At 61.7% G+C, this 111,484-nt stretch carries 114 protein-coding genes and 1 tRNA gene (2 of these 115 cut by a window edge); 78 read left to right on the plus strand and 37 right to left on the minus strand.

What is annotated here, in order from left to right; genetic code table 11:
- From ACSSVQ_RS01815 to ACSSVQ_RS01985, 35 genes are all read left to right on the plus strand, one after another.
- Positions 1–375, plus strand: the final stretch of a protein-coding gene (locus ACSSVQ_RS01815; RefSeq protein WP_454180588.1) for an SAM-dependent DNA methyltransferase. Its footprint begins 414 nt before the window's first position; 375 of the gene's 789 nt are visible here — the last part of the coding sequence; its start codon lies beyond the left edge, outside the window; it ends in the stop codon at positions 373–375.
- On the plus strand, positions 372–632 hold the full coding sequence (locus tag ACSSVQ_RS01820) for a hypothetical protein (protein WP_454180589.1): 261 nt from the start codon (positions 372–374) through the stop codon (positions 630–632). Before ACSSVQ_RS01815 ends, ACSSVQ_RS01820 begins: the two co-directional genes overlap by 4 nt.
- Entirely contained in the window at positions 629–3,487 is a 2,859-nt protein-coding gene (locus ACSSVQ_RS01825) for a phage/plasmid primase, P4 family (protein ID WP_454180590.1), read from the plus strand. Before ACSSVQ_RS01820 ends, ACSSVQ_RS01825 begins: the two co-directional genes overlap by 4 nt.
- Before the next feature lie 501 nt (positions 3,488–3,988).
- Complete coding sequence (locus ACSSVQ_RS01830) at positions 3,989–4,612, plus strand: hypothetical protein (protein ID WP_454180591.1); 624 nt, start codon at positions 3,989–3,991, stop codon at positions 4,610–4,612.
- 85 nt (positions 4,613–4,697) lie between these two features.
- Positions 4,698–5,111 (plus strand): HNH endonuclease, encoded by a 414-nt coding sequence (locus tag ACSSVQ_RS01835; RefSeq protein ID WP_454180592.1) that lies wholly within the window; start codon positions 4,698–4,700, stop codon positions 5,109–5,111.
- A gap of 197 nt (positions 5,112–5,308) precedes the next feature.
- A complete protein-coding gene (locus ACSSVQ_RS01840; RefSeq protein WP_454180593.1) occupies positions 5,309–5,902 on the plus strand; it encodes a phage terminase small subunit P27 family in 594 nt (197 codons plus the stop codon).
- A 7-nt stretch (positions 5,903–5,909) separates the two neighbouring features.
- A complete protein-coding gene (locus ACSSVQ_RS01845; RefSeq protein ID WP_454180594.1) occupies positions 5,910–7,625 on the plus strand; it encodes a terminase large subunit in 1,716 nt (571 codons plus the stop codon).
- Positions 7,622–8,881 (plus strand): phage portal protein, encoded by a 1,260-nt coding sequence (locus ACSSVQ_RS01850; protein WP_454180595.1) that lies wholly within the window; start codon positions 7,622–7,624, stop codon positions 8,879–8,881. Before ACSSVQ_RS01845 ends, ACSSVQ_RS01850 begins: the two co-directional genes overlap by 4 nt.
- Positions 8,878–9,609 (plus strand): HK97 family phage prohead protease, encoded by a 732-nt coding sequence (locus ACSSVQ_RS01855; RefSeq protein ID WP_454180596.1) that lies wholly within the window; start codon positions 8,878–8,880, stop codon positions 9,607–9,609. The genes ACSSVQ_RS01850 and ACSSVQ_RS01855 overlap by 4 nt, the downstream gene beginning before the upstream one ends.
- Positions 9,610–9,639: 30 nt before the next feature.
- The gene (locus ACSSVQ_RS01860; RefSeq protein ID WP_454180597.1) at positions 9,640–10,878 is read left to right on the plus strand and encodes a phage major capsid protein; all 1,239 of its coding nucleotides are present in this window, start codon (positions 9,640–9,642) and stop codon (positions 10,876–10,878) included.
- 66 nt (positions 10,879–10,944) lie between these two features.
- Positions 10,945–11,415 carry a hypothetical protein gene (locus ACSSVQ_RS01865; RefSeq protein ID WP_454180598.1) on the plus strand — a complete coding sequence of 157 codons (471 nt, stop codon included), beginning with the start codon at positions 10,945–10,947 and terminating at the stop codon, positions 11,413–11,415.
- 77 nt (positions 11,416–11,492) lie between these two features.
- Positions 11,493–11,912 carry a hypothetical protein gene (locus tag ACSSVQ_RS01870; RefSeq protein ID WP_454180599.1) on the plus strand — a complete coding sequence of 140 codons (420 nt, stop codon included), beginning with the start codon at positions 11,493–11,495 and terminating at the stop codon, positions 11,910–11,912.
- On the plus strand, positions 11,906–12,499 hold the full coding sequence (locus ACSSVQ_RS01875) for a head-tail connector protein (RefSeq protein WP_454180600.1): 594 nt from the start codon (positions 11,906–11,908) through the stop codon (positions 12,497–12,499). The genes ACSSVQ_RS01870 and ACSSVQ_RS01875 overlap by 7 nt, the downstream gene beginning before the upstream one ends.
- A complete protein-coding gene (locus ACSSVQ_RS01880) occupies positions 12,496–13,116 on the plus strand; it encodes a hypothetical protein (protein ID WP_454180601.1) in 621 nt (206 codons plus the stop codon). Before ACSSVQ_RS01875 ends, ACSSVQ_RS01880 begins: the two co-directional genes overlap by 4 nt.
- On the plus strand, positions 13,113–14,711 hold the full coding sequence (locus ACSSVQ_RS01885; protein ID WP_454180602.1) for a phage head spike fiber domain-containing protein: 1,599 nt from the start codon (positions 13,113–13,115) through the stop codon (positions 14,709–14,711). The genes ACSSVQ_RS01880 and ACSSVQ_RS01885 overlap by 4 nt, the downstream gene beginning before the upstream one ends.
- 56 nt (positions 14,712–14,767) lie before the next feature.
- On the plus strand, positions 14,768–15,175 hold the full coding sequence (locus tag ACSSVQ_RS01890) for a hypothetical protein (RefSeq protein WP_454180603.1): 408 nt from the start codon (positions 14,768–14,770) through the stop codon (positions 15,173–15,175).
- 34 nt (positions 15,176–15,209) lie between these two features.
- Positions 15,210–15,803 (plus strand): hypothetical protein, encoded by a 594-nt coding sequence (locus tag ACSSVQ_RS01895; protein WP_454180604.1) that lies wholly within the window; start codon positions 15,210–15,212, stop codon positions 15,801–15,803.
- A gap of 9 nt (positions 15,804–15,812) precedes the next feature.
- The gene (locus tag ACSSVQ_RS01900; RefSeq protein WP_454180605.1) at positions 15,813–16,082 is read left to right on the plus strand and encodes a hypothetical protein; all 270 of its coding nucleotides are present in this window, start codon (positions 15,813–15,815) and stop codon (positions 16,080–16,082) included.
- On the plus strand, positions 16,079–16,429 hold the full coding sequence (locus ACSSVQ_RS01905) for a phage head completion protein (RefSeq protein ID WP_454180606.1): 351 nt from the start codon (positions 16,079–16,081) through the stop codon (positions 16,427–16,429). The genes ACSSVQ_RS01900 and ACSSVQ_RS01905 overlap by 4 nt, the downstream gene beginning before the upstream one ends.
- 3 nt (positions 16,430–16,432) lie before the next feature.
- Positions 16,433–16,819 (plus strand): HK97-gp10 family putative phage morphogenesis protein, encoded by a 387-nt coding sequence (locus ACSSVQ_RS01910; protein ID WP_454180607.1) that lies wholly within the window; start codon positions 16,433–16,435, stop codon positions 16,817–16,819.
- Positions 16,807–17,241 (plus strand): DUF3168 domain-containing protein, encoded by a 435-nt coding sequence (locus ACSSVQ_RS01915; RefSeq protein WP_454180608.1) that lies wholly within the window; start codon positions 16,807–16,809, stop codon positions 17,239–17,241. The genes ACSSVQ_RS01910 and ACSSVQ_RS01915 overlap by 13 nt, the downstream gene beginning before the upstream one ends.
- A 22-nt stretch (positions 17,242–17,263) precedes the next feature.
- A complete protein-coding gene (locus ACSSVQ_RS01920; RefSeq protein WP_454180609.1) occupies positions 17,264–17,713 on the plus strand; it encodes a phage tail tube protein in 450 nt (149 codons plus the stop codon).
- Positions 17,710–18,141 (plus strand): gene transfer agent family protein, encoded by a 432-nt coding sequence (locus ACSSVQ_RS01925; protein WP_454180610.1) that lies wholly within the window; start codon positions 17,710–17,712, stop codon positions 18,139–18,141. Before ACSSVQ_RS01920 ends, ACSSVQ_RS01925 begins: the two co-directional genes overlap by 4 nt.
- A gap of 156 nt (positions 18,142–18,297) precedes the next feature.
- Entirely contained in the window at positions 18,298–20,832 is a 2,535-nt protein-coding gene (locus tag ACSSVQ_RS01930; protein ID WP_454180611.1) for a tape measure protein, read from the plus strand.
- Positions 20,829–21,179 (plus strand): hypothetical protein, encoded by a 351-nt coding sequence (locus ACSSVQ_RS01935; protein ID WP_454180612.1) that lies wholly within the window; start codon positions 20,829–20,831, stop codon positions 21,177–21,179. The genes ACSSVQ_RS01930 and ACSSVQ_RS01935 overlap by 4 nt, the downstream gene beginning before the upstream one ends.
- Positions 21,179–21,694: a DUF1833 family protein gene (locus ACSSVQ_RS01940; RefSeq protein ID WP_454180613.1), complete on the plus strand. Its 516-nt coding sequence runs from the start codon at positions 21,179–21,181 to the stop codon at positions 21,692–21,694. Before ACSSVQ_RS01935 ends, ACSSVQ_RS01940 begins: the two co-directional genes overlap by 1 nt.
- A complete protein-coding gene (locus ACSSVQ_RS01945) occupies positions 21,691–22,122 on the plus strand; it encodes a C40 family peptidase (RefSeq protein WP_454180614.1) in 432 nt (143 codons plus the stop codon). Before ACSSVQ_RS01940 ends, ACSSVQ_RS01945 begins: the two co-directional genes overlap by 4 nt.
- Before the next feature lie 4 nt (positions 22,123–22,126).
- Positions 22,127–24,892 (plus strand): phage tail protein, encoded by a 2,766-nt coding sequence (locus ACSSVQ_RS01950; protein WP_454180615.1) that lies wholly within the window; start codon positions 22,127–22,129, stop codon positions 24,890–24,892.
- Positions 24,893–24,909: 17 nt separating this feature from the next.
- Positions 24,910–26,043 carry a hypothetical protein gene (locus tag ACSSVQ_RS01955; RefSeq protein WP_454180616.1) on the plus strand — a complete coding sequence of 378 codons (1,134 nt, stop codon included), beginning with the start codon at positions 24,910–24,912 and terminating at the stop codon, positions 26,041–26,043.
- A gap of 9 nt (positions 26,044–26,052) precedes the next feature.
- On the plus strand, positions 26,053–26,241 hold the full coding sequence (locus tag ACSSVQ_RS01960; protein ID WP_454180617.1) for a hypothetical protein: 189 nt from the start codon (positions 26,053–26,055) through the stop codon (positions 26,239–26,241).
- Between the two features lie 27 nt (positions 26,242–26,268).
- Positions 26,269–26,631 (plus strand): hypothetical protein, encoded by a 363-nt coding sequence (locus tag ACSSVQ_RS01965; protein ID WP_454180618.1) that lies wholly within the window; start codon positions 26,269–26,271, stop codon positions 26,629–26,631.
- A gap of 14 nt (positions 26,632–26,645) precedes the next feature.
- Positions 26,646–27,095 (plus strand): D-Ala-D-Ala carboxypeptidase family metallohydrolase, encoded by a 450-nt coding sequence (locus ACSSVQ_RS01970; RefSeq protein WP_454180619.1) that lies wholly within the window; start codon positions 26,646–26,648, stop codon positions 27,093–27,095.
- A complete protein-coding gene (locus ACSSVQ_RS01975) occupies positions 27,095–27,490 on the plus strand; it encodes a 3TM-type holin (RefSeq protein ID WP_454180620.1) in 396 nt (131 codons plus the stop codon). Before ACSSVQ_RS01970 ends, ACSSVQ_RS01975 begins: the two co-directional genes overlap by 1 nt.
- A gap of 41 nt (positions 27,491–27,531) precedes the next feature.
- Positions 27,532–27,705, plus strand: a complete 174-nt coding sequence (locus ACSSVQ_RS01980; protein WP_454180621.1) for a hypothetical protein — start codon at positions 27,532–27,534, stop codon at positions 27,703–27,705.
- A 54-nt stretch (positions 27,706–27,759) separates the two neighbouring features.
- A complete protein-coding gene (locus ACSSVQ_RS01985; RefSeq protein WP_454180622.1) occupies positions 27,760–28,005 on the plus strand; it encodes a hypothetical protein in 246 nt (81 codons plus the stop codon).
- Between the two features lie 198 nt (positions 28,006–28,203).
- Here the strand turns inward: ACSSVQ_RS01985 and ACSSVQ_RS01990 are convergent, their stop codons facing one another.
- The gene (locus ACSSVQ_RS01990; RefSeq protein ID WP_454180623.1) at positions 28,204–28,479 is read right to left on the minus strand and encodes a hypothetical protein; all 276 of its coding nucleotides are present in this window, start codon (positions 28,477–28,479) and stop codon (positions 28,204–28,206) included.
- Between the two features lie 81 nt (positions 28,480–28,560).
- On the opposite strand from ACSSVQ_RS01990, the gene ACSSVQ_RS01995 reads away from it, so the two are divergent.
- Entirely contained in the window at positions 28,561–29,826 is a 1,266-nt protein-coding gene (locus ACSSVQ_RS01995) for a tyrosine-type recombinase/integrase (protein ID WP_454180624.1), read from the plus strand.
- Complete coding sequence (locus tag ACSSVQ_RS02000; RefSeq protein WP_454180625.1) at positions 29,827–30,039, plus strand: hypothetical protein; 213 nt, start codon at positions 29,827–29,829, stop codon at positions 30,037–30,039.
- A 97-nt stretch (positions 30,040–30,136) separates the two neighbouring features.
- Here ACSSVQ_RS02000 and ACSSVQ_RS02005 read toward each other — a convergent pair whose 3' ends face one another.
- Together ACSSVQ_RS02005 and ACSSVQ_RS02010 are read right to left on the minus strand one after the other, a co-directional pair.
- The gene (locus tag ACSSVQ_RS02005) at positions 30,137–31,543 is read right to left on the minus strand and encodes a phosphonate degradation HD-domain oxygenase (RefSeq protein WP_454180626.1); all 1,407 of its coding nucleotides are present in this window, start codon (positions 31,541–31,543) and stop codon (positions 30,137–30,139) included.
- A gap of 81 nt (positions 31,544–31,624) precedes the next feature.
- Positions 31,625–32,305: an SPOR domain-containing protein gene (locus ACSSVQ_RS02010; protein WP_454180627.1), complete on the minus strand. Its 681-nt coding sequence runs from the start codon at positions 32,303–32,305 to the stop codon at positions 31,625–31,627.
- Between the two features lie 281 nt (positions 32,306–32,586).
- Between ACSSVQ_RS02010 and ACSSVQ_RS02015 the strand changes: the two genes are divergently transcribed.
- The 8 genes from ACSSVQ_RS02015 to ACSSVQ_RS02050 all read left to right on the plus strand — a co-directional run bounded on the left by ACSSVQ_RS02015 (position 32,587) and on the right by ACSSVQ_RS02050 (position 43,350).
- Positions 32,587–32,892, plus strand: a complete 306-nt coding sequence (locus ACSSVQ_RS02015) for a hypothetical protein (RefSeq protein ID WP_454180628.1) — start codon at positions 32,587–32,589, stop codon at positions 32,890–32,892.
- A gap of 174 nt (positions 32,893–33,066) precedes the next feature.
- Positions 33,067–33,861, plus strand: a complete 795-nt coding sequence (gene cysD / locus ACSSVQ_RS02020) for a sulfate adenylyltransferase subunit CysD (protein WP_293327651.1) — start codon at positions 33,067–33,069, stop codon at positions 33,859–33,861.
- 12 nt (positions 33,862–33,873) lie between these two features.
- A complete protein-coding gene (gene cysC / locus ACSSVQ_RS02025) occupies positions 33,874–35,796 on the plus strand; it encodes an adenylyl-sulfate kinase (RefSeq protein ID WP_454180629.1) in 1,923 nt (640 codons plus the stop codon).
- Between the two features lie 189 nt (positions 35,797–35,985).
- A complete protein-coding gene (glmU, locus tag ACSSVQ_RS02030; protein ID WP_454180630.1) occupies positions 35,986–37,350 on the plus strand; it encodes a bifunctional UDP-N-acetylglucosamine diphosphorylase/glucosamine-1-phosphate N-acetyltransferase GlmU in 1,365 nt (454 codons plus the stop codon).
- A gap of 3 nt (positions 37,351–37,353) precedes the next feature.
- Positions 37,354–39,177 (plus strand): glutamine--fructose-6-phosphate transaminase (isomerizing), encoded by a 1,824-nt coding sequence (glmS, locus tag ACSSVQ_RS02035; protein ID WP_454180631.1) that lies wholly within the window; start codon positions 37,354–37,356, stop codon positions 39,175–39,177.
- 131 nt (positions 39,178–39,308) lie between these two features.
- Positions 39,309–40,478 (plus strand): SPOR domain-containing protein, encoded by a 1,170-nt coding sequence (locus ACSSVQ_RS02040; RefSeq protein ID WP_454180632.1) that lies wholly within the window; start codon positions 39,309–39,311, stop codon positions 40,476–40,478.
- A gap of 121 nt (positions 40,479–40,599) precedes the next feature.
- The gene (locus ACSSVQ_RS02045) at positions 40,600–42,099 is read left to right on the plus strand and encodes a hydroxymethylglutaryl-CoA synthase family protein (RefSeq protein WP_454180633.1); all 1,500 of its coding nucleotides are present in this window, start codon (positions 40,600–40,602) and stop codon (positions 42,097–42,099) included.
- A gap of 48 nt (positions 42,100–42,147) precedes the next feature.
- Positions 42,148–43,350 carry an acetyl-CoA acetyltransferase gene (locus ACSSVQ_RS02050; RefSeq protein ID WP_293327669.1) on the plus strand — a complete coding sequence of 401 codons (1,203 nt, stop codon included), beginning with the start codon at positions 42,148–42,150 and terminating at the stop codon, positions 43,348–43,350.
- Positions 43,351–43,413: 63 nt separating this feature from the next.
- On the opposite strand, the gene ACSSVQ_RS02055 is transcribed toward ACSSVQ_RS02050, so the two are convergent.
- The 4 genes from ACSSVQ_RS02055 to ACSSVQ_RS02070 all read right to left on the minus strand — a co-directional run bounded on the left by ACSSVQ_RS02055 (position 43,414) and on the right by ACSSVQ_RS02070 (position 46,423).
- Positions 43,414–43,758, minus strand: coding sequence for a hypothetical protein (locus ACSSVQ_RS02055; protein ID WP_454180634.1), 345 nt, complete (start codon positions 43,756–43,758; stop codon positions 43,414–43,416).
- 227 nt (positions 43,759–43,985) lie between these two features.
- The gene (locus tag ACSSVQ_RS02060) at positions 43,986–44,372 is read right to left on the minus strand and encodes a DUF6285 domain-containing protein (protein ID WP_454180635.1); all 387 of its coding nucleotides are present in this window, start codon (positions 44,370–44,372) and stop codon (positions 43,986–43,988) included.
- Between the two features lie 10 nt (positions 44,373–44,382).
- Positions 44,383–45,390: a phosphotransferase family protein gene (locus ACSSVQ_RS02065; RefSeq protein WP_454180636.1), complete on the minus strand. Its 1,008-nt coding sequence runs from the start codon at positions 45,388–45,390 to the stop codon at positions 44,383–44,385.
- 1 nt (position 45,391) lies between these two features.
- The gene (locus ACSSVQ_RS02070; RefSeq protein ID WP_454180637.1) at positions 45,392–46,423 is read right to left on the minus strand and encodes a DUF7064 domain-containing protein; all 1,032 of its coding nucleotides are present in this window, start codon (positions 46,421–46,423) and stop codon (positions 45,392–45,394) included.
- 156 nt (positions 46,424–46,579) lie between these two features.
- Here ACSSVQ_RS02070 and ACSSVQ_RS02075 point away from each other — a divergent pair, with 156 nt between their 5' ends.
- From ACSSVQ_RS02075 to ACSSVQ_RS02085, 3 genes are all read left to right on the plus strand, one after another.
- Positions 46,580–47,317: a DUF502 domain-containing protein gene (locus ACSSVQ_RS02075; RefSeq protein ID WP_454180638.1), complete on the plus strand. Its 738-nt coding sequence runs from the start codon at positions 46,580–46,582 to the stop codon at positions 47,315–47,317.
- Positions 47,318–47,505: 188 nt separating this feature from the next.
- Positions 47,506–48,780, plus strand: coding sequence for a cytochrome P450 (locus ACSSVQ_RS02080; protein ID WP_454180639.1), 1,275 nt, complete (start codon positions 47,506–47,508; stop codon positions 48,778–48,780).
- 13 nt (positions 48,781–48,793) lie between these two features.
- A complete protein-coding gene (locus tag ACSSVQ_RS02085; protein WP_293327695.1) occupies positions 48,794–48,973 on the plus strand; it encodes a rubredoxin in 180 nt (59 codons plus the stop codon).
- Here the strand turns inward: ACSSVQ_RS02085 and recG are convergent.
- Together recG and ACSSVQ_RS02095 are read right to left on the minus strand one after the other, a co-directional pair.
- A complete protein-coding gene (gene recG / locus ACSSVQ_RS02090; protein WP_454180640.1) occupies positions 48,970–51,054 on the minus strand; it encodes an ATP-dependent DNA helicase RecG in 2,085 nt (694 codons plus the stop codon). The two genes, ACSSVQ_RS02085 and recG, sit on opposite strands and share 4 nt — an antisense overlap.
- Entirely contained in the window at positions 51,051–51,932 is an 882-nt protein-coding gene (locus ACSSVQ_RS02095; RefSeq protein ID WP_454180641.1) for an alpha/beta fold hydrolase, read from the minus strand. Before ACSSVQ_RS02095 ends, recG begins: the two co-directional genes overlap by 4 nt.
- Before the next feature lie 108 nt (positions 51,933–52,040).
- Between ACSSVQ_RS02095 and ACSSVQ_RS02100 the strand changes: the two genes are divergently transcribed.
- Together ACSSVQ_RS02100 and mfd are read left to right on the plus strand one after the other, a co-directional pair.
- Positions 52,041–52,337, plus strand: coding sequence for an FAD assembly factor SdhE (locus ACSSVQ_RS02100; RefSeq protein ID WP_293327703.1), 297 nt, complete (start codon positions 52,041–52,043; stop codon positions 52,335–52,337).
- A gap of 16 nt (positions 52,338–52,353) precedes the next feature.
- Complete coding sequence (mfd, locus tag ACSSVQ_RS02105; RefSeq protein ID WP_454184632.1) at positions 52,354–55,875, plus strand: transcription-repair coupling factor; 3,522 nt, start codon at positions 52,354–52,356, stop codon at positions 55,873–55,875.
- 4 nt (positions 55,876–55,879) lie between these two features.
- Here the strand turns inward: mfd and ACSSVQ_RS02110 are convergent, their stop codons facing one another.
- The gene (locus tag ACSSVQ_RS02110) at positions 55,880–56,536 is read right to left on the minus strand and encodes a DsbA family oxidoreductase (RefSeq protein WP_454180642.1); all 657 of its coding nucleotides are present in this window, start codon (positions 56,534–56,536) and stop codon (positions 55,880–55,882) included.
- Between the two features lie 158 nt (positions 56,537–56,694).
- Here ACSSVQ_RS02110 and ACSSVQ_RS02115 point away from each other — a divergent pair, with 158 nt between their 5' ends.
- The 5 genes from ACSSVQ_RS02115 to ACSSVQ_RS02135 all read left to right on the plus strand — a co-directional run bounded on the left by ACSSVQ_RS02115 (position 56,695) and on the right by ACSSVQ_RS02135 (position 59,621).
- Complete coding sequence (locus ACSSVQ_RS02115) at positions 56,695–57,474, plus strand: glucose 1-dehydrogenase (protein ID WP_293327710.1); 780 nt, start codon at positions 56,695–56,697, stop codon at positions 57,472–57,474.
- A gap of 111 nt (positions 57,475–57,585) precedes the next feature.
- Positions 57,586–57,771 carry a hypothetical protein gene (locus tag ACSSVQ_RS02120; RefSeq protein WP_293327712.1) on the plus strand — a complete coding sequence of 62 codons (186 nt, stop codon included), beginning with the start codon at positions 57,586–57,588 and terminating at the stop codon, positions 57,769–57,771.
- 46 nt (positions 57,772–57,817) lie between these two features.
- The gene (locus tag ACSSVQ_RS02125; RefSeq protein ID WP_454180643.1) at positions 57,818–57,940 is read left to right on the plus strand and encodes a hypothetical protein; all 123 of its coding nucleotides are present in this window, start codon (positions 57,818–57,820) and stop codon (positions 57,938–57,940) included.
- On the plus strand, positions 57,937–59,409 hold the full coding sequence (gene putP, locus ACSSVQ_RS02130; protein ID WP_454180644.1) for a sodium/proline symporter PutP: 1,473 nt from the start codon (positions 57,937–57,939) through the stop codon (positions 59,407–59,409). Before ACSSVQ_RS02125 ends, putP begins: the two co-directional genes overlap by 4 nt.
- A gap of 86 nt (positions 59,410–59,495) precedes the next feature.
- Entirely contained in the window at positions 59,496–59,621 is a 126-nt protein-coding gene (locus ACSSVQ_RS02135) for a hypothetical protein (RefSeq protein ID WP_339613716.1), read from the plus strand.
- An 18-nt stretch (positions 59,622–59,639) separates the two neighbouring features.
- On the opposite strand, the gene ACSSVQ_RS02140 is transcribed toward ACSSVQ_RS02135, so the two are convergent.
- A complete protein-coding gene (locus ACSSVQ_RS02140; protein ID WP_454184633.1) occupies positions 59,640–61,193 on the minus strand; it encodes an acyl-CoA synthetase in 1,554 nt (517 codons plus the stop codon).
- 180 nt (positions 61,194–61,373) lie between these two features.
- Between ACSSVQ_RS02140 and ACSSVQ_RS02145 the strand changes: the two genes are divergently transcribed.
- Positions 61,374–62,504 (plus strand): CaiB/BaiF CoA transferase family protein, encoded by a 1,131-nt coding sequence (locus tag ACSSVQ_RS02145; protein WP_454180645.1) that lies wholly within the window; start codon positions 61,374–61,376, stop codon positions 62,502–62,504.
- Positions 62,505–62,581: 77 nt separating this feature from the next.
- Positions 62,582–63,343, plus strand: coding sequence for a histidine phosphatase family protein (locus tag ACSSVQ_RS02150; protein WP_454180646.1), 762 nt, complete (start codon positions 62,582–62,584; stop codon positions 63,341–63,343).
- A gap of 6 nt (positions 63,344–63,349) precedes the next feature.
- Here ACSSVQ_RS02150 and ACSSVQ_RS02155 read toward each other — a convergent pair whose 3' ends face one another.
- On the minus strand, positions 63,350–65,062 hold the full coding sequence (locus ACSSVQ_RS02155; protein ID WP_454180647.1) for an extracellular solute-binding protein: 1,713 nt from the start codon (positions 65,060–65,062) through the stop codon (positions 63,350–63,352).
- Between the two features lie 96 nt (positions 65,063–65,158).
- On the opposite strand from ACSSVQ_RS02155, the gene ACSSVQ_RS02160 reads away from it, so the two are divergent.
- Positions 65,159–65,782 carry an invasion associated locus B family protein gene (locus ACSSVQ_RS02160; RefSeq protein ID WP_454180648.1) on the plus strand — a complete coding sequence of 208 codons (624 nt, stop codon included), beginning with the start codon at positions 65,159–65,161 and terminating at the stop codon, positions 65,780–65,782.
- A gap of 6 nt (positions 65,783–65,788) precedes the next feature.
- On the opposite strand, the gene ACSSVQ_RS02165 is transcribed toward ACSSVQ_RS02160, so the two are convergent.
- The 3 genes from ACSSVQ_RS02165 to ACSSVQ_RS02175 all read right to left on the minus strand — a co-directional run bounded on the left by ACSSVQ_RS02165 (position 65,789) and on the right by ACSSVQ_RS02175 (position 67,888).
- On the minus strand, positions 65,789–66,511 hold the full coding sequence (locus tag ACSSVQ_RS02165) for an acyltransferase (protein WP_454180649.1): 723 nt from the start codon (positions 66,509–66,511) through the stop codon (positions 65,789–65,791).
- Between the two features lie 53 nt (positions 66,512–66,564).
- Complete coding sequence (hspQ, locus tag ACSSVQ_RS02170) at positions 66,565–66,897, minus strand: heat shock protein HspQ (RefSeq protein WP_339613705.1); 333 nt, start codon at positions 66,895–66,897, stop codon at positions 66,565–66,567.
- Between the two features lie 94 nt (positions 66,898–66,991).
- Positions 66,992–67,888: a polysaccharide deacetylase family protein gene (locus tag ACSSVQ_RS02175; protein WP_339613703.1), complete on the minus strand. Its 897-nt coding sequence runs from the start codon at positions 67,886–67,888 to the stop codon at positions 66,992–66,994.
- A gap of 114 nt (positions 67,889–68,002) precedes the next feature.
- On the opposite strand from ACSSVQ_RS02175, the gene ACSSVQ_RS02180 reads away from it, so the two are divergent.
- Together ACSSVQ_RS02180 and ACSSVQ_RS02185 are read left to right on the plus strand one after the other, a co-directional pair.
- Positions 68,003–69,106: an NADH:flavin oxidoreductase gene (locus tag ACSSVQ_RS02180; RefSeq protein WP_454180650.1), complete on the plus strand. Its 1,104-nt coding sequence runs from the start codon at positions 68,003–68,005 to the stop codon at positions 69,104–69,106.
- A gap of 58 nt (positions 69,107–69,164) precedes the next feature.
- On the plus strand, positions 69,165–70,139 hold the full coding sequence (locus tag ACSSVQ_RS02185; RefSeq protein WP_454180651.1) for a zinc transporter ZntB: 975 nt from the start codon (positions 69,165–69,167) through the stop codon (positions 70,137–70,139).
- Positions 70,140–70,178: 39 nt separating this feature from the next.
- On the opposite strand, the gene ACSSVQ_RS02190 is transcribed toward ACSSVQ_RS02185, so the two are convergent.
- From ACSSVQ_RS02190 to ACSSVQ_RS02205, 4 genes are all read right to left on the minus strand, one after another.
- Entirely contained in the window at positions 70,179–71,225 is a 1,047-nt protein-coding gene (locus ACSSVQ_RS02190; protein WP_454180652.1) for an HpcH/HpaI aldolase/citrate lyase family protein, read from the minus strand.
- Between the two features lie 73 nt (positions 71,226–71,298).
- Positions 71,299–72,615: an MFS transporter gene (locus ACSSVQ_RS02195; RefSeq protein ID WP_454180653.1), complete on the minus strand. Its 1,317-nt coding sequence runs from the start codon at positions 72,613–72,615 to the stop codon at positions 71,299–71,301.
- A 116-nt stretch (positions 72,616–72,731) separates the two neighbouring features.
- Complete coding sequence (locus tag ACSSVQ_RS02200) at positions 72,732–73,292, minus strand: gamma carbonic anhydrase family protein (protein ID WP_454180654.1); 561 nt, start codon at positions 73,290–73,292, stop codon at positions 72,732–72,734.
- Positions 73,285–74,592 (minus strand): MFS transporter, encoded by a 1,308-nt coding sequence (locus tag ACSSVQ_RS02205; RefSeq protein WP_454180655.1) that lies wholly within the window; start codon positions 74,590–74,592, stop codon positions 73,285–73,287. The genes ACSSVQ_RS02200 and ACSSVQ_RS02205 overlap by 8 nt, the downstream gene beginning before the upstream one ends.
- Before the next feature lie 164 nt (positions 74,593–74,756).
- Here ACSSVQ_RS02205 and ACSSVQ_RS02210 point away from each other — a divergent pair, with 164 nt between their 5' ends.
- The 4 genes from ACSSVQ_RS02210 to ACSSVQ_RS02225 all read left to right on the plus strand — a co-directional run bounded on the left by ACSSVQ_RS02210 (position 74,757) and on the right by ACSSVQ_RS02225 (position 77,181).
- A complete protein-coding gene (locus tag ACSSVQ_RS02210; protein ID WP_454180656.1) occupies positions 74,757–75,374 on the plus strand; it encodes a glutathione S-transferase family protein in 618 nt (205 codons plus the stop codon).
- Between the two features lie 142 nt (positions 75,375–75,516).
- Entirely contained in the window at positions 75,517–75,906 is a 390-nt protein-coding gene (locus ACSSVQ_RS02215) for a hypothetical protein (RefSeq protein WP_454180657.1), read from the plus strand.
- A 60-nt stretch (positions 75,907–75,966) separates the two neighbouring features.
- A complete protein-coding gene (locus ACSSVQ_RS02220; protein ID WP_454180658.1) occupies positions 75,967–76,401 on the plus strand; it encodes a PaaI family thioesterase in 435 nt (144 codons plus the stop codon).
- Between the two features lie 78 nt (positions 76,402–76,479).
- The gene (locus ACSSVQ_RS02225) at positions 76,480–77,181 is read left to right on the plus strand and encodes an outer membrane protein (RefSeq protein ID WP_454180659.1); all 702 of its coding nucleotides are present in this window, start codon (positions 76,480–76,482) and stop codon (positions 77,179–77,181) included.
- On the opposite strand, the gene ACSSVQ_RS02230 is transcribed toward ACSSVQ_RS02225, so the two are convergent.
- Positions 77,182–77,802, minus strand: a complete 621-nt coding sequence (locus ACSSVQ_RS02230) for a TetR/AcrR family transcriptional regulator (protein WP_454180660.1) — start codon at positions 77,800–77,802, stop codon at positions 77,182–77,184. It abuts the gene before it with no gap.
- A gap of 129 nt (positions 77,803–77,931) precedes the next feature.
- Between ACSSVQ_RS02230 and ACSSVQ_RS02235 the strand changes: the two genes are divergently transcribed.
- Complete coding sequence (locus tag ACSSVQ_RS02235; RefSeq protein ID WP_454180661.1) at positions 77,932–79,194, plus strand: cytochrome P450; 1,263 nt, start codon at positions 77,932–77,934, stop codon at positions 79,192–79,194.
- Positions 79,195–79,280: 86 nt separating this feature from the next.
- On the opposite strand, the gene ACSSVQ_RS02240 is transcribed toward ACSSVQ_RS02235, so the two are convergent.
- On the minus strand, positions 79,281–80,324 hold the full coding sequence (locus ACSSVQ_RS02240; RefSeq protein ID WP_454180662.1) for a hypothetical protein: 1,044 nt from the start codon (positions 80,322–80,324) through the stop codon (positions 79,281–79,283).
- 142 nt (positions 80,325–80,466) lie between these two features.
- On the minus strand, positions 80,467–81,363 hold the full coding sequence (locus ACSSVQ_RS02245) for a LysR substrate-binding domain-containing protein (RefSeq protein WP_454180663.1): 897 nt from the start codon (positions 81,361–81,363) through the stop codon (positions 80,467–80,469).
- A 181-nt stretch (positions 81,364–81,544) separates the two neighbouring features.
- On the opposite strand from ACSSVQ_RS02245, the gene katG reads away from it, so the two are divergent.
- Positions 81,545–83,722: a catalase/peroxidase HPI gene (katG, locus tag ACSSVQ_RS02250; protein ID WP_454180664.1), complete on the plus strand. Its 2,178-nt coding sequence runs from the start codon at positions 81,545–81,547 to the stop codon at positions 83,720–83,722.
- A 43-nt stretch (positions 83,723–83,765) separates the two neighbouring features.
- Here katG and ACSSVQ_RS02255 read toward each other — a convergent pair whose 3' ends face one another.
- Positions 83,766–85,475, minus strand: a complete 1,710-nt coding sequence (locus ACSSVQ_RS02255) for a putative bifunctional diguanylate cyclase/phosphodiesterase (protein WP_454180665.1) — start codon at positions 85,473–85,475, stop codon at positions 83,766–83,768.
- Positions 85,476–85,627: 152 nt separating this feature from the next.
- Positions 85,628–85,717 (minus strand) — tRNA-Ser (locus ACSSVQ_RS02260).
- A gap of 199 nt (positions 85,718–85,916) precedes the next feature.
- Between ACSSVQ_RS02260 and ACSSVQ_RS02265 the strand changes: the two genes are divergently transcribed.
- Positions 85,917–86,360, plus strand: a complete 444-nt coding sequence (locus tag ACSSVQ_RS02265; RefSeq protein ID WP_454180666.1) for a hypothetical protein — start codon at positions 85,917–85,919, stop codon at positions 86,358–86,360.
- A gap of 19 nt (positions 86,361–86,379) precedes the next feature.
- On the opposite strand, the gene ACSSVQ_RS02270 is transcribed toward ACSSVQ_RS02265, so the two are convergent.
- Positions 86,380–87,735, minus strand: a complete 1,356-nt coding sequence (locus ACSSVQ_RS02270) for an MmgE/PrpD family protein (RefSeq protein WP_454180667.1) — start codon at positions 87,733–87,735, stop codon at positions 86,380–86,382.
- A gap of 195 nt (positions 87,736–87,930) precedes the next feature.
- Between ACSSVQ_RS02270 and ACSSVQ_RS02275 the strand changes: the two genes are divergently transcribed.
- The 7 genes from ACSSVQ_RS02275 (at position 87,931) to ACSSVQ_RS02305 (ending at position 95,293) form a co-directional block, all read left to right on the plus strand.
- A complete protein-coding gene (locus ACSSVQ_RS02275; RefSeq protein WP_454180668.1) occupies positions 87,931–88,965 on the plus strand; it encodes a septal ring lytic transglycosylase RlpA family protein in 1,035 nt (344 codons plus the stop codon).
- Positions 88,966–89,083: 118 nt separating this feature from the next.
- Positions 89,084–90,292: a D-alanyl-D-alanine carboxypeptidase family protein gene (locus ACSSVQ_RS02280; protein WP_454180669.1), complete on the plus strand. Its 1,209-nt coding sequence runs from the start codon at positions 89,084–89,086 to the stop codon at positions 90,290–90,292.
- Entirely contained in the window at positions 90,289–90,918 is a 630-nt protein-coding gene (tmk, locus tag ACSSVQ_RS02285) for a dTMP kinase (RefSeq protein ID WP_454180670.1), read from the plus strand. Before ACSSVQ_RS02280 ends, tmk begins: the two co-directional genes overlap by 4 nt.
- 24 nt (positions 90,919–90,942) lie before the next feature.
- Positions 90,943–92,055 (plus strand): DNA polymerase III subunit delta', encoded by a 1,113-nt coding sequence (locus ACSSVQ_RS02290; protein ID WP_454180671.1) that lies wholly within the window; start codon positions 90,943–90,945, stop codon positions 92,053–92,055.
- A gap of 48 nt (positions 92,056–92,103) precedes the next feature.
- A complete protein-coding gene (gene metG, locus ACSSVQ_RS02295; protein ID WP_293329198.1) occupies positions 92,104–93,669 on the plus strand; it encodes a methionine--tRNA ligase in 1,566 nt (521 codons plus the stop codon).
- 2 nt (positions 93,670–93,671) lie between these two features.
- A complete protein-coding gene (locus ACSSVQ_RS02300) occupies positions 93,672–94,478 on the plus strand; it encodes a TatD family hydrolase (protein ID WP_454180672.1) in 807 nt (268 codons plus the stop codon).
- Entirely contained in the window at positions 94,475–95,293 is an 819-nt protein-coding gene (locus ACSSVQ_RS02305; RefSeq protein ID WP_454180673.1) for an MBL fold metallo-hydrolase, read from the plus strand. Before ACSSVQ_RS02300 ends, ACSSVQ_RS02305 begins: the two co-directional genes overlap by 4 nt.
- 77 nt (positions 95,294–95,370) lie before the next feature.
- Here ACSSVQ_RS02305 and ACSSVQ_RS02310 read toward each other — a convergent pair whose 3' ends face one another.
- From ACSSVQ_RS02310 to ACSSVQ_RS02325, 4 genes are all read right to left on the minus strand, one after another.
- Positions 95,371–95,925: a PepSY domain-containing protein gene (locus ACSSVQ_RS02310; protein ID WP_454180674.1), complete on the minus strand. Its 555-nt coding sequence runs from the start codon at positions 95,923–95,925 to the stop codon at positions 95,371–95,373.
- Between the two features lie 278 nt (positions 95,926–96,203).
- The gene (locus ACSSVQ_RS02315; protein ID WP_454180675.1) at positions 96,204–96,797 is read right to left on the minus strand and encodes a hypothetical protein; all 594 of its coding nucleotides are present in this window, start codon (positions 96,795–96,797) and stop codon (positions 96,204–96,206) included.
- A 139-nt stretch (positions 96,798–96,936) separates the two neighbouring features.
- Complete coding sequence (locus tag ACSSVQ_RS02320) at positions 96,937–97,632, minus strand: 2OG-Fe(II) oxygenase (RefSeq protein WP_454180676.1); 696 nt, start codon at positions 97,630–97,632, stop codon at positions 96,937–96,939.
- Between the two features lie 28 nt (positions 97,633–97,660).
- Positions 97,661–98,287 (minus strand): 2OG-Fe(II) oxygenase, encoded by a 627-nt coding sequence (locus tag ACSSVQ_RS02325; protein ID WP_293329192.1) that lies wholly within the window; start codon positions 98,285–98,287, stop codon positions 97,661–97,663.
- Positions 98,288–98,490: 203 nt separating this feature from the next.
- Between ACSSVQ_RS02325 and ACSSVQ_RS02330 the strand changes: the two genes are divergently transcribed.
- From ACSSVQ_RS02330 to mazG, 4 genes are all read left to right on the plus strand, one after another.
- Entirely contained in the window at positions 98,491–99,078 is a 588-nt protein-coding gene (locus ACSSVQ_RS02330) for a Tll0287-like domain-containing protein (RefSeq protein WP_454180677.1), read from the plus strand.
- An 85-nt stretch (positions 99,079–99,163) separates the two neighbouring features.
- A complete protein-coding gene (locus tag ACSSVQ_RS02335; protein ID WP_454180678.1) occupies positions 99,164–99,817 on the plus strand; it encodes an MBL fold metallo-hydrolase in 654 nt (217 codons plus the stop codon).
- 197 nt (positions 99,818–100,014) lie between these two features.
- The gene (locus ACSSVQ_RS02340; protein WP_293329189.1) at positions 100,015–101,427 is read left to right on the plus strand and encodes an MFS transporter; all 1,413 of its coding nucleotides are present in this window, start codon (positions 100,015–100,017) and stop codon (positions 101,425–101,427) included.
- A gap of 9 nt (positions 101,428–101,436) precedes the next feature.
- Positions 101,437–102,252, plus strand: coding sequence for a nucleoside triphosphate pyrophosphohydrolase (gene mazG / locus ACSSVQ_RS02345; RefSeq protein ID WP_454180679.1), 816 nt, complete (start codon positions 101,437–101,439; stop codon positions 102,250–102,252).
- Positions 102,253–102,287: 35 nt separating this feature from the next.
- Here mazG and ACSSVQ_RS02350 read toward each other — a convergent pair whose 3' ends face one another.
- The 8 genes from ACSSVQ_RS02350 to ntrC form a co-directional block, all read right to left on the minus strand.
- The gene (locus ACSSVQ_RS02350; RefSeq protein WP_454180680.1) at positions 102,288–103,106 is read right to left on the minus strand and encodes an inositol monophosphatase family protein; all 819 of its coding nucleotides are present in this window, start codon (positions 103,104–103,106) and stop codon (positions 102,288–102,290) included.
- A 2-nt stretch (positions 103,107–103,108) separates the two neighbouring features.
- Complete coding sequence (gene hflX, locus ACSSVQ_RS02355; RefSeq protein WP_454180681.1) at positions 103,109–104,542, minus strand: GTPase HflX; 1,434 nt, start codon at positions 104,540–104,542, stop codon at positions 103,109–103,111.
- Positions 104,543–104,551: 9 nt separating this feature from the next.
- Complete coding sequence (gene hfq, locus ACSSVQ_RS02360) at positions 104,552–104,800, minus strand: RNA chaperone Hfq (protein WP_167095237.1); 249 nt, start codon at positions 104,798–104,800, stop codon at positions 104,552–104,554.
- Between the two features lie 206 nt (positions 104,801–105,006).
- Positions 105,007–105,858, minus strand: coding sequence for a D-amino-acid transaminase (locus ACSSVQ_RS02365; RefSeq protein ID WP_454180682.1), 852 nt, complete (start codon positions 105,856–105,858; stop codon positions 105,007–105,009).
- A gap of 27 nt (positions 105,859–105,885) precedes the next feature.
- Positions 105,886–107,262 carry a Trk system potassium transporter TrkA gene (gene trkA / locus ACSSVQ_RS02370; protein WP_454180683.1) on the minus strand — a complete coding sequence of 459 codons (1,377 nt, stop codon included), beginning with the start codon at positions 107,260–107,262 and terminating at the stop codon, positions 105,886–105,888.
- Between the two features lie 39 nt (positions 107,263–107,301).
- Positions 107,302–108,690 carry a nitrogen assimilation response regulator NtrX gene (gene ntrX / locus ACSSVQ_RS02375; RefSeq protein WP_454180684.1) on the minus strand — a complete coding sequence of 463 codons (1,389 nt, stop codon included), beginning with the start codon at positions 108,688–108,690 and terminating at the stop codon, positions 107,302–107,304.
- Positions 108,680–111,028: an ATP-binding protein gene (locus ACSSVQ_RS02380; protein ID WP_454180685.1), complete on the minus strand. Its 2,349-nt coding sequence runs from the start codon at positions 111,026–111,028 to the stop codon at positions 108,680–108,682. Before ACSSVQ_RS02380 ends, ntrX begins: the two co-directional genes overlap by 11 nt.
- 164 nt (positions 111,029–111,192) lie before the next feature.
- Positions 111,193–111,484, minus strand: partial view of a nitrogen regulation protein NR(I) gene (gene ntrC / locus ACSSVQ_RS02385; protein ID WP_167095232.1) — the 3' end only. 1,151 nt of this gene lie beyond the right edge of the window; the window shows 292 of its 1,443 coding nt (coding positions 1,152–1,443); its start codon lies off the right edge, out of view — the gene reads right to left on this strand; the stop codon is at positions 111,193–111,195.

Here is a 111,484-nt window from a genome sequence, read left to right on the forward strand (position 1 = left end):
TGCGGCGTCGCCATGCTGGTTCGTATGGGCTGGCTGGAAACGGAAGAACGATATCTCGAGATCTTCAACGGGCCTTTGCGCCCGGACGAAATCTGGATCAGCGCGGATCGTATACCGATGGTCAAGGCGCGCTATGACCCGGACGCCAGGTCCGCCACCGGCTATGCGTGGCTCGTCTGGCGCTGGCCCGCCGCGACCGCCGCGGAGCTTTCCGGCACGTTCCGGAATGACCGCCATTCGACCCTGACCGACTGGATCCCCTACGGCTGCAAGCCGCGCTTCTTCCATCCGAGCGATCTGCTCGTTGCGCCGCTCGAGCGCGAGGATCCGGCGGCCGCCGATCAATCCGACATGTTCCGGGAGGCGTCGCGATGACATGGCCGACTCCCGCCGCGCCCGGGTTCTATTGGGCGAAATGGGAACGCGCCGACAAGGGAACGCCGGAAGGCGACGAACAGACGCCCAGCGATCGTTGGGAGGTCGTGGAGGTGTTCGTCAACGGCCTGCGCCCGGAAGACGAGGATTATTTCCGCGTGTTCGTCGGCGGACAGGAAGCCTGTCAAAGGCTGCGCAATTTCAAATGGGGACCGGGGCCGCTGCCGGCGCCGGATGAGGAGAAAGCGGCTGTATGAGTGATGCCCCCGACATGCTGAAAGCGGCGCTGGCCTATGCGAATGCCGGATGGCCGGTGTTTCCGTGCAATCCGGACGATACGCAGCAAGGGGCGAAGCGGCCGCTTGTGACCTCGGAGACGAAGGGCGAAGGCGGCGTCAAGCTCGCGACCACCGATGAAGCGCAGATCCGCGACTGGTGGACGCGCTGGCCGGACGCGCTGATCGGCGTGCCGACGGGATCCGCGACGGGCGGCTTCGCGGTCGATCTCGATCCGCGCGATTTTCCGGCTGAGCAGATGCAGGACGCCCTTGCGCGCTGGCTGGGCGGGAGCGGCGGCATATGGACCGGCGCCGGGATCGTCCGCACACAGAGCGGCGGGCTTCATATCTGGTTCGCCATGCCGGATCTCGGTGAAGGCGAAACGCTCGGCAATCGGGCAAATCTGTTTGCCCGGGTCGAGGATGCGCCGCCGCCGATCGGGGCCCATGTCGATATCCGTGGCGAGGGCGGCTATGTGATCGTGCCGCCCAGCCGGATGCGCAGCGGCCGCGACTATAGCTGGGAGCGGCGGCTGGACCGCCTGAGATTGTCGCCGGCGCCGCGCAAGCTCATCGATGTGGTGATGCGGCGCGGGGCCTTTGCCCGCGATGCGGGAAGAGCGGCGCGGCCCGACGAAGACGCGCCCGGGGAGGGCGCGCGCCGATCCTCCGACAAGCCCGCGGGCGAGCGCTCCATCGAGGAGGCAGTAGAGGAATCCGTCCGGCGCTATTGCATGGCCGCGCTGGACAATCACACCCGCGCGGTGGCGGAGGCCGGCAGCGGCAGCCGGAACCAGACCCTCAACAATTCGACGCTCTCGCTCGCAACCCTTGTGGCGGCCGGCGGGCTCAACGAAAGCGTGGTGCGGGCGGCGATGGAGGATGCCGCGTCGCGCTGCGGCCTGACGAAGGATGACGGGCTCCATAGCGTCCGGGCGACCATCGACAGCGCGTTCCGGGCCGGGCTCGCCCAGCCCCACGATCTGAGCGAGGTGCGCGAGAATGCGCGGCAGCGGGAAGAGCGCTGGCAGAGCCGTCGTGGCCGGATGGGCGCAGCGACCTCCCCGCACCCCTCCCAGCGGAAGCAAGGGGCACCAGAAGGCGAGGAATCGGATGAAGAGGATGGCGGCGATACCGACTATGGCGGCCTCGATCTCGAAACGCTGAAAAAGTGTCGCGCGGAGCCGCAAAACGACACCGGCAACGGCAAGCGACTGCTCTTCTGGTTCGGATCGGACCTGGTGCATGTTCGCGAGGTCGGGTGGCACTTCTGGGCCGACACGCATTGGGAGATGGAAGGCGGACGGGAAGCCGCTATGCGGGCGGCCCAAATGACAGCGGCGCGCATCGAGCTGGAAGTGCTGCTGATCGAGGGCACGCCGTCGGAACTGGACGCGATCGAGGCCGCCGAAGAGGTCAAACGCGACAAAAGGAAAAAGTCGGACCGGACGGAAGAAGAGCAGGAAATCATCGACGCCGGCAGCGAAGCGCGCAAGGCGATTGCGGGGCGGAAGAACAGCCGCCGCAAATATTCCGTCGGCTCGGGCAATTCCGGCAAGATCAAAGGCATGATCGATCAGGCCGAGCCGCACCGGACATTCGCGCCGACGGCGATGGACACCGATCCGATGCTTTTCAACGTCAAGAACGGAACGCTGCATTTCCGGCGCGTGCCGACCGGCAAGAAGGATGCGAGCGATCGCGAGATCCATCGGGCCGAAATCGAGATGAAGCCCCATAACCGGAAAGACCTCATCACCAAAAAGGCGGGATGCGCCTATGACCCGGACGGCGTGGCGCATCGATGGGAAGAGTTCCTGGAGATCTTCCAGCCGGATGAAACGGTGCGGCGCTTCCTGCAGGTCTATTGCGGCTATGCGCTGACCGGCGCGGCCGACGAACAGATGCTGGTGTTCAATTACGGCCATGGCGCCAACGGCAAATCGACCTTCATGGAGGCCGTCTCCCGCGCGCTCGGCCAGTATGCGCGCACGCTGAACGCGGAGGCCGTTTCCGGCGACGGTCAGCGGCGCGGCGACCAGGCGACGCCCGAAATCGCCCAGCTGCCGGGCGCGCGCCTGGTGAACATCGCGGAGCTGCCCAAGGGCACCTACATCAAGGAAAACCTCATCAAGGCGCTGACCGGCGGCGAGCGCATGCAGGCGCGCCACCTCAACAAGGGGTTCTTCGACTTCTATCCCAGCTTCAAGGCGATGATGAGCGGCAACGACAAGCCGCAAATTCAGGGCACGGATCACGGCATTTGGCGGCGCATCAAGCTGGTGCACTGGCCGGTCTCGATCGACAGCTTGGAGAATTTTCCCCGGCGAAAGATGAGCGAGGTGCTGGCCGAGTTCGAAGCCGAAAGCGCCGGCATCCTCAACTGGATGCTGAACGGGCTCGAGATCTACCTGACCGAAGGCATGAAGGTGCCGGCGGCCGTCGAAGAGTTCACCCAGGAATATCGGGACGAGGTGGACGTGCTCGGCAATTTCATCGCGAGCTGCATCGACCGGACGGGAGATCCGGAGGATCGCGTCCAGGCGCGGCCCATGTTCGAGGTCTATCAGCGATGGGCGCATGAGAACTCGATCACGCCCTGCAAGGAAACGCGCTTCGGGCGCGACCTGCCCGAGAAGGGCTTGCGGCGCGAGTCCGACCGCGGCCGCAATTTCTACATCGGCGTAAAGCTCAAGCCCGACTGGCAGCCCCGCGACACGGACGCCGCCGGCGACGGTCGCGAGGGTCCGCCGGTGGACGCCTATGCGGCGGAGGCGGACTCCCGGCCGGATCCGACTTCGTCTTCGCCGCCCCGCACCCCCGACAGGGAGTAAGGGCGGCCAAACCCTCGCGGAGAGGGCGCGGTTGTCGAGGGTTTGAGACGGTTGCAGAGGGTTCGCTGGAAACCCTCGCAAGGGTGAAAGGGAAGACGGCGCAAGCACTTAGCGCCGGGTGTCGAAGGTTGCGAGGGTTTCGCTACGCACGTGTGCGCGTTTCGCGTGGGGTCCAAGGGGACAGGTCCGGGGCAAATCGAAAGGCCTCATACATCTAGGACAAACCCTCTAAACCTTCTCAACCCTCTAAGAGAAGAGGTTAAGTAGATGAAAGATAAGGCAAAAGGCGGCCATAGAGGGTTGAGCGGCCCGGCGAAAAACCCTCGAAACCCTCGCGGGCGGGCGCGATGCAGCGGTCCGGCGGCTGATCTCACTCGTGGTCAAGCGCGGGCGGCGTTCAATCCGGGGCACCCTCTGGAGGAATTGACTTACGAGGCTTTCCTCCTACCCGGAGAGCAGGCAAGGCAAGGCGAGCTGCGGACCGATCAGACGGGTCGAGTAGTGCCGAAGCGTGCAGCAGTGCAGGCTCAGGGAGACCCTCTTGCGATCAACACTGCCGGGCGCGAAGGCCGGAAGGCGCGAAAGGCCGTCGACAAGCGGCGGGCCGACTATCTGCGGGGCAGCGTGCTGGCCAACCTCTTCATGCGCGGCACGCTCAACAATGCGCAGTTCAAGGCCGGTGGCGAGGTGAGGCGGATCGTTCAGGAAAGCGGCGGCGGGATGAAGGCGATCGATTTCACGCGGGAGCGGGTGGACGGCTCCGGGCCCCAGGCCTTCGGATGGACGCCCATGAACGGATACAGCGAGGGGCTGGACTATGTGCGCGCGGCCATCGTGGCGAGCGGGATGGGCGTGGAGGCCGGGATCGTCGTCATCCGGATCGCCGGGCTGGATGAAACCGTATCGGCCGTGGCACAAGATTTCGAAGACAATGAGGCGTATCGCCGGCAGGGCGCGCATTCGCGGGTGACGCGCAACAAGGTGGGCCATCTGCTACAATCCGGGCTCGATGCGCTGGCCGGGCACTGGTACGGCAAGGCGAAGCGCTATCAGGGGATCAACGGCGCGCTGCAGCTCTGGCTCGACAAGGCGGCGGCGGACGCGGCCTCGAGGAAGGACGGTTGACGCGAGTGAACAATCGGACTAGCGTTTTTCCCCATAGCACGAATCACGCCCGGACGGCCCTGCGCCGCGCCGGGCGTTTCCTTTCATGGCAGTCAATCCACCATTCTATATCCCCAGGGCCAAGCGGGCGGCGGGGAAACCGACGGCGAAGCGGGAGCGGGACCGTCGGCACGATGCGCGGCGACGCGAGGCCAACCCTTGGCGCAACTTCTACAAGCGCAAGGCGTGGCAACAGGCGCGCGAAGCGCAGCTCGCCAAGCAACCGCTTTGCGAGCGGCACCTTGCCAGGGGCGAGACGGTCGCGGCAACGGTGGTAAACCACCGCATTCCCCATCGCGGGGACTGGCAGCTCTTCATCGACCCGGCGAACCATGAAAGCGCCTGCAAGCACTGCCATGACAGCATCATCCAGCAGATCGAGCGGCTGGGCTATTCGACAGAGGTGAATGAGCGAGGCGAGTACATCGACCCGATGCACCCCTCCAACCGTGGCCGGTAGGCCACCTACCCCTAGCGGCAGGCCGGGCCGGACCCCCAAGGGGTGGGGGTGGGTCAAAAGGTCAGGCCCCCAGCCCAGGGACCGGCGTGGGGAGGCTTCTGTGTAGGGCCGCGAAATCCTGAAACTTTTTTTGTTCGTCGCAAAACGGCAGTCGCGGGAAAGCGCTCCGGATGCGGAATATTTTTTTGGAGAGGCCCATGGGCCGACCGCCGAAACCAGATGCCGTGAAGAAGGCGCAGGGCAATCCCGGCAAGCGGAAAATCGCTTCGGATGCAAAGTCCGAGGCCGTGCAGGACGAATACCAGCCCGTCATCGAGCGCGTATCCGATGTGATCGAGCCGCCCGAGTGGCTCAAGCAGGAAGATGCGCGCAAGGTCTGGTATTCGATCGCGCCGGAGCTGCAGGCGCTCCGCTTTCTCACGACGGTGGACGGGAACGCCCTGGGGCGCTACTGCGCCACCTTCTCCCGCTGGCTCAAGGCGTGGCGCGTCCTGGAAACGCTGGATGAGGAATATTACGAGACCGAGTCGAAGCACGGCACCATGAAGCGACTGCACCCGGCCTTCGCGGCCGAGGCGCGTCTGTCGAAACAGCTGATCGACCTGGAAACGCAGTTCGGTCTGACGCCCGCCAGCCGGCAACAGCTGAAACAGCGTATGGCGAGCCAGCTTCCGCTTCCTCTCAAGCCGACCAGACGGGACGAGGAAAAGGGAGGCGCTGCAGGCGAGGGCACCGAACAACCGGCATCCACCGCGGGCGGCAAGCGGAGTCCGGTCGATTATTTTCACTAGGCCGTGAATGGCTGCCCAGGCAGCGAAGGTCCGGAAGGTGCGAAAAAGCCGCGCCCGGCCAGACTGGGTCAAGGAGGCCCGCAAGGACAAGACGCTTTTCTGGGTCGAAAAGGAATGGAAGCGCGCCGCCGCCCATCCGGGGACCTGGTACGACGAGAAGGCGGCGGAGCAGGCGGTAGAATTTTTTCCGCTCTACATCGTCCATACCGAAGCGGAATGGGCGGGGCGGCCGTTCCGGCTTTCGAAATGGCAGGCCGCCATCGTTCGAATGCTCTTCGGGTGGAAGAGGGAGGACGGGACCCGGCTCTTCCGGCGTCTTCTGCTCTGGATCCCCCGCAAGAACGGCAAGACGGAATTTTGCGCCGGGCTGGCACTGCTGATCCTGCTGGTCGACGGGGAGTATGGCGGGCAGGTCTATTCGATCGCGACGGACAAGGAGCAGGCCAAGATCGTCTTCAACAAGGCGATCACGATGATCGAATTGTCGGACGAACTATCCGGCGACTTCGACCCCTTCAAGACCTCGATATGGTGCCAGAAGCTCAAGGCGACGTTCAGGCCGCTTTCGAGCAAGCCGCAAGGCAAACACGGGTTTTCCGCCAGCGGCCTGATCGGCGACGAGGCGCATGAATGGAAGGACGACGAACTTTACACCTTCGTCCACCAATCCATGGGCGCGCGGGCGCAGCCGATAGAGGTCATCATCAGCACGGCCGGGAAGAAGGGCTTCGGCTATGGCTGGGAGCTGTTCCAGGAGAGCGAAAAGATCCGGGACGGCATCATCCAGGCGCCGCAGACGCTGGCAATCATCTACGCCGCCGCGCCGGAAGACGACTGGACGGATGAAGAACTCTGGAAGCGGGTCAATCCGAATATCGGCATCAGCCCCAAATGGGATTATCTGAGAGAGGAATTTCAGAGCGCGAAGGAAAACCCGCGCAAGGAAAACCACTTTCGCCGCTATCACCTCAATCAGTGGACGGAACAAGAAACCCGCTGGTTCCCGATGCACAAATGGGACAAGTGCACGGAACGGCCGAAGGATCCGGACTACTGGAAAGAGCTGCCGGCGCTTATGAGCGGCCGGCGGTGTTATGCCGGCTTCGATCTTTCCGCGATCAGCGACCTGACCGCGCTGGTGCTGCTCTTCCCGCCCGACGACACATGGAAAAGATGGGTGGTTCTTCCCTGGTTCTGGGTGCCGGAAGAAGCCGTCGAGCGGCGGGTGCACAATGACCGCGTTCCCTACGACCTCTGGGTGAAAAGCGGCGCGTTGCAGACCACGCCGGGCGGGGTGATCGATTACGAGTATGTGAAGGCGCTCGCCTATGCGCAGTTCGATCTCTTCCAGGTCCCGTTCATCGGGTTCGACCGCTGGGGCGCTTGGCAGATCATGAACCAGATGACGCAGGACGGCCTGAATATCGTGAAGGTCGGCCAGGGTTTCGCGTCCATGAATGCGCCGGCGAAAATGCTCGAAAGCCTCGTTCAGCAGACCGACGAGCTGGAGCACGGCAATCATCCCGTCCTTCGCTGGAACGCAGCCAATGCCGCCTATCAGGACGATCCCGCCGGCAACATCAAGCCGGACAAGGAAAAATCCGGCGACAAGATCGACGGCATTTATGCGCTTTGCACGGCGCTTCATATCGCTATCGGAGAGCAACCCGATGAAGAGCCGCCCCTTGACGACTTCCTCAGCGACCCGGTGATGATCGGATGAGCTTTTTCGACGGCATTCGGCGCAGGTTGTCGCTGAAGGATCCAACCGGCTGGCCGCTGATCGGCGCCAGCTATTCCGGCAAGGCGGTGACGGCGCAATCGGCGCTGACCGTGGCGGCCGCCTGGGCATGCATTCGGCTGATCGCGGAGACCGTCGCGACGCTGCCGATCGGCCTCTACCGCAAGGAAGCGGATGGCGGGCGGACCGCGCTGGTGGACGAACCGCTCTACGAGCTGCTGAGCGAGAGCCCGAACGCCGATCAGACCGCGGTCGAATATTGGGAAGCGATGACGGCAGGGCTTTGCCTCTGGGGCAATGCCTACAGCATGAAGGAGGGGAGCGGACGTCGGATCGTATCACTCGAATACATGCGGCCCGACCTGACAAGCCAGCGCCGCAACAGCGACGGCAATCTTGAGTTCACCTTCAACGACCGGGGCAAGGTGGAAATCCTGCCGGAAGAGAAGGTCTTCCATATCAAGGGATTCGGGATCGATCGGGATTTCGGCCTGTCGCCGATTTCCTATGCGCGGCACACCATCGGCGCGGCCATGGGCGCGGACGAAGCGACGAGCACGATCTTCAAGAACGGCATGTGGCAATCGGGCTTCCTGACCACTGAGCGCGTGCTGACGGCGGAACAGCGCGAGCAGGTTCGCACGATGCTCGGCCGGTTCCAGGGAACCCGCGAGAGCGGCGCCCTGTTGCTGCTGGAAGCCGGGCTCGACTTCAAACCGATCAGCATGCCCCCGGACGATGCGCAAATGCTGGAGACGCGGGGCTTCTCCGTCGAGGAAGTGTGCAGGTGGTTCCGGGTGCCGCCGATCCTGGTGGGACATTCTCCCGACGGTCAAACCATGTGGGGCAGCGGCATCGAGCAGATCATGATCGCGTTCCTGACGCTGTCGCTGCGGCCCTATCTGCGGCGGACCAAGGGCGCCATCCAGAAGCGGCTTCTCTATCCGGAGCAGCGCCGGAAGATGTATGCGGATTTCAACGTCGACGGGCTTCTGCAGGCGGACAGCGCCGGGCGCGCGGCGCTCTACAGCTCCTTCGCGCAGAACGGCATCTATACGCGGAACGAGCTTCGCGAAAAGGAAAATCAGCCGAAGAAGCCGGGCGGAGATCTCCTCACGGTCCAGAGCAACATGGTGCCGCTCGATGGGCTGGGCGGAAACCAGACGGATGCGCAAAAGGCGCTCAATCTTGTGCGCGACTGGCTGCGCAGCGGCGAAGTGGAAGGAAGCGGAACATGAAGACGATTGCGGAACGCGGCCGGAAGCACGGCCATCGCGACCTCAAGGTGCGTGAGGTCGATTTCGAGGTTAAGAGCCTGAAAGAAGACGGCACTTTCGAGGGTTACGGAAGCGTTTTCGACGTGTTGGACAGCTACCAAGAGATCGTCGCCAAGGGGGCCTTCACGGAAAGCCTCAAAGAACGCGCAGCGAAGAAGCGCCCCCTGCCGATGCTCTGGCAGCACAATTCGCGCGAGCCCATCGGCTTCTACACCGAGGTAAAGGAAGACGATTACGGCCTGCTGGTGAAGGGGCAATTGCTCGTCGACAAGGTGGCGCGAGCAACGGAAGCCTATCACCTGATGCAGGCCGGTGTCGTGACCGGGCTGTCCATCGGCTACTGGGTGCGCGAGTCAAGCCGCGACGAGAAGACAGGCATCCGCACGCTGATGCAGCTCGATCTCGAGGAAATCAGCCCTGTCACCTTCCCGGCCAATGACGAGGCGCGCATCGAGGCGGTGAAATTCAAACTCGCCCATGGCGCGCTGCCGACCAAAAGAGAATTTGAGAAGATCCTGCGGGAGGCAGGCTTCTCAAAATCGCAGACCGTGACGATTGCCAACCACGGTTTCAGCGAGTTCCTGCGGCGGGAGGCCGCTGGCGAACCTTCCGGCAACAGCGCGATGGAAACCCTCCTCAAGGAGATGGAAGCCGAAGCGCGGAAGTTCGAGCTGCCCAAGCTCGACTGAAACCCGATCAACATTTGGAAAGGCAAGATCATGAATGCGTTCGTGAGCAAGCCCGCCGTGGCCCGTCAGTGGGGCCAGAAGGACGGCGGCGAAGGCGGCAAGGGCGGCGATGAGACCGCTAAGCTCCTCGAGACCCTGCAGAAGACCCTCAAGGAAAACAACGAGAAGCTGCAGGACTTCCACGGCCAGGTGAAGAAGACCCTGGACGCCCATGGCGACTTCCAGACCGAGCTGAAGGAAAAAATCGACGAATCGCTGACGAAGTCGGCGGATCTCGAGGCTCGCATTGCCGAGGCCGAACAGAAGCTCGCGCGGCGCGGCGGCCAGGGCGAAGGCGAGAAGGCGGAGAGCTGGGGCCGCTCGGTCACCAAGTCCGAGCAGTTCGAAGCCTTCCAGAAGGCGAAGGGCGGCAAGATGCGGATGGAGGTGAAGGCGATCACCACCGCTGACGGATCCGCCGGCGATTTGATCGTGCCCGAACGCCGGCCCGGCATCATCACGCCGCCCGAACGGCAGATGACTGTGCGCGACCTCCTGATGCCCGGCACCACCGCAACCGGTGTGGTCGAGTATGTGAAGGAGAGCGGCTTCACCAACAATGCCGCGCCGACCTCGGAAGGCGCTCAGAAGCCGGAATCGACGATCACCTTCGACGCGGCAACCTCCAACGCGAAGACTATCGCCCACTGGATCCAGACCTCCAAGCAGGTGATGCACGATGCGCCTCAGCTGCGCAGCCATATCGACGGCCGCATGCTTTACGGCCTTCGCTACAAGGAAGAGCTGCAGCTGCTTCTGGGCGACGGGTCGAGCGAAAACATTCTCGGCATCATTCCGCAGGCCACTGCCTATAACGACCTGGTCGGGATCTCCGGACCGACCAAGATCGATACGTTGCGCCTGGCCATGCTGCAGGTGCGCGTCGCCGAGTATCCGGCGGACGGGATCCTGCTCAATCCGATCGATTGGGCGGAAATCGAGCTGACGAAGGACTCGACCGGCGGCTACATCTTCGCCAACCCGCAGGGCATGGCGACGCCGAATATGTGGGGCAAGCCCGTCGTGGAGACCAACGCCATGACGTCCGGCGATTTCCTCACGGGCGCCTTCGGCATGGCCGCGCAGATCTTCGACTGCGAGGAAGCGTCGGTGGAGCTGTCCACCGAGGATCGCGACAACTTCATCAAGAACATGCTGACCATCCGCGCGGAAGAGCGGCTGGCTCTCGCGGTCTACCGCGAGGAAGCCTTCGTCGAAGGCAGTTTCTAAAGCCTTCGGGTTCAATGAGACGGCGGCGGGTCGCCTGAGCGGCCCGCCTCCCTTTGGGAGATCATCATGATCCGCATGAAAGCTATCAAGGGTTTCGTCGGCAAATCCGGCGAGGGCCGGAGTCCAGATAACCTGGTGCGTCGACATGACGTGCTGCTCGTGGACAAGAGCCGCGCGGCCCATCTGCGCCGTACCGGACTTGCCATCGTTCTCGCGCGCGAAGGTGAGGACCGGAAGGAAGGGCCGACGCCCTCCAACAAGAACAAGCAGGCACCGGGCAACAAGTCCGGAGGTCTGAAATGCGCGAAATGCGGCAAGGTGCTGAAAACCCAAAAGGGTCTCGAAAACCACAAATGCGCGGGGAAGAAGGAGGCGGGGGCAACCGCAAACCCTTCCGAGGCGGGCCCGACTGGTGGCCCCGATGGGGACGGCCAATCGTCGTCTGCATCGCAGCCGGGCCTGGCGCCGCAAGAACCGCCGGCCTCCGCGAGCTCGGAGAGCGGTGCGAGCGAGGGCGCCCCCGGATCATTGCTATAAACGAAAGCTGGCGGCTCTGTCCGGGCGCGGACGTTCTGTATGCCTGCGACGCGGCCTGGTGGAAACATCGCGGCGGTGTGCCGGATTTTGCCGGGCTCAAGCTGTCGCAGGATCCAGTCGCCGTGAAGCTCTTTCCGGAAATCGGGCAGGTGACCTGCGTCCGGAAGACCGACGAGATGCTGCTGGATGAGCCGGGCGTTATCGGATGGGGCGGCAATTCCGGGTTTCATGCGATCAATCTCGCAGCGCAGTTCGGCGCGCGGCGCATCGTGCTGGTGGGCTATGACATGACGATGAAGAACGGCCTGCATTGGCACGGCGCCCATCCAAGGGGCCTGAACAATCCGACGAAGGGAAATGTCGACCGTTGGCGCCGCGCCATCGATGGAGGCGCGCCCGTGCTCGAGGCGGCCGGCATCGAAGTCATCAACGCCACGCCCGACAGCGCGTTGCAGGCCTATCCCTTCATGCCGCTGGAAGAGGCTCTTTCATGCTGAGGCTCGTCGCGCCCGCGGAAGCGCCGCCCGTGTCGCTGGACACGATCAAGGCGCATCTGAATATCGTGCATGACGATTTCGATGCGCTTCTGCGGGGTTATCTCGTGGCCGCTGTCGAGCTTGTCGAGGCGCGGACAACACGGATCCTTGCGCCTGCGACTTTCGAGTTCCGCCTTGACGGATGGCCCTGTGAGCCGATCTCGCTGCCGGCGGCGCCGGTGCGCAATGTGTTGACGCTCAGCTACATCGATGAGGAGGGTGCCGAGCAATCGGTGGATGCGGCGGAATGGGATTGGGAGCGGGAGACGACGGGCGCAAAGGTTTGGCTCTCGCATTTATGGACCCGGCCCACTCTCGGCCGCGACCATGGCGCGGTGCGCATCGGCTTCGAGGCCGGGTACGATTTGCCGGATACGCTGGAAAGCGGCGACGATTTCGACCTGCTCCTGCCGGAAAGGGCCGTTCAGGCGATCAAGCTGCTCGTCGGTCACTGGTATCGCAATCGCGAGGCTGGATCGTCCGACACCATCCATGAAATCGACCACGGGGCGGAAGCGCTGATGCGAAGCCTAAGGATCTTCCGTTGAGACGAAAGACGGTGGCATGCGTGCTGCGGGCCGGCGGGGAATATACGCCCGAGCACGTAGCGAGACTGAAAGAGGGTGTTGAAAAGCATTTGCCCGGCGCACGGTTCGTCTGCCTGAGCGACACGGAGGTCCCGTGTGAGCGGATCCCGCTCATTACCGACTGGCCTGGATGGTGGGCCAAGATCGAGCTGATGCGGCCGGATATAGAGGGCGACCTGCTCTATTTCGACCTCGACACGATCATTACCGGTTCGCTGCAACGGATCGCCTCCAGGCGAGGTCTGATCCTGCTGCAGGATTTCTACCGCAAGGACGGGCTGGGCAGCGGGATGATGCATTTGCCGGCATGCGAGCGCGCGCCTCTCTGGCGGTCCTTCGCGGCCGATCCGGGCGGCTTCATGGCGGATCATGCCAGGGGCGGGGACCAGAGCTTTATGGAGGCTTTCTGGCTTCGCCGGGCAAAGCGGTGGCAAAGCGAAGTACCCGGCCAGGTGGTGAGCTACAAAAAGGATGTGCGCAGACGCGGGATCCCGGCGACGGCGCGCGTTGTGTGCTTCCACGGGCAGCCGCGCCCTTGGGCGGTGAACTGGCTTGAAAAGAGACGAGCGTTTGCATGAGCCTTAGGATTACCGACGTATTGAGCCATGCCCGCCTGGACGTGCTGACAGCACAAATCGGAGACTCGGGCATTCTGCGCCTCTATGACGGCACAAGACCTGGCAGCGTTGCGGACCCGATCACCGGCACGCAGCTGGCGGAGCTTGTCCTTGGCGCACCATTCGCCGCGGCTGCCTCCGACCTGCAACTGACCGTCAACGCTATCGTCGGTGATACAAGCGCCGACGATAGCGGCACGGCAACGCATTTCAGGGTCTTCAAGTCGGACGGGGTCACGCCTGTTATGGATGGAGACGTGAGCGCCCTTTGGGGCGGCGGAGATCTCGAGCTTGAAAATGCGGATATCACCGCCGGCCAACCGATCGGCGTGTTTGCCTGGGGCATCGGGGCCGCCAATGGCGGGCGGCCGAGCTGGGTCGATGCAGATGACATCCTGAGGCTGAAATTCGACAAGGCGGAAGGCCCCTGCTTCTGGCGTGATGGCGCCCTGGTGCGCAGCGCGGCGGCCTTGCAGGTTTCATCCAACAGCGAGAAGTACCTGCTGACCGCCGCCGATGAATTTCGGTCCATTCCCGCCAATCGGCCGCCCCAATGGCCGGGCGACGGCCTGTCGATCTTTGCGGGGTATCAGAACACAATTCTGTCGCCCTCCGACTTCACAAGCGGCGACTGGGCGAACACGCATATAACGACGCCAAACGCCATCCTGGCGCCCGACGGTAGCTTGACCGCCGATCTTCTCACGCACGACGGCACTACGAACGGGAATGTTGCGCAGCAGCTCCCTGGTGGTTTCGCGGATGGAGCGGACAACGCCTCGCTGCTTTGCGTGAGGAACAACAATTCCGAGAGATCGCATTTTCAACTTCGCTCGCCCCCAAGCACGATGCTCGATGTGGACATATACTGGGACGCGGCCGAAATCTCGAGCGTTTCCGTCAATCAGGGCAGCCCGACCAACTTCGGATACAGGGAGCTGAAAGAGGGCTGGTATGAGCTGCAGGGCCTGGTGACACTCCCTGCCGGAAATACAGGCAACAAGTTCTATTTCGAAGCCGACGCGGATCGCAGCGGCAAAAGCGTTTATGCCTGGGGGGCGGGCCTCTACGAACTCGATTTTGCGCCTCCGTTCGAGCCTGCGACGCGGGAAAAAACCACGATCACCGACCCCGATTTTGCAGCGCTTGCGGCAAAATACAGTCTTTCGGACGGGTTCAAGATCGATGTGACCTTCACGCTTTCGCGCCTCTCCGACAATGCGCCGCGCTGCCTTTTCGCGCTAGGCGATGGTGCAGACGACAGCATCTGGGCGGAGATCAGCTCCGCGAACACGGTGAAGATGTATCTGCGGAACGGTGCGACCAACGAGCTTGTCATCGAAACCGGCGCTTTCACGACGACCGGCGAAAAGACGGTCACATTGACGGCGAAAAACGAAGCCTGGGCGCTGGCTGCGAGTGGCGTTGCAGGCGCCGGCGATGCCGGGAGCTACACAATCCCGGCTCTCACTACGCTCCGGTTCGGGAGCCGGTTCGGGGACGCCGATTACTGCAATGGCGTCCTGAAAAGCTTCGGCCTGCAGAAAGCGGCCTAACCCGCCGGGTGTCTACGGAAGCCATTCCATCTGTTCACCGAAAATTGGAGATAACCATGGCCCTGAAGTTATCCGTGGCGGCGCGCAATGCCCGCAATGACGCGCTTGTTGCCGCCATCGGCGGCGGCGCGCTGCTCAACTTCTATTCCGGCGCTCGGCCTGCAAGCCTGGCGGACCCGATCACGGGCGACCTTCTCGCAACGCTCACCTGCGGAGATCCGTTCGCGCCGGCCTCCAGCGGCGGCGTTATTACCCCCAATGCCGTGACGGAAGACCCAAGCGCGGATGCAGACGGCGTTTGCACTCACTACCGGCTTTTCAAGGCGGATGGCGTGACCCCGCTCATGGATGGCGACGTGACGGAAGAAGACGGCGGCGGCGACATCGAGATGAAGACGACGACCTTCACCATCGGGAACCTCATTCTAATGAGCAGCTGGACGATCACGGACGGCGGCGCCTGAAGCCGAAAACCAACACATCCCGCAGGGCAGACCGATGGATGCAATCGGACAAGGTTTCGACAGCGAGCTGATCGGCAGCGGATCGGCAGCGGCAGGGGTCTCGGGCGAGGGCGCGAGCGTGGTGCCAAGCGCGGTATCGGTCGGATCGGTCAAGGTCGCGATCGATCTTTCGGGGGAAATGACGATCCCGAATGCGGTCAGCGAGGCGGTTGCCGCGACCCCGGCGGGAAGCGCGGTCATCTCGCTTTCCGGCACATTCCAGCGCGCCGGGACGCCGCCCGCGGAGCTGGGCGACCAGGTGTTGCAGTTCATCCGCGGGGACAGCGCCTGGCTGGTTTTCGACCTCGCAGACCAGGACGGAACCGCGATCGATCTTTCGCGGTGGGAGGGGATGCGCTTCCAGCTTTCCCGGTTCCGCCGTCAACCCGTCGTCTCGAAAAGCCTGCCCGAGGGGATCCATATTGCCAATGAGAAGGGGGGGCGGCTTGTCGTTGAGCTGGCCGCTGCCGACACAAAGGATCTGTCGCCGGGCGACTACTATTTCGAGCTGCAGCTCACCGACAATATCGCGGGCGTGGCAACCGTCGCCCGCGGGCGCCTCGCGCTGCAGCGCGACCGGATCCGCTAGGGAGAGACCATGAGCAACGATCAGGTGGAAGAGACCGATATGCTGGTGCAGTTCCTCGACGATTACGACTTCCGGCCCCCGGAACGGCCGGCGGCCACCGTGGCCTACAAGAAAGGCATGACGATGACGGTGCGCCGCGTCTGCGGTGAACAGGCAATCGCGGCCGGAAAGGCTACAGAGGTGGTGCGAAATTCAGCCAGCGCCCCCACGGTTTCGGTCGATGATGGCGAAGGCACAGTGTCGGAAACGACCGACGGCGAAGGAGTCGAGAACGAATGACCGGCACGCCCGCCGGGAAGAAGACGGCCCGTCTCGCTTTCGACAAGCGAAGCGAAGCGGCGGACGGCTACGGCAACACGAAGGGCGACTGGGAGGAGCAGTTCCGCCGCCTGGGCTGGCTGCATCCGCTCAAGGGAGGAGAAGAGGTCATGCAGGCGCGTCTCGCCGGGAACGGCCGCGCGATCGTGACCATAGACAGGGACACGCAGGCGAAGCTCATCGATCCGACCTGGCGGCTAAGGCATCTCGATCGCGAAACGGTGTGGAACATTCGAGACGTGCTCTGGCCCGACGACAGGCCCACGGAAATCGATCTGCTCTGCGAAAGCGGAATCGCGGCGGGCTGAGCGATGGCATCGAACATATCGGTGGCGCGTCAGCGCAGCCGCATCAAGCGGAAGATCAAAGCGCTACAGAAGGCGCCCGAAGCGGCCTATGTGCGTGGCCAGCTAATGGGGTCCGGCCGGGAACTCGCTGCGATGCAGCGGCGCCATGTGCCGCGAGACAGCGGCGACGCTTATGACTCGATCCAGGTGAAGCCGGTAAACGGCAAGATCGCCGTTCGCGTGACGGCGGGCGGGCGAAAAACCTTCTATGTCCGCTTCATCGAGTTCGGCACCCGAAATGCCAGCGCCCACCCCTTCTTTTTCAGCAGCTGGCGCTTGATGCGGAAGCGAATTGCAAAGCGCATCCGAAATTCGATCAAGGTGGCTGCGAGGCGAGCATGGCGGAAATAGACAGTCCGGCGCTGGCGCTGCAGGCGGCCGTCATCGCCGCGGCGGGCGACTCGGCGGATGTAACGGCGCTGATCGGGGATCCGGCGCGGATCTACGACCGTGTGCCGGCGGATGCCGCGTTCCCTTATGTGAGCTTCGGCGCGCATCAGGAAATCGACGATAGTTTCGAATGCCATGAGGGCACGGAGATCTGGTTCGAGATGGATATCTGGGACCAGGAAGCGCACGGCAATGTTCGGATCGGCCGGATCCTGCAGGCCATGAAAGGCCTTGTCACCGAAGCGGCCCTCACGGTTAACGGTCACAAGCTTGGCGTTCTGAAATTCCGGGATGCGATTTACCTGCGCGATCCGGACGGCATTTCGCGGCGCGTCAGAGCCACATGGCGCGTGCTGACCGAAGAGAGTGGCGACGCCGCCTGACGCGGCAATCCAGGAGAGAAAAATGGCTACCGGAACAAGTGTGAACGGCAACAAGCTGTTGCTCCAGATCGGCGACGGGGCGAGCCCGGAAACCTTCTCGCAGCCCTGCGCGGTGAACAGCAAGGAAATCGACTTCTCGGCCGAAATGAGCGAGGCGGACGATCCCGATTGCGACGATCCGACCCTGCCGATGTGGAAGGCCCGCATCGTCAAATCCCTGTCGCTCGGCATGACCTGCTCGGGCCTGCTCAAGACGGAAGCGCTGGAAACCTGGCGCGGCTTCTTCATGGGCGGCGTTTCGAAGAACTGCCGCGCGGCGCTGGATCTGCCGCTGGCGAGCAATGGCGGCTATTTTGCCGGCACCATGGTCTGTTCCGGCTTCAAGATCACGGGCGAGGATGGCGACTTCACCACCTTCGAAGCGACGCTCGCCAGCGACGGGCCGGTGACCTGGACGGACGCCGCCGCATGAGCCGGGACGCCAGCATCTCCCTGATCTGGGGCGACAACGAATATCTGTTCCGTCTGCGGATCAAGGAGCTGCGCGAGCTGCAGGAAAAATGCGATGCAGGACCTTTTGAGATCCTGCAGCGCCTCCGCAGCGGTTTCTGGCGGATCGACGACATCCGCGAGACCCTGCGACTGGGTCTGATCGGCGGCGGATTGCAGGCAGAAAAAGCGCTGAAGCTCGTCATCCAGTATGTCGACGACTTCGCCGAGCGGCCGCTGCCGGAGAATGTGCCCCATGCCATGGCGGTGCTGGGCGCCGCGCTCTACGGGCCCGCCGACGAGGAAATGCCCGGGGGAAAAACGGAGACGGCGGGGGCCGAGAAGGAAGCGCACGGGACGGACGCTTCGCCTTCGCCGTCTTCTACGGCGCCGGCGCCGTCTTCGGACTGAGCGCGCGGCAGGTCGACGAGCTGAGCCTCTGGGAACTCGCGGTCCAGGTCGACGGCTGGAACCGCGCCCAGGGCGGCGACGAAAAAATCGAGCCGCCGACACCCGAAGAATATGAAGACATGGTGAGCCGCCTTCTCTGAGCGGCCGGACAAGCGCATGGCAACAGACGAAGAAACATTCGCCATCCAGCTCGAGGCCCGTATTCGGGAGTGGGAGCGCCAGCTTGCCCGTGCCGCCGGCACATGGGACAAGAAGGCTCGCCAGATCGAGCGCCGCCAGAAAGCCATGGAGCGGCGTTTCCAGCGCGGCTTCCAGAATATCGGCCGCAATCTCGTTCCCGCGCTGTCGGGCGTGGCGGCGGCGCTTTCCACCCGTGAAATCATCCGATATGGCGACGCCTGGACGACGGCCGGCAACAAGATCTCGGCAGCCGGCACGCCGCTGGAGGAACGCGCCACACGGCTGAAGCAGCTTGCCGATCTTGCCGTCGACACAAGGGGCGCTTTCGACGAAACGACGACCACCTTCGCCCGACTCGAGCGATCGACGCAGTCGCTCGGCAAGTCGGAAGAAGAGCTTCTGAAAATCACCGGCACGATCAATAAGGCCTTCGTGGTGGGCGGCGCGGCCGCCAGCGAACAGGCCGCCGGCATTCTGCAGCTTACCCAGGCGATCGCTTCCGGCTATCTGCAGGGCGACGAGCTGAGATCGGTGCGGGAAAACGCGCCCGTCATCGCGCAGGAAATCGCGAATGTGATGGGAACGACGCTTGGCGGGCTCAAGCAACTGGGCGCGGAAGGAAAGATCACAACCGAAAAGATCGTCCAGGCGCTGGAGCAGCTGGGACCGAAAGTGGAGGCGCAGTTCGCCAGGACGCAGGTGACGGTCGGGCAAGCGCTGCAGAACCTCGAAACCCGCTTCACCCAGTTCGTCGGCGGTCTGTCGGAGAACGGGAGCCTGGGCGTGCTGGCCGGCGGCATCGACATGCTGGCGGACCATCTGGACGATCTTGCGAAAGCGGCGGGCATCGCCGCGGCCGCGCTGGCGCCCGCCGGCATCGCCGCGGCGGCGCGCCTGGCGACGACGGCCGTCGGCGTGTTGACGGCGGCGGTGGCGGCCAACCCCCTCGGCGCCCTGGTGGTGGTGTCCTCGGCGGCGGCGGCCGCGCTCGTCCTCTACGGCAACGAGATCTACGGCCTGCGCGATGCGAGCAACGCCTATCTGGCGGTCGCGAAGAAGGTCAAGGACATCGACGAACAGCTGAAAAACGCGACCGGGAAGCGCGTCGATGCGCTGCTCGACGAGCGCGAAGCCCTGCTCGACAACGCCAAAGCCGAGCTTGCCTATCTGAAGGCCAAGCTGGCATCCCAACGCGCGCTGTCGCATTCGACCGGCCGGGCCGGCATGGCGGCGCGCGGGCATCTCGCCTATGGCCGGGGCGAGGAAATGGCAGCCGAGATCGCGCTGCTGGAAGCGCATCTGGCGGATATGGAAGCGGGCACCGGCGGCCGGCGGCGCCCCAGGGCGCGAACCGATCGCGGCGCCGCGCCGAAAACGGAGCCGTCGACGACCCAGAAGTCCAAGCCGTACGACACCGCTGTCGCCAACATCAAGAAGCAGACCGCCGCGCTGATCGCCCAGACGGAAGCGCAGGACCGCAGCACCTATGCGCAGGAGGCGGCGGCGAAGGCTTCCAACCTCCTCGATGCCGCCCGGCGGCAGGGCTTGAAAGTTACGCCGGCGCTTATCAAGGAAGTCAACGGCCTGGCGGCGGCCTATGCCCAGGCGAAGGCCGAACAGGGAGTGGAAGACGCGCTGGCGGGCACTGAAGACAAGATCCGCGCGCTGCAGCTCGAGACCCAGGCGATGGGGAAAACCCAGGCGGCCGCCGATACGCTTCGGTTCCGGGAAGAACTTCTGAACGAAGTCCGCAAAGCCGGAATCCCGCTTACAGAGGAACTGGCAAACCGGATCCGCAGTTCGGTCGATGCCTACGGCGCCGCCGCGGAGGCAGCCGAGGACGAAGCGCGGGTCATCCAGAAACAAATCCAGCTCGCGGATGAGGCGCGGGACAGCGTGACGCGCATCGGCGTCGCCGGCGTTCGAGGCTTCAACAATCTGGGCGACGCGGCATCGCAAGCCGCGCTGCGGTTCGCCGAGATGGTGGTGCAGCTGCGGGTGATGGAACCGCTCGTCCGGTCGCTATTCGGCGCCCAGGGGACCGGGTTGGGCGGCCTGGTGGGGAGCCTGTTCGGCGGCGGCGGCGGCGCTGGCGCGGCCGCATCGACCGCCGGCTATACGTTCGGGCCGATGGCCTTCGCGGATGGCGGCGTGATGACCCCTTCCGGTCCGATGCAGCTTCCGCGCTATGCGAGCGGCGGCGTCTCCCGCGGGCCGGCCATTTTCGGCGAAGCGGGTCCTGAAGCCGCGGTGCCGCTGCCCGACGGTCGGCGTATCCCGGTGCAGATGCTTAACGCGGCGGCCATGAGCCGACCGGCGGCTGGGACGCAGGTGAACATCATCAACAATGCGCCGAACACGCAGATCCGGGAAGAGCGCGGCAAAGGGCCCAACGGGCAGGATCTGGTGAATGTCGTGATCGATGCGACGCGCCGCAACTATGCCCAGGGCGGCTTCGACAAGGCCAATCAGGGCCGCTTCGGCGCGTTGCCGACAAAGGTGTTGAGATGAGCTTTCCGGCCGATTTCGACTGTCTGTCGATCGTCAACAACTGGTCGGGCAAACCGCAGGACAATGCGGTGCGCTTCGAGCCCGAGATCGGTCCCTCGATCGACAGGCGGCGCGGGACCGCCGCCGGCGAAGAGGGGACCGTCACCTATGGCATGACGCGGGCGCAGCTCGTCGCCTTCAAGAGCTGGTTCACGGACAGCGTGAAAAGCGGCACGCTGAGCTGGACCATGACGCATCCGGAAGACGGTCTCGAAAAGAGCTTCAAGTTCACCAAGGACCTCTACCGGACGCAGAAAATAACCGGCGACTGGTACCAGGTGACGCTCTCTCTCAGGGTGTTGCCCTGATGGCGCGGGACATCTCGGAAGGGCTGCGGCACGAACTCGAGCAGCCGGAAACCGACGAAGCGATCCTGGTCTTCCTCGAGCTGTCGCACAAGGATCTGGAAGCGCCGCTGAGGGTGGTGGCGGATGCCGTCGATTATATCTGGAACGGCGAAACCTATCAGGGGTTCCAGTTCGATCTGCAGCTCGTCAGCGACAAGGAAAGCCCGCCCCGGGGCAAGCTGACGCTGCAGAATGTCGACGAGCGCATCGGCCATACCGTGCTGGCGCTGAACGGCCCGATGAGGGTGCGCGTCGACCTGATCGCCGCCTCGGCTTTCGATCAGACGACGGATCCGCGCGTTCCGCTTGAGAGCGGCGATCCGGCGCCGGACTATACGGCGGACAAGCTCTTCCTGACCGATGTGACGGGCGACGTTTTCGAGCTGTCTGGCACCTTGAAGGGCTGGGACTACATTCAGGAGATCTGGCCCGGCACCCGCGCGACCCAGAACCGGCTACCGGGGCTGTTCAGATGAGAGGGACGCACTGGGCCGCCAAGTATATGACGCTGCGTTTTCGCGACGGCGGCCGGGACTGGAAAGGCGTCGATTGCTGGGGGCTCGTCAGGCTGATCTATCGGGAAGAGCTGGGGATTGAGCTGCCGGACTATGGCGACGTTTCGGCGCGCGACCTCGGGGCCGTCGCGCGGCACGTCACCCGGGACTCGCTTCTTCCGCCCTGGAACAGGGTCGAGGATCCGGCCGCCTTCGACGGCGTTTCGTTTCGGGGCGCGGCCATTCGCGCCGTCGACAGGCAAGCGGGGATGCATGTCGGCCTGATGATCGGCAGTCGCCGGCTCATCCACATCGATGAAGGCGCCGGGGTTCAGGTGGCGCCGATCGATCATCCATCCTTCCGTCACCGCATTCTGCATTTCGTTCGCCATGACGCCTTGCTCGCCTGACATCATGACAAGGGATCCTGCCGGCCTGCTACCGGTCGCCTATGCGCGCCCGTTCGGCGGGAGCGGGGTCTATCGCGACCTGCGCCAGCCCGGACAGACCGTTCGGGAGATCGTGGAAAGCGTGCCCGACCTGCCGCCGCAGTTTCTTTCGCAGGGCGTAGTCATGGTGAACGGGGAACCGGTTCCGCGCGCCATGTGGGCCCATGTGCGGCCAAAGCCGACAAGCGCAGCTTGCCCGATTTCGGTCACGCTGCATATGGCGCCCCGCGGCGGCGGGGGTGGTGGAAGCAAGTTCAAACAGATCTTCGCACTTGTGGCCGCCATCGCGCTTGCGATCGTCACGAACGGCATCGCGTCCGGATGGCTCGCGACATCCGGCGGCCTGTTCGCGGCCGGCAGCACCAGCGCGGCCGTGCTCGCGGGCGCCGTGGGAATCGCCGGCGCGCTGGCTATCGCTGCCTTGACCGCGCCGCCCAGCCTTGGCGGCGGTATTCCGCAGGCGGACGGCCAAGCCAGCGGCACAAGGCAGGATGCGGCGATCGGCGGCAATCTCATGGAAGCAGGCGCTTCCGTCCCGCGCGTGATCGGAACGCATCTTGTTTATCCGCCTTTCGCCTGCGAACCGCTGGTCGAGGTCGTCGGCGAAGATGAGTATGTCGAGGCCGTCTTTTGCCTGGCGGGACCTCATGATCTAGCCGACATCAGAATCGACGGCGCGCCGATCGCCGATGCCGACAATGTGGAGTACGAAACGCGAGAAGGGTGGCAGTCGGATGCCCCTCTGACCCTGGTGACGCGCCAGGGCCGCACGCTGACGCCCAATATTGAGCTTTCGAATATAAGGGTCGATGCCGGCGACTCGGATGGCGACAAACTGGCTCATCAAAATACGCCGGCCAGCGACCTGCCCAGCTGGCACACGGTGGTAAGCCGGGACACGCCGGACGAGATCAATGTCCATCTGTCCTTTCTCGAAGGTCTCTACGACACCTCCGATCCGACATCGATCGTGTTTGTGCCGCTCAGGTTCCGGTTCCGCCTGAAGGGGGAAACGAGCTGGGTGAACGGGCCGGAATTTCATGTGGCCGGCAAGAAACCTGGACGGTATATCGCCTCCCTGAAGTTCCGCTGGACGGCGGAACCTTCGCCGGCAGCTGTTCCGCCGAAGGATCGCGGCGTCGTCAGGGCCTACAAGAACGTCCCGGCGCAAACGATCACGCCGGCCTTTCCCGGCTGGACGGCGGACGACTGGTTCGATGCGGGCAGCGGAGACGACTGGCTCAACCAGGCCAATGTCGGTTCGAGCGGCGTGCAGAATTTCGAAATCGCCGCGGACGGCGCAACCGTCTATCTGGATGAGGCGAGCTTCCCCAAGGGGCGCTACGAGATCCAGCTTCTTGCCGGCGCCGCCGTCAACGACACGAATTTCGCCGTCTCTTCCTATCAGACGAACGGAAACGTCCGCTCACCTTTCGGCTATTGGCTGGACGGCGCCACATATCGGCCCGCCGACGAACAGGACAAGGGCCGCCGGGTGACGGTGCAGCGCGTTATCAGCATCTGGAACGAGCATCCCATCGCCACACGCGGCCTCGCCCTTATCGCCCTACGGGTGAAAAACCAGAGCATCAACAAGCTGAGTGCGCTGGCAAGCGGCTATGTGAGGGATTGGGACGGCAGCGGCTGGAACGACTGGACGACGACGAGCAACCCGGCGCCGCATTATGTCGACATTCTATGGGGACGGGAGAACCTGGACCCTTTGCCAGTGGATCTGCGCGACCAGGCCGCGTTCGTCGACTGGCGGGCCTGGTGCGCCGCCCAGGGATACAAATGCGACCTGATCGCGCAAGGCGAGCGGATACAGACAACGCTTTTGCCGACGCTGGCCTCTTGCGGCTTCGCCGCCCCGATCCAGTCGGAAACCTGGGGCGTGGCGCTTGACGACGACAAGACCGGGGACACGCCCGTTCAGATCTTTTCGGCGCGCAACGCGACCGACTTCAGCTGGACACGCGCCTTCGCGCGGCTGCCAGACGGCTTTCGCGTCACCATCCGAGACAAGGAAGCCGATTACGAGGACACCGAGTTCATCGTCTATGCGGAGGGCTATACCGGCGGCCCCGGCGGGCGCCTGGAGCAGATCCGCTATGACGGGATCGTCGAGGAGGATCTGGCCCGTCTTCGCGGCGCTTTCGATCTTGCGCAGGCCGAGGCCCGCGCTGCCTTCTACAATCTGAGGGCGCCGGCGGAATATCTCGTCTGCCGCAAGGGCGATCTCGTCGGCGTGCAGCACGACACGCTATCGCGGCGGTCGGGCGCGGCGCGCATCCAATCGGTCGTTCTGGACAGCGACGACAAGATTTCCGGGCTGGTGCTCGACAGCGAAATCCGGATCGTCAACGAAGCCGGCCTGCATGACGTGACCGACATGCATGCTGTCGCGGATATGCATGTTCTGGGTATCCAGACGGCTATTTCCATCCGCCGCAGCGACGGCAGCAATACCACGCATGCACTCAGCAATGCGACGGGAGAAAGCGACACCGTGACGCTGGAAACGCCCGTGACCGACGAAGCGGTATCGATTTCCCAGCCCGGCGGCAGCGTGGACTATCCGCTGATCGACAAGGGCAATCTGGTGGTCGCGGGATCCCTGTCGAGCACCTTCAAACGCTTCCTGGTGATGGATATCGAGCCCGGTGCCGATCTGGTCGCCAAGCTGACGCTGGTGGACGAGGCGCCCGGCCTGCCGCGAGATTTGGCGTAACAAGGAACCCTTCAAGAATGGCTCTCGATCGCAAGATACCGAACAGCACGACGCCCGGCACCATCGAGGGCGACGTCTTCATGGACGAGACGCAGGAAGAGCTGACCGGCCTGTGGGATCGGTCCGTCATTACCCTGTCCAATGTCGCCGGCACCGCGAACGATGTGACGGCCGACATCGTGCCGGCGCTGACCGACGGGCTGAAAGACGGGATGAATTTCATTATCACAGCGGCCGCCGACAATGACGATGCGATGACGCTGAAGATCGGGGGCGAAGCCGAAGTCGACTGGCTCGATTCCGGCGGGAACGGGCTCGTTGGCGGGGAAGTCAAGAGCGGGTCCATGTATATGCTCACCTATATCGCAGCCAGCAGCGCGGTGCGGATGCTGGGGCAACAGCAGGTGGCGAATTTTCAGGCGGACTACCAGGCTTTCACCTCTTCCGGCACATGGACCAAGCCGGCAGGCCTCTCCGAAAACGCCCTAGTGCAAGTCGAGATATGGGGCGGCGGCGGCGGCGGCGCGGGTGGCGGCAGCGGCGGCGGCGGCGGCGGTGGTGGATATAATCGCGCCGTCTTCCGAGCATCGGCGATCGCAGACAGCGTTTCGGTGACGATCGGTGCTGGCGGTGCAACGGGGACTGCTGGCGGCACGACGAGTTTCGGGGCGTATCTGAATGCCTATGGCGGCGGCGGCGGGGAAAATTCCACATCGGGCGGCGGCGGCGGCGGCGGCGGCCAGATGAGCGCAGGGACCAATGGAACAAGCGGCGAAGGCGGCGTCGGCGGGGGTCCGCTGCTGGCTCTGGGCGGGGCGGCTGGCGTTTCGATAAATGACGGCGGCAGGGGTGAAGGAGCATTCAGCGGCGGCGGCGGCGGGGGCGGTGCTGCGTCGGCGACGGCCGGCGCCGGCGGCGGCGGCGTGCATGGCGGCGGCGGGGGCGGCGGCAGCGCCAACACCGGGACAGATGCCGCGGGCGGTCAAAGCCTATATGGCGGCGGCGGCGGCGGCGGCAGTGCGGCGGCCGGCGGAACCTCGCAACACGGCGGGAATGGCGGGACGGCTTCCGCAGGCATCGCCCCCGCGGGCGGCGGCGCGGCGAGCTATGTCGGCGCGCGAGGCGAATGCCATGTCCATGTGATCGGATAGGAGGAGACCATGGGACGCTATGCGATTGTCCGGACAGAGACGAACGAGGTCGTGAACGTGGCCGAATGGGACGGCGAGAGCGACTGGGATCCCGGCGACGGGTTCGCGGCGATAGCCAGCGAAGATGCCGCCACCGGATGGACCTACGATCCGGAGACGGAGCAATTCTCCGCGCCCGCTCCCGAGTCGGGGACGTAGAAAAGAATACTGATAGCGGGGGCCGATGTGGACGAAAGATGGATCATCAATGCCCTGTGGGGACTGCTGGTCGCTGTCGGGCTTGGCTTCGCGGGCTGGATCATGAAATCGATCAACGATCTCTGGCGGGCCATCCACCACCAGGATGAGGCGCTGGAAACGCGTCTCGCGGCGGCGACGCAGGCCACCAATGGCGCAATAGACGCCCTGCACAGGAAAACGAATGCCATCCGGCAGGAAATCGCCTCCGCCCAGCTCGACGGCGAACGGCACCATGCCAGCAAGGAAGATCTGGCAAAGGCCGAGCGGGTGCTCGGCGACCGGATCAAGGATCTGACCGTCGCCATTGCCGATCTGCGGAACGACCTCAATCGGCGCGAACAGCGCTAGGAAGCGAGAAACCCATGAAACTTTCCCCGCACTTCACCCTCGCCGAGGCGATGCGCAGCCAGTATGCGGCGCGCCACGGCATAGACAACACGCCGCCCGACGAGGTGCTGCCCGCGCTGCGGCATGTCGCGGCGCATGTGCTGGAACCCGTCCGTGCCCATTACGGCATCCCGTTTTCGCCGAATAGCTGGTACCGCTGCCCGCTTCTCAATGCTGGCATCGGCGGGGCGACGCATTCGCGGCATGTACTGGGCGAGGCCGTCGATATTGAGCTGCCGGGCGTCTCGAATTTCGACCTGGCGCATTGGTGCGCGGCGAACCTCGATTTCGACCAGGTCATTCTCGAATGCTGGGACGGCTACACGCCGACCAGCGGCTGGGTGCATGTCGGCGCGAAAGCCGAGGGCAACCGGCATGAAATTCTCACCTACAGCCATGGCCGCTACACGAAAGGACTGCCGTGATGGGGATTCTCGATAGCATTATCGGCGGCTCGGCCGCCCAGCCGATCGAGGCGATCGGCAATGTGTTCGACAAGCTGTTCACCTCGGACGAGGAGAAGGCGCAGGCCGAGGCCGTGCTGAAGAAGATGGCGATGCAGCCGCAGATCCTGCAGGCCGAGATCAACAAGATCGAGGCGCAGCATCGCAGCATCTTCGTCGCAGGCTGGCGGCCGGCCATCGGCTGGGTCTGCGCCGTGAGCCTGGCCTATCCCTTCATCATCAATCCCACCATTCAGTGGTGGACAGGCGCGCCGGGGCCGGACATGCCGACAGAGGCGCTGATGAGCGTGATCGCTTCTCTGCTCGGCCTCGGCGGCATGCGGAGCTGGGAGAAGATCAAGGGCAAGGCGAAGTGAAGCGCTGCATCCATTTTGTCGGCTTCCGTGGCGAGGAATATATGTCCGCCCTTCGGGTCTTCGGGCCGCCGGATTTCATTCATCGGGGCTGGGATATTCGCGCACAGCGCGAGATCGCGTCCGGGGACCTTGTGGTCTTCGCCAAGGGCGAGGCCGATCAGCGGCCCCGTGAGCGCAGCTATGACGATCTGAGGGAACCTGTCCCCGATCGATGAGATCCCGTTGCCGCGCCGGGTGATGCTGCGGCCAGTCAGGACAGGAGAAAAGAAATGAACGTGATGCGCGCAAAAATGGAGATCCGCGAGATCTGCAAGCCGGGTCCGGATATCGAAGTGCTGCGGATGACAGCGGTAGGTCCGAATAAGGCTTATCCGGAAGACGGATCCGATGAAGACAACACCTATGCGAAGTTTACGCCTTCCGGCGATCTGGAGCTGACGGTTGCAAACCCGGCCTTGCACGGGAAGTTCAGCGAGGGCGAGCGCTACTATCTCGACTTCAGCAAGGCGGACTGACGGCGGCAATCTTCTCCCGCGGGCAGGCCGGGCAAGCCCTGCCGTTTCTCGCAGTCGACCAACTTGCCCCGGCGCTTCGGCGTCGGGGCTTTTTTGTTGCCTGCCGTCCGGCGATGCCGGATGATGGTGATCGCTAAAAGTCGAAGGACATTTGCCTGGGCGAATGGAGGCCCCGCAGCGAAAGCCGCGGGGCTTTTTTCATGTCCTGTCGGTCGTGGGGAATGGCTCCGGGCCCTGGCTGCCCATCATCGAGGGCAGCGTGATGGATCCGCCGCGGCGGCCGCAGCGCGGGCATCTGAGCGCGGCGCGGAGCCTGTCGGAGGGCGCCGCCGGGCCCCAGCGAATAAGGAAGGGAATCAAGGGCAGCGCGCCATGATGGCCGCAGCCGTCGCACCAGGCATGAACCCAGCGCGGCGCGCGGGTGGCGAGCTGGCCGATGGTCGGCGGGGGCGGGTCGTCGTGGCGGCGGTGCATCGCGGCAGCATAGGCGCGGCGGACAGGGGTTGTGAACGGCCGGGAATTGACGACTCGGCCGATTGCGCCAATCATCCCCCCGTGGCCGAGATCCGGAAGATTTCAAAGACGCTGCCGGACGGCAGCACCCGAAACTATTACGCCTGGCGTTACCGCCTGCCCGACGGCAGCTGGAAGCGCGTTCAGGCGTCCACCAAGGCCGCGCTGATCCGCAAGAAGGAGAGGCTGGAGCGCCAGCGCCTGACCGGCACGCTGCCGGCGGAAAAGCGCCCCGAGAGCGTTTCGGAGATCTGCCTGCTCTGGCTCGAGGCGAGCGAAGCGGGGCGCGAAGGACGGCCGCCGATCAGCCGCGTGACGGCGGCCTATTATCGCGGGCTGATCGACAACCACGTGACGCCTCTCGCGATCGATGCCGGGCCCCTCCATGAGCTGCGCGCGCAGGCGCTCGACAAGGACGCCGCCGGCGCGGTCCGCGACGCGCTGGTGCGGCGGCTCAGCCGGGCAACGGCAAAAAAGGTGCTGGTGATCCTGCGCAGCGCCTTCGCCTGGGCGAGCCGTCAGGGCATGGTCAGCCACGACGCCTTCGCGAGCATCCGCATCCTCGAGCAGCGGCGGCAGGCGGCGCCGCTGTCGCCCTCTGCCATTCCCTCCCATGAGCTTGTGCGCAAAGTCATCCTCAGAGCCGCGGAGCGGGCCGCCGAGGCCTCTCGCGACATGGACCGGCGCGCATGGACCCGACGGCGCGCCATGGTCGCCATGGCGGCCCTGGCGGGCTTGCGCGCGGAAGAGCTGCGCGGGCTCATGGATCGCGATCTGGACATGACGCATGCGCGCGTCACGGTGCGGCAGGTCGCCGACCGCTACGGCACGATATGCCCGCCGAAATCGGCCGCCGGCTATCGCACCCTGCAGCTCTCCAAACCGCTCGTCGCCATCGTCAAGGAATGGCTTCTCGCCCGGCCGGACCACAAGGGCGCGGCGGCGCCCGCGCATGACATGCCCGGCCAGTGGCGGCCGGGCCGGTTGCTCTTTCCGAACGAAGCGGGCGGGGTGCTGGATATCATGGAGCCGATCAACCGATGCTGGCAGGTGCTGATGGAAGATCTCGGCGCCGTGGACCCGCCTGCGAAACCCGGGGGCCGCCCGCGGCCGCATTACACCTTCCACGATCTGCGCCATTTCTATGCCAGCGACCGGATCGCGCGGGGGGCCGGGCCGCAAGAGATCAAATACGAGGTCGGCCATGCGACCATCCAGATGACCTTCGACACCTACGGGCATCTATTCGCCTTCCATGAACGCGATGCCCGACAGCGCGCCAATGACGCCGCCTCGGAGGTTCTGTAGATGCAGCTCAAACCCCTCCATGTCGCGCTCGTCCTCGCAGCCCTCGCGCTCGCCGGGGGCGCTTGGATGGCCCGCGTGGAAATGATGAAGGGCGAGGGCTATGTGCTGGTGCTCGACAGATGGTCGGGGGCGGTCAGCGCCTGCAGCGCCGCGGGGTGTAAGCAGCTCTATCCGCCGCGAAAACCCCGCTTTGGCGGGGGAGAAAGTCGGTAGAAACGCGCGTAACCCATTGAATTTGTTTCACGTGAAACCGTCTTTTAATCAGTAGGTCGATGGTTCGAACCCATCAGGGCTCACCACTTATCCCCGCTCAATCTCCCGCATGTACCGTCGGCGTCGAGACGTGGAATTTCGGATCGTCGAAATTCGCGCGCTTTTCGGCGTAATAGCGTTCGTACCAGTCGCCTTCGCGTTCCGCATTGAAGGTGAGGAACATCGCCCGGCGGGATGTGTTGCTCTCATTGGGCGAGGAACGGTGCGGCGCGAAACTATCGAAGATCACGAGGTCGCTCGGCGCGGTTTCGACGGTCTGCCAGTCCAGCGCGTCGGCGATTTCCGGCGCGATGTCGCCATTGTGCGGACCGCCGTTCTCGAAGCGCAGCAACGCTCGACCGTCGATGCGTTCTTCCACGGCATCGGCGTGATTGTCGGGAAACCCGGCCCAATCCTTTGCGAATTCCAGGCAACCGTTTTCCCGGGTGGCCGGGTCGACCGAGATCATCGCCGTCACATTGTAGCGTGGTCCGAATGATTTATAGGCCGCGAAATCCTGATGTGGGCCGAAGGCGCCACCGCCGGGATGCTTCTCATTCTCCTTATCCTTGAAGGGGATAAAGGCCTCGCCCGTCAGTGCCTCGATCACGGGCGCGATGCGGGTGTCGATAAGGTTTTTGAACTCCGGACGGCTGCCCAGCAGATACTCAAAACGGCAGATTTGCAACGGATCGGCGGCTTCCGGCACGACGATGAGTTCGTCGGGGCGCGTCGCGAGCAGTTCAGCCACCGGTTTGCCACTGGAGATCGCCTCACGCAGAAGCAGGTCCGCGCTCGCGCCCATTTCGCTCGACAGGCGATTGAAGGTTGCGGCTTCCGCTTCCGAAAAGAAGCCGCGCAGCACAACGACGCCGTCGCGCCGGAATGTTTCACGTTCTTTATTGCTGATCGCAGCGGCGGGCAGATAACGCAGGAAGTGCTTGAGAGGCGGGGTCTCCATTGCCGGGTCTTTCGCCTCTTCATCATAGCGGCGCAGGCGAATGGCCTCGTCAGCATAATCCTTCGCAATGAAGGCGGCGGTTTCGCTCTCGCTCATCGGGCCGCCTTGCAGCTTCAGGCTCAACACGGAATCGGGCGCGAGCTTGTCCATATAGCCGGGTTCGGTCGCGCAGAGGTAGCGCTTGGCCTCCACATGCATCCGTACCGGTTCGGCAAGGGCGGCGGGCAGGCGTTTCGCGAGCCATTTCGCACCGAGTATCTCGTGTCGGTCGTCGACCCCTTCCTCAGCCGGGTTCTCGCCCAGCTTGTGGATCATGTGCCCAACATCGTGAAGCAGCGCAGCGAGAATAAGGGCAGGGGCTTCGCCGTTCGCTTCCGCCAGCGCTGCGCTTTGCAGCGCGTGCTGAAGCTGGTTGATGTCCTCCAGCCCATATCGGCTCGTGGCACGCTCAGTGTAGATCTGCGTGATTTCATCGACTGCTGAGATACTGGCTGGTTCCGGCATGGCGATCCTGCTGACTACGGGAGGAGCGCCAAGTTTATCCACGGAATGTGACAGGCCGAATAGAAGATCGTTTCGGCTTGATCAGCCGTTCGCGTCTCCCAGCTTCAGCGCCCGGCAATCTTTTCCCCGGGCCTTCAACTGCGCGCAGAGCGTTTCCGCGGCTTCCCGGCTCGACAGGGGATCGGTCAGGAGGCGGGTGTAGACCTTTCCATCCCGGCTTTCATATCTCATCGTCGTCCAGCCCCGTCCCGACAGCATGTCCGGATAACGAGTGGAAAGAATGCGCTTTCCTTTCTCGATATTGGCCGCGTCGAGATAAGACGCGAGATGGACGGCCCAGCCGCTCCGGTTCCGCCCATCGTCTGCGCCGTCGGTAAGAGTGGGGCGGATGTCGAGGGTTACAGGCTTTGCGGCGGGCTGCTGCTTCTGCCTGGGAGAAATGGAGGCGGTAGTGAAGCCTAGCCCGGCTTCGAGCGTACCCAGCCGATTGTTCATCGACCGGTCGCTTGCCTTGAGGTCGGTCAGCACCGGCTCGATAACGGTATATTTTCGATCCAGCGTCGCAACGCGGGCTTCCAGACGATCGAGGCGCCGTTCGACGCTCTTCGCAGGCGGGGCCCGGTCGGCTGCTGCCTCCGCCTTGTCCTGCTCTGTGGGCACGCCTGCGCCCGCTGCGCGCTCCGAACAGGCGGACAGGCCCAGCGAAAGCGGGACCATGATGAGCACTGCTGCGATTGCGCCGGGCACCGGCCTGATTGTCATCGAAAGTCCGACCTCCAAACTGCGATACCGCGACCATCGGTCACCGCACCACCTGTCTTTCGTTAGTGCGAGTCGGGCAATGCGGTCAAACGCAGGACTCCGGGCCTTCTGCCGATTTCTTGTGCAAGGTGCGAATGTTTTGCCCGGCTCGACAAGGAGAGGGGTTCCGGTAAATCTTAGCAAATGCATGATTGTGCGTGAGGCCCGTTTTCTGCATAGGATTGCGCCAGGACGGTCGGTCGCGGCAGCCGGTCCAGAGGAAACTAGAAACGGGGAAAGGCATGTCGTTGAACGAGTTGGTGGGGAGCCTGACGGCGCAGGAATTGGCGGTTGCTGGCGGGCTGGTGTTCTTTGCGATTTTCTTTCTCGGCCTGGTCATAAGGAGCTGGTTTCTGACCCAGCTCCTGAATGAGCGGGCGGCGAGAACCGAGGCGTCGAACCGACTGGAGCGGGCCAAGCCCGCTGTGGTTTCCTCCAAGCCGGTACGCGCGGCGTTGCGCAAACCGATCCCGGCCGTGCGCTCGGCAGTCCCGGCGCCCCGAAATCATCGCTACAATGGTTCAAACGGGCGGGCCCGCAGCTCGTAACGAAGAATATTCTGCGTCTATTGTCGCTATGGTTCTTTCTTACGCGATGAGGCCTTGCAATCGCGAACGCGCGCGTCTAAATCACATTCAATATCGGGGTTGAAAATAACTCCACAAATTTTTCTTGTAATATAGTCACGCGGATATGTCGACCGCCGTGTGAAGGAGCAAGGCATGGATCGTCTCGATCAGCTTGAGAGCCAAAGCATCTACATCTTCCGGGAAGCGTTCAACCGGATCGAAAACATCGCGATGTTGTGGTCACTGGGCAAAGACTCCAACGTGATGATCTGGCTTGCCCGCAAGGCATTCTTCGGCCACGTGCCTTTCCCGGTGATGCATGTGGATACGGAAAAGAAGTTTCCGGAGATGTATGATTTCAGGGACCGCTATGCAGACGAGTGGAACCTGAACTTTATCCGCGAGCTTTGCCCGCCGATCGAGGAAGTCGATCAGACGCTGCCGCCTGCCGCGCGCTCCGCCTCGCGCAAGACGGCCGGGCTCAAAGCTGCCATCCAGAAGCACCAGTTCAATGCGCTTTTCGCCGGTATTCGCCGAGACGAGGAGGCCACCCGCGCCAAGGAGCGCGTCTTCAGCCCGCGCGGCCAGACGGGTCAGTGGGATTTCCGCGATCAGCCGCCGGAGTTCTGGGACCAGTTCAAGACTGAGTTCCCGCCCGGGACCCATGTGCGCGTGCATCCGCTGCTGCACTGGACGGAGATCGACATCTGGCTCTACACGCAGCGTGAGAACATTCCGGTCATTCCGCTCTATTTTGCAAAGGACGGAAAGCGCTACCGCTCGCTGGGCGACCAGGACATCACCAATCCGGTGGAGAGCGAAGCGTCGACGATCGAGGAGATCATCGAAGAGCTGAGCACGACCAGGGTCTCCGAGCGCTCCGGCCGCGCTATGGATCATGAATCCGAGGATGCTTTCGAGCGTCTTCGCGCCGATGGCTACCTGTAAGGGGGATAAGACATGACCAAGGCACAGGCAGACACGGCTATGAAAGTCATCGAAGGCGGCAAAAGTGTTGGCAATGCGCGCGACCTGCTCCGGATCGTGATCGTGGGGCATGTGGACCACGGCAAATCCACGCTTGTCGGGCGGATGTTCCACGACACCGGCTCGCTGCCCGACGGCAAGTTCGAATCCATCACCGAGATGTGCAAGCGGCGCGGCGTGCCCTTCGAATGGGCGTTCCTGATGGATGCGCTTCAGGCCGAACGAGATCAGGGCATCACCATCGATACGAGCCAGATCTGGTTCAAGACGGATCAGCGCGACTACACGATCATTGATGCGCCGGGCCACAAGGAATTCCTGAAGAACATGATCACAGGCGCGGCTCAGTCCGACGCGGCGCTGCTTATCATCGATGCGGCGGAAGGCGTGCGCGAGCAGTCGCGACGCCATGGTTATCTGCTGCATCTTCTCGGCGTGCGCCAGGTGGCTGTCGCGGTGAACAAGATGGACCTTGTCGATTATGACAAGGAGACCTTCGACCGGATCGAGGCGGAGTATCGCGACTATCTCCGCTCCATCGGTGTCGAACCGACTTTCGTTATTCCGGTGTCTGCCCGCGAAGGCGATAATATCGTCGGACCGTCCACCAATACGCCCTGGTACAAGGGGCCGAGCATTATCGGTGCGTTGGACAGTTTCCAGCCCAAGAGCGACCCGGTGGACAGGCCGCTGCGCATGCCGGTGCAGGATGTCTACAAATTCGATCAGCGCCGCATCATTGCGGGCCGCGTCGAGGAAGGCGTCATCAAGGTCGGCGACGAGTTGCTGTTCTCGCCCTCCAACAAGACCGCGCGCGTGGAGTCCATCGAAGAGTGGCATCAGGTCCCCGGCCGCAAGGCGCCGAGCCAGGCGGAAGCGGGCTATTCCATCGGCATTACGCTCGATGAGCAGATTTTCGTCGAGCGCGGCGAGGTCATCAGTCATGTCGAACACTCACCCATCGAGACGGATGTCTTCCGCGCCCGTGTTTTCTGGCTGGGCAAGGAACCGATGGTGCCCGGTAAAACCTACCGTCTGAAGCTCGGGACGCTGGATGCGCCGGTTACGGTGCAGTCGATCGAAACGATCATCGATACGTCGGACCTTTCCGGTACCTCCTCGCATCAGGTCGAGCGCAACCAGGTAGCGGAGGTCGTGATGCGGGCCCGCCGCATGCTGGCGCTGGACGAATTCGAGACCTCGCCCAAGAGCGGCCGTTTCGTCCTTGTCGACAAATACGACATTGCCGGCGGCGGCATCATTTCCATGGAAGGCTATGCCGACCAGCGAGGCCTCATTACTGCGCGGTCCAGCAACATCACCAAGGTGGAGCACGGGATCGACGAGCAGGCGAGGGCGTTCCGCAACGGGCACAAGGGCGGGGTGCTCTGGTTCACCGGCCTGTCCGGCGCGGGTAAATCCACGCTGGCCGTCGCGCTGGAGAAAAAGCTCTTCGAGAAGGGCTATAACGTCTATGTGCTCGACGGCGACAATATCCGCCACGGGCTCAATGCCAATCTTGGCTTCTCGCCGGAGGACCGGGCTGAGAACATTCGTCGCGTCGGTGAAGTGGCAGCGCTGTTCGCTCGTGCCGGCATGATTGCAATCACCTCCTTCATCTCGCCTTACCGGTCGGATCGTGACCGGGCGCGCGAGGCGGGCGGCGACGATTTCCACGAGATCTATGTGAAGGCCGACGTGGAGACGTGCGAAAAGCGCGATCCGAAAGGTCTCTACAAGAAGGCCCGCTCTGGCGAGATCAAGGATTTTACGGGTGTCTCGGCGCCTTATGAGGCCCCTGATATGGCGGACCTTGAAGTCGACACATCCGCGGGGTCGGTCGAGGAGTGCATCGAACAACTCGCCAATTACGTCGAGGCCCGGTTCAAGATGTGAGCCTAGCACCTGCCGAATATCGTCTTGCCCGGTTCCCTTGTGAGCCGGGCAAGATAGTGAAATATAAATTTATTTCAGAACAGACTGATCTCCGTGCGAATTTGCCCGCGCTCGACCATCGAGTCGCGGTATTTTCATATGTGCGTCCGACTGTCCTTTTTTCCGGACGCCTGAAGACGAAACGGATAGGTGATGGCGAGAGAGACGGTTACTGCAATCATTCTCGCAGCGGGGAAGGGCACGCGCATGAAGTCGCGGCTGCCCAAGGTCCTGCACAAGATTGCCGGCCGGCCGATGCTTGGCCATGTGCTCTCCTCGGTTCATGAAATTCCCAATGCCCGCTCCGTGCTGGTGGTCGGGCCGGACATGAACGAAGTCGCGACCTATGCGAAGAGCCTCGCTCCAGATACGGGCATTGCCGTCCAGACCGAGCAACTCGGCACGGCCCATGCCGCGCTGATGGCTCAACCTGAAATCTCCGACCGGGAGGGCGTTGTCCTTGTGATCTTCGGCGACACGCCTCTGATGCATCCCGAAACACTTGCCGCCATGGCCAATAATTGCCGTGAGGAAGCCGATATCGTCGTTCTGGGCTTCCGGCCCGCGGATCCGGTCGCCTATGGGCGACTGGTGCTCGATGAGGTCGGTACGCTTCAGAAGATCGTCGAATTCAAGGATGCAAGCGCGACCGAAAAGGCTATTACCCTGTGCAATGGCGGCGCGATGGCGGTTCGTGCCGAATATCTTTTCGATCTCCTTTCCAAAGTCGGTAACGACAATGCGGCTGGTGAATATTATCTGCCAGACATTGTCGGCCTCGCGCGTGAAAGGGACCTTACCTGCCGCGTGCAGGAAGGTGAGGAAGAGGAAGTGCAAGGGGTCAATAGCCGGGCCGATCTTGCCGCAGCGGAAGCGGTTATGCAGCGCCGCTTGCGACAGGCGGCGATGGCGGGCGGCGCAACGCTTGCCGACCCGGATAGCACCTATTTCAGTTTCGACACGGTACTCGGGCAGGACGTGACCGTCGGACAGAACGTCGTCTTCGGCCCCGGCGTGAACGTTGCTGATGGCGCGATGATCAAGCCCTTCTCTCACCTGGAAGGAGCGACGGTTGCCGCCAATGCGGAAGTCGGGCCTTTTGCCCGCATTCGTCCAGGATCTTCCATTGGCGCGGGCGCAAAGATCGGCAATTTTGTGGAAACGAAAAAGGCCGAGATCAAAGAAGGCGCGAAGGTCAGTCACCTTTCCTATATCGGCGACGCGCGCGTTGGCGCCCATGCCAACATCGGGGCGGGCACGATCACCTGCAATTACGACGGCTACAACAAGTTCTTCACCGATATCGGGGCCGGGGCGTTTGTCGGCTCCAATTCGGCTCTGGTCGCACCGGTAAAGATCGGCGATGGGGCTTATCTTGGGTCGGGCAGCGTTATTACCAAGGACGTCACGCCGGATGCGCTGGCCTTTACACGGCCAAAACAAATCGAAAAATCCGGGTGGGCCTCGACATTCCGTGCAAAGAATGAGTCCCCTGACAAGAAAACGAAGGACTGAGCGATGTGCGGTATTGTCGGGATCATTGGAAAACAGGATGTAGCACCGGTCATACTCGAGGCGCTGAAACGTCTTGAATATCGTGGCTATGACAGCGCGGGCATCGCAACGCTCGACAACGGGCAGCTCACGCGCCGCCGGGCGGAAGGCAAGCTCTTCAACCTCGAAACAGCGCTTGCGGCCCAGCCTCTTCATGGCGGGCTTGGCATCGGCCATACGAGATGGGCAACCCATGGCGCGCCGACGGAAAACAACGCGCATCCTCATGTGACCGACCGGGCTGCTATCGTCCATAACGGCATCATCGAAAATTTTCGCGAATTGCGGCAGATGCTGCTGGAGAAGGGGTTCTCTTTTTCCACCGATACCGATTCCGAAATCATCGCCCATTTGGTGACCGATCATCTGAACCGGGGCAAGGATCCCCGGAAGGCCGCCGCCGATGCGTTACGCGAACTGGAAGGCGCGTTTGCCGTTGCCATCATTTTCTCCGGCGAAGAAGATTTGATGATCGGCGCGCGGCGCGGCAGCCCGCTTGCCGTCGGCTATGGCGACAATGCGATGTATCTCGGTTCGGACGCGTTTGCGCTGGCCCCGATGACGAACCGCGTCTCCTTCCTGGAAGAGGGAGATCGTGTCGAACTTACACGTGCGGGCGCGGCTATTTACGACGCGGCGGACCAACTCGTGGAACGCCCCGTCAAGATCACCGATGTTTCCGCCGCCCTGGTGGACAAGGGCAATCATCGTCATTTCATGGCGAAAGAGATATTCGAGCAGCCAGAAGTGATCGGACATACGCTGTCCGAATATCTAGATCTGGTGAACGAAAAGCTTCATCTACCGGATTTGCCGGTCGACCTTGCCACGGTACCGCGCATCACCATCATTGCCTGCGGCACAGCGTTTTATGCGGGGCTCGTCGCCAAATACTGGTTCGAAAAGCTTGCACGCATTTCGGTCGAGGTCGATATCGCGTCGGAGTTCCGCTATCGCGAAGCGGCCTTGCCGGAAGGCGGGCTCGCCATCTTCATTTCTCAATCGGGTGAAACCGCAGACACGCTGGCCGCGCTTCATTACTGCAAATCGCAAGGCCAGAAGACGCTGTCCGTCGTCAATGTGGTGGAGTCGAGTATCGCGCGCGCATCGGATGTCATCCTGCCGACTTTTGCCGGGCCGGAAATCGGTGTGGCCTCGACCAAGGCATTTACCTGCCAGCTTGCCACGCTGCTCGTGCTCGCTGTGAGGGCCGCCATCGCGCGCGGACAAATCGATACTGAAGAAGAGCGCCGGATCGTTCATACACTGATCGAAACGCCGAGACATGTCGCCGAGGCGCTCGGAGCCGATGGCGCAATCCAGGACCTGAGTGTCGATCTCGCGAAAGCGCGCGATGTGCTCTATCTGGGGCGAGGCCACAATTATCCGATTGCCCTTGAGGGTGCGCTCAAACTCAAGGAAATCTCATATATCCACGCCGAGGGCTATGCCGCGGGCGAGCTTAAACATGGCCCCATCGCTCTCATCGACGAGAATGTGCCCGTGATCGTGATAGCGCCGATGGACCCGCTCTATGAGAAAACGGTGTCCAACATGCACGAAGTCATCGCGCGCAGCGGCAGGGTGCTTTTGATCGGGGACAAGGCCGGGATCGACCATGCGGGCGAGGGATTGTGGGAATCCATAGAGATTCCGGCGGTGGATCCCCTGATCGCTCCCATCATCAATGCCATTCCGGTGCAGCTTCTGGCCTATCACACGGCCGTCTCGAAAGGCACCGATGTCGATCAGCCGCGAAATCTGGCAAAATCCGTCACAGTCGAATAAGCCGAATCAGTGCGGCTCGATATGTGTCTCGGTTAACTGGCTGTAAAGCGTTGCGTTCGATCCTGATGTAACAGGCGGGGACGCCCGAGGGTTGTTTCCGGAACCGCGGCACGCACGCAAAGGACGGGGCCATGATCGCAAACAGGCGGAGCAAAGGGATCCTGCATTATGCAGCGATGGCCGCTGTTGCCGCCTTGCTGATCTCCGCCGTTCCGGCCCGTGCCGATGCGATCGATGATCTGCATGGCGGTGCGCAGGCCATCGAACAGGGTCAATACGCTCAGGCCATTTCCCTTTTCGACAAGGTGATCTCCAGCGGCGCGCTCAACGAGCACGGGCTGGCGCTTGCGCATCATCATCGGGGCATCGCCGAGCAGAAGCTGGGGCAGACGGCCGCTGCCATTAGCGATTACAGCAAAGCCATTTCAGGCAATGCCCTGCCGGAGGCCGTGCTGGCGCGGGCGCACTACAATCGCGGCATTGCCTATTCGCAACAGGGCGAGGACGCCAAGGCCGAGGCAGATTATCGCGCAACCGTAAAGCTGGTGCCGAGTTATGGCGCCGCCTATCACAATCTGGCCAATATCGAGCGTCGGCGGGGAAATCAGAAGGCCGCCATTGCGGACTACTCCAAGGCGCTGGAATACATGTCGGGCGATGCCCGAAAGTATGCTTTTCATGGCCGTGGTCTCTCCTATGAGGCGGAGGGCGACAAAAGCAAAGCGAAGGCCGACTACGAAGCGGCGCTTAGGATCGACGGCAATTTTGCGCCTGCCAAAACCGAACTCGCTGCGCTGGACCGGCCGCAACCGAAGCCTCTTATCGGCTCAGACACGGCGACGAACGGCAAGGAAGGCAAGGCCAAGGTCATTCGCGTGGCATCGGCATCGGGTTGGGAAACGACAGCCGTCAGATATGCCAATCCCGCCGGGAACAAGCCGAAATCCGGGCCTGTGGCTACCGGCAATGCAGCGGTGCAGCAGCCCGAGAGGCAGGCAAATATCGGCGATGCCGCAAGCAGGCCGGCGCCCGAAGCAAGCACTGCACCGGCGCCCGGCCCGTATCAGGTCCAGCTCGGGGCTTACCGCGACGAAGAGACGGCGAAGGTCGCCTGGCGCAATCTGGTCACCCGCAGCCAGGGTAGGCTTTCCGGCATCGAACATCGGGTAGTTCGGGCCGACCTCGGCGAACGGGGAATTTTCTATCGCCTGAGAGCGGGCGGTTATGCGGAAGAATCCGTGGCGCACAGGCTCTGCGCCCGGCTTTCGACGGTCGGTATCGAGTGTGTCGTTCCTCGCTAAGGCGGCCTGACGTAACGGCACTCAAGCGTTTGAGTGCCCGGTATGGTAAGCGGTTGTGCGGGCCGCTCTATCGCTCCTAAACTCTTCCCAAAACAAGCACAAACATCTGATGGGAGGACCTATGGCCGAACAAACGGTAGGTTTGACGGGCTTTGGCGGATATATCCCCCGCCTTCGTCTGCAGCGAAAGGCCATCGCCCAGGCCAATGCCTGGGTTGCGCCGAATTTCCTTGGCAAGGCCAAGGGCGAACGCTCCATGGCCAATTGGGACGAGGATTCCGTGACGATGGCCGTAGAGGCCGCACGCGACCTGCTCGGTCCCGACGACGATCGCAGCCATGTGGATGCTGTCTATTTCGGCTCGACCACCATGCCCTTTGCAGATCGTCTCAACAGCGGCATCATTTCAGCGGCGCTGACACTGGAAGATCATGTGCGGGCGATCGACGTGTCGTCCACGCAGCGCGCGGGCACGAGCGCGCTCATGCAGGCGCTCACCTCCGCGAAATCTGGAGAAACCAGGAACGGGCTGGTTCTCGCTTCAGATCATCGCAAGACAAAAGCCGTGACCGCGCAGGAACTCGATTTCGGCGATGGCGCCGCTGCGCTTTCCGTCGGCACGGACAATGTCATCGCCAAATATCTGGGCGGGGCCAGCCTGACGGTCGATTTCGTGGATCACTTCCGCAGCGATACCGAAGAGTTCGACTATAATTGGGAAGAGCGCTGGGTCCGCGACGAGGGCTTTTCCAAGATCGTGCCGCGCGCCGTGAAGTCGGCATTGGACGATGCCGGCCTCAAGGCTGAGGACATCGCGCATTTCGTCCTTCCGTCCGTATTCGGAATGAAGTTCATTGCCGGCCTCGCCAAGAAATGTGGCCTCAACCCCGAGGTCGCGCGCGATACGCTGGCGGCCAATTGCGGCGAGACCGGTACGGCGCACGCGCTGGTCATGCTCATCAATACGCTGCAGACCGAAGCCAAGCCCGGCGACAAGGTGCTGGTCGCGCAGTTCGGCGGCGGCTGCGATGCTCTCATTTTCGAGGTGACCGACAAGCTGGCCTCCATGTCCGGCAAGCGCGGTATTGCGGGCTCGCTGGCCGAGCGTGTCGAAGAGAACAACTACATGAAATTCCTGACCTTCAACGGTTTGGTTGAATGGGAACGGGGCATGCGAGCTGAGCAGGACAAGAAGACTGCGCTCACGACGCTTTACCGTAACGAAGATATGCTCATGGGGCTCGTCGGGGGGCGGTGCACGGAAACGGGCGTCATCCAATTCCCGCGTTCGCGCATTTCGGTGAACCCGAACAAGCATACGGTGGATACGCAGGAGCCGTACAAGTTCGCCGAAAAGAAAGCGAAAATCCTCAGCTGGTCGGCCGACTATCTCTCCTTCTCCATGAACCCGCCCAACCATTACGGCATGGTGGTGTTCGACGAGGGCGGCCGCATCATGATGGATTTTACCGATGTCGAGACCGGCAATGTGGAATCGGGCATGGAGGTACGCCTCGTCTTCCGTGTGAAGGAAGTGGACGAGAAGCGCGGTTTCAAACGGTATTTCTGGAAAGCCGTTCCTATACCGGCCAGCGTCGCGGGCGCACAGGCCGCCGAGTAATCGAAACCCGAATAATCCAAACACGAAATTCCCGAACGGGAGGAAAACATGGCTACAGGTATCAAGGACAAGGTTGCGATCGTCGGCATGGGCTGCTCGAAATTCGGCGAGCGCTGGGACAGCGGTCCCGAAGAGCTGATGGTCGAGGCCTATCTCGAAGCAATGCAGGACGCCGGGATCGAGCCGACACAGATCGATGCAGCCTGGTTCTCGACGCATATCGACGATATCGGCACTGGCAAGGGCGGCACGCCGCTTTCGCTGGCGCTGCGCCTGCCGAATATTGCGGTGACGCGCGTGGAAAACTTCTGCGCGTCCGGTTCCGAAGCTCTGCGCGGCGCGGTCTATGCGGTCGCCTCGGGCGCCTGCGACATCGCGCTGGCGGTCGGTGTCGAGAAGCTGAAGGACACTGGCTATGGCGGCCTGCCGGTCGGCAATATGGGCACGCTCAACCCGCAATGGTCGCCGAGCGGTTCCGCTCCCGGCAATTTCGCGCAGCTCGCTTCGGCCTATCGCGCCAAGCATGGCGTTGCCAAAGAAGACCTGAAGCGTGCCATCGCCCATGTGTCGGTAAAGAGCCACGCCAATGGCGCCAAGAACCCGAAGGCTCATCTGCGCAATGAAGTCAGCGAAGAGCAGGTGATGAACGCGCCGATGATCGCCGAGCCGCTCGGGCTCTTCGATTGCTGTGGTGTGTCGGACGGCGCGGCGGCGGCCATCGTCACCACGCCCGAGATCGCCAAGGCGATGGGCCGGAAGGATATCGTGACGGTGAAGGCGATGCAGCTCTCCGTCTCGAACGGTCTTGAATCCCAGCACAATAGCTGGGACGGCAGCTACTTCCATACCGCGCGCATCGCCGCCAAGAAGGCCTACAAGGAAGGCGGCATCGACAATCCGCGCGAACAGGTCAGCATGATGGAAGTGCATGACTGCTTCTCCATCACCGAACTCGTGACCATGGAAGACCTGTTCATTTCGCCGGAAGGCGGCGCCGTGAAGGATGTGATGGACGGCTTTTACGACAGCGACGGCAAGGTGCCGTGCCAGATCGATGGCGGCTTGAAGTGCTTCGGCCACCCGATCGGCGCCTCCGGGCTGCGCATGGCCTATGAGATGTATCTGCAGCTTCAGGGCCGAGCAGGGGAACGCCAGCTTCCCAATCCGAAGATCGGCCTTACGCACAATCTCGGCGGTGCACCGTCGCAGAATGTGTGCTCGGTGACGATCATCGGTGCCGAAGGGGCATAAACCGCCCTGACATCAAAGTTGAAAAGGCCGGTCTCGACCGGCCTTTTTTCTTGTCCCTAGGACTCAGACCTTGGCCTTCTCGGCGGCGATGACGCAGAAGATCTGGTCGGCCTCGGATCCATTGGTCATTACAGGGAAGACACCACGATAGGCGGTGATGAACTCGCGGTCGGGAATGGGAAGTGGTGTCTGCGAAAAGATCGGTTCGCGGCAGTTGAGCGCGTGGAAGAATTCCTGTCGCCGGATCTTCATGGCTTCCGGGTCGATTTTTTCTCCCAGCAGCCGGTTCGTGTAGTCGACACCGAACAATTCAGTGCAGCCCGTCCCTGCAAGCCGGTAACGGAACTGCCAATCGGGCGCCTTGCCACACCTTTCCAGAATCAGCAGCCAGGGAATGGCTGCAATCATCTCCGACGGCTTGAGGGCAGGGAGCTACCGACATGCCGCTTGGCGTTCCAGTAACGGGCGAAAACCGCGACCGGATGCCGGTCGGGCAGCTGCTCCTGCGAGACTTCAACATATTTTCCGCACGAAGCTTGGTACACCGTTACTCACCACTTCGGATTGAAACGGTGAGTTTCCCTTCAAGTCGTGAAAAAACGGTTGTTTCTGCTCGGTAAATTGAGTGGAAGTACTTATTTCCCACCGCTTTCTTCTTCAAGCGCTCTCCGGTAGCCGGAGTACTTCGGCTGATCGATAGCGAGCTTTGCGAGCGTCGTGGTCCAGAGGTGGTCCTTCAGCCCTTCCGTGTCGAGCGTCAGCTCTCCGGCATAGATGCGGGTGCAAAGCTCCCTGTTCAAATCGTCCAGAGAACCGTCCGCGCCCAGCAATGCTTTCAAGCGCTCATGCTCCTCGGTATTCGCCTCCGGCGCGATCTCCAATTCGCGCTTCACGATGTCCAGCGCATTGGCCGCCACGCGGGCATGGAAGGCCGCATGGCCTTTGAGCTGGGGCATGGCATGGGTGCGGATGAAGTCGGCTACCGCTCCGACGAGTTCGGCCGATGTGGGTTGGTCCTGCATGGCGTTCTCCTCAGATTCGTGGCGCCAGAAGGCGCAGCAGGTCAATCTCTGTTTCGGACGAGCGGCGGCCAATCGTGGCGCGTTCCACGGACGGGTCCAAGCCGCTCTTGAAGGCCGCCACCATGCCGGTGCACATGATGCCCCATTTAAGCGTGCCCAGGACCTCCCAGAACTTAACCCGTTCCGGGTCCACCGGTTGGCCGCTCACGGCCTCGTAGCCGGCGAACATGTCCTCGCGCACTCCGAAGCCTCCCACGGGCTGGTCGATATTGCCGAACCGCCAGGAATTTACGCAGATCCAGCCCAGATCCTCCATCGGGTCTCCGACATGGGCGAGTTCCCAGTCGAGCACGCCGCGAACCCCGTCCGCTCCAATCATCAGATTGCCATTCCGGAAGTCCCCATGGACGAGCGTCAGCCCGGTATCCCCGGCGGGCAGATTGTCTTCGAGCCAGCGGAAGGCCAGCTCGAAAACAGGATGGGGATGGCCATGCTCACGCAGGGCGGCGTGGTACTGCCTGATTTCCTCCTTGGCGTCCGCCGTGCGCAGGGCAGGTAGCCGCTCTTTATCGATGCGATGCAGCCGCGCGAGGATTTCGCCGCATTGGCGGGCAAGTTTGGGTCGCGCCTCGGCATATTCCTCGTCCCGAAGAATCTTGCGGGCGATGGTCTCGCCGGTCAGCCGGTTCATGATGAAGCCTTGTCCCACGCCATCTTCCGGCGTGAGGACATGACGCACTTTCGGGACGGGGATACCTGCTTCTTCCGCCAGTTCGATCAGCACGGCTTCCGTTTCGAGTGCTACGGCCGTCGTCTTTTCAGCCCGCGTTCCGCCCGGTGCACGGCGCAGGATCAGGGGAACAGGCGTACCCTTTGAGGTCGTGGCGTCGAAGGCCCAGGTCTCCTGGCTCGCGCCGCCCGAGAGGCGCTGGAGACCGTCAATGCCCGTGGCGTCTTCGATATGGTGTCGGACCGCTGTGGAAAGGGAAGCGGCAAACTCGTTATCCGTTCCGCTCATCTCAAGCCACGCTCACAGGTTTGTCGTCAACGATCTGGTCGAGATATTCCGACATGCCCAAGCCGGTCATCCCGTTGCATCGGTACTCGGTCATGCCTTCGGTGATGCGGGTATTGAGATCGGTTCCATCGGGTGCTTTGCGCCTGTTGCGCAGCGGGATGAGGGAAATCACGTCGCCCTCGACATCGTATTTTGCGCCGGACTCCGTTTCGACATGGGCCTTCAGCGAAGTCTGATACCAGTTGTCGTCCCATTCGCTATCGATGCTGCATTTCCGGATGAGGTCGTATTTTCCGTCCTTGAGCACCATTCCGCCCTGGCGTTGTTGACCTTCCTCATTGGTTACGATGGAGATCATCATCGCGAAGTCGGGGCCGAAATTCATCGGCAACCAGCGATACCAGTGAATGGCCTGCCAATGGCGCGGGCCCCAACTCTTATCGCGAAGCCCAAAGCCGGAAATCTCGAAGCTCTCGTCGCCCAGCGTGAATTTTCCCTCGGCCGCCATATGCTGCTCGTAGTGAGCCTTGGCGAAGGATTTCTCCGGGTCGAGGTCGAGGGGCGATCCGTCTTCCTTCACCACCTCGCCACCGAACATGGGCGAGACGCCCTTGAAGTCGAGGGAAACGGTGCAGGGCACGGTGGGGTTTTCGGTGAAGGCCTTTTTGGGATCGGCCATCTCGTCGGGCCGGTCCAGCAGAAGCGCCTTGCCGGTGTAGTTCAGCTTCAGATGCTTGAACGGCTCAACCACATCGATGCGCAGCCCACCGGCGTTCATCTCGTCATTCGAAGTGATTTCGGGTTTCTTGTACATGAAGGCAACCCGTCCGCCCGGCAGATAGAGACATATTGTCATCTCGGCGTAGCGTTCATTCGGGCGGTTGCCGAGCCTGAACCAGCCGCCGATCCGGTGCTCCGGATCGAACACATTGAAATACATACTTTCGTTGTAATTTGAGGCGGAATCCGGCGTGTGCGGATATTCATCCTCCGGGGCGAGGCGGGTCTTCGTGCCCTTTATCGCGTTGCTCATCGGGTCCTCCCAGGGGCCTTGCGGCGCCGTTGTTTGAATTTTGCTGGGCCTATCTTGGAACGCATAATTCTGACAGGAAAGGGCTGCTTGGTTACAATCGAGGAACCCCAGCGAGACGCGGCGTCAAGAGCCGCAAATGAAAGTGCGGCCACCGAAATGACTGCGAAACACACTGACAAGGACACCTCGAATCCGGAAGAATCCGAGCACGGTCCGGGCGAACCACTGATCCTGCCGCCCAAGAAGCACGGCATTCCCACCCGGATCAGAAACTACTTCCTGACCGGTATCGTTGTTGCCGCGCCGATTGGCCTGACGATCTACATTACGACATGGTTCATCGACCTGGTGGACAACTGGTTCACGCCGCTCATTCCGGCCCCCTACAGGCCCGACAATTTTCTTCCCGTTGAAATCCCGGGCCTCGGCCTGATTATCGCATTCGTGTTGCTCACGCTGCTGGGCGCCATTACGGCGAATTTCATCGGGCGGACGATACTGAACGCGGGCGAACGGCTCGTATCGCGAATGCCCGTGGTGCGAAGCATCTATGGCGCTCTCAAGCAGATTTTCGAGACCGTCATTTCGCAGAGCAATCAATCCTTCCGGGAGGTCGGCCTGATCGAGTATCCCCGGAAAGGCATCTATTCGATCTGCTTCATCACGACACGGACGAAACACGAGATCGCGACCCGGACAGGCCATGAGCTGGTGAGCGTTTTTGTACCGACTACGCCAAATCCGACTTCCGGGTTCCTTCTTTTCGTGCCCGTTGACGACATCACCATTCTCGATATGTCGATAGAGGAGGGCGCGAAAATGATCATTTCCGCCGGTCTGGTCGAACCGCCGCACGGTGTCGCCGAGGATTCGAATACTCCCTTGCCGGAATGATCCGTCGCGCCTGCGGACCTGACGCTGCGTAAGGGTGTCGTAGCGGCGCACATGGAAAACAAAAATTCCAGCTGCTTTACGCCACGTCATCCGCGACACCTTGGCACTTTCTTCCCTAGGTTCGGGTAAGCCAAACTTGGCGGACATAAAAGCGCATGGCAGTGCATATAAACAGTCGGGAGAACAGGATGAAAATCCCCCAGGAAATCGCCGAGACGATTATCGACCCCAAGGCCTATGGCGAGAACAAACCGGTGGACGACGCCTTCGCATATCTCCGCCGCGAAATGCCGTTGGCCGTTGCTGAGCCGGAAGGCTTCGATCCGTTCTGGGTCGTCACCAAGTATAACGACATCCGCACGGTCGAAGGTCAGAACGAGCTTTTTCACAATGGCGACCGCGCCACCACGCTCGTCACCAAGGACGGGGACCGCAAGGTCCGCGAGATGATGGGCGGCTCGCCTCATCTGGTGCGTTCGCTCGTGCAGATGGACAATCCGGATCATATCGCCTACCGCAAGCTCACCCAGTCTTGGTTCATGCCGCAGAACCTGAAGAAGCTCGAAGCGCGTATTCGCGAGATCGCCCGCAACGCCGTCGACAAGATGGCGGAGAAGGGCGGCGAATGCGATTTTGCAAGCGACATCGCGTTTCTCTATCCGCTGCATGTCATCATGGAAATTCTGGGCGTGCCCGAAGAAGACGAGCCGATGATGCTGAAGCTCACCCAGGAGCTTTTCGGCGCGGCCGATCCCGAGCTATCGCGTACGGGCGAGCAGCAGATGACCGACGAGCAGCGCGTTCTCGCGCTGCAGGAGACAGTCGGCGAGTTCATTGCCTATTTCTCGGAAATGACGAAGGATCGCCGCGCTCATCCGCGCGACGACGCAGCCTCCGTCATCGCCAACGGCCAGGTGCATGGCGGGCCTCTGGGCGAGCTGGAGGCGATGTCCTACTACATCATCGTCGCCACGGCCGGCCATGACACGACCTCGAACACGACGGCATCGGGCCTTTGGGCGCTGGCCGAGAATCCCGACCAGTTTGCCATGTTGAAGAAGGATCCGTCGCTCATTCCGAGCTATCTGGACGAGTCGATCCGCTGGGCCACGCCGGTGAAGCATTTCATGCGTACCGCCACGGCGGATGCCGAAGTGGCGGGACAGAAGATTGCCAAGGGCGACTGGATGATGCTTTCCTATCCTTCGGGCAATCGCGACGAGGATGTGTTCGACGACCCGTTCTCCTTCAAGGTCGATCGCTCGCCCAACAAGCATGTCGCGTTTGGCTATGGAGCGCATGTATGCCTTGGACAGCATCTCGGCAAGATGGAAATGCGTATCCTGTGGGAGGAATTGCTGCCGCGGCTGGAATCCCTGGAACTCAACGGCTCGGCCCAGCTCAGCCAGTCGAATTTCGTCTGCGGACCGAAGCATGTTCCCATCCGCTACAAGATGAACTGATTGGAGCGCGATCATGGCGGAAACCGAATTCAAGGTGTGGCAATGCCAGACTTGCGGCTACATCTATGACGAAGCCGAGGGCGATCCGGATGAAGGTCTGAAACCGGGCACACGCTGGGCCGATATACCCGAAGACTGGGTCTGCCCGATGTGCGGGACGCCCAAATCCGATTTCGAAATGGTCGAGCTTTAACCCGACCTCAGATAACGGATGGCTTCGTCCCGTTCGAATAGATAGAGAAGGATACGGAGCGCCTTACCGCGCTCCGTTTCCAGTTCCGGGTCCCGCTCGAGGATCATCCTTGCATCATCATAGGCGGCGGCCAGCAATTCACTCTGGCTCTCCGCATCGGCGATCCGGAACTCCGGCAACCCGCTTTGGCGCGTTCCGAGCAGTTCGCCTGCACCGCGCAGCCGTAAGTCCTCTTCGGCGATCCGGAAACCGTCTTCGGTTTCACGCATGATACGTATGCGCGCCGCCGCCGTTTCGCCCAGAGACGATGCATAGAGCAGGAGACAGGTGGATTTGTCCGCGCCGCGCCCAACACGCCCGCGCAGCTGATGAAGCTGCGCCAGACCGAAGCGTTCGGCGTGTTCGATGACCATCACTGTCGCATTGGGCACGTTGACGCCGACTTCGATGACGGTTGTCGCCACAAGAATGCGCGCCTCTCCCTTTTCGAAGCGCGTCATGACAGCGTCCTTCTCGGCGGGCTTCATGCGGCCATGGATGAGCGCCACGCTTTCTCCGAAAATACCGTGAAGATGTTTGTATCGTTCCTCGGCCGCGGCGGCGTCGACCTCGTCGCTTTCCTCCACCAACGGGCAGACCCAATAGACCTGTGCGCCCGCCTTGAGCGCGCGGCGCATGGCGGTCACCACATCGTCCAACTTCTCAAGCGGCATGGCGCGCGTGTCGACGGGTTTTCGGCCCGGCGGTTTCTCGTCGAGCTTGGAAACTTCCATGTCGCCATACGCGGTCAGCGTCAGCGTGCGCGGAATGGGGGTCGCGGTCATCACCAGCACGTCGGTTCCCTTGCCGCCCTTGCTGGAGAGTTCCAGCCGCTGATGCACCCCGAAACGATGCTGCTCATCGACCACGGCCAGCGCCAGCGCGTGGAAAGCGACATCCGCTTGGAAGAGGGAATGCGTGCCGACGAGAATGTCCAGTTCTCCCGTGGCCGCGTCCTGCAATATTTCCGCCCGCTGGCGGCCCTTGTCTCGTCCGGTGAGGAGCGCGATCCTTACCCCTGCCTCCGCGCAGAGTGGCTCCAACGCGGCATAGTGTTGCCGGGCGAGGATTTCCGTCGGCGCCATCATCGCCGCCTGATATCCGGCCTCGACCGCATTGAGCATGGCGAGAAGCGCGACGACCGTCTTGCCGCTCCCGACATCGCCCTGCAACAGGCGCAACATTCTGTGCGAGCTATGCATGTCGTCGTCTATCTCACGCAACGCGCGCGACTGCGCACTGGTGAGCGCGAAGGGAAGGGCGGTGACGACCTTTTTGCGCAGACGGCCGTCTCCCGCAATCTCGCGTCCCGGCAGCTTTTTCATCCGTAACCGCACCAACCCCAGCGCCAGTTGGTTCGACAGGAACTCGTCGAATGCGAGCCGCTCCCTCGCTGGGGCCTCCGGTTTCAGGTCGGCCAGCGATTGCGGGTGATGTGCCTGCATGATGGCGTCGTGCCATGCCGGATAGCTGTTCTTTGCAAGCCAGCCTGCATCCTGCCATTCCGTCAGCTCCGGCACGCGCTCCAATGCGCCCGAGACGGCTTTCCGGATCGATTTCTGCGGCAGCCCGGCCGTCAGGGGATAAGTCGCTTCCAGCAGCGGCAGCTTGTCTATCTCCTCCGGCGCCACGACATGATCGGGATGCGTCATTTGCGGCTCGCCCTGATAGAAATCTATGCGACCGGAAATGATGCGCTTTGCGCCTTCGGGAAATGTCCTGGCGATATAATCGGCACGTGGATTAAAAAAGACGAGTTGCATCTCGCCGGTTTCGTCATGGATATGGATGCGATAGGGCAAGCCTTTCCGCCGCGCCGGCACGTGCAAGCCGATCGTCACTTCCATCGTGGCGATTTCGCCATCTCTGGTTTCATTGATCTTCGGCCGCTCGCGCCGGTCGATCAGACCGGATGGAAGGTGCCAGAGCAGGTCGACGACATTGGGCCCCGCCAGTTTTTCGACCAGCTTTTCCATACGGGGGCCGATGCCGGGTAGAGAGCGGGCAGGCGCAAAAAGGGGGAACAGGATTTCCGGTCTCATGCCGTGTCTTCCGCATGCCGGGCGAGGAAAGCGGCGATATGTTCAAGACCGTTCACCACCACGGAGAAATGCCCCTCGTTTTCCGGAAAATGCACCTCCGCCTCGGGCATCGCTTTCGCATAGAACTCGCCTATGGAAACGGGAACTATGGTGTCGGCCCGGCCATGCCAGATGGTCGTCGGGACTGCGATCACGGACGGATCGAAGGGCCATTCCTCGCCGTAGATCCGCGCATCGGTGGAAATGCCGAGGGAGGAGCGGGAAAGCCCTTCGCGCCAGTTCGCCAGCATGGCGCTTTCAAGTCCGCCTCGCATGAGGTCGATATCGGCGCCCGCGCGCGGAATCCGGTCCCGCACCCGCTTCAGCCGCGTCATGGCGCGGTCGGAATGGATCAGGCGGCGCGCAAGCTGTGACAGGCCGAAGCGGGCGAGGCGGCTCTGGCCGACGCTCCCAAGCAGCTTAAGGCGGCCTGCCGTCATGCCCGGCGCATCGGGCGGTCCGAGGCCGCAGACCAGCGCCAGGGCGCTCACACGCTCGCCAAGGGCATGAGCGACCATGGCGCCATAGGGAGCGCCGCCGGAGAGGCCGATGACGCCGAAGCGCGGCAGCTCCATCCTGTCCGCGAACTCGGCAATATCGTCCGCCCAATCGACCAGACGTCGATGGCGGTCGGGCGAGCTGAGGCCATAGCCCGGCCGGTCGATGCCGATCAGACGGACTCCCGGGACCGGAAAAAACGTGGCTTCCAGCCGCGATCCGGGGAATCCGTGAAAATAGAGCACAGGCGCCCCTCCAGGATCGCCGCCCTCGGCATATCCCAGGTGCCGACCGTTCCTCAAACGCAGGCTCATGGCCGTTTTCGGGTTCATTTGATCCATTTTCGGCATCCGCGGAATCATGAGGCTATTCTAACCCTCTCCCTTCGCCCCCGCGAGGCTGACAGACGGGCTTGAGAGGTCTATATCCTCGCGTTGAACCGATAGGAGATGACGATGAGCGATGCCGCGCCCGAAGACCTTGAAACCCGCCGCCGGCGGCTCAAATTTCGTTCATGGCATCGTGGCATGAAGGAAATGGACCTGATCCTCGGTCATTTCGCCGATACCGAGCTGGAAAAGCTCTCGCCTGAAGAGCTGGACCTCTATGAGGAACTGATCGAGCTGCCGGACGGCGAGCTTTACAACTGGATCACAGGGCGCGACAAGACGCCCGCCGAACATGACACGCCGCTCTTCGCTCGTATTCGCTCCCTGAAGCATATGGAAGAGAAGATGTGGCGCTGATCCCGCCACATCCGCTATCCGAGAGCCGATTTTGCAGGAACTGGACAAAATTCGAACCGCCCCGGGCCGTCTGACGCTTGGCGAGGTCCCGGAGGGCTTCGACGCGCTGGTGCTGGTCGATCTGGCGCGTGCCCGCGCAGCCGGAGGCGAGGGACCGCTCCTGCACATCGCCCGGGACGATGCACGCCTGTCGGCCATGGCAGAGGCGCTGTCCTATTTCGCGCCGGATATCGATGTCGAGCAGTTTCCAGCTTGGGACTGTCTTCCCTATGACCGCGTTTCGCCCCATCCCGACATTGTGAGCCGTCGGATGGCAACGCTGTCGCGTCTCGCCTCCGGCAAGGCGGACGGGCGCCCGGTGGTGGTGCTGGCGACCGTCAATGCCGCGCTTCAGCGCGTGCCAGCGCGCGACAATGTGCAGGGAACGGCCTGGGCGGCGCATGTCGGCAACCGCATCGATATGGATGCGCTGGCGGTATACCTCGCCGACAATGGCTATATCCGCACCGGCACGGTCCGCGAGAGCGGGGAATTCGCAGTTCGCGGCGGCATTCTCGATGTCTTTCCACCGGGCTTCGAGGCGCCGGTCCGGCTGGATATGTTCGGCGACACGCTGGATGCGATCCGGACCTTCGACCCCGAGAGCCAGCGCACAACCGGGCAAGATACAGCTATAGAATTGGTGCCCGCGGGCGAGGTTCAGCTTGAGAAAGAAGTGATCCGCCGTTTCCGTGCTGCCTATGTGAAAACATTCGGGTCGGCGACCGATGGGGACCCCCTTTACGAGGCCGTCAGCGAAGGGCGCAAATATCAGGGGATGGAGCACTGGCTGCCGCTGTTCCATGAAAAGCTCGAGACGCTTTTCGATTTTATCCCCGACGCGCTGGTGACGCTCGATGCCCTGACGGATGAGGCCCGGACGTCCCGACTGGAGCTTATCCAGGATTACTACGATGCGCGCATCTCCGCCCGTCAGGTGAAGACCATCGATGTCCCCAGTTACAAGCCGTTGGCGCCGGAAGCGCTTTATCTGACCGGGGATGAGTGGAACGGCATTCTCGAAGCGCGACGCACTCGCGTCTTTTCACCCTTCAGCGTCCCCGAACATGAAGGCATAGCCGCGCTCAATCTCGGCGCCCGGCAAGGACGCAGTTTCGCCCCGGAGCGCGCGCAGGACGGCGTGAATATTTTCGAGGTACTGGGCGGGCATATTCAGGGGTTGCGGAAATCCGGCAAGCGGATCGCCATCGCCAGCTGGAGCGAAGGCTCGCGCGACAGGCTGGAGAATGTTCTCGGCGATCACGGTATCCGGAATGTTCTCCCCGCCGATAGCTGGGCCGATGTTCACAGTGTTAACAAGACGACGGTTTCGCTAATTGTTCTCGGTCTGGAAGCGGGTTTCGAGACCGACGACCTTGCCGTCATTTCCGAGCAGGACGTGCTGGGCGACCGGCTGGTGCGCCATCGCAAGAAACGGCGGGCCGAAAACTTCCTGACGGAGGCGTCCAGCCTCGCACCCGGCGATCTTGTCGTGCATGTCGATCACGGCATCGGCCGCTTCGAGCGCCTGCAGACCGTGGAAGTGATGGGCGCGCCGCATGATTGCCTGCTGCTCGTCTATCATGGCGGCGACAAGCTCTATCTTCCGGTCGAAAACATTGAGCTCTTGTCACGTTATGGCAGCGACGACACCACCACCCAGCTCGACCGGCTGGGCGGGACGGGCTGGCAGTCGCGCAAGGCGAAATTGCGCGAGCGCATTCGCGAAATGGCCGGCGAGCTCATCAAGATCGCCGCGGCGCGCGAACTCAAGAAGGCCGCGGTGATGGAACCGGCCCCCGGCGCCTATGATGAATTCTGCGCACGCTTTCCCTTTACCGAGACGGACGATCAGGAACAGGCCATCGAGGCCGTTCTGGAGGATCTCGCAAGGGGTCGTCCGATGGACCGGCTCATTTGCGGCGATGTCGGCTTCGGGAAAACGGAAGTCGCGCTGCGCACCGCTTTTGTCGCGGCCATGGCAGGCTATCAGGTTGCCGTCGTGGTGCCGACGACATTGCTCGCGCGTCAGCACTTCAAGACATTCATGGAGCGTTTCCAAGGCCTGCCGCTGAATGTCCGGCAGATGTCGCGTCTTGTTTCCCAGAAGGAGCTTTCCGAAACGAAAGAAGGGCTGGCCAATGGCGATATCGATATCGTTGTCGGCACGCATGCGCTTCTGGGCAAGCAGGTCAAGTTCCGCAATCTGGGACTGGTGATCGTAGACGAGGAACAGCATTTCGGCGTCGGTCACAAGGAACGCCTGAAGAAGCTGCGCGCGGAAGTGCATGTTCTGACGCTGACGGCGACGCCCATTCCGCGAACGCTCCAGCTTGCGCTTTCCGGCGTGCGCGAACTTTCGCTGATCGCTACCCCGCCCGTGGACCGGTTGGCCGTGCGGACCTATGTGACGCCGTTCGATCCGGTGGTGATCCGCGAGGCGCTGCTACGCGAACATTATCGCGGCGGCCAAAGCTTCTATGTTGTGCCTCGCATTTCCGACCTGGCGGAAGCGGAGGAATTTCTTCGGGAGTATGTACCGGAGGTGAAATTCATCTCCGCGCATGGCCAGATGGCACCCGGTGAAATCGAAGATCGCATGTCGGCCTTCTACGACGGCAAATACGACATTCTGCTGGCCACGACGATTGTGGAATCCGGTCTCGATATTCCGACTGCCAATACGCTGGTGGTTCATCGCGGGGATATGTTCGGCCTGGCGCAGCTTTACCAGCTGCGTGGCCGCGTCGGCAGGTCCAAGGCCCGTGCCTATGCCTATATCACCGTGCCGCCCAACCGGACCCTGACGGCAACGGCGGAGAAACGCCTGCGTGTGCTGCAATCGCTCGATTCCCTCGGGGCGGGCTTCACCCTTGCAAGTCACGATCTCGACATTCGCGGTGCCGGCAATCTGCTCGGCGACGAACAGTCCGGGCACATCAAGGAAGTCGGCTACGAGCTCTATCAGGAAATGCTGGAAGAGGCGGTGGCCTCCATGCGTGGTGGCGGAACAGAAGACGACGAGGAAGGTCAGTGGTCTCCGCAGATCAATCTCGGCACGCCCGTGCTTATTCCGGAACACTATGTACCCGACCTCAATGCGCGCATGGCGCTCTACCGACGCCTTTCCGATGTCGAAAGCCGCGCGGAGGTGGACAGCCTGGGAGCGGAACTCATCGACCGTTTCGGCCCGTTGCCCAAGGAAGTGGAATTCCTGCTCAAGATCATTGAGATCAAGGGGTTCTGCCGCAGTGCGAACGCGGAAAAGATCGACGCTGGACCGAAGGGCGTCGTGCTGACCTTCCGCGAAAACACGTTCCCCAATCCGGGTGCGCTGGTGGAACTGATCAACGACGAACGCGGCAAGGCAAAACTCCGGCCCGACCACAAGCTCGTTTTCAAGCGCGACTGGGAAACACCGGAAGAGCGCCTTCAGGGCACGTTCCGGCTCATGAAGAGCCTGGCCGAGATGGCAGGAGAGGGCGTGGCGGCCGCTTGAGGCGTCAGGCGTCCGCCTTTTCTTCCGCTTCCGCCTTCTCTTTGGCGATCAGCTTGTCGAACATGCGTATCAGCGTTTCAGGCTCCTGTGCGCCGACCATGATCCACTGAGAGTTGATGACGAAGGTGGGCACTCCCTGAATGCCCATTTCGCGCGCCAGCGCATCCTCGCGGCGGACAAGCTCCTTATCCGCATCGCGTGAGAGAAGATCGCCGACGATCGCGGTGTCCATACCCACCTCGTCGGCGGCGTCCACCAGCACGTCATGCCGTCCGACATCCTCGCCATCGACGAAATAGCGGCGGAAAAGGGTGTCGACCATCCGGCCCTGCACGCCGGCCGTTCCGGCCCAGCGGATCAGACGATGACAGTCCAGCGTATTCGGCGAGCGTTCGATCCTGTCGAAATTGAAAGTGATGCCCGCTGCTTCGCCGGCCTCACGAATGGTGTTGCCGAGATTTCGGGCTCGGTCGGGCCCGAATTTCTTTTCCATATAGGCCTTGCGGTCGACGCCTTCGGCAGGAATGGACGCATCGAGCTGGAAAGGGCGGTGAAGCAGCGTGATGCCGTCCTGTCCGCGCATCTCCAGCGCAGTGTCCAGCCGCTTCTTTCCGATATAGCACCATGGGCAGACCACATCCGATACGACATCAAGTTGCATGGCTCGTCTCCCGAAGGTTCCAAATGACGTTGAAGGAATTAGAAAGGCGCGGGCGCGGCTTCGCAAGGGTCGGCGCCCCGGCTTGACGCCCATGACGGCGGCCCTATGCTCCGCCAAACTGGAAAACGACGTTAAATCAGCATGATAGGGAGTGTTGCATGGCTGACGCAGGGGAACTCTCACTGCCTTCCTACGATCTGACCGGCAAGGTGGCGCTCGTCACCGGAGCGACCAGCGGGTTGGGAAAGCGCTTCGCCCTGATTCTCGCCAAGGCGGGGGCCAAGGTCGCCATTACGGGGCGGCGCGTGGAGCGTCTTGCCGAGCTGCAGAAGGAAATCGAGGCGATGGGGGGCAAGGCGGCCTCGATTGCGCTCGACGTCACCGATACCGACAGCATCGCAGCCTGCATTGAAAAAACGGAAACCGAACTCGGTTCCATCGACATCCTCGTGAACAATGCGGGGATGAATGTGGAAGCGCTGCCGGCCGATGTGACACCGGATGGTTTCGACACCATGTTCGACACCAATGTGCGCGGCGCCTTCTTCATGGCGCAGGCTGCGGGCCGCAGCATGATTGCGCGCGGACAGGGCGGGCGCATTATCAATATCGCCTCGATCGGCGCCCATACGGTGCTGCCGGGCCTCACCATCTACTGCATGACAAAAGCCGCGGTCGGGATGATGACAAAGTCGCTCGGCAAGGAATGGGCGCGCCACAACATTAATGTGAACGCCATGTGCCCCGGCTTCATCGAGACGGAGCTGAACGCCGACTGGTTCGCCTCCGAGGGCGGTCAAAAGCAGATCCGGCGCTGGCCCCGCAAGCGCCTTGGGCTAGAAGAGGACCTGGACGGCACGCTTTTGCTGCTGGCTTCGGATCATTCGCGCTTCATTACAGGGGCGCTGTTTACCGTTGATGACGGCCAATCCCTCTAAATAGGTGTAATTACGGAGTAGTCCGGAAAAAGGTCGTTAAGACTTGATTTAAGTTAACGCAGTAGACTGCCTAAATTGGTGGCGATTCACCGATTGGAACGGCTGTTCGTTATGGAAAAGCTGATTTTTGGGTTTGTGCTGGGCTTTATGGCCTGCACCTGGACGTACGAACTGGATGCCGGACAAGCATTTCTCGGTTTCGGGCGTAAGTTCGTGACCGCATGCGACCAATTTCTCGATCAGCAAAATGAGTCGAGTGCCCAAATTCCCCTGCCGCTTTCGGCGGAAGGGTATTGAAAGCGCAGGCTGGACATAGCCTGCGACTCTCCCTCACTGTTGCTCCATGATTGGGGAAATAGCGCTTTCGAGCTGGATCGTGTTGCTGCTGCCGCTCGCAGCGGTTGCGCTGTCGCTTGCGCATCTGCATGACAGGCGGCGCTCCGACAGGGGCGGGGACAAGCAATGACGGACAGCGCTGTCGGAACGCCCGCCATCATCGCATTGGTGCTCTACCTCCTCGCGATGCTGGGTGTCGGCATGGCCGCTTACCGGCTGACCAAGAACCTCTCCGACTACATTCTCGGCGGACGAAGCCTCGGGGCCGCGGTGACCGCGTTGTCGGCAGGTGCGTCGGATATGAGCGGCTGGCTGATGCTGGGCCTGCCCGGCGCGCTATATGCCTCTGGGCTCAATCAGGTCTGGATTGCCCTCGGGCTCGCTTTCGGTGCCCTGGCCAATTGGCGGTTCGTCGCACGGCGCCTGAGGCGATATACGGAACAGGCCGGCGACGCGCTCACCATTCCCGACTATTTCGAAAACCGCTTCGGCGATGAAAGCCGGGTGCTCAGGGTCGCATCGGCGGTGGTAATCCTGACCTTCTTCACGATCTACACCTCCGCCGGTCTTGTGAGCGGTGCGATCCTGTTTCAGGAGACGTTCGGGCTGGGATATTTTCCGGCGCTGCTGATCGGCTCCGTCGCCATCGTGTCCTACACGTTTATCGGTGGCTTCATAGGCGTGTGCTGGACGGACAGCATTCAGGGCGTGATGATGTTTTTCGCTCTGCTGATCGTGCCCGCCGTCGCCATTTCCTCGCTGGGCGGGTGGGAGGCGACCCTCACCGCCGTTGCAACCGTTCAGTCTCCCGCCTTCCTCAATGTATTCCATGACACGAGTATGATCGGCGCCATCTCCTTGATGGCATGGGGCCTCGGCTATTTCGGTCAGCCGCATATTCTTGCGCGGTTCATGGCGATCCGCGATGCCGACGAAATGCCCGTGGCGCAGGCCGTCGGTATGACATGGATGGTGTTGGGGCTCTATGGCGCCATCGCGACGGGCTTTACGGGCATCGCCTATTTTGCGGATGCGCCGCTCGACAATCCCGAAAGCGTGTTCCTGAGCTTTGCGAAGGCCTTGTTCAATCCCTGGATTACAGGCTTCCTGCTCGCCGCCGTTCTGGCCGCGATCATGTCCACCGTCTCGTCGCAGCTGCTCGTTTCGGCCAGCGTGCTGGCGGAAGATTTCTACAAGCGCCTTTACAGGAAAGAGGCGGGGCCTGCGGAACTCGTCCGCATCGGGCGATTGTCCGTCCTCCTCATATCCGTCATCGCCGTCATTCTTGCATCGGACAGGGAAAGCAGCGTTCTCTCGCTCGTGGCCTATGCATGGGCGGGCTTCGGCGCGGCTTTCGGGCCGGTGATCCTGCTGTCGCTGTTCTGGAAACGCATGACGCGCAACGGCGCGCTTGGCGGCATGATCGTCGGTGCCGTAACGGTGCTTGTCTGGAAACACCTCTCCGGCGGCATTTTCGAGATCTACGAAATTCTTCCCGGCTTTATTTTCGCGGCGGGCGCCATAGTCGCGATAAGCTTACTGGAACGGCAACCTTCCGAGGCGATAACCAGCACGTTCGATGCTGTGGCCGGGGACTGACGTTCGGACATTTTTGCCCGGCCTCAATCACTGGGCCTGGCCGCGATCATTGGGCCTAGCCTCGATCACAGGGCCTGGAGGAAGCTATGCTGCATTATGTTTTTGGTTTGCTTTCCGGGTTTCTGATCTGTGCCTGGGGCGTGGATATAGGGCCTTACGATGCGCTGGCTCAACTCGGCCACACGATATTGCGGCTGCTGTCGCTCGAATAGCTCATTCAACCGGATGCCCTAGTCGGGCTGATGAAGCGCGCGACGCATGACCTTGCCGTTTGCCGTGCGGGGCAGCTTTTCCACGAACACTATCTCGCGCGGGCATTTGTAGGCGGCGAGATTTTCCTTCGCATGAGCTTCGATAGAAGCCTTGTCCGGCGTGATCCCTTCGCGCGGCACGATATAGGCCGCGATGACCTTCACGTCGTCGCGGACAGAGAGTTCCGTCACCGCCACTTCCGCAATATCGGGATGTTCCGCCAGCGCCGCCTCCACCTCCTGCGGCGACACGCGATAGCCCATGGCGTTCATCACGTCGTCGGCCCGGCCGTGATACCAGAGGTAACCGTCTTCATCGAAGGCGGCGAGATCGCCGCCGATGAACCATTCTCCACGATAGACGACTTCCTCGTCTTCCGGCCGTCGCCAATAGCCGAGCATCAACCCCGGATCGCTTCGGTGAACGGCAAGAAGGCCGGTCTCTCCTGGCGGCAAAGGCTCGCTGCCGCCGTCGACGGGCAGCGCCGCGACGCACCGGCCGGGCTGCGGCTTTCCGGGCGAACCCGGTCGGATGTCCATGCCGGGCCCTGTCGAGACATAGGTCGAACACTCGCTCATCCCCAGCGCCTCGTAGAGATTCTTGCCCGTGACCTCCTGCCAGTGGGCAAGCAGCGCCGGCGAGAGCGCCTCTCCGGCCGTGAGGCCGTGGCGTAGCGTGGAAATGTCGTGGTCGGCGAGATCGCAATATTTCAGGATCTGGCGATAGAGCGTCGGCACGGCGGCAAACAGGGTCGCGCCGGCGGCTTCCATCAGCCGCGGCCAGACCTGAACGTCCCGCGGGCCGTTGTAAAGCACCGTGGTTGCGCCATTGGCCCAGGGGTCGGTCAGACCCACTCCCAGCGTATAGGTCCAGTTGAAGGCACCAGCATGGAGCATCACGTCATCGGCCTCGATGCCATACCAGCCGCGATACATCGGGCGGCGGCCCCAGGCACTGCGATGCGCATGCAACACCCCCTTGGGGCGACCGCTGGTGCCGGAGGTGTAGACGAGGAGGGCCGGATCGTTCGCCGCCATATCGACATAGTCGGGCAGGGGGGCGTGCTCTCTCAGCGCATGGATCGCCGTTTCGTCGAAAATCCGCGCCTGGCCCGCCTCGACGACCATGTCATTGGCGACGGCCACGGCTTTGGCACCGGAGTCGGAAAGCAGAAACTCGGCCTCATGCGCGGTCAGCTGGGACGATGAAGGCAACGGCACCAGACCGGCGGCCAGCGCCCCGAAAAAGAGCAGCGCATATTCACTGGTATTCGGCATACGGATCATGATGCGCTCGCCTGCCTCGAACCCTTCGGCCAGGAGACCGGCTGCGATCCGGCGCACGGCATCGTCCAGCGCGCCATAGGTCCAGCATTCCGCCTCGCTTATGGGCCTGCCGATATCGGAAACGACGATCAAGGCCGTCTTGTCCGGCGTGGCGGCAGCCTGCCGTTCAAGACAGTAGCGGGCCATATTGAAGCGGGTGGGCGGCAGCTCGCCTGAGAAACCGCGCGAGATGGACGGAGAGGGCATGGTCATGTTCGTTATCTACATGCAGAACGGCCCCGCAGGCAATGGCCGCTCCGCCACCGCCTCAAGCCGACGCTGCGTCATATCGGACCGGAAACCGCCGCCGTTTACGCTCCTTCGAGCACGGGCTAAAAGAGGCGTCAAAAGACGAAGACAACGATTTTTTTCAAGGGAGTGAGCAATATGGGAAGCGGGCCTCTTTCCGGCGTCAAGATCATCGAGTTCGCAGGCATCGGGCCGGGACCGTTCTGCGCCATGCTGCTGAACGATATGGGCGCCGATGTCATCCGCATCGACCGCAAGGGCGGGCGGGGCGGTTCTAAATTCGATATCGCCAGCCGCGGGCGCCGTTCCGTCGCGCTGGACCTGAAGAAGCCCAAGGCGGTGGAAGCCTGCCTCAAGCTCATCGAGAGCGCGGATATTCTGCAGGAGGGCTTCCGTCCGGGCGTGATGGAGCGTCTCGGCCTCGGGCCGGATGTCTGCCTGAAGCGCAACCCGAAGCTCGTCTATGGCCGCATGACCGGCTGGGGTCAGACCGGGCCGCTTGCCAAGGCGGCGGGCCACGACATCAACTACATCTCGCTCACCGGCGCGCTGCATGCGATCGGGCGGCCGGGCGAGAAGCCGGTACCGCCGCTCAACCTGGTCGGCGATTTCGGCGGCGGCGCACTCTATCTCGCCATGGGCGTGCTGGCGGCACTTCATGAGGCGCAGCGCTCCGGCAAGGGACAGGTCGTCGATGCCGCGATGACGGATGGCGCCAGCTCGCTGATGGCAATGTTCTACGGCTTTACCGCGTCGGGCATGTGGAAGGAGCCGCACGGCACCAACATGCTGGATGGCGGTGCGCATTTCTACGACACCTATGAAACCAAGGATGGCAAATGGGTGTCGCTGGGGTCCATTGAGCCGCAGTTCTACGCGATCCTGCGCGAGAAGGCCGGGCTGTCCGAAGATATCTGGGACGCGCAGATGGACCAGTCAAAATGGCCGGAAATGAAGGAGAAGATTTCCAAGGTCATGAAGACCAAGACGCGGGACGAGTGGTGCGAGATCATGGAAGGCACGGACATCTGCTTTGCGCCCGTTCTTTCCATCACCGAAGCCAAGGACCATCCGCACAACAAGGCACGTGAGACCATTGTCGAAATCGACGGTGTGGCGCAGCCCAATGTCGCGCCGCGTTTCTCCCGGACCGAATCCAAGATCCAGGGGCCGGTGCCGGAAGTCGGCGCTCACACGCAGGAAGCGCTCGCCGATTGGGGCTTCTCCGGTGGCGATATCGACGCCCTGAAAAAGGCGGAAGCTATCTGACCGTCACGCAATTGAGCTAGAACTGTCGCCGGCGGATCCAATGAAGTCCGCCGGCGAATTCGTTATGAGGCATAGCCATGACCGTCTTACCGGGAACTACCGGCCGCCGCCGGATTTATCTGATGCGCCACGGCCATGTGGACTATTTCGGCAAGGAAATCGCCGCCGCGGGCGGCGACACGAAAGTCGTGCCTCTGACGCCCCTCGGACAGGAACAGGCCGACGCCGCCGGGCAGGCGCTTTCCCATATCCGGTTCGACCGGGCAGCATGCTCCGGCGTACCGCGGACGCAGCAGACCGCCGAACGCGCGCTGGCCCCGCAGCCCGACGATATGAAACCGTTGCTTGAGGTCATTCCCGGTCTTGTCGAAATTCACGGCGGACGACCCGGTACGTTCCGCAGCCGCGCAGAGCTTGCCGCGAAGATGACCTATTATTTCGAAGCCGCTGCCGAAGATGGCGCCACCATGATGGAAGGCGGCGAAGTCTTCCGCGATGCGCTCGACCGGGCCATAGACGAGATCGAACGACTGCTTGCCGAATCCGGCTGGCACACCATGCTGATCGCCGCGCATGAAGGCATCAACCGGCTGATCCTCGGATGGGCGGCGACCGGATGCTCGCGTGCGAGCGCCCTGACGGCGGTCCGTTCTTTCGAGCAGGATCCGGCCTGCATCAATGTGATCGATTTCGACATGGTGCCGATGGAAGACGGAACGCCCGGCAGCGGGATCGAACGCGCGATCATCAAATCGGTCAATGTCACGCCGTATAACTATTTCAAGCACGGCATGAATATGACGAGCCTGGAGTCGATCTTCGCCGAAAATCCTTCCTGACGGTGTTTACCGGGCTTCTGCCGGATCGATCCACCATGTTCCCGGTCGGAACCCATAGAGCGAGGTCGTGTCCGGTACACGGACCTTGTTCCAGAAGGCGAGCCATTGCCGGTCGCGGTGGAAGAGCGGGATCAGGCAGGCCTGCGACATGATCACACGATCCAGCGCCCGCGATGCCGTGACGAATTCGGTTTCCGTCTTCGCCTCCAGCATGGCATGGATCATGGCGTCCGCCGCAGGGCTTTTCATCCCCATATAGTTGCGCGTGCCTTGCTGGTCGGCGGCCTGCGACCCCCAATAGAAAAGCTGCTCGTTGCCGGGGGAAAGCGAAGCGAACCAGTCATTGAAGATCATGTCGAAGTCATATTCGTCGCGTCTTTGCTGATACTGGCTGGAATCGACATATCTGACCGAGGCCGATATCCCGACCTGCCGCACCATATTGCGGTAGACCAATGCAAGGCGCTCGTCTTCCGGTGTCGCCACGAGAAGTTCGAAGGCAAGCGGATTTCCTGTTTTCTCCTCGACCATCCGACTGTTCCGAACCTCATATCCCGCAGTGCGCAAGAGCTCTACGGCACGTATCCTGCCGTCGCGATTCAATCCCTTCGGATCTCCCTGCGGCGCGCGCCAGCCATGTTTCATGATTTCCGGCGTCACGGCATGGGGGTAGGGGGCCAACAGCTTTCTTTCCTGTTGGGAGGCGGCCCTGCCATGCGAACTCAGGATGGAGTTGTCGAAGTAGCTCTGTGTACGGATATAAACGCCGTGATAGAGGTTCCTGTCGATCCAGGGAAAATTGAAAAGCTCGATCAGCGCCTCGCGGACGCGTCTGTCGGAAAATACTTTTCTGCGCATATTGAAGACAAGCGCACGCATGCCCGACGGCATACCGGTCTGAAAGGCCTGCTGCCGAACCTTGCCTTCCTGAATTGCCGGAAAATCATAGCCCGTGGTCCAGCGTCCGGGGTCGTCTTCTACCCGAACGTCATAAAGGCCGGATTTGAAAGCCTCGAAAGACGCATTGGCATCGCGGTAATATTCATAATTCAGACGGTCGATATTGTTCTGACCTCGATTGACCGGGAGGTGCCGGCCCCAATAGTCCGGGTTGCGGGCGTAGACAATCCGGCGGCCCGGTTCGACCGATCGGACCACATAGGGTCCGCTGCCGACCGGCGTCTCCAGACTCGATTTCTTGAAGTCGCGTTGCTCGTAAACATGCTTCGGCAGGATCGGCATCAATCCCATGATGAGGGGGATTTCGCGGTCTCCCGATCCATCGAATATGAAGCGTATCGTCAGGCTGTCGGGCGTTTCGATCCGGGTGACTTTGGAATAATAGGTGCTGTAATTCGGCCGTCCCTTGTCACGCAGGATCTTCAACGAAAAAGCTACATCCTCCGCGGTCACGGGTGTGCCGTCTGAAAATTTTGCATCCGGATCTATATGGAAGGTGATCGAACTTCGGTCGGGAGGCCATTCGACCGACCGAGCGAGGAGGCCGTAAAGTGTGAACGGTTCGTCATATCCGCGCGCCATAAGGCTCTCGAACACATGTTCGCGCAGCCCGATTGCCGCCGTGCCGTTAACGATAAACGGATTAAGGCTGTCGAAAGTGCCCGTGGCACCGAACCTGATCGTGCCGCCTTTCGGCGCCTCGGGATTGACGTAGTTGAAATAGGGGAAGCCATCCGGATAGGCTGGCGCTCCATGCATCGAGATGGCATGTACTCTTTCGGCAGCGCCAACCGGTCCACCTGCGACAGCCAGCAGGCCCGCTAGCGCATAAATCATCGCCGACAGGATGCCGACATGATTTGGCCGAAATTTGCGGTGAAACCTTCTCAGACGCATCAGATATCTGCCAGCCATCCGGCCATGCCGGAAAAGGAGTTTTCCATGAAGTTTCGCCGGTCGTTCAGCCTCGTCATTGCCGGCCTTCTTGCGGCGCCGCTTTTTGCAGCGCCTGCATTCGCACAGGATAAGCAGCAGCAGCCCAAGCCGGAAATCAAGAATTTCGGATCCTGGAGCACGCGTTGCGACGCGGGGAAGCGTACCGCCGAAACCTGCCATGCCTTTGTCGACGTTCGAATCGGCGAAGACAAGAAGCAGCGTATTCTCTACATGGGCGTCGGATACAATCCGGGCGAAAAAGGACAGCTCTTCATGTTCTCGATGAGCCCGCTCGGATCCGTCATTCCCGCCGGCGTCAAATATGAACTGGACGGCAAGGAGATGGCTAAATCCGGTTACGCCTATTGTCTGCCGACGGGGTGCCAGGCTGAACACAAGCTCAGCGCGGAAAATGTGCGGGGGCTCAAGGCCGGCAAGGAACTGAAAGTCAGTTTCGTCGTTCTCGGCAAGGGGCCTATCACCGTGCCCGTCAAGCTTGACGGTTTCACCGCTGCGACGAACGACCTTCCCAAGCCGAAATAAAGTCCGTCAGTCTTCTCTTGTGGGCGCGAAGATGCTTCGGAGCCAGCGCCAATAGGTGTTGCCCCGAAGCAGATAGCGCTGCAACTGGTCGATGTCGCGGGCGAGCTTTTCCGGATCCTCAAACAGATCAGCGCGGCGCCGACGGGGATGTCCCGGGTCCAGTTCGCGGACGACGCGCGCCGGATTGCCAGCTGCGATCGTGTTTGGGGGAACGTCACGGGTTACGACGGATCCGGCACCGATGATGCTGTTGTCGCCTATCGTAACGCCCTTGCCGACAATGGCGCGGACACCGAGCCAGGCATTGTCGCCGATGCGGACCGGTGCGTATTTGTCGTGTTCCGCAGTCCGGTCGTAAGTGTCGTGCCAATCGGAATCCGAGATATAGACCCCGGACGCCATCATCGTGTTGCTACCGATCGTGATGTCGATGGACGAGATGATCTGGGTGCCGGGACTAATCAGAACATTGTCCCCGATGGACACCCGGCCGTTCCGGTCTTGCGACTGCCATGTCGCGATGCGGACAAGATTTCCACGCGAGGCATGGAGATGAAAATTGGCGCCCGCTGTAATGCCCTTTCCCCAGAGTTCGACATCCCAGGGATTGGTGACATCGAGGCCGGGGCCGACGGCGTCGAAGCCGGGAACCAGAAAATGTTTCGTCCAGGCTTTCTGAAGACCGTCTCGCAGGCGACGGATAGGATAGGGCCTGTTGTCCTGGCGCAATAGGAGGTCCTTGTCAGAAGCAGGGGCGGCGGCTCATGCGGCGCGCTTTGTGCCTAGTGGGAGTTGTCTTCACGCAGCTTGTACACACCGTCTTCCAGCGTCCCGAAAAACTCGGCGACCTGTGGATGCCGAACCGGCTCGCCGGTGTCGTCGGGAAGCAGGTTCTGTTCGGACACATAGGCTACATATTCCGTCTCACCGTTTTCGGCGAGCAGGTGATAGTAGGGCTGGTCCTTGCGCGGCCGCACCTCTTCGGGAATGGACTGCCACCATTCTTCTGTATTGTTGAAGGTTGGATCGACGTCGAAGATCACGCCACGGAACGGGTAGAAGCGATGCCGCACTACCTGTCCGATCCGGAATTTCGCCTGACGATTGATCTCCATTCCTGCCCAACTTTCCTTACTCGGGGCCGCCTGTTTGGGCCGCGAAACCTATCAGCTTGGCCGGAAAGCGCAAATGCCGCGGCTTTCCTCAACGTCAGCTTTGTTCCATGGCGTTTTGCAGCGCCTTGGTCCCGATCAGGCGAATGCCCTGGGCCTCGGCATGCTCGCGGATCGCGCCGGAAACCAGCATCTCGTAATCCATGACGCGAGACCGCCAATCGGGGCAAATCGACTGTATTTCAGGCGTGTCATGGGCGGGATGAAACACCACATAGCCGATATGCCCCGGCTTGATGGCGTCGATCATGGCTTTCGTCTTGCTCAGCCGGTCTTCCTCGTCGGAAAGCGAAAGCTGATGGATCCGGTCCAGCACCGGCGTTCCGGCCTTTTCGATCCGCGCGGTTTCTGCGGTCAGTACATCGGCCGTTTCCTGCGTATACCCGGCGCGGGCCCATTGTTCCGGCGTAAGACGAAGGGCAAAGGGCGCAAGCCCGAAGCGGTGCGCCACCTCCGTAAAGGCCGGATAGAGCTTCCGGTCCATGACAGAGCCCATATGGGTGTCGAAATGCGTGGCTTTAATCCCCGCATCCAGCGCCAGCTCAACCTGCCGAGCCAGTTCGGCCTTTGCCGCTTCCGGGTCGGCGCTTTGCATGATTTCGGGGGAGGTTCTCGGGAACGCGCCTTCGTCGTCCATCAGGCCGCTTGACGCTTCGCGCGTGGAGACAGGCCCCCAGCGGTAGCCCGGCCACTCGCTGGTCAGCGTCGCGTGAACGCCCAGATCGGCGTCGGGATGGGCGCGTGCCCACTCCGCGGTTGCGCGGAACCAGGGGCAGGGCACCATGACGGACCCGCAGGTTACAGCGTTTTTCGTCCAAAGCTCGTCGAAGGCGGCCAGCGACGCGCCACACATGCCGACATCGTCCACATGGAGAATCGCCACGCGATCTTCAGGCTTGAAACCGAGTTTTTCGAGAGCTGGGTTATGCGTCATTGAGCTTCCGGATTGCGTAAGTTGAACAGCTTGTTGCCGCTATAGGTCTTGTTCTTGGCGGCGGGGTCCCCATTATGACGCCTATTCGAGCATTTGCCCTCTGGAGAAAATTACATGTCCCGCTCTGTAAAATCCCTGTTCCGGCCTTTCACCTTAAATGGCCTGACCCTGCCAAACCGTATCGTGATGGCGCCGATGACCCGTTCGAAGTCCCCGGGCGCGGTGCCCGGGCCGGACGTCGCGGCCTATTACCGGCGGCGCGCGGAAAACGAGACCGGCCTCATCATCACCGAGGGGACGACGGTGAACACGCCCGTTTCCACCGGCGATCCGAATGTCCCGCAGTTCTGGGGCGATGAGGCGCTGGCAGGCTGGAAGCACGTCGTCGACGAGGTGCATGGGGCAGGCGGCAAGATCATGCCGCAGATCTGGCATGTCGGCATGGCCCGTAATCCTTCCAAGGCGACCAATACGCATCTGCCGAGCCATGGTCCCTCGGGCCTCACCAAGCCGGGCTCCAAGCATGCCGAGCCGATGACGACGCAGGAAATCAAGGACACGATCAAGGCCTTCGGTCAGGCCGCCTATGATGCGCGCGAGGTCGGCTTCGACGGCATCGAGCTGCATGGCGCGCATGGCTATCTCATCGACCAGTTCTTCTGGGAGGGCACCAATGAGCGCGAAGACGAGTATGGCGGCGACATGGTCGGCCGTACGCGCTTTGCCGTGGATATCATCGAGGAAGTCCGCCGGCAGGTGGGCGATGATTATCCGCTCATCCTGCGCTTCTCGCAGTGGAAGCAACAGGATTATTCCGCGAAACTCGCGCAGACGCCAGAGCTTCTGGGCGAATTCCTGAAGCCGCTGTCGGATGCGGGCGTCGACATGTTCCATTGCTCGCAGCGCCGCTTCTGGGAGCCGGAGTTCGACGGTTCCGACCTGAACCTCGCGGGCTGGACCAAGAAGCTCACCGGCAAGCCGACCATCACGGTGGGCAGCGTCAGCCTTTCGGGCGAGTTCATCGGCTCCTTCATGGGCGAATCCTCGGAAGCCACGGGTATCGACGATCTGCTCGAGCGGCTCGACAAGGATGAGTTCGATCTCGTTGCCGTGGGCCGCGCGCTGCTGGTGGACCCGGAATGGGCGCGGAAAATCCACGAGGAACGCTACCCCGAGCTGCTGCCCTTCAACCCGGAAGCCCTGACAACTCTTTCCTGACCTCCGCAGGGGTCGATCCTGCCTCTGGTCAAATCGCTCTTCCACGGCGAAACTGCGAATGATGACGGAACAAAGCTCGAAATCATTCGCCTTCGCCGTGGAAGCCGGCGGGCAGGCCGGTCCGGTCGATATTTCCTCGGTGTCCGCTTCGAGCGCCGATGGGTTGGTCTGGGCGCATATCTACCTGCAGGACGAGGCCGCGCTCGAATGGCTTGCCACAGGCAGCGGCCTCGACCCGATTGTCGTGGAAGCGTTGAGCGCACCGGAAACCCGGCCGCGTTTCACCCGCATGGGCGACGGCGCCATCGTCAATCTCAGAGGCGTCAATCTCAATCCGGACGCCAAGCCCGAGGATATGATCTCGATCCGTATGTGGGTCGAGAAGGGGCGTGTGGTCAGTGTCTATCTGAGACCGCTCCAGGCAGTGCGCAGCCTTGCCGATCGAATGTCCCGGGGCCATGGGCCGAAAGATGCTGCACGCTTCGTGACCGAACTGGCGGACGGGCTCGTCGACCGGACGCAGCCCATCGTCGCGGGGCTGAACGATCTTCTCAATAGTTATGAAGAGCAGATCATCGACAATGCCGGCCGCGAAATGCGGACACGGCTCGCCAAGTTACGCCAAAGGGTACTCAGGCTGAAACGGTTCATAGCCCCGCAGCGCGAAGCCCTGGTGACCATGTCACGCGACGATGCGCCCTGGCTCGACAAGCGGGCCCGCGCGAAATTTCAGGACATTCTGGACGACGCTACGCGGCATATGGAAGAGCTCGACAATATGCGCGATCGGGCTGGTGTGTTGCAGGACGAGGTCGAAAGTCGCCTTGCCGATGCGCTCAACAAAAACCTCTATGTTCTGGCCATTGTAAGCGTGATCTTCCTGCCGCTCGGTTTCGTGACCGGGCTTCTTGGTATCAATGTCGGCGGTATTCCGGGAGCGGAGTATCCCGGCTCCTTTGCCATCGTCGTCGGCCTGCTGCTTCTCGGCGCCATGGCAGAATATGCCTTCCTCAAATGGAAAGGCTGGCTCTGAAGCCAGCCTTTCGTCGCATAAATCACCTTATAGACAGCATCACTTGATGCCGTAGGCCTCGGCCAGTTCCGGATCGCGGGCTGCAACCTTTTCGGCCAGATCGTAAATGACCTTGGCCTGCTTCCAGGTCGCATCGTCCTGCATCTTGCCGTCGATCATGGCAACGCCGGTGCCGTCGGGCATCGCGTCGAGAATCTTCTTCGCAAAAATGACTTCATCCGGCTCGGGGCTGAAGACTTCCTTGGCGATGGCGATCTGGTTGGGATGCAACGACCAGGCCCCGGCGCAGCCCATGAGGAAGGCATTGCGGAACTGCTGGCGGCAGGCACCGAGATCCTGAATATCGCCGAAGGGGCCGTAGAACGGCTTGATGTTGTTGGAAAGACAGGCATCCACCATCTTGGCGACGGTGTAGTGCCAGAGATCCTGCTGCGCATAGGCTCGGGCGCTGCCGTCTTCCTTGGGGTCTTCCAGCACACCGTAATAGGGATGACCGCCGCCAACGCGCGTCGTCTTCATGCCGCGCGAGGCGGCGAGGTCGGCCGGGCCGAGGCTCATGCCATGCATGCGCGGGCTTGCAGCGGCAATCTCTTCGACATTCTTCACGCCCTGCGCGGTCTCAAGGATCGCGTGGATGAGGATCGGCTTTTTCGCGCCGTGCTTTGCCTCGAGCTGGGCGAGAAGCTGGTCGGTGAAATAGATGTCCCACGGGCCTTCGACCTTGGGCAGCATCAGCACGTCGAGCTTGTCGCCGACCGCGCCGACGATCTCTGTCACGTCATCGAGGAACCAGGGGCTGTTCAGCGGGTTCACGCGCGTCCAAAGGCCGGTCTCGCCGAAATCATGCGCCTTGGCGGTTTCGATGAAGCCCTGACGCGCCGCTTCCTTGGCGTCGGCCGGGATCGCGTCTTCGAGATTGCCCAGCAGCACGTCGACCTTCGGGATCATCTCGCCCACGCGGGCGCGGACCTTTTCATTGTGGCCGGGGAAGAAATGGATCATCCGCTCCAGCCGGATCGGCAGTTCGCGATAGGGCTCCGGGGCGCCGATGGCGAGGGGCTTGTAGAAATTGCTGGGCAGTTTCATGTCCGGTCCGTCTTTGCTGATTGTGGTTTGCGGCGCAGCATAATCGGCTGCGCGTCCTGAGGCCAGTGGGCAGTCAGAAGGTCTCGTTTTCCGCCGTCTGGTGGGCCTTGAGGGGCGCGGAAACCGGACCCGCGGCCCAAAGGGAGATGAAACCGAGAATGGGCGAGACCGTAATCACGAGAAAGGCCGTCTGGTAACCGCCCGTCGTCGTCTCATAGAGGAACCCTAGCAGGGCGGGGCCGGCCGCGTTCGCGCAGGTGGTGATCATCTGCGCCAGCGACAGGACGCGGGCATAGGCCTTCAGCCCGAACGCCTCGGCGATGAGCAGCGGCTGCATCATCTGCAGGTTTCCGACGGTCGCGCCGAAAAGGGCCGAAACGACGAAAAGCTGCCAATTCGAATGCGCAAAGGCGAAGGAGCAGAACGCGACGGCCTGGATGCAGAAGATTCCCATCAGATAGGCGCGGGAGGAAACCCGCTGAAGGAGCGAGCCTCCGACCAACCGGCCCGCGATGCTGGAGGCCGCCATGATGGAAATGGCATAGGCGGCGATGCTGTCGTCCTGCGCGCGCAGGGAAACGAGCCGAAACTGATGCGCCAACGTGCCGACCTGCGCCATCATCGAGAAGACATATGCTGTGGTGCAGAGAACGAAAAAGCGGCTGCGGATCGCATCGCCATAGTCCACGCCGTCCGGCGGCTCGACGCTTCCATCCGCGCGCAGACGCGGCGGGTCGCCATCCGGGGACAGACCCATGGATTCCGGGCTTGGCCGCAGGAACACCCAGGAGACAGGCAGAATGCCGATCAGCAGGAGAAAGGAGAGCCAGTAGGCAGCGCCGCCAAGACCCAGATTTTCGATCAGCGAAGCGGAAAGCGGCGTGAAGACGATGCCGCCCAGCGACAGCCCCGTCGAGGCGTAGGCAATGGCCTTGGACCGCTGCCGGGTAAACCAGCGCGCCACGATGGTCATGCCGGGGATAACCACCAGCGCGGCGTTGCCCATGCCGAAGAGGATATAAAACAGGTAGAGCTGCCAGAGTTCGCTCACATGGCCCGCGCTCGCCAGCGTCGCCGCCGCGAGCAGCGATCCGCCCGTCATCACGAAACGGGGGTCGTAGCGGTCCAGCAGCCAGCCGACGCCAAGGCCCGTCACGCCGGAAGACAGAAAGAACATGGCGGTGGCGGCGGAGGTCGTGCCGACGGAAAACGGTCCCTCGGCGACAAAGGCTTTAAGCAGGATCGAGAGATTGTAAAACAGGAGGCCGCAGCCGACCGTCTGGGTCACGAAGACCGCGCCGACGACATACCAGCCGTAAAATATCCGCGACTTGGGCTCAGGCCCGCCTGTCTCACCCGGCGCCGGCGCGCCGGCGCTGTCCTCACGCATGAACCTCTCCCGAAAACAGACGCGCCGACCCGGGCAGGCGGCGCGCGTGCCTTACTTATCGTTTCCGTTACGGCAAACCAAGAAATTTATAGGGTGACTACCCCATCCAAATCCGGTCAGGACAGCGCTTTCAGTTCGTCTTCCATCGCCTTGCGGAAGCTCTCGCGTTCGGTAACGCGATGGTCGCCCGCGGCATAGGCGAGGGCGTTTTCGTAGTAGAAGCGCGCATTCATGGCGTTCGCCACGCGATTGTCCCGCGTCTTCACCAGCTTGGCCGGCGATCCGGCAATGATCGAATTGGGCGGGAACTCGGTGCCTTCCGTGACGATGCTATGTCCGGCGACGATGGAGTTCGCGCCGATTTTCGCGCCGTCCATCAGGGTCGCGTTGATGCCGATCAGACAGTTGTCGCCGATCTCCGCGCCATGCACGGTGGCGTGATGGGTGATGGAACAATTGTCGCCGATGACTGTCGGTGTGGCGTTACCGACATGGATCATCACGAAGTCCTGAATGTTGGTGCGTTTGCCGATCACGACTTCATGCATCTCGCTACGGATGACGACATAGGGCCAGAGCGAGGCGCCTTCGCCAATCGTCACCTTGCCGTAGACGAGCGCCGTTTCGTGAATGAAAGCCGGGTCGTTCAATGTCACGTCGAGGCCAAACCTAGTCACCTGCCGTCTCTCCCGCATGTTGGTCCATCAAGTGGCGGACGGGTCCTGCCGCTGCAATCAGCCCGAATGCCACAAGGGACCCCGCCGCCACCAGAAAGAAAGAAGCGTCATAGCCGCCTGTGGTTTCTTCCAGTACCCCGATCAGGGCCGGGCCGGACGCCACGCCAAGCGTCATGAAAAACTGGTTCACCGAGTAAAGCCGTCCATAGGCCTTGAGCCCGAAGGCTTCCGCGATCAGAAGCGGCGCCATCATCAACAGGTTGCCGACCGTCAGTCCGAACAGCGCCGCATTTGCGATGAGCGCCGTTTGTCCATGCAACGCTGCATAGAAGCACAGTGCCACCGCCTGGGTGGCGATCAGGCCAAGAACGAAAAGGCGCGAGGACATCCATGCCAGCGCCCAGCCACCGGCGAGGCGGCCGACAATGCTGGCACCCGCCATGACGGCAATGGCTAGGGCGGCCGTGTCGTCGCTTCCCGTGCGCATGGAAACCAGGCGGAACTGATGGGCGATCGCCCCGACCTGCGCCATCATCACGAAGATGTAGCCGGCGGTGAAGAGCAGGAAGAACCGGCTTCTGACCGCGGCGTCGAACCCGATGCCGTCGGGCGGCAGTTCCACCCCGGTTTCGTCGCGTTGGATTTCGTCGCCATCGGGTCCGAGCCCCATGGATTGCGGGGAAGGGCGAATAAGAGCCCATGTGACGGGGATAACGCCGAGGATGAAGATTGCAGCAAGCCAGGGAGCTGCGCCGCCAATTCCGTTCGCATCGATCAGATGCACCGAAACCGGTGTCAGGATTATTCCGCCCAAGGATAATCCCGTCGAGGCGATGGACAACGCGATGGAACGCCGCCGGGCAAACCAGCGCGCTACCAGGGTCGTACCGGGGATGAGGGCGGTTGCCGCATAGCCGCTGCCGAAAATGACGTAGAACGCATATAGCTGCCAGATATTGTGGACATAGCCCGCCAGCATGATCGCCGCCGCGCTCACGATCGCACCTGCCGTGATGATCCAGCGCGGGTCGTATCTCTCTATGAACCAGGCAACGCCGATCCCCGTGATGCCCGAGGCGACGAAAAAACAGGCCGTGGCACCGGACGTGGCCGCGACGGAAAAGCCTTCCGACGATATGAACGCCTTCAGATAGACGGAGAGGTTGTAGAAGCCGAGCCCTGCGCAGACCGTCATGACGATGCAGACACCGGCTACGACATACCATCCAAAGAATGGATGCGTCGGCGCATGGCCGGCACGCGCGTCTCCGCGCGTTTCTTTTTCGGATGGCGTTGTCATCGATCCTCCCTGACAGCGCTGCACATTTGTCGTTTCATGCAGCGCCATTCAAGCCCTATAGCCCGAGGCATGCCCTTCGGCCAAGCCCTGTCCGGTGGCGCGCGGTCCCGGCATCGGATAAACATGAGGGAACGGCATTCAGAACCGTGTACAGGGAGAGAAACATGAAATTCTACAATTCCATCGGCCCCAACCCCCGTGTCGTGAAGATGTTCATGGCGGAGAAGGGCATCGAAATCCCCTTCGAGGAAGTGGATATTATGGCCGGTGCCAACCGCCAGGAGCCTTATCTGAAGGTCAATCCGGCCGGTCAGCTCCCCGCGCTGGAGCTCGATAATGGCGCCGTCATTTCCGAAATTACGGCGATTTGCGAATATCTGGACGAGAAGTTCCCGGACAATTCGCTTGTTGGCGCCACGCCGGAAGAGCGCGCCGAAACGCATATGTGGACGCGCCGCGTCGACCTCGGCGTTTGCGAACCGCTGGCCGGCGGCTTCCGTTATGCCGAAGGCCTTCCGATGTTCAAGGACCGCATGCGCTGCCTGCCGGAAGCCGCGGACGGGCTCAAGGCCATCGCGCAGGACAAGATCAAATGGCTGGACGGGCTGCTGGAGGGCAAGCAGTTCCTCGCCGGCGACCGCATGACGCTGGCCGATATCCTGCTCTTTGCATTCCTCGATTTCGGAACGCAGGTCGGGCAGCCCATCGACACGAGCAACAAGAACATTGCCGCATGGTTCGAGCGGATGAAGGCGCGCCCGAGTGCCGCCGCCTCGGCCTGATCGTAAAATCCTTCGCAGGTGCATCCAGGGTTTCGGCATGCACCTGCGAAAATCCCGCCTCCATCTCAATTTGACGATTGCATCCAGCCGTGTTTTCGCGTCAGGTTAGTAAATAACCTTTATCAACTGGGGAGGAGATGAGGTGAAGCTACTGCTGTGGATGGTCATGGCTTTCGGATTGGGCATGGTTGTCATGAAGGCTATGCCCGTATCCGCGGCCGAAATGCCGGCTTGCGTCGACAGCGAGCGTGGCAATGCGGCCAAGGCGAAAGCCTGGTGGGATCGCCGAAGCCCGCAAGAACAGAAATACATCTCCGAACTGCCATGTGAGGAACGCTATATTCCCATGGTATGTATCTTCCTCTGGGTTCCCGACCTGCAGTCATGCGTCAACAAGCGCGTTGGCGACTTCAGGGCGTCGAAATACTGCGATCAGCAGGGTTTCGAGCTTCTTTCCGAAGAGCATGTCGCATGCCAGAAGAAGTGGATCAGGGAGAAATACAAGGAACCCTTCCCGAACGCGTCGTCATGATCGTCGGTCCTGCGCGGCCTCGATCCGGACGGGTCGGGAGGTGCACAGAAGAGGCGATCGGTGAGCGAAAGGACGATTGAGGGCACGGCGGAGAGCCGCGATCCGAATGACTGGGAATCCGCCGCCGCCATTACTCTTGGCAAGGAAGTTCTCGAACTGGACAAGCAGCGCGGCTATATCCGCGCCGCTTATTTCGCAGGCGACAATTTCCTCAACAGAGGCGGGCGGATCTATGGCGGTTTCCTCGCCGCCATGCTGGACGGCCTATGCGGACATGCAGTCCGGCTCACCCATCCGGCGGACGATCCGGAGATGCCGCAAGTAACCCTCGAGCTGAAGACGAGCTTCCTCGGTCGAGCCGATCCCGGCCGCCTGGTGGGTGAGGGCTGGGTGCGCCATCGCGGCCGGTCGATTGCCTTTGCAGAAGCGGAACTCCGCAATGAGGCGGGCGATCTCGTCGCCCGGGCCAGCGCCACCTTCAAAGTCGGGCGGTAATCCTTTACCCAAAGACAATTGACACTTCGCTGAAGGTGACTGAGCCTTAGCGGGTTTCTGGAATTGGGGGGGTAATCCATGTTCAATCGATTCGCGCTGGGCGCGGCATTTCTGGTGTCGGCCTTCTTCGCCACGGGCAATCCTGCACAGGCTGAAACTGCCGACTGGTCCGGCTTCTATCTGGGCGCTCATGCAGGCGGTATCGCCGCCAAGGAGCATTGGAAATGGAACCAGGCCGGTTTGTATGCCGCCAGCGCGGGCGAAACGCACGATCCCAGCGTGAACGGCCTTATCGCAGGCGGGCAGGCTGGCTATCTCCATCAGTGGGGTCCGTGGGTCGCCGGCGTTGAACTATCGGCGACCACCGGCCATCTGAAAGACAAGTCCAACAGCACGTCGACCCCCGGTGTGGTCCACAAGACCACGATCGACTGGTTTGCAACTGCGGCTGCGAAGTTCGGCTATGCCCGAGAGGATTATCTTTTTTATGGCCTCGCCGGTTACGCAGGGACCGACATACACACCTCGACCGGACAGCCGGGCGTAAGCGAGTTCTTCGAAGAGGTCTGGCAAAGCGGGTTTCTGCTGGGGGCGGGCGTGGACTACAAGCTCTCCAAGCACATCGTGCTCGGCGCGCAGTACAATTACATGCACATTCCGGAAAGAGATCGCGCCGGCACCGGCCAATTCGAAATCGGGGGCTCGACGGGCGTCGCGGAATCCATCAGTACTGGCGCGGATTATCACATCGCCACGCTTCGCATGAGCTGGCAGTTCTGATCATTCCGGTGTGAGCGTCCAACCCGTGGCGCCGCCCACAAGCTGCACGAGGGCGGCGTCGACCTCTTTCTTCGTCGCCCCCTCGAACTTCATCAGTGCGACTGTGTGTCCGACACCGATGAAAATCCGCGCGGCAGCCTTGGGCTTGATCCAGGCAGGAATGTGGTTTGCCTTCTGGCCCCGCCTGATGGTCGCTTCCGCCGCATGGTGCAACCGCCCCAAAACCTCCAGATAGGCCGGCCACCGGTCGCTCCCCGTGCCCGTGCTCCAGTCCAGCCAGACGCGAATGCGGTCCGGCTGCTCTTCCACGCTGTCGGTGAACAGGCGGGCGAGCATCATCAACGCGTCGACGGCGGGTAGTGTTTTCCGGGCGAGCGTGTCGGCCAGAAGACCGTCGAGAAAGGCTTCGACCTCCGCCAGCGTTGCGGCGACGAGATCGTCTCTGGTGCGGAAGTAGGAATAGACCGCCGGAATGGAAACGCCGGCCCGCGCCGCGACATGGGAATGTGTCGCCCGCGCTATTCCGTGCTCGGCAAACGCGGATAATGCGCAGCGCAGCAGCTGGGCGCGCCGATCCTCAGGGGAAAGACGGGTTCGGCGGCGATTTGCGTCAACGGACAATTCAATGATTCTCCCGGTCGTTTCGGTGCCGGATCATGGCATGGCGCAATAGATGTTGACAGGTTACAGCATTCTTATTGATACTTTACTCAATTAATACGTTTGTCATTCATTCGGGAGGAGGGCTCCATGAGTATGGCCGCAGAACAACCCGCTACGACGGGTGCATCGTCGATTCCGCTCAGCGAAATCGATGTCAGCAATCCTGTGCTTTTCGAAACGGATACGGTCGGCGATTACTTCGCCCGGCTACGCGCGGAAGACCCGGTCCATTACTGCGCGGACAGTGCTTACGGGCCCTATTGGTCCGTCACCAAATTCAACGACATCATGCATGTCGAGACGCATCACCAGATCTTCTCCTCGGAAGCGAAGTTCGGCGGCATCGTCATCGACGACAGCATCCAGAAAGCGGGCGAGGGCGGGATCGATCTTCCCAATTTCATCGCCATGGACCCGCCCCGGCATGACGAGCAGCGCAAGGCCGTCAGCCCGATCGTTGCGCCGGACAATCTCGCCAAGATGACCGGCCTGATCCGGGAACGCACGGCCGGCGTTCTGGACAGCCTGCCGGTCGGCGAGGAATTCGACTGGGTGCCGACCGTGTCGATCGAGCTGACGACACGCATGCTGGCGACGCTTTTCGATTTCCCCTACGAGGAGCGCGCCAAGCTCACTCGCTGGTCCGACGTCATTACGGCGCAGCCCGGCACCGGCATCATCGACAGCTGGGACCAGCGCACCAACGAGCTGATGGAATGCGCCGGCGCGTTCCAGACATTGTGGAACGAGCGCGTGAACGCCGATCCGAAGCCCGATCTGATTTCCATGATGGCGCATTCGGAAGCGACGCGGAACATGCCGCCGGAAGAGTTCCTGGGCAATCTCGCGCTGCTCATCGTGGGCGGTAACGACACGACGCGCAATTCCATGTCGGGCAGCGTGCTGGCGCTTCATCAGAACCCGAAGGAATATGAGAAGCTGCTTGCCGACCACAAGCTGATCGACAGCATGATACCGGAAGTCATTCGCTGGCAGACGCCGCTGGCGCATATGCGTCGCACCGCGCTCGAAGATACCGAGCTTGGCGGCAAGACGATCCGCAAGGGCGACAAGGTCGTGATGTGGTACCTGTCGGGCAATCGCGACGATGAAGTGATCGATAATCCGGAATCCTTCATCATCGATCGCGCACGGCCGCGTCAGCATCTCTCCTTCGGCTTCGGCATTCACCGCTGTGTCGGCAATCGCCTTGGCGAATTGCAGTTGCGCATCCTCTGGGAAGAAATCCTGAAGCGCTTCAGCCGGATCGAAGTGGTCGGCGAACCGGAGCGCGTTCGCTCCAACTTCGTGCGCGGCTACGCCACGCTGCCGGTGAAGATACACGCTTGAGACGTATTACCAGATGACAGTAAGAGCAGAGAGGTAAGGGTAAAAAAGAGTCAGACCTTGTTGATGCCTTACTTTTATTATGGAATTTATTTCGGTTCTATGGCCGTGTTGACAGTCAACGTTTGGCAGAGATTAAAAAGGAACATGTAGAGGCCGAGCAGTCCCTGCCGAGCCTCTTCAGTGCGGACATCTGCATGTACACCTTTCGAGGCCATTTCGTTCAGTCTACGAATAAATGTTGACAGAAGACGTAATTCGGCAAGGGCAAGGTCTTTGGCAGTAGATTGCACGAGCTTAGTGCAGAGAAACTCCTCCAGCCGGTTCATATACTGTTCTTCACCAAGGAATCTTTCTTTTCCATCACTGCAGAGAATTTTGTCTTTTTTTGCCGGAAAAAAATGATCTGCTACAGCCTTTAACGTTCGACGCACCTCTGTGAGGAGGAGTGAGGCATCTTCTGTGTTTGTTGATGTTGAGAGCTGTGTAGCTTTTTGCAGTTTCTCAAATACGTTATCGGAATGCGTTTTGAAGTAGTTGTTAACGTCATTCTGAACGTTCCAAAGAAATGCTTCCGACTTCTCCTGCATATCGAACTGACGTTCGATTTGAATAGCGTAGTTTAAACACCTAGTCTTTATCCGCGCCTTAAGCGTATACAAGGCTTTGATGCGTAGTCGAATAGCGTTTTGCTCCTCGTATTTGGTGCCGGCGAAGGCTGCAGCATCATACGAGGACATACCTTGGGGAGGTTGCAGGTCTAGTAGTGTCTTTTCCCACTGTTCGATTTCGGCATCGATTTCTCCCGCAGGGGTTTTTAAGACATTTCTACGTTTTTCTTCCGGCAGATGTTTTTCGTTGTAGGCCAATTCTTCAATCGTATGCAATTGAATCCATCTCTCGAGAGATTTCTCCGAGATGAACTTACGTGCCTCAGGCTTTAGGTGGGCCGTGTCGTCATAGAGCGTGTATTCGACCTCATACCTATCGGGATACAATTCACGCAAAAAGATCGCGGCATTGACGTAGTCTCGGTTTACGCGTGCAACGCGAACGCAGGCCATGACAGCGTTTTCCACGTGTCCGCTCTCAAGATATTCGAAGATACGGCCAACATGGCTCACAATATCCATGTAGAGTACCCTTCAACCATTTTGACCTCCCCATCATCAAATCTATGCACTTAGCGTTTGAAGCTGAATATAGGGGATACAAAACCTTTTTTGCCAATGCGCGGGTATGAAATACGTTGTCTTCAGTTTCATTTAGCCCATCTTAGACTTCGTCTTTCCCGGCCTCGCCGACGACATCAGCGATATTCTCAAACTGATCCGACAGCGGATTTGTTTTCCGCCATACCATACCGATCGTCCTTGAGGGGCGGGGTGTGCCCAATCGTGCAACGGACACCGGCGCGGAGCATGTTTCGATCGGTACCGCCATTTGCGGGATGAGTGTGACGCCGATCCCGGCCCCCACCATCTGCACGAGTGTTGACAGGGAACTTCCCTCCACGAGATCGCGCGGTTCGCTCGCCGACATCTTGCAGAACGTCAGCGCCTGATCGCGAAAGCAATGGCCTTCTTCGAGAAGCAGCAACCTCATTTCGCGCAGCCTGTTCGCGCTTGGAACCGGCTTGTCGGCGTCTTCGGCCGCGCGCACGAGAACGAATTCCTCATCGAAGAGCGGTTGCTCGGCCAGGGACGGTTCCGAAACGGGCAGGGCCACGATCGCCGCATCCAGGCGGCCTTCCTGCAAATCCTCGATAAGCTTATGCGTCACGGCTTCACGCGGGCGCAGATCCGTTTCGGGATAGTGCTCCGCCATTGCCTTGATGATCTTTGGCAGCAGGTAGGGCGCCACCGTCGGGATGACACCGATCCGGAGAGGCCCCACGAGCCGGCCGGACGATGCCCGGGCAAGGTCGCCCAGCTCATCCACCGCCTGAAGGATGCCATGCGCCCGCTCTGCGAAGGCCTCGCCGAGGCTGGTCAGCCGGATATGCCGCGATCCTCGCTCCACAAGCGGCGCGCCCACGATCTCCTCCAGCTCTTTCACCTGCTGCGAGAGGGCCGGCTGGGAGATGGCGCAGGCTTCGGCGGCGCGCCCGAAATGGCCGTGATGGGCCAGGGCATCGAAGTAGCGGAGGTGCCTGATCGTGATCGCATTCATAAGCCCAGCCTATCGCTACGATCAGGAAATACAAATTATAATTATTCTAATGAGGTGCTAAAAACTGAGACCAAGCGGAAGGCGTGCATCCCATCATTCGTTCCCCCGCAGTTCCCGTAGCCCCCAGCACACGCCTCTTTGCCCATGCCCCAGCAACCAAGTCTCAATGGGAGAAACTCCAATGGACGGAAATGACCAGAAATCCACCGGCAAGTGCCCTGTGATGCACGGCGCGCTCACATCCACCAGCATGTCGAACATGGACTGGTGGCCCAATGCGCTGAACCTCGACATCCTCCATCAGCACGACACCAAGACGAACCCGATGGGGAAGGACTTCGACTATCGAAAAGAGGTCAAGAAGCTCGACTTCAAGGCACTGAAGAAGGATATGCGCGCGCTCATGACCGACAGCCAGGATTGGTGGCCCGCGGACTGGGGCCATTATGGCGGGCTGATGATCCGCATGTCCTGGCATGCGGCGGGGTCCTACCGCATTGCCGATGGCCGAGGCGGCGGCGGCACGGGCAATCAGCGTTTCGCACCGCTCAACTCATGGCCGGACAATGTGAGCCTCGACAAGGCGCGGCGTCTGCTGTGGCCGATCAAGAAGAAGTACGGCAACAAGGTGAGCTGGGCCGACCTGATCGTTCTGGCCGGCACCATCGCTTATGAAACCATGGGTCTGAAGACCTTCGGTTTCGGCTTCGGCCGTGAAGACATCTGGCACCCCGAGGAAGACACCTATTGGGGGTCCGAAAAGGAATGGCTGGCGCCCAGCGATGGCCGCTACGAAAACGTCGACAATCCGGAGACGATGGAAAATCCGTTGGCCGCGGTTCAGATGGGCCTGATCTATGTGAATCCCGAAGGCGTGAACGGCAAGCCGGACCCGATGAAGACCGCCGCCCAGGTGCGCGAGACGTTCGAGCGCATGGCGATGAACGACGAAGAGACCGTGGCGCTGACCGCAGGCGGCCATACCGTCGGCAAGACGCACGGTAATGGCGATGCCAGCAAGCTCGGTCCCGATCCGGAAACGGCCGGTGTCGAGGCGCAGGGGTTCGGCTGGGCCAATCCGACCGGCTCCGGCAAGGGTCGTGATACCATCACCAGCGGCATCGAGGGCGCCTGGACCTCGAATCCGACCAAATGGGATATGGGCTATTTCGACATGCTGCTCGACCATGAATGGGAGCTGCAGAAGAGCCCGGCAGGGGCCTGGCAGTGGCAGCCGGTCGACATCAAGGAAGAGGACATGCCTGTCGACGTGGAAGACATGAAGACCCGCTGCATGCCGATCATGACCGATGCTGACATGGCGATGAAGGTGGACCCGGTCTATCGCGAGATCATGGAACGGTTCCGCAAGGATCCGGCCGCCTTCGACGACGCATTCGCGCGGGCCTGGTTCAAGCTCACCCATCGCGATATGGGCCCGAAGGCGCGTTACATCGGCCCGGATGTGCCGAAGGAAGAGCTGATCTGGCAGGATCCTATTCCCGCCGGTTCCACGCGCTACAATGTCAAAGCGCTCAAGAAGAAGATCGCCGCCAGCGGCCTCAGCGTGAGCGACATGGTCGCGACCGCCTGGGACAGCGCGCGCACCTTCCGCGGGTCCGATATGCGCGGCGGCGCCAATGGCGCGCGCATCCGCCTGGCCCCGCAGAAGGACTGGGCGGGCAATGAGCCTGAAAGGCTGGCAAGGGTGCTGTCGGTTCTCGAACCGATCGCGGCCAAGGCAGGCGCGAGCGTAGCCGATGTCATCGTGCTCGCGGGCAATGTAGGCATCGAGAAGGCGGCGAAGGCCGCGGGCGTCGAAATCGAAGTACCCTTCGCACCGGGCAGGGGCGACGCTACTGACGAGATGACGGATGCGGAATCGTTCGACTACCTCGAACCCGTCGCCGACGGGTACCGCAACTGGCTCAAGAAGGACTATGTCGTCAGTGCGGAAGAGCTGATGCTCGACCACACGCAACTCATGGGGCTGACGGCGCCTGAGATGACGGTTCTGCTTGGCGGCATGCGCGTACTCGGCACCAATCATGGCGGCACCAAACACGGTGTCTTCACGGACAAGGAAGGCACGCTGACGAACGACTTCTTCGTCAACCTGACCGACATGAAATATGCGTGGAAGCCAACCGGCAACAACCTCTACGAAATCCGCGACCGGAAGACGGATGAGGTGAAATGGACGGCCACGCGGGTGGACCTCGTCTTCGGGTCCAACTCGATCCTCCGCGCCTATTCCGAGGTTTATGCGCAGGACGACAACAAGGAGAAGTTCGTGAAGGACTTCGTTGCCGCCTGGACCAAGGTGATGAACGCCGACCGCTTCGATCTCGAAGCCTGATACGAAAACAGCCTCTCCGCGTCATCCGGCGCGGGGAGGCCCCTCAAGCAATACGGGTCCATTTCGATTTATCGTCCAGAAAACGCTGCGTGTCTTCGGCACTAAGCGGGTGCGAATAGAAATACCCCTGCATTTCCGAACAACCGATGATGCCCAGCAGATCATGCTGGATTTTCGTCTCCACCCCCTCGGCCGTAACGGGAATTCCCAAGACGCGAGCGAGATAGGTGACCGCATGCACGATCGCCTCGGACTCACCGTTCGTTACGATGTCATGGACGAAGGATTTGTCGATCTTGACCTTGTCGACATCGAGCTTTTGAAGATGGGTCAGGCTTGAGTATCCGGTACCGAAATCATCAAGAACGATTTTAATGCCCTCGGCGCGCAACCTCCTCAGTTGCTCGCGCACAATCTGATCCGTGTCGAGAACAGCGCTTTCGGTCAACTCCAGTTCCAGATTCGACGGCTCGAATCCGGTTTGCTTCAGAATGCCAAGAATTCTGTCGACCAGGCTATCCTCGCGCATCTGCACGGGGGAAAAGTTCACGGCCAGTACAAGATCGGGCCATCGAGCCATCATCGTGCAGGCCTGTTTCAGCACCCACTCGCCAAGCGGCACGATCAGACCGGTTTCCTCGGCAATGGAAATGAACTCCTCGGGCTGCAACAATCCGAATTCGGGGTGACGCCAGCGGACCAGCGCCTCCATCCCCGCGAGCTTTTCGCCTGCCGTGTGGAAGAGCGGCTGATAGTGAACTTCCAGACCACTCTCAGTCGCCAGGCTCTCACGCAGATCGCTCTCGATCTGCCGGTCGTGGCGGATCCGTTCGTCGAGCACGCTTGTGAAGCGTCGATAACAGGCCCGACCTTCGCGCTTCGCCTGATAGAGCGCCACATCGGCCCGGCGCTGAAATTCAGTACTGTTGAGATCATCGATCGCGTCTGCGACGCCAACGGACGCGCTCAGGAAAACGCGGCCACCTTCGATGTCGAACGGCTCGGCACCTGCCTCAAGAATGCGATGACAGACAAGGTCCACATCCGCGTCCTCGCCACGGTCGATCAGCAGCACGGCGAATTCGTCGCCGCCCAGCCGCGAAACGGTATCGGACGCGCGCACGATTGTTGTCAGTCGCTCGGCAAAAGCCTGGATCAGAGCGTCACCGGCCTGATGGCCGTAGGTGTCATTGACTTCCTTGAAGCGGTCGAGATCGATGTAGAGCAGGGCGCAGCGCTCACCCGTCCGACCACTGCGAAGCAGTGCCTGATCGATGCGTTCGTTAAGCAAGGCGCGATTTGGCAAACCGGTCAGCGTGTCGTGGAATGCCAGGTAGTGGCTGTGAGCTTCCGCCTCGCGATAGGCCGTCACATCCGTGATGGTCGCGACGAGATAGGCGTCGTCGTCGAGTTCGACACGGCGCTTGCGCGTTATCACCGTGCGGGGCCGGCCTTTCGCATCGGTGACCTGTTCTTCATTCTCAGAAAGGACGCCGGATTCGAATACGCGGTTGTCGGCGGCGTGAAACACCTCGACTTCCTCTTCCGGGAACAGGTCGAAGTCGGAAAAGCCGAGCATGACTTCGCGGGAATGACCGAAAAACTCGCAAGCCGCTTCATTGAGCAAAACGATACGATGGTCGGTGTTCTTGATGAACACCGGCAGGGGCATCACATCGATGATGGCCTGAAGATCGGAGATACTGGTGAGACTGACGGCTGATTTCATGAGCTCTCGGCTCCAATGCGCCACATGTTGCGTCCAGTGCGGCGGCCGCAAACGATAACCTCACCAATGTTACCGAAACGTTAGGTATTTGGAGGAGAGACGGGCCGCATAAGTGCGGCATATGGGGACCACGGCTATCGGACGGAGCGTCCCGCCGTGAAGGCATCTCGGCGGAATGGCGGAAGGGGTGGGATTCGAACCCACGAGACGGTTCCCCGCCTGCCGGTTTTCAAGACCGGTGCCTTCAACCACTCGGCCACCCTTCCTCAGCGCCCTTGGTTAGCCGCGCAGGGGAGAGGACACAACGGGAAATTTCGTTCTCCCGGTACGCCGCAAGCAAGGCACCGCGCCGGGGCATATAGTTAACGTCAATTCCCTTTTGCAAGTGCCCGACAGGCTTGGCAAAATGCGTCCCAATGTGGCACATAACAAGAAGGCCACAGTATTGTCGGGGGGAGTAAGTCTGTGCCGCAAATCGACCTAACGTCCGTCTGGATTCCCGGTGGTCTCATCGGGATTCTGGTTCTCATCATGATCCGGCTGTTCATCAATGAGCGTCGGTCAGCGTCTGCATTGGCGGCTCAGGCTTCCAGCGCCGCGCCTGTCGAGGTCACGATGCCGGCGCCTGCAACGGCACCGGCCAAGGATACGCCCGATGCGGTCGAACCGCCGCCCATGGCGGACAAGCCTGCCGAGGCCGAAAAGGCGGCATCTGTTTCCGAACCGGAAAAGGCACCGGTTGCCGAAAAGAAAAATGAAGAACAGAAGCCCGAGGCCAAAGCCAAGGGATCTTTGGTGTGGCGTACCGCCTGGATCTGGCTGCCGTTCTTCGCCGGTTTCCTGGGGCAGGCCTATCTCGACATCTTCAAGCCGATCATCGAACCGCTGATCGAAAAAAGCGCGGGCTGAAGGGTCCTCCGCTTTTCATTCAAACGAGGTGAAGATCGGGCAACTCGCCGCCATCCGGCAAGGCGAGGATGGCTTCGATCAGCCTGTCGGGGTCTGCGACGGCGCCATGCGTCATCAGCATCCGCGCCTTGGCGATCATGTCCCCGTCCGAAAGCGGGGTTTCGGGGTCGCCTTTTGCGTTTGTCCGTTCGGCCACATGCTGCGTGCCGTCTTTCAGCGCAAGCGTTACGCGAGCGCCCCAGGCATTGGGATAGGCACAGGCAAAGGGATCGGCGGCTTCGAGAGTGACACGCGTTGCGAGCGCGGCGCATTGCGCACGGGCGGCATCGCCGAACGCTTCAAAATCCACCACCGGCCGGAGCAGGGCAGCGGATACCGCGTGCTGCAGGGAAAACTTGGCCTCGTAGTCCGTCGTGGCAACGGGCCGGTCGCAGACATCGAGCGCGGCACGATAGGTTTCGACCTTCACCGTGTCGATTTCCTCCGCCGAACGGGTTTCAGCTGCCAGCCTGTCGCGCAATTCCTCGCCCGCATCGATTGCGGGATGGGTGTGCCGACAGGACGGCCAGGGCTTGATCGAGGTCCGGCGAAGTTGCCAGAGGGCATCGGGCTCCGCCATCACCTGGTCCGGCCGCGCATCGGGACAGGCGGCGCGGAAGAAACCTTTCTCGCCTTCGAGAATGGCCGGCGGGCCGGTAAATCCGAATGATGCCAGTTCCGCCGCCTTCATGCCGGCTTCCGCGGCGTGGCCCGCATGGAGATGCTTGGTCATGGCCCCGGTTTCGAGAAACTGCCAGAGGCCTGCGGCCTGACTGCCCGCATTGCCCAGGGCATTTATGCTCTGCGCTTCGTCGAGACCGAGAAGATGCGCGGCGGCCATCGCAGACCCGAAGGGGCCGCAGGTCGCAGTGTTGTGCCAGATACGATAATGCTCGGCGCCCACGCCCATACCGACCCGCGTGCAGGCTTCGAACCCATGCAGGATGGCGGTGAGGAGTGCCTTGCCGTCCGCGCCACGTGCCGCGCCAAGCGCCCAAGCGGCGGGCACGACCACACAGCCTGGATGCACCACCGATTCCCGGTGCAGATCGTCTGTTTCCAGAATGTGGGTGAGGGCACCCGCGAGAAAGGAAAGGGAGGCGGGTTCGACCGGCTGATTTCCCGGATGGCCGGCCTGCCACCAGTCGAGCAGCACCCTGCCGGGCGTGGAGTTCCGACCCGCCAAGCTGTTCGCCAATGCATCCAGCGTAAAAAACGCCGCGGCGTCGAGATCGGCGCGGGAAACCGGCTTTGTCCGAATATGGCGGGCGAGTTGCCCGGTCAGCGTGGCGGGCGCGGCGGGATCCTCGGACGCCCGCATTACGGAACCTGACATTCCAATTTCCTTAATGGTCTTTAGGCTATTGTTTTTATGGCATTCTCGGGCGCGCTCCTTGCCGTGGCAAGGGCCGCTGACTATAAGCGTTTTGTAGCAAGCTCGACTGATTCGAGTTGCGAATCCGGGGCCCCAAACGGACATGGTTCGGCAGCTATGACGGGCGTTTTCAATACGCGGTGGCATACCCGCATTATGAGACAGCGCGGTTTGGTCGCCTTGGCGCCGCTGGCGCTGGCGCTCGCCGCCTGTTCGAGCCCCCCGTCGCCGAGCAGCGGGTCCATTCCGTCCAGCGCAGGGACGGCGCATTACAAGGTCGGCAATCCCTATCGCGTTGGCAGCATCTGGTATTATCCGAAAGAGAATACCAGCTACGACCATACCGGTATCGCCTCATGGTACGGACCGCAGTTTCACGGCAAGCGGACCGCGAATGGCGAGATTTTCGACGAGAGCAAGCTGACTGCGGCGCATCCGACGCTGCCCTTGCCGGTGCTTGTGCGCGTGACCAATCTGGAAAACGGCAAATCGCTTATCGTTCGCGTGAACGATCGCGGACCGTTCGCGGCAGGCCGGGAAATTGACCTGTCCAAGGAAGCCGCCAAAGAGCTGGGCTATATGCGCAAGGGGACGACGAAAGTCCGTGTGCAGTATATCGCGCGGGCGGCGCTTCCCGGCGATCCCGGTTATAGCCTGCTACAAGCCGCTGCCGACGATCCGTCCCGCAAGAGCTTCGTTGCCGCCAAGCCCAAGACGACAGCGGAAGAGCGCAAGGTTGCCGCAACGGCCCCGGTAAAACGGGTCAATGTCATTTCCGCGGGTCTCGGTTCGACGCTCACGGCCCCCGATATTTCGACCATGCCTCCGAACCAGCCTGCCGCCTCCATGCAGCCGATTGCGGACGGGCAGGCGCAGATGGCGCCGATCGCCGACGACAAGGCGGTAAATGCCGCAAGCCGGACCGCCGAGCGATCCGTCCCCGATCCGGTAGCTGCGCATTCGGGCAAGCTTTATGTGCAGGCCGGATCGTTTCGGGATATTGCAAATGCGGAAAAGCTCCAGCAGCAATTGTCCGGCATGGGCAAAGTCTCGATCCAGCAGACCTATGTGGACGGCGCGCCCTATTACCGGGTGAGGGTGGGGCCGGTTTCGGACCTTCCTTCCGCCGATACGACGCTTCAGCAAATCATCGGCGACGGCCATCCCGGCGCGCGTATCGTCACCGATTGAGTGCCGCCGCCCTCGCGGCGCAGATGAAAAACTTGTCATATTGGATTGTGCGCGGGCCGCATATATCCCTGTTACAGTCCGCCCCGCACCGACAATCCGGAGAGGAATCCAGCCGATCATGACTTTGCCGCGACATCTGCCGAGTTCAGTTGCCACCCTGTGCTGCGCGCTGTTTGCCCTTGTTCTTGTTGCAGCGCCCGCGCGCGCTTTCGAGACATCGGCGAAATATGCGGTGCTCATGGACTATCAGACCGGCGCCGTGCTCTGGGAGAAGGATGCCGACACAAGGATGCATCCGGCGAGCATGAGCAAGCTGATGACACTCGAGATGCTGTTCCACGCGCTGAAGGACGGCACGGTCAAACTCGACGACAAATTCACGGTCAGCGAACATGCCTGGAAAGCCGGCGGCGCCGCTTCCGGCTCCTCCACCATGTTTGCCAAGGTCGGGTCCAAGATCCCGGTGAGAGATCTTATTCAGGGCATCATCGTGCAGTCGGGCAATGATGCCTGCATCACCGTCGCCGAAGCGCTGAAGGGATCGGAAAGCGCCTTTGCCGCTGCGGCGACGGAACGCGCGAAAGAAATCGGCCTCAAGAATTCCAGCTTCGCCAATGCTACCGGCTGGCCGAACCCGGATCACATGATGACGGCGCATGATCTTGCGCGTCTCGCCCGGCACATCATCAAGGACTATCCGGAGTATTATCACTACTTCGCCGAGAAAGTGTTCACCTGGAACGGGATCACCCAACACAACCGCAATCCCGCGCTCTATCTGGACAAGACGGTGGACGGCCTCAAGACCGGCCATACGGAGCAATCCGGCTACGGTCTCGTCGTGTCTGCCAAGCGCGACGGCGAGCGGCTGATCGCCGTACTCAACGGCATGCCGAGCCAGAAGGCCCGCGCCGAAGAAGGCATTCGCGTCATCGATTGGGGCTTCCGCTCCTTCAAGCACTACAAGCTCTTCGCGGCGAACACGCCCGTTGAAAACGCCCCGGTGTTCCAAGGTAACTATGCGAAGGTGCCGCTGGTCAGCACGGACGATATCGACGTCATCATGTCGCCTGAGCAGCGTCGCAAGATGACGGTGAAGGCGGTCTATTCCACACCGATCGCAGCGCCCGTTAAAGCGGGTCAGCGCCTGGGTACGCTGCGCGTTGAAGCGCCGGGCCTGCCGACCCGGGAATTTCCGCTCGTCGCCGGAGCCGATGTCGAACGGCTCGGCATATTCGGCCGCGCCATGGATTCTCTCAAATCGATGATCTTCAGCTCGGGCGACGACGACACGCCGATGCCGACACAGCCGGCGGACGGCCAGTGAGACGCGGCCACTTCATCACCTTCGAAGGTGGCGAGGGTGCCGGAAAATCAACGCAAGCCAAACGGCTCGCGCAGGCCCTCGAACGGCATGGACACGGCGTAGTCGTCACGCGCGAGCCCGGCGGCTCTCCCGGGGCCGAGCATATCCGCTCCCTGATCGTCTCCGGCGAGACGGACAAATGGACCCCGTTGACCGAGACGCTCCTCGTCTTCGCGGCCCGGGCAGACCATCTCGACCGGACCATCCGGCCCGCGCTGGACCGGGGCGAATGGGTGATTTGCGACCGTTTCGTGGATTCGACCTTTGCCTATCAGGGCGTCGGGCAGGGGATGAGCCCGGATACGATTGCAGGATTGAGCGATCTGGTGGTCGGCAGTGACATGCCGGGCCTGACCCTCATCCTCGACTTACCGGTGGAAACAGGTCTCGGCCGCGCGGGCAAGCGCGACCATGACGAGGACCGTTTCGAACGCATGGGCGACGAATTTCACCAAAAACTGCGTCAAGCCTTTCTCGACATCGCCGCGGCGGAACCGGAGCGTTGCGTCGTCATCGATGCTTCGCGCGACGAAGACGCCGTGGCCGTGGCCATTTGGCAGGCCGTAAGCTCCCGTCTCGCCGTTTGACGGCAGAAGTGCTAACAGAAACCCATGAGCGAGACGCCAGAAAGCGACCGGCTGGGTGATTTTCCGCATCCCCGCGAAACGGCAGGGCTGATCGGCCAGGATGAGGCCGAGCAGGTGCTGTTCGACGCCTTCATGAGCGGACGCATGCATCACGCATGGCTGCTCACCGGCCCCAAGGGCATCGGCAAGGCGACGCTTGCTCATCGCATGGCGAAATTCGTGCTGCGTTACGGCTCGCCCGAGGCCGCCCGGGCGGCGGGCGCGACCGGGCTTTATCTGCCGGAGGACGATCCGGTTTTCAGGCAGGGGCTCGCGCAAAGCCTTTCCGACCTTCTGGTGATCCGTCGTCCCTATGACGACAAGAGCAAGCGCCTGAAGACCGTTATTCCGGTCGAGGAGGTGCGCCGCACGGCGGGGTTCTTCGGCATGAGCGCAGGGGCGGGCGGCTGGCGCGTCACCATCATCGATAGCGCCGACGAGATGAACGCCAATGCCGCGAATGCGCTTCTGAAAGTGCTGGAAGAGCCGCCGGCAAACAGCCTGTTTCTGGTCATCAGCCATCAGCCCGGCCGGCTTCTGCCGACGATACGATCACGCTGCCGGACGCTGCCGCTGAAACCGCTGAGCCATGACGCGATCGCCGAAGTGCTGGCCGCCAATGAGGCCGAAGCCGCGCCGGACGATCGCGAGGCGATTGCGCGACTGGCGGAGGGAAGCGCAGGCCGGGCGCTTTCACTCAGCGCGGGCGGCGGGCTCGACCTTTACAAGCGGGTCACGAATATCCTGATGGGGCTCCCCAAGCTTGATGTGGAAGCCGTGCATGAGCTGGGCGACAAAGTGGGCCGACGCGGCGCGGAAGACGCCTATTTCGCCACGGTGGAACTGCTGACCGACTGGCTGCAGCGTCTGATCCGCGCGGGAAGCGGACTCGACACGGGCACCGACATCGTGGTGGGAGAGGGGGCCGCCATGGCTCGGCTGGCGCGAGGCGGCCGCCTTGATCGCTGGGTCGAGGTATGGGAAAAGATCAGCCAAACGGTCGCCCGCGCCGAGGCGCTCAATACCGACCGGAAGCTGGTCATCCTCACCATCTTTTCGATGCTGGAAAACGCAGCGGCAGAGCTTGCGAAGGCTTAAAGCCATGCGACAATCCGTTGATTCTATTCGTGTTCAGGTAATATCCGAATGACGGCTCCCAAGCCCTTCTACATCACCACACCGATCTACTACGTCAATGACGTGCCCCATATTGGCCACGCCTACACGACGCTCGCCTGCGATGTGCTGGCGCGGTTCAAGCGACTTGACGGGCATCAGGTGAAATTTCTCACCGGCACCGACGAGCATGGGCAGAAGGTAGAAAAGGCCGCTGCCCAGGCCGGCGTCACGCCTCAGGCTTTCGTTGATCGCGTCTCGCAGAATTTCCGCGATCTGTGCGACACGATGAACTTCTCCAATGACGATTTTATCCGCACGACCGAGGAGCGGCATAAGGCCTCCGTTCAGGCGCTGTGGAAGCGACTGGAAGATGCCGGCCAAATTTACCTTGGGTCGTATTCGGGGTGGTATGCCGTCCGGGACGAAGCCTTCTATGCAGAAGATGAACTGACAGAGGGACCTGATGGCAAAAAGATCGCCCCCTCGGGTGCAGAATGCGAGTGGATGGAGGAACCGTCCTATTTCTTCCGTCTGTCAGCCTGGCAGGAGCCGCTCCTGAAATTCTATGAGGAGCATCCGGACTTCATCGCACCGACCGGCCGGCGTAACGAGGTCGTCAGCTTCGTAAAGTCGGGTCTCAGGGATCTTTCGGTCAGCCGCACGACCTTCGACTGGGGCGTGCCCGTGCCCGGCGACGACCAGCACATCATGTATGTGTGGCTCGATGCGCTGACGAACTACATCACCGCGGTCGGCTATCCGGACACGGCTTGCGAGCAGTACGAAGCCTTCTGGCCTGCCAACCTCCACATGGTAGGCAAGGACATTCTTCGGTTTCACGCCGTCTACTGGCCGGCCTTCCTGCTGGCAGCGGGCCTCGAACCTCCCAAGCGCGTCTTTGCCCATGGCTGGTGGACGAAAGACGGGCAGAAAATGTCAAAGTCGCTAGGTAACGTGGTTTCGCCGGGCGATCTGGTTCAGGACTACGGCCTGGACGCGTCGCGCTACTTCCTGCTGCGCGAAGTGCCGTTCGGCAATGACGGGGATTTCTCTCACAAGGCGATCGTGCATCGCATCAATGGCGATCTGGCGAACGATCTTGGGAACCTCGTGCAGCGCGTGCTCAGTATGATTGGCAAGAATTGTGGCGCCGCCGTGCCGGAGTCGGGAGACTTCACCGATGCAGACCGGAACCTCCTGACCGCTGCCTATAATGTACTGCCGCAGCTTCGTGCCGAGTTCGACGCTCAGGCGTTCCACAAAGGACTTGAGGCGATCTGGGGTCTGTGCGGCGACGCCAACCGCTATGTCGATGAGCAGGCACCCTGGGCCTTGCGGAAAACGGACCCGGCGCGCATGGCGACCGTGCTCTATGTGCTGGCTGAAGTCATTCGCCATCTTGGCATTCTGGTTCAGCCGGTGATGCCGGATTCCGCCGCGAAGATTCTCGACCTGCTGGCGCTTGATGAGAACGCCAGAGGTTTCGAAACACTGGGGCCGGACGGCGCGTTGAAGCCCGGCACGGCGTTGCCTGCCCCCAAGGGCGTCTTCCCGCGATATGTGGAAGAAGCCGCCGAAGAAGGAAAGGCCTGACGATGAACGCCCCGGTTCTGGTCGACAGCCATTGCCATCTGGACTTCCCGGATTTCGCCGAGGAAGTCGATGAGGTCGTGAACCGCGCCCATGAGGCGGGCGTGGGGCTGATGGTGACGATCTCGACCAAAATCAGCGAATTCGAGCGGGTGAGGGCGGTCGCGGAGCGGTTTCCCCATGTCTATTGCACGGTGGGTATCCATCCGCATGAAGCCGAGGATGAGCCGGAAACCTCGGCGGCGCGGCTGATCGAGCTGGCGCAGCACCCCAAGGTCGTGGGCATCGGCGAAACCGGGCTCGACTTCTTTTACGAGCACAGCCCGCGCGAGGCGCAGGAAACGGCGTTTCGTGCACATATCGCCGCGTCGCGCGAGACCGGACTGCCGCTCATCGTCCACACGCGCGATGCGGATGAAGACACGGCGCGAATTCTGGCCGAAGAGATGGAGAAGGGCGCTTTCCCCGGCCTCCTGCATTGCTTCAGCTCCAGCCGACAACTTGCTGAAAAGGCTGTTGATTTCGGGTTCTATATCTCACTTTCCGGCATTCTGACCTTCAAGAAGGCCGAGGAATTGCGCGAGACGGCGGAAGCCTTGCCGCTGGACCGGCTGCTGGTGGAAACCGATGCGCCTTATCTGGCGCCCGTGCCCAAGCGCGGCAAGCGAAACGAGCCGTCCTTCGTCGTGCATACGGCGGCGAAGCTCGCAGAGGTCAAGGGCGTGAGCGCGGCGGAGCTCGCCGAGGCCACCACAGAGAATTTTCTCAAGCTTTTCAGTCGCGTACCGCGCGAAGCGGTATATGGCGCATGAAGCTCGTAGCAACGGTTCTGGGCAGCGGCTCGTCGGGCGGCGTGCCGCGTATCGGCAATCACTGGGGCGCCTGCGACCCGGCAGAGCCGAAAAACCGGCGGCGGCGCTGTTCGCTGCTGATCGAGCAATTCGATCCGGCCGAACCGCATCACAAGACAAGCATCCTCATCGACACGTCGCCCGATATGCGCGAGCAGCTTCTCGACGCGCAAGTCGATTGGGTGGATGGCGTTCTCTACACGCATGATCATGCCGATCAGTGCCACGGAATCGACGATCTGCGCATGCTGGCGATCAACCGGCGGCGGCGCGTGGATGTATGGATGGACGAACCGACCTCGAAATCGCTCACGACGCGGTTCGGCTATTGTTTCATTCAGCCGGAGGGATCCGGTTATCCGCCGATCCTGAACGAGCATCGGATCGAAGGGCCAGGCGCCGCCATCCGGGTCGAAGGCGCGGGCGGTCCGATGGATATCATGCCGTTCGATGTGGATCACGGCAGCATCCGAGCGCTGGGGTTTCGGGTCGGTCCGCTGGCATATTGCGCGGATTGCGTGGATGTGCCGGATGAGAGCTTCCGGCTTCTGGACGGGATCGAGAGCTGGATCGTCGATGCGCTGCGCTATACGCCGCATCCGACGCACGCCCATGTGGATCTGGCGCTGGAATGGCTCAAACGCGCGGGCGTGGCGCATGGCGTCCTGACCAATCTGCATGTGGATCTGGACTACCGAACGCTAAAGGCAGAGCTGCCCGAGGGCGTAGAGCCCGCTTATGACGGCATGCGGGTCGAATTCGACATTTCGATGTAAAAACGGGCGATTCCGAGTGGAATCGCCCGCAAAACAGCTATTTAGCCGACAATGTTGAACCAGCTATAGAGCCAGTTTCAGGACGCCGGCTTCTCGTCGACCACCGCGCCGGTCCGCGCGTTGACCACGAGGTTCACGTTTTCGCCGTCCTGGTTCTTCGCCGAGAATTCGGCCTTGCCATCGGCTTCGGCCTTATCGTCGGTCCGCTTGATGGCTGTGTAGCCGCGTTCCTTGAGCTGCGCTTCGAGGTTCGAAGACATCTGGAGCGCGGAACCGGCCGCATCGGCGCCCATTTCAGCACCGGCTTCAGCCGAATTCTTCACCTTGCCGGTCGCACCGGCAGCGGCATCCACAGCCGTATCCGCCGCCGCGGAAGCGTCCGGCGTCTCGACGTTACCGTGCGCGCCGGCATCGCCTGAAGCGGAACCATTGACGCCCGGCGTCTTCATCTGCGTATCGGCGCCGGTTTCCACGCCGGCCTTGAGACCGCTGGTGCCGGCACCGACATCGGCGCTCACATGACCGCTTGCGCCGCCACCGGCGCCGCCGTCGAGAACTCCGGCCATTGCGGGGGCCGTTCCGAGCGCCACCGCGGCGGTACCGGCAATCAGGATCGTTTTCAGTTTCGTCATGGCTCGTTCCTCCATGCTTGTTCAATTCTGCGGATGGTCAGCCATCCGCTGTCTTGCGCTCGCAGGACCTGAGGTATGGGCGAAATGAGGCACATCAGAGGCAATCAACAAATCGCCCAGAAATTGCCCAAGCCGAGGTGAGAATGGGGAGATTGTCGAGTTTTGCGCGGTTTTCAGGGGGTTGCCCCAGACTGCCCGCTGTCTAATAATTTCCATAATATATATTATCGGCTAAACGGATATATCGATCTGGGGGCGGTTTTGGACGCGCGGAATAGCTACCCTCCCGTCAGCATCTGATGTGGCAGCGAGCCCAGGAGCTGCAGGATTGCGCCCACAACCACGAGGAAGATGCCGACGCGCACGGCCCAGCCTCGGCGGATCCAGTGCGAGATTGGCGGTCGGCGGGCGTCCTCGATTTCGGCTTCCAGACCGGCGAGCAACAGATCGAACTCGTTTTCCGGATCGACGGTGCCCGGATCCTCGATACCGAAGCGTTTCAGGAGCCCCGCGCGTGCGTCTTTCAACCGCGCATCGATGCGGCCGGCCAGCGGCGTATCTTTCAGCTGCTCATAGAGCCGTTTCACAAGAAGCTGGTCGCCATAGCGCGCTAGGCCCAGTTCAAGCCCCCGCTCCACGGCCAGCAGGCGTTCGGCGGGCGTCCGGGCACGCTGCGCCATGACGCGCCATGCCTGCAGGCGCACATCGCGCCCGTCGCTCAAACGTCCATGGAGGTGTTCGGCCTTGCCGAGGCGCCAGTCCGCCTCGAATGCGATCCAGAGCTCGAAGCCCAGCAGGATGACGCCTGCAAGGTCCGTGACAAGGCCCACAAGGTTGATCCATGGCCCGTATTCAAGAAGAAACTGCCCCACAATCCTGTCCGCCGGCTACCTATACAATAAGTGCCAGTTTTCCGCCGCAGCGCGCTTCGGATCAAGCGCCGGGACAAAATTCCACGAGCAAATTTGCTGATTTGCCGGGTCGGGCCGAACCTGATCCGGCCATCCAGCCTTAACTCTCCGGCTTCACCTCGGTCATCACCGGCTGGTCCGGGAATGCCAACTCGTGGCGGGAACGCCATTCGGGGATCACATAATTGATGATGAGCGACTTGCGGACGCCTGAGAACCGCCGGGGATGAACGCCGTGCCAGGTGTCGGTGCCGGGCACGAAGATGAGCCCCTTGTCGAAGCCGCCCGGTGCGCTGCCCAGATGTTTTCCCTCGCCGTCGTAAAGATCGGTGCCCCAGCCTTCCGCGTCCGGCGTGTCGGACAGGTAGATCAGCATGGTAAAGCGTTTGGCGCCGATATCGGTATGCGGTTCCAGCCAGAAACCTTCCGTGTCCTGGCAATATTCGATGCGCAGATAAGACCCGCCAAGGTTTGCACCCGTCTTGCGCTCCAGCATGTGCACGGTCGCGGGATGCTGAAAGGCCTCGGCGATTTCCTCGCAGACGAGATGCTGGCGGCGCACGTCGGGCGAAAAGAACTGCCGGGCCGCATTATGCGTTTCGCGCTTGCCGAGCGTGTCGCCGATTTGCGGCGCCTCGAACGGCAGGTCCGCCACCGCATGGGCGGTCGCGGGCGGCAGCACATCGTCCAGCAGCCAGTGCCGGAAGGGCGCGCCCTCCTCCCTCGCCCGTTCAAGGCTGTCTGAGAGGAAGTTCGATAGAAGTTCATCCTGACGGATTCTGATTTCGATACCCATCCCGCTCACTCCTTTTATGCACTGACCATCATGCGCTGAAGAGACGCTTGAACTTCTTCATGCGCCCGGACAGGCGGTGGCGCGCGGCCTCACGGTCGCGGCATTCGATGTCACGGCAGTAATTGACCATCACGTAGCGGCGCTGGCCGGCGAAGGGCTTGTGGCCGTGCCAGGAGTTTTCCTGAACGCGGAAGCCGAACAGCGTACCGCCGGAGGGCGGCACCTCATCGGCATAGTCCTCGATATCGGTGCCGGACCGCAGAACGCGCAGGCGACCGCCCTGCTCCGCCCAGGGCTCGTTCAGATAGAGAAGCAGCGTGGCGAGCTTGAAATGGCTGTCGGCATGGATCTGACCGTCATGCGGCGCGCAATGTCCGCGCACGGTGACCAGCGTCGGCCGACCGGAGAGATCGACCCCGAGTTTCTCGCCGACGATCTCCCGCAGCTCATCGCCCTCGAGGTCGCGCAGGAGCTTGCCGAAAAGCGGTCCATAGGCGAGCGCGTCAGGCAGAAAGAGCCCCGACATGTCCAGCTCGGGAAAGTCCCGGATGGCGGCGGCGAGCCGATCTTCGCTGAGAAAATCCGGCACCATGAAATGCGGATAGGGAAACTTCCTGGTTTCCGCTGCCTCGACTGCGCTCAGATTGACAAACATGGCCTGTCACTCCGTCTTTTCCCGCCCCCGCAGGGACCATTTCCTTATTTTTATTAAGGCTATTTACGGCGTCTGAATCGGGCAATGTGGCAAACTGTCAATCGCATGCGACATTGCGGCACTGCCGCGACAAGAAGGTCCATTGCGGGAGAAGCGGTAAATTATACATTCCCGGGATGTAATCCCTACCTCAGGAGAAGCCGATGGACCTGCCTGTGCGACTTGCCTCCTCCCTTCTTTGCGCCGCGCTTTTGGCCGGATGCGACGGGTCCGTCGAACCAAGCGAGGCGGACCTTGCCAATGCACGGGCCGCGACACAGGAATTCGGCGCGGAGCTGAAAGGTCATCTCGTGGCCGCCATCAAGGCATCCGGGCCGCAGGGCGCCGTCGGCGTCTGCAAGATCGCCGCGCCTGCCGTGGCCGAGGACGTTTCCGACCGGCAGGGAGTTTCCATTGCCCGCACCAGCCTGAAAGTACGCAATCCCGGCAATGCGCCGGACGAGTGGGAACGCAAGGTGCTGGAAGACTTCGTCGCGCGTAACGATTCCGGTGAAGACGCCACGCGGATGGAAAGCTGGACGGTCACGAAAGACAAGGCGACCGGCGTTCAGGTGTTGCGCTACATGAAGGCGATCCCGACGCAGGAAGTCTGCACGCTTTGCCATGGCAAAGCGATTTCCGAGCCGGTGCGCGAGGCCCTGGCGGCGGATTATCCCGACGACCGGGCGACGGGCTTCGAGGTCGGCGATATTCGCGGGGCGTTCACCGTGAAAATGGCGCTGACGCAATAAGGCCCCTCGCGTCCGGACGATTGGACAAGGCCGGTCGCCTTCCCTACCTTTTGCGCAATTGAACTCCCGCAAAAGAGTAGCCCATATGTCCCTCAAAGCCGCCATCATCCCCGTGACGCCCTTCCAGCAGAATTGCACGCTGATCTGGAACGACGAGACGATGCACGGCGCCGTCAGCGATCCCGGCGGCGATATCGACCGCATTCTGGAAGCGGCCGAGGAGATGGGCGTCACCATCGACAAGATCCTGCTGACGCATGGCCATCTCGACCATGCAGCGGCGGCGGGCGATCTTGCCAAACGGCTCGGAGTGAAAATCGAGGGGCCGCACAAGGACGACCTCTTCCTGATCGAAGGGCTGCCCGAGCAGGCGGAGCGGTTCGGCTTCGGCGCGAAGACAGGTTCCTACCTGCCCGACCGCTGGCTGGAGGAAGGCGATCATGTGGAAGTCGCCGGCCTGACCTTCGAGGTCCATCATTGCCCCGGGCACACGCCGGGCCATGTGATCTTTTTCAGCGAGGACGCGAAACTCGCCATTGTCGGCGATGTGATTTTCCAGGGCTCGATCGGGCGGACCGATTTGCCGCGCGGAAACCACGAGCAGCTCATCTCGTCCATTCGCGAAAGGCTCTGGCCGCTGGGCGATGACGTCACCTTCGTGCCCGGCCACGGGCCGCTTTCCACGATCGGAGCGGAGCGCCAAAGCAACCCCTTCGTCGCGGATATGAATTTCGGCTGACCGGCCCATCGAATGCCGGTCGGCAAGGTATCTCGCAGCTGACGTCGCGGCCAATTGAGATGGACATTCCACCCATAATCGGTTTCCTTACGGCCTGACAAATCGTCATTAATTTCGGCTGCCCATAGAGGCGGTCCGGACCGGTGAAGAACGAGCCCAAAAGGGCCGCGCCGGAAAGTAGTTCAGTGGGGAAATGCATGTCCAAGAACCGGATAACGCGCGGGCAGATATTCGCTTTCGGCCTTCCTTCCATTCCAATTTCGGCTCTCGGACTGCCTATCGTGGTGTATCTGCCGCCGTTCTATGCGGAACTCGGGCTCAGCCTGACCGTTGTGGGCACGGTCTTCATGTTCGCGCGTTTCTGGGACGTGTTCACGGACCCCATACTGGGCATGGTGTCGGACCGTTTTCCGAGCCGCTGGGGACGGCGGCGGCACTGGATCGTGGCTTCGATCCCGCTTCTCATGATCCCGACATTCGCGATCTTCATGCCGCCCGAAAATGTGACCTGGGTCTATCTCGCGGGCTGGATGATCGTGATGTATATCGGCTGGACCCTGATCACGATCTCCCACATGTCCTGGGGTGCAGAGCTATCTCAGGATTATGACGAGCGCTCGACGATCCAGGGCATGCGCGAGTTCCTGCTGATCTTCGGCATGTTCACCGTGCTCGCCCTGCCTGCCATCATCGAGCGGACGACGGATGGCGCGGGACGACGCGAATCCGTCGAAGCGATGGGCTGGTTCATCCTGATCCTGCTGCCCGTCACCATTGGCATCGCCGTTTGGCGGGTACCGGAATGGAAGTCCGCCCCGCACCAGCAAATCGCCTGGCAGAAGGCATGGGGCATCATCCTGAAGAACAGGCTCTTGCAGCGTGTGCTGGTAGCGGACCTGCTTGTCGGCGTCGCACCGGGCATTACGGGTGCCCTCTACCTTTATTTCGCCGGCGATGTGATGCAGCTCCCGAAATCTGCCAGCATGCTGCTTCTGGTCTATTTCGTGGCCGGATTCATCGGCATTCCGCTCTGGATTCGCATGAGCCACATGACCGGCAAGCACAAGACGCTCGCCATTGCCATGGTCTATGGCGCGATCAGCCTGCCGCTCGTAATCTTCTTTCCCAAGGCCGAGTTCTGGTGGCTCTTCCTCGGCAATTCGCTTTACGGCATCGCCTATGGTGCAGGCTCTTTCCTGCTGCGCGCGGTGATGGCCGATGTGACCGATTACGACTATCTGGAGACGGGCCAGCAGCGCACCGGACTTTATTATTCGCTCCTGACCATGACTGCGAAGGTCGGCGCGGCGCTGGCCGTGGGTATCACCTATCCGATCCTCGACCTGATCGGCTTCGACCCGAACGGCACGAATACCCCGGAAACGCTGCACCGGCTCCTGCTCCTCTACGTGACCCTGCCTGCGCTCTTCATGCTGGCGGCGGCCGTCGTGATGTGGCGCTTCCCACTCGACCGCAAGGCGCAGGAAGAACTGCGCGAGCGCATCAACGCCAAGCGGGGCGAACATGAAGAACATGAGGTCACCGACGCTGCCGCGGCCGTGACGGGCTACGGTACGGCGGGTACAATTTCGGATCAGCCCGTCGACTAGGAGTTTCACTTGGCAGCCGACACACCCGATCTTTCCCGCATCGACGCCCTTCTTGCCATCATGGCGAGGTTGCGGGATCCGGATGGCGGCTGCCCGTGGGACCTTGAGCAGGACTTTTCGACGATTGCGCCCTACACGATCGAAGAGGCGTATGAAGTCGCCGATGCGATCGAGCAAGGCGACATGGCGGAGTTACGCGACGAGTTGGGCGATCTGCTTTTTCAGGTCGCGTTCCATGCGCGCATGGCCGAAGAGCAGGATGCGTTCGCGTTCGGCGATGTGGTTCAGGCCATTTGCGAGAAGATGATCCGCCGTCATCCGCATGTCTTCGGCGACGAGGAGCAGCGCGAAGCGGGCGCCGTGAAGGGCCGCTGGGAAGAGATCAAGGCGCAGGAAAAGGCTGCTAAACCGAAGAAAACAGAGAGCATTCTCGACGATGTGCCGCTGTCGCTTCCCGGGCTAACACGCGCGGTAAAGCTGCAGAATCGCGCGGCGCGGGTGGGCTTCGACTGGCCGGATACGTCGCTGGTGATCGACAAGCTCAACGAGGAAATGCTGGAGCTGTCGACCGAAGTCGCCAAGGGCGGCGATGCGGACCGGCTGGAAGACGAGATGGGCGACCTCCTCTTCGTTTACGCCAATCTTGCGCGGCATTTGAAGGTCGATCCGGAGAAGGCGCTGAGGCGGGCGAATGCCAAATTCCGGCGGCGTTTCGGACGGATCGAGGAGAAGCTCGCGGCGCAGGGGCGGAAGCCCGAGGACTCAAATCTGGAAGAGATGGACGCGCTCTGGGACGAGGCGAAGGCTGAAGAAAGAAAGCCTTGATTGAAGCGTGATCGGGGCATGAATGAAGCGTGGTTCTAGTGAGAAAGAACCATGGTCGCTATCTTGCCCCAGAGGTCTTCATTCGCCGCGGCGAGATGCGGACCGCTCCCGCTCCGGGCATCGTAATCCACGCCCGTATCGATGCGGCGCATGACGCCGCCCGCCTCGCGAAGCAATAACGTGGTCGGCGCGTGGTCCCAGGGCATCATGCGGTGATAGACCGCAAAATGCTCGATACCACGCAAAATGTTCGTATATTCCCATGCAGAACAAACGACGGAGACGCGTTCGCCAATATGCGGGGCCAGTGCGCCAATACGGCTCTTCCACGGTTCCGGCATGTAGTGATCGTTGAGCGCGCCCATGGCGCCGGACAATTCTTTCGGCGTCGGCGGCACGTGGACGGACTGCCGAGCGCCGCTGGAGACGAGCACCGTTCCGCCGCCATGCTCGGCCATGAACATTTCGTCCGGCACGGGAAGGTAGACCCAGGCATGGGTGGTGACGCCCTTCTCCACCAGCCCGATCATGACGCCGAAGGTTTCCTTGCCGGCCACGAAATTGCCGGTGCCGTCCACCGGATCGACGGTCCAGAAGGGAATGTCGGATTTGACGATCTCGAGAAGGGAACTGTCTTCGGCCACGGCCTCTTCGCCCAGAACGCGCGAGCCGGGGAGCAGTTTTTCAAGGCGCGGCGTCAACCATGTCTCGGCATTGCGGTCGGCGATGGTCACCAGGTCGTTCTTGGCTTTTTCGTGAATCTCGTGATCGGCCAACGACCGAAAGCGCGGCATGATTTCGCGCTCCGACGCCTCGCGGATCAGAGCCGCCACATCCTCGAACAAATGGCTCATGTCTACTCCGCCGCCTCGCCCAGCAATTCGCCCGCGCGGCGCGCGATGTCGGGGAAATGTTTTTCGAAGCGTCCCATGGAGGCAGGCGCCATACCGACCATCAGCCGAACCGAGCCGTCCTCCCTGTCCTCGCGCTCGCGCACATCGCTGTTGCGATAGAACCACGCCAGCGCCTCGCCTTCGTCTGCGAGCAGTTCCACCGCGATATAATGCGCATCGTCCGTGACAAGATCGTCTATGCGCTGAAGGAGCGTCTCAACGCCCTCGCCCGTCAGCGCCGACATCGCGACGGTGTTTTCCTCGCGCTCAGCCATATTGCGCAGCGCGTCGGCCTGTTCCGCGGGCAGACGGTCGAGCTTGTTCAGCACTTCGAGAACGTGCTGATCGTTTGCGCTCATGGTTTCCGGTGTGACGCCGAGCGAGGCCAGAACCTTTTCCACATCGGCCTTCTGGATCTCGGTTTCCTCATGCGAGGCATCGCGGACATGGATGATGAGCTGGGCTTCCAGCACTTCTTCCAGCGTGGCGCGGAAGGCCGCGACGAGATGCGTCGGCAGGTCGGAAATGAACCCCACCGTGTCGGACAGGATCACCTTGCGTCCCGAGGGCAACTCAATCGACCGCATGGTCGGGTCGAGCGTGGCGAAGAGCAGGTTCTCGGCAAAGACGCCGGCTTCCGTTACCCGGTTGAAGAGCGTGGACTTGCCCGCATTGGTGTAGCCGACCAGGGCGACCACGGGATAAGGCGCGTCGCGGCGCGTCTTGCGATGCAGTTCGCGGGTGCGCTTCACCGTTTCCAACTGGCGTTCCAGCTTGGTGATGCGCTCCTGAAGCATGCGGCGGTCGGCCTCGATCTGGGTTTCGCCGGGACCGCCCACGAACCCGAGGCCGCCGCGCTGACGTTCCAGATGGGTCCAGCTGCGGACGAGACGGCTCTTCTGATAGTTCAGATGAGCCAGTTCGACCTGCAACGCGCCTTCGCGCGTATTCGCCCGTTCGCCGAAGATTTCGAGGATGAGGCCGGTGCGGTCCACGACCTTTACTTTCCAGGCGCGCTCGAGATTGCGCTGCTGGACCGGCGAGAGCGCGCTGTCCACTACCACCAGTTCGACGTCGAGGGCCGCGATCTCGCCCTTCAGTTCCTCGAGCTTGCCCTCGCCCACCAGCGTGGACGGCCGCACATTCTGCAACGGGACGATGGAGCGGCCCACGATGTTCAGATCGATGGCAAGGGCGAGGCCGACGGCCTCGTCGAGCTGCGTCTCGGCAGACCGAATGCGCACGCCCTTGCGGCGCGCATCATGCTCGGCGGATTTCAGCCAGGGCACGAGGACATAGGCGCGCGTAGGCTCGCTCCGCGTCACCTGGAAGGCGCGCCTGCCCGCTTTCCCGTCGCCATCGCGATCGGTCTCATCAGACTGTTTGTAGTCGCTCAACTAGCGCTCTCAGGCCTCTTCGCCGTCCTTGTCGCCTTCGAAAAGCTGGACGGGTTGGGCCGGCATAATGGTCGATATCGCATGCTTATACACGAGCTGCGAATGTCCGTCCCGACGCAACAACACACAAAAGTTGTCGAACCAGGTCACTACCCCCTGAAGCTTCACGCCATTGACCAGAAAGATGGTCAGGTTCGTTTTGTTCTTGCGAACGTGATTGAGGAAAGTGTCCTGCAAGTTATGAGTTTTTTCGCTCATGGGTAAACCCCACTTTTCCATTCATCCGGCCGACGCTGCACTGGCACCGGCCTTATATAAAGGGGCGGCCCGGAACGGCCCGCCCTTACTCGACCCCGGTTGTATAGTCTGGACGTTTCCTAAAATGCTGCAAGTGCGAAATAGCATTTCGGCACATGATTTAACGGAATTGTGAACGAAATCGGCCGCTTTCCACCTGTTTTCGGTCAATTCAGCTCGGCCAGACGCCAATAGGCGGCCCGCAACCGGGCCCCGACCGGGCCGGGTTTGCCCTCTCCTACCGGTTTTCCGTCCAGACGGATGACGGGAATCACCGGCACGGAGGACGCGCTGAGAAAAATCTCGGCGGCGTTTGCGGCCTCTTCCACGGTGAAGGGGCGCTCGACCAGCTCGATGCCCTCGGCCTTCGCCGCCTCGACCAGAACCTGCCGGGTCACGCCGTTCAGGATGTCATGGCCGAGGGGATGCGTGATGAGGCGGCCTTCCCTGTCGACGATCCAGACATTGGTCGAGGACCCTTCGGTGACGAAGCCCTTGTCATCGACCAGCAGCGCTTCGTAAGCGCCGGCATCGCGGGCGGACTGCTTGGCCAGGATATTCGGCAGGAGCGCGACGGATTTGATGTCCCTGCGCGCCCATCTCTGGTCGGGGCGCGTCACGACGGCAACCCCCGTCCGGCCCTTGGCAAGCTTTGCGGGATCGCTGCGCTTTGCGGTGACGACCATCGAAGGGATAAGCGTCCTGGAGAAAGCGTGGTCTCTCGGCGCGACACCGCGCGTCACCTGCAGATAGACGATCCCGTCCCGAACCCTGTTGCGGCGAACCGTCTCGCGCAGGATGACGCGCAGGGCCGCGCGCGTCACGGGCATGGGAATGCGCAGCTCGGCCAGCGAGCGTTCGAGCCTGTCCAGATGGCGCGTTTCGTCGATCAGCAGGCCGCCCTTTATGCCGCACACCTCATAGACGCCGTCGGCAAACTGATAGCCGCGATCCTCGATATGCACCGCCGCCCGTTCATGCGGAACGTAGCGGCCATTTACATAGGCGATGCGTGACAAGGCGTGCTCCGGATCGGAATAAGGGGATCAGAAGAATTCAAGACTGACGCGGAACATCTGCTCGACCTTCTTCACCTGGTCGAAGCGGGCGAAGAGAACGACGCGATCTCCGGCCACGATCTCGGTCGCGCCATTGGGAATGATGACTTCGCCGCTCCGAACGATGGCGCCGACCAGAATGCCGTCCGGCAGGTTCACTTCGCGCAGCGGCTTGCCCACCAGCGTGGATGTTTCCAGCGCCTCCGCCTCGATCACCTCGGCTGCGCCGTTATGCACGGACTGAAGCCCGCGGATACGTCCGCGGCGCACATGCTGAAGCACGCTGGACACGGTGGTTGCGCGGGGGTTCATGAAGGCGTCGATGCCGAGCGAGCGCATCAGCGGCGTATAGGTATGGTTGTTGATGAGGCTCATGGTGCGCCCCACCCCTTCGCGCTTTGCCAGCACGCAGGTGAGGATATTCGCCTGATCGTCATTGGTGAGCGTGACGATGGCCTCCGTTTCGGCAATGCCGGCTTCCTGCAGAAGCTCCGGGTCCAGCCCGTCGCCGTTCAGCACGATGGTGCGCTTCAAATGGTCGGCGGCATAGACGGCCCGGTCGCGCTGGCGCTCGATCACCTTCACGCGGACGCCCGGGTGATTGCGCTCCAGATCAAGCGCCACCGAAAGACCGATATTGCCGGCGCCGACAATGATGATGCGGCGGGCTTCCTGTTCCTCGTGACCGAAGATACCGAGGGTGCGGCGGACATCGCGAATGTCGGCGGCGAAGTAGACCTCGTCGTCGACGATCATCTGGTCGTCGCTGCGCGGGACGAACAGCTTGCCGCCGCGCGAAATGCCGACCACGCGGGAACGAAGATCGGGGAACAGCTCCGTCAACTGACGAAGCGGCGTATTGACGATGGGACAGTCTTCCTCGAGCGTCACGCCCACGACGGCGACCTTGCCCTCGGCAAAATTCAGAATTTCGGACGCCCCCGGCAAAGAGAGGCGGCGCAGCACGGCGCGGCTCACCTCGAGCTCCGGCGAGATGATGACGTCGATGGGCAGATTGTCCTGCGAGAAAAGATCCTGGAAGCCCGGCTGCAGATAGCTTTGGGACCGGATACGCGCGATCTTCGTGGGAACCCGAAACACCGAATGCCCCACCTGGCAGGCAATCATGTTCACTTCATCGTGGAAGGTGACCGCGATCAGCATGTCGGCATCCGCGGCCCCGGCCCGGGCCAGCACATCGGGGTGTGCGCCATGGCCGACGATTGCGCGGACATCCAGAGAATCCGAAATCTGCTGCACGAGTTGCGGCGACTGGTCGATCACAGTCACATCGTTCTGTTCCGCCGCGAGCTGCTTGGCGATGCCGAATCCGACCTGACCCGCACCGCAGACGATGACTTTCATTTTTCCGGCCTTTTAGTGGGCGCTGTATCTTGAGTTATCTCAGGCTTCCTGCCTGTTCGATGTTGCCACACCCAGCGATTTCAGCTTCCGGTGCAGCGCCGACCGCTCCATACCGATAAAGGCGGCGGTACGCGAGATATTTCCCCCGAAACGGCTGATCTGCGCAATCAGATATTCGCGCTCGAAGGTTTCCCGCGCCTCGCGCAGGGGGAGCGCCATAATATGTTCGCCGCCCGTGCCACTGACCGACATTTGCGAGGAGGAACTGACTTCCGCCGGCAGCATATCGGTGGAGATCACCGCATTGGCATCGCCGGAGGTGAGGATGAGCATGCGCTCCACATTGTTGCGCAGCTGGCGGACATTGCCCGGCCAGTCATGCGACTGGAGGGCCGCCATCGCATCGTCGGAGACGCGGCGCGGCGGAAGGCCCGTCGCCTTGGACACCTGCGCCATGAAATATTCGACAAGAAACGGAATATCTTCCCGCCGACTCGACAGCGAGGGCACATGGATCGGCACGACATTCAGCCGGTGGTAGAGGTCTTCGCGGAACCGGGCCTTGGCGATTTCCTCCGCGAGATCGCGGCTGGAGGAAGAGACGACGCGGACATCGACCTTCACACGCTGCGATCCGCCGACACGCTCGAAGGTCTGATCGACAAGCACGCGCAGGATCTTGCTCTGCGTCTCCAGCGGCATTTCGGCGACTTCATCCAGAAAGAGCGTTCCGCCATGGGCCTGCTCGAAAACGCCAACCTTGCGCGGGCCCGAGGCGGAGGCCTCTGTGCCGAAAAGCTCTTCCTCCATGCGTTCGGGCGCCATATTGGCTGCGTTCAAGGCGACGAAGGCATGGCTGGCGCGTCGCGAACGCCCGTGCAGCAGCCGCGCGACGACTTCCTTGCCGGCGCCGGACGGTCCCGTAATCAGAACGCGGCTGTTGGTCGGCGCGACCTTGTCGATGGTCTGGCGAACCTGACCTATCGCGGGCGAGAAGCCGATCATGGTCATGTCGTCGCCGACGCGATTGCGCAGCTCGTCGTTTTCGCGGCGCAGGCGGTAGGCCTCGATGGCGCGCCGCACGATCAGGATGAGCCGGTCCGCCTTGAAGGGCTTTTCGACGAAATCATAAGCGCCCTCCTTGATGGCGGAGACGGCCGTTTCGACATTGCCGTGGCCGGAAATGATGACGACCGGCAGGTCCGGATGACGCTCGCGGATGATGTCGAGCAGTTCCAGCCCGTCGAGCCGCGAGCCTTGCAACCAGATGTCCAGAATGACAAGACCGGGCAGCCGCGCCTCGATGGCGGCGAGCGCGCTGTCGCCGTCCCCCGCCATACGGGTCGTATATCCCTCGTCGTTCAATATGCCGGAAACGAGTTCCCGGATATCCGCTTCGTCATCGACAATCAGAATATCAGACGCCATTGACCGCCTCTTCCTTTACTTCTTCCCTGCCGGCCGCGTCGTCGGTGTTGTTTTCTCCGTCGGCCGATTTGCGCTGACGCGGGAAACGAAGCGTAATCCGCGCGCCGCTTTCCCATCCCTCGGCAGCCGGCGCATCATCCAGCTCCAGCTGCCCGCCATGGTCTTCCATTACCTTGTTCACGATTGCGAGGCCGAGGCCCGTTCCCTTGGCCCGTGTCGTCATATAGGGCTCGGTCAGACGCATCCTGTCCGTCTCGGGAAGGCCGCAGCCTGAATCCGTCACCTGAATCACGATGTATTCGGGCTCGACGGAGAGAGCCACGTCGATACGGCCAATCGGCTTTCTCTCGCCGCCGGTTTCGGAGGCGTCGCCCTCGTCTTCCGCGTCGACGTCATGGCCGCGAATAGCTTCGGCGGCATTCTTCAGAATGTTGGTCAGCGCCTGACTGACCAGCCGACCGTCGCATTCCAGCAGGGCCGATGCGTCGGGCACATTGAGCGCGTAATCGATATCCGAATTGGCGACGCGCTGCAGGAAGACCGCCTGGCGCAAGATCTCGTTGAGATCGACAACCTTGATGAGCGCGGAGGGCATGCGCGCGAAGGAGGAGAACTCGTCCACCATGCGGCCGATGTCGTTGACCTGCCGGATAATCGTCTCGGTGCATTGCTCGAAGATTTCCGGGTCGGTCGTGATTTCCTTACCGTATTTGCGTCGAATGCGCTCCGCCGACAGTTGAATGGGCGTCAGCGGGTTCTTGATTTCATGCGCGATGCGGCGGGCCACATCGGCCCATGCGGCGGTGCGCTGGGCATGAACGAGCTCGGTAATGTCATCGAAGGTAAGAACGAAACCGCCCTGCCCGCTCTCCGTCATTTCGCGCGTCACGCGAATATTGAGCGTGCGTTCCTGACCGCTTTGGAGGAGCACGACCTGACGATGCGCCGTGCGCTCGGGCCAGGCGCGCGCATCGGACACGGCGCCGTACATTTCCGGCACGGCCACCATGATGTTCCGGCCGATCATTTCGTCCGCCGTCTTGCCGAAAAATCTCAGCGCGGCGCGATTGGCAAGGGTGATATGGGCTTCATTGTCGAGGCCGAGCACGCCGGCGCTGACGCCGGAGAGCACCGCCTCGGTGAACTGGCTGCGCTGATCGAGCTGGTGGTTGGCGGCCACGAGCTCGGTACGCTGATTTTCGAGCTGGCTCGTCATGCGGTTGAAGGAATTGCTGAGATCGTCGATCTCGTCGCCGGTGCCTTCCATCTCGACACGCGTGGAAAGATCGCCCTCGCGCACCCGCTCCGATGCGCGCACGAGACGCGAAATGGGCTCCACGATCCGGTTGGCGGCCCAAAGGCCGAGCCAGATGGCCGCCAGCAGCGTGATGAGCGCCACGGCGACATAGATGAGCGCAAAGGTGATCTGGAAGGTGAAGCGGCGCTTCTCCAGATCCTCATATTCGCTAACCGCCTCGCGCGACTGGGCCAGATGGCGCAGCACCTTGGCGTCCACGATCCGCGCCACATAAAGATAGGCGTCCTGATAGGCGTTGAGTTTCACCAGGGCGCGGATCTGGTTTTCGTCCGACATGGTGAAAAGAACAGACTCGCCCTGATCGGCCCGGTTGAACTGCTCGTCGCTCGGCATGCCGATTTCCGGCGCCATGCTGGCAACTGCCTTGGCAAGAATGCGCCCCCCGGAATTGATCACATAGGCAGAGGGCAGCGAGCGCAGGATCGCCTGCGCGGCGACGAGCTTTTGCAGGCGCTGGGGATTGCCCGCGACATAGGGCGCGGCCCGGTCGAGGTCGGTTGCCATGGCCAGCACATCGCCGCGCAGCACGTGATCGTGCTCGTTCAGATAGGCCTCGGCGACCGATTGCGCGTTGGAAATGACGAGCTGCAAGCGGTCGGAGAACCAGCGGTCGAGGCCCCGATTGAGGGTCACGCCGGCGAAAACGGCGACGATAATCGCCGGCATGACCGCCACGATCACGAACATGGTCACCAGCCGGGCATGGAGCTTCGCGCCCGCCGTGCCGCTGATGCGGGCCATGATGATGCGGATGATGCGCCAGCAGATCAGCGCGAAAAGCAGCAGAACGATCGCCAGATTGGCGATCAGCAGCGTGATGATGAGGCCTTCGCTGGGCTTGAACGGGGTGAGCCCCGTCAGCAGCATATAGGTGAAGGCCCCCAGAAGGATCGCCAGAATGACCAGGCCGATCGCGAACACGGTAGAGAAGCCGCGGCGCGCCATGATGCGCCAGACCCGGCTTTCCACGGCCTTGAACCAGTCGGCCCCGACCTTTCCCGCATCGAATGTAGAGGTCATGTCACGATCCCGCGGGGCCGGTTGCACATGGCGCCAGATGCGCCTTTCCGGGTTCCGCTGTGCCTAATACGCCACGCAGCCTGTGCGTCGCCGGACAATATTGTATCGCCAATCGCGTCCGATCAACCACATTGTGGCTGTATTACATCACCATGACATGAAGATCACTTGATTCCGCGAATTACCTGTATGTCCAGCTCCCGGATTTTCTTGCGCAACGTATTCCGGTTGATGCCCAGAAGATGCGCGGCCTTGATCTGATTGCCCCTCGTCGCGGCCAGAGACATGGAAAAGAGCGGCTTTTCGACCTCCAGCATGAGGCGCTCATAGAGACCGGCGGGCGGCAATTCATCGCCGTGAGCGGCGAAAAGCCGGCTCAGCGTCCGTTCGACCGCCGCCGAGAGCGGCTCGTCGGCGGGCGGCTGGGCCTCCGGCTTGCCGAATTCGGGTTCGGCG

This window comes from Parvibaculum sp. MBR-TMA-1.3b-4.2 (assembly GCF_053628815.1).

What these genes read in the sequence shown, in the direction of transcription:
- ACSSVQ_RS01865 (WP_454180598.1), top strand. Translation starts at nt 10,945, where the DNA reads ATGATCCGCATGAAAGCTATCAAGGGTTTCGTCGGCAAATCCGGCGAG.
- ACSSVQ_RS02335 (WP_454180678.1), top strand. Translation starts at nt 99,164, where the DNA reads ATGTCCCTCAAAGCCGCCATCATCCCCGTGACGCCCTTCCAGCAGAAT.
- ACSSVQ_RS01960 (WP_454180617.1), top strand. Translation starts at nt 26,053, where the DNA reads ATGGGACGCTATGCGATTGTCCGGACAGAGACGAACGAGGTCGTGAAC.
- ACSSVQ_RS02000 (WP_454180625.1), top strand. Translation starts at nt 29,827, where the DNA reads ATGCAGCTCAAACCCCTCCATGTCGCGCTCGTCCTCGCAGCCCTCGCG.
- ACSSVQ_RS02115 (WP_293327710.1), top strand. Translation starts at nt 56,695, where the DNA reads ATGGCTGACGCAGGGGAACTCTCACTGCCTTCCTACGATCTGACCGGC.
- glmS (WP_454180631.1), top strand. Translation starts at nt 37,354, where the DNA reads ATGTGCGGTATTGTCGGGATCATTGGAAAACAGGATGTAGCACCGGTC.
- putP (WP_454180644.1), top strand. Translation starts at nt 57,937, where the DNA reads ATGACGGACAGCGCTGTCGGAACGCCCGCCATCATCGCATTGGTGCTC.
- hspQ (WP_339613705.1), bottom strand. Translation starts at nt 66,897, where the DNA reads ATGGAGATCAATCGTCAGGCGAAATTCCGGATCGGACAGGTAGTGCGG.
- ACSSVQ_RS02055 (WP_454180634.1), bottom strand. Translation starts at nt 43,758, where the DNA reads ATGATTGCAGCCATTCCCTGGCTGCTGATTCTGGAAAGGTGTGGCAAG.
- ACSSVQ_RS02270 (WP_454180667.1), bottom strand. Translation starts at nt 87,735, where the DNA reads ATGTCAGGTTCCGTAATGCGGGCGTCCGAGGATCCCGCCGCGCCCGCC.
- ntrX (WP_454180684.1), bottom strand. Translation starts at nt 108,690, where the DNA reads ATGGCGTCTGATATTCTGATTGTCGATGACGAAGCGGATATCCGGGAA.
- ACSSVQ_RS01975 (WP_454180620.1), top strand. Translation starts at nt 27,095, where the DNA reads ATGGGGATTCTCGATAGCATTATCGGCGGCTCGGCCGCCCAGCCGATC.
- ACSSVQ_RS02290 (WP_454180671.1), top strand. Translation starts at nt 90,943, where the DNA reads ATGAGCGAGACGCCAGAAAGCGACCGGCTGGGTGATTTTCCGCATCCC.
- ACSSVQ_RS02185 (WP_454180651.1), top strand. Translation starts at nt 69,165, where the DNA reads ATGATGACGGAACAAAGCTCGAAATCATTCGCCTTCGCCGTGGAAGCC.
- cysD (WP_293327651.1), top strand. Translation starts at nt 33,067, where the DNA reads ATGGATCGTCTCGATCAGCTTGAGAGCCAAAGCATCTACATCTTCCGG.
- ACSSVQ_RS01895 (WP_454180604.1), top strand. Translation starts at nt 15,210, where the DNA reads ATGGATGCAATCGGACAAGGTTTCGACAGCGAGCTGATCGGCAGCGGA.
- ACSSVQ_RS02120 (WP_293327712.1), top strand. Translation starts at nt 57,586, where the DNA reads ATGGAAAAGCTGATTTTTGGGTTTGTGCTGGGCTTTATGGCCTGCACC.
- ACSSVQ_RS01835 (WP_454180592.1), top strand. Translation starts at nt 4,698, where the DNA reads ATGGCAGTCAATCCACCATTCTATATCCCCAGGGCCAAGCGGGCGGCG.
- ACSSVQ_RS02350 (WP_454180680.1), bottom strand. Translation starts at nt 103,106, where the DNA reads ATGAGCCATTTGTTCGAGGATGTGGCGGCTCTGATCCGCGAGGCGTCG.
- ACSSVQ_RS01915 (WP_454180608.1), top strand. Translation starts at nt 16,807, where the DNA reads ATGGCGGAAATAGACAGTCCGGCGCTGGCGCTGCAGGCGGCCGTCATC.
- hfq (WP_167095237.1), bottom strand. Translation starts at nt 104,800, where the DNA reads ATGAGCGAAAAAACTCATAACTTGCAGGACACTTTCCTCAATCACGTT.
- ACSSVQ_RS01910 (WP_454180607.1), top strand. Translation starts at nt 16,433, where the DNA reads ATGGCATCGAACATATCGGTGGCGCGTCAGCGCAGCCGCATCAAGCGG.
- ACSSVQ_RS01980 (WP_454180621.1), top strand. Translation starts at nt 27,532, where the DNA reads ATGTCCGCCCTTCGGGTCTTCGGGCCGCCGGATTTCATTCATCGGGGC.
- ACSSVQ_RS02085 (WP_293327695.1), top strand. Translation starts at nt 48,794, where the DNA reads ATGGCGGAAACCGAATTCAAGGTGTGGCAATGCCAGACTTGCGGCTAC.
- ACSSVQ_RS02240 (WP_454180662.1), bottom strand. Translation starts at nt 80,324, where the DNA reads ATGGATATTGTGAGCCATGTTGGCCGTATCTTCGAATATCTTGAGAGC.
- ACSSVQ_RS02300 (WP_454180672.1), top strand. Translation starts at nt 93,672, where the DNA reads ATGAACGCCCCGGTTCTGGTCGACAGCCATTGCCATCTGGACTTCCCG.
- ACSSVQ_RS02040 (WP_454180632.1), top strand. Translation starts at nt 39,309, where the DNA reads ATGATCGCAAACAGGCGGAGCAAAGGGATCCTGCATTATGCAGCGATG.
- ACSSVQ_RS02180 (WP_454180650.1), top strand. Translation starts at nt 68,003, where the DNA reads ATGTCCCGCTCTGTAAAATCCCTGTTCCGGCCTTTCACCTTAAATGGC.
- ACSSVQ_RS02145 (WP_454180645.1), top strand. Translation starts at nt 61,374, where the DNA reads ATGGGAAGCGGGCCTCTTTCCGGCGTCAAGATCATCGAGTTCGCAGGC.
- ACSSVQ_RS01850 (WP_454180595.1), top strand. Translation starts at nt 7,622, where the DNA reads ATGAGCTTTTTCGACGGCATTCGGCGCAGGTTGTCGCTGAAGGATCCA.
- ACSSVQ_RS02065 (WP_454180636.1), bottom strand. Translation starts at nt 45,390, where the DNA reads ATGAGCGGAACGGATAACGAGTTTGCCGCTTCCCTTTCCACAGCGGTC.
- ACSSVQ_RS02010 (WP_454180627.1), bottom strand. Translation starts at nt 32,305, where the DNA reads ATGACAATCAGGCCGGTGCCCGGCGCAATCGCAGCAGTGCTCATCATG.
- ACSSVQ_RS01825 (WP_454180590.1), top strand. Translation starts at nt 629, where the DNA reads ATGAGTGATGCCCCCGACATGCTGAAAGCGGCGCTGGCCTATGCGAAT.
- ACSSVQ_RS02140 (WP_454184633.1), bottom strand. Translation starts at nt 61,193, where the DNA reads ATGCCCTCTCCGTCCATCTCGCGCGGTTTCTCAGGCGAGCTGCCGCCC.
- katG (WP_454180664.1), top strand. Translation starts at nt 81,545, where the DNA reads ATGGACGGAAATGACCAGAAATCCACCGGCAAGTGCCCTGTGATGCAC.
- ACSSVQ_RS02275 (WP_454180668.1), top strand. Translation starts at nt 87,931, where the DNA reads ATGAGACAGCGCGGTTTGGTCGCCTTGGCGCCGCTGGCGCTGGCGCTC.
- ACSSVQ_RS01985 (WP_454180622.1), top strand. Translation starts at nt 27,760, where the DNA reads ATGAACGTGATGCGCGCAAAAATGGAGATCCGCGAGATCTGCAAGCCG.
- ACSSVQ_RS02320 (WP_454180676.1), bottom strand. Translation starts at nt 97,632, where the DNA reads ATGGGTATCGAAATCAGAATCCGTCAGGATGAACTTCTATCGAACTTC.
- ACSSVQ_RS01845 (WP_454180594.1), top strand. Translation starts at nt 5,910, where the DNA reads ATGGCTGCCCAGGCAGCGAAGGTCCGGAAGGTGCGAAAAAGCCGCGCC.
- ACSSVQ_RS01925 (WP_454180610.1), top strand. Translation starts at nt 17,710, where the DNA reads ATGAGCCGGGACGCCAGCATCTCCCTGATCTGGGGCGACAACGAATAT.
- metG (WP_293329198.1), top strand. Translation starts at nt 92,104, where the DNA reads ATGACGGCTCCCAAGCCCTTCTACATCACCACACCGATCTACTACGTC.
- ACSSVQ_RS02015 (WP_454180628.1), top strand. Translation starts at nt 32,587, where the DNA reads ATGTCGTTGAACGAGTTGGTGGGGAGCCTGACGGCGCAGGAATTGGCG.
- ACSSVQ_RS01950 (WP_454180615.1), top strand. Translation starts at nt 22,127, where the DNA reads ATGACAAGGGATCCTGCCGGCCTGCTACCGGTCGCCTATGCGCGCCCG.
- ACSSVQ_RS01945 (WP_454180614.1), top strand. Translation starts at nt 21,691, where the DNA reads ATGAGAGGGACGCACTGGGCCGCCAAGTATATGACGCTGCGTTTTCGC.
- ACSSVQ_RS01840 (WP_454180593.1), top strand. Translation starts at nt 5,309, where the DNA reads ATGGGCCGACCGCCGAAACCAGATGCCGTGAAGAAGGCGCAGGGCAAT.
- ACSSVQ_RS02235 (WP_454180661.1), top strand. Translation starts at nt 77,932, where the DNA reads ATGAGTATGGCCGCAGAACAACCCGCTACGACGGGTGCATCGTCGATT.
- ACSSVQ_RS02225 (WP_454180659.1), top strand. Translation starts at nt 76,480, where the DNA reads ATGTTCAATCGATTCGCGCTGGGCGCGGCATTTCTGGTGTCGGCCTTC.
- ACSSVQ_RS02005 (WP_454180626.1), bottom strand. Translation starts at nt 31,543, where the DNA reads ATGCCGGAACCAGCCAGTATCTCAGCAGTCGATGAAATCACGCAGATC.
- ACSSVQ_RS01900 (WP_454180605.1), top strand. Translation starts at nt 15,813, where the DNA reads ATGAGCAACGATCAGGTGGAAGAGACCGATATGCTGGTGCAGTTCCTC.
- cysC (WP_454180629.1), top strand. Translation starts at nt 33,874, where the DNA reads ATGACCAAGGCACAGGCAGACACGGCTATGAAAGTCATCGAAGGCGGC.
- ACSSVQ_RS02280 (WP_454180669.1), top strand. Translation starts at nt 89,084, where the DNA reads ATGACTTTGCCGCGACATCTGCCGAGTTCAGTTGCCACCCTGTGCTGC.
- ACSSVQ_RS02305 (WP_454180673.1), top strand. Translation starts at nt 94,475, where the DNA reads ATGAAGCTCGTAGCAACGGTTCTGGGCAGCGGCTCGTCGGGCGGCGTG.
- ACSSVQ_RS02325 (WP_293329192.1), bottom strand. Translation starts at nt 98,287, where the DNA reads ATGTTTGTCAATCTGAGCGCAGTCGAGGCAGCGGAAACCAGGAAGTTT.
- ACSSVQ_RS02075 (WP_454180638.1), top strand. Translation starts at nt 46,580, where the DNA reads ATGACTGCGAAACACACTGACAAGGACACCTCGAATCCGGAAGAATCC.
- ACSSVQ_RS02340 (WP_293329189.1), top strand. Translation starts at nt 100,015, where the DNA reads ATGTCCAAGAACCGGATAACGCGCGGGCAGATATTCGCTTTCGGCCTT.
- ACSSVQ_RS02070 (WP_454180637.1), bottom strand. Translation starts at nt 46,423, where the DNA reads ATGAGCAACGCGATAAAGGGCACGAAGACCCGCCTCGCCCCGGAGGAT.
- ACSSVQ_RS02080 (WP_454180639.1), top strand. Translation starts at nt 47,506, where the DNA reads ATGAAAATCCCCCAGGAAATCGCCGAGACGATTATCGACCCCAAGGCC.
- ACSSVQ_RS01930 (WP_454180611.1), top strand. Translation starts at nt 18,298, where the DNA reads ATGGCAACAGACGAAGAAACATTCGCCATCCAGCTCGAGGCCCGTATT.
- trkA (WP_454180683.1), bottom strand. Translation starts at nt 107,262, where the DNA reads ATGAAAGTCATCGTCTGCGGTGCGGGTCAGGTCGGATTCGGCATCGCC.
- ACSSVQ_RS02150 (WP_454180646.1), top strand. Translation starts at nt 62,582, where the DNA reads ATGACCGTCTTACCGGGAACTACCGGCCGCCGCCGGATTTATCTGATG.
- ACSSVQ_RS01820 (WP_454180589.1), top strand. Translation starts at nt 372, where the DNA reads ATGACATGGCCGACTCCCGCCGCGCCCGGGTTCTATTGGGCGAAATGG.
- ACSSVQ_RS02330 (WP_454180677.1), top strand. Translation starts at nt 98,491, where the DNA reads ATGGACCTGCCTGTGCGACTTGCCTCCTCCCTTCTTTGCGCCGCGCTT.
- ACSSVQ_RS02380 (WP_454180685.1), bottom strand. Translation starts at nt 111,028, where the DNA reads ATGACCTCTACATTCGATGCGGGAAAGGTCGGGGCCGACTGGTTCAAG.
- ACSSVQ_RS02175 (WP_339613703.1), bottom strand. Translation starts at nt 67,888, where the DNA reads ATGACGCATAACCCAGCTCTCGAAAAACTCGGTTTCAAGCCTGAAGAT.
- ACSSVQ_RS01990 (WP_454180623.1), bottom strand. Translation starts at nt 28,479, where the DNA reads ATGCACCGCCGCCACGACGACCCGCCCCCGCCGACCATCGGCCAGCTC.
- ACSSVQ_RS02160 (WP_454180648.1), top strand. Translation starts at nt 65,159, where the DNA reads ATGATTTGGCCGAAATTTGCGGTGAAACCTTCTCAGACGCATCAGATA.
- ACSSVQ_RS01920 (WP_454180609.1), top strand. Translation starts at nt 17,264, where the DNA reads ATGGCTACCGGAACAAGTGTGAACGGCAACAAGCTGTTGCTCCAGATC.
- recG (WP_454180640.1), bottom strand. Translation starts at nt 51,054, where the DNA reads ATGAGACCGGAAATCCTGTTCCCCCTTTTTGCGCCTGCCCGCTCTCTA.
- ACSSVQ_RS02205 (WP_454180655.1), bottom strand. Translation starts at nt 74,592, where the DNA reads ATGACAACGCCATCCGAAAAAGAAACGCGCGGAGACGCGCGTGCCGGC.
- ACSSVQ_RS01855 (WP_454180596.1), top strand. Translation starts at nt 8,878, where the DNA reads ATGAAGACGATTGCGGAACGCGGCCGGAAGCACGGCCATCGCGACCTC.
- ACSSVQ_RS02310 (WP_454180674.1), bottom strand. Translation starts at nt 95,925, where the DNA reads ATGACGAAACTGAAAACGATCCTGATTGCCGGTACCGCCGCGGTGGCG.
- ACSSVQ_RS01860 (WP_454180597.1), top strand. Translation starts at nt 9,640, where the DNA reads ATGAATGCGTTCGTGAGCAAGCCCGCCGTGGCCCGTCAGTGGGGCCAG.
- ACSSVQ_RS02125 (WP_454180643.1), top strand. Translation starts at nt 57,818, where the DNA reads ATGATTGGGGAAATAGCGCTTTCGAGCTGGATCGTGTTGCTGCTGCCG.
- ACSSVQ_RS02155 (WP_454180647.1), bottom strand. Translation starts at nt 65,062, where the DNA reads ATGCATGGAGCGCCAGCCTATCCGGATGGCTTCCCCTATTTCAACTAC.
- ACSSVQ_RS02135 (WP_339613716.1), top strand. Translation starts at nt 59,496, where the DNA reads ATGCTGCATTATGTTTTTGGTTTGCTTTCCGGGTTTCTGATCTGTGCC.
- ACSSVQ_RS02210 (WP_454180656.1), top strand. Translation starts at nt 74,757, where the DNA reads ATGAAATTCTACAATTCCATCGGCCCCAACCCCCGTGTCGTGAAGATG.
- ACSSVQ_RS01875 (WP_454180600.1), top strand. Translation starts at nt 11,906, where the DNA reads ATGCTGAGGCTCGTCGCGCCCGCGGAAGCGCCGCCCGTGTCGCTGGAC.
- ACSSVQ_RS02060 (WP_454180635.1), bottom strand. Translation starts at nt 44,372, where the DNA reads ATGCAGGACCAACCCACATCGGCCGAACTCGTCGGAGCGGTAGCCGAC.
- ACSSVQ_RS02050 (WP_293327669.1), top strand. Translation starts at nt 42,148, where the DNA reads ATGGCTACAGGTATCAAGGACAAGGTTGCGATCGTCGGCATGGGCTGC.
- ACSSVQ_RS01905 (WP_454180606.1), top strand. Translation starts at nt 16,079, where the DNA reads ATGACCGGCACGCCCGCCGGGAAGAAGACGGCCCGTCTCGCTTTCGAC.
- ACSSVQ_RS01940 (WP_454180613.1), top strand. Translation starts at nt 21,179, where the DNA reads ATGGCGCGGGACATCTCGGAAGGGCTGCGGCACGAACTCGAGCAGCCG.
- ACSSVQ_RS01955 (WP_454180616.1), top strand. Translation starts at nt 24,910, where the DNA reads ATGGCTCTCGATCGCAAGATACCGAACAGCACGACGCCCGGCACCATC.
- ACSSVQ_RS01885 (WP_454180602.1), top strand. Translation starts at nt 13,113, where the DNA reads ATGAGCCTTAGGATTACCGACGTATTGAGCCATGCCCGCCTGGACGTG.
- ACSSVQ_RS02195 (WP_454180653.1), bottom strand. Translation starts at nt 72,615, where the DNA reads ATGCGTGAGGACAGCGCCGGCGCGCCGGCGCCGGGTGAGACAGGCGGG.
- ACSSVQ_RS02190 (WP_454180652.1), bottom strand. Translation starts at nt 71,225, where the DNA reads ATGAAACTGCCCAGCAATTTCTACAAGCCCCTCGCCATCGGCGCCCCG.
- ACSSVQ_RS01935 (WP_454180612.1), top strand. Translation starts at nt 20,829, where the DNA reads ATGAGCTTTCCGGCCGATTTCGACTGTCTGTCGATCGTCAACAACTGG.
- ACSSVQ_RS02245 (WP_454180663.1), bottom strand. Translation starts at nt 81,363, where the DNA reads ATGAATGCGATCACGATCAGGCACCTCCGCTACTTCGATGCCCTGGCC.
- ACSSVQ_RS02110 (WP_454180642.1), bottom strand. Translation starts at nt 56,536, where the DNA reads ATGCAACTTGATGTCGTATCGGATGTGGTCTGCCCATGGTGCTATATC.
- ACSSVQ_RS01970 (WP_454180619.1), top strand. Translation starts at nt 26,646, where the DNA reads ATGAAACTTTCCCCGCACTTCACCCTCGCCGAGGCGATGCGCAGCCAG.
- ACSSVQ_RS02100 (WP_293327703.1), top strand. Translation starts at nt 52,041, where the DNA reads ATGACGATGAGCGATGCCGCGCCCGAAGACCTTGAAACCCGCCGCCGG.
- ACSSVQ_RS01890 (WP_454180603.1), top strand. Translation starts at nt 14,768, where the DNA reads ATGGCCCTGAAGTTATCCGTGGCGGCGCGCAATGCCCGCAATGACGCG.
- ACSSVQ_RS02095 (WP_454180641.1), bottom strand. Translation starts at nt 51,932, where the DNA reads ATGGATCAAATGAACCCGAAAACGGCCATGAGCCTGCGTTTGAGGAAC.
- ACSSVQ_RS02045 (WP_454180633.1), top strand. Translation starts at nt 40,600, where the DNA reads ATGGCCGAACAAACGGTAGGTTTGACGGGCTTTGGCGGATATATCCCC.